This is a genomic window from Pseudomonas sp. CFBP13509 (assembly GCF_005233485.1).
GTDB classification, from domain to species: Bacteria; Pseudomonadota; Gammaproteobacteria; order Pseudomonadales; family Pseudomonadaceae; genus Aquipseudomonas; species Aquipseudomonas marginalis.
Genome location: NZ_QGAA01000008.1, coordinates 1 through 112436 on the forward strand (window position 1 = coordinate 1; position 112436 = coordinate 112436).

99 protein-coding genes, 1 tRNA gene and 2 pseudogenes (1 of these 102 running past the window's edge) are annotated in these 112436 nt (G+C 62.3%); 40 read left to right on the forward strand and 62 right to left on the reverse strand.

Annotated features, from left to right (window positions below; all coding sequences use genetic code 11):
- Positions 1-182: 182 nt before the first annotated feature.
- The 7 genes and pseudogenes from dapA to PspCFBP13509_RS14735 form a co-directional block, all read right to left on the reverse strand.
- A complete protein-coding gene (dapA, locus tag PspCFBP13509_RS14710) occupies positions 183-1046 on the reverse strand; it encodes a 4-hydroxy-tetrahydrodipicolinate synthase (RefSeq protein ID WP_065925189.1) in 864 nt (287 codons plus the stop codon).
- A 321-nt stretch (positions 1047-1367) separates the two neighbouring features.
- Positions 1368-1847 (reverse strand): VOC family protein, encoded by a 480-nt coding sequence (locus PspCFBP13509_RS14715; protein ID WP_065925190.1) that lies wholly within the window; start codon positions 1845-1847, stop codon positions 1368-1370.
- Positions 1848-1880: 33 nt separating this feature from the next.
- Positions 1881-2273, reverse strand: coding sequence for an ester cyclase (locus PspCFBP13509_RS14720; protein ID WP_137212236.1), 393 nt, complete (start codon positions 2271-2273; stop codon positions 1881-1883).
- Positions 2274-2283: 10 nt separating this feature from the next.
- Positions 2284-2904, reverse strand: a complete 621-nt coding sequence (locus PspCFBP13509_RS14725; RefSeq protein WP_137212237.1) for a LysE family translocator — start codon at positions 2902-2904, stop codon at positions 2284-2286.
- Between the two features lie 136 nt (positions 2905-3040).
- Positions 3041-3478: a methyl-accepting chemotaxis protein gene (locus PspCFBP13509_RS32145; protein ID WP_370671255.1), complete on the reverse strand. Its 438-nt coding sequence runs from the start codon at positions 3476-3478 to the stop codon at positions 3041-3043.
- A 102-nt stretch (positions 3479-3580) separates the two neighbouring features.
- A pseudogene (locus PspCFBP13509_RS32150) lies at positions 3581-4354 on the reverse strand (PAS domain-containing protein); the annotation flags it as partial.
- 100 nt (positions 4355-4454) lie between these two features.
- Entirely contained in the window at positions 4455-5249 is a 795-nt protein-coding gene (locus tag PspCFBP13509_RS14735) for an AraC family transcriptional regulator (RefSeq protein WP_027608440.1), read from the reverse strand.
- 116 nt (positions 5250-5365) lie between these two features.
- On the opposite strand from PspCFBP13509_RS14735, the gene PspCFBP13509_RS14740 reads away from it, so the two are divergent.
- Genes PspCFBP13509_RS14740 through PspCFBP13509_RS14755 form a run of 4 tightly spaced genes read left to right on the forward strand, consistent with a single transcriptional unit; the run spans position 5366 to position 8622 of the window.
- Positions 5366-5554, forward strand: a complete 189-nt coding sequence (locus tag PspCFBP13509_RS14740) for a DUF1656 domain-containing protein (protein WP_065925194.1) — start codon at positions 5366-5368, stop codon at positions 5552-5554.
- 10 nt (positions 5555-5564) lie between these two features.
- Positions 5565-6473: an efflux RND transporter periplasmic adaptor subunit gene (locus PspCFBP13509_RS14745; protein ID WP_137212238.1), complete on the forward strand. Its 909-nt coding sequence runs from the start codon at positions 5565-5567 to the stop codon at positions 6471-6473.
- Positions 6473-8428 carry an FUSC family protein gene (locus PspCFBP13509_RS14750; protein WP_137212239.1) on the forward strand — a complete coding sequence of 652 codons (1956 nt, stop codon included), beginning with the start codon at positions 6473-6475 and terminating at the stop codon, positions 8426-8428. The genes PspCFBP13509_RS14745 and PspCFBP13509_RS14750 overlap by 1 nt, the downstream gene beginning before the upstream one ends.
- Positions 8425-8622: a hypothetical protein gene (locus tag PspCFBP13509_RS14755; protein WP_065925197.1), complete on the forward strand. Its 198-nt coding sequence runs from the start codon at positions 8425-8427 to the stop codon at positions 8620-8622. The genes PspCFBP13509_RS14750 and PspCFBP13509_RS14755 overlap by 4 nt, the downstream gene beginning before the upstream one ends.
- 85 nt (positions 8623-8707) lie before the next feature.
- Here the strand turns inward: PspCFBP13509_RS14755 and PspCFBP13509_RS14760 are convergent, their stop codons facing one another.
- Positions 8708-9292 carry a DUF6630 family protein gene (locus tag PspCFBP13509_RS14760; RefSeq protein WP_137212240.1) on the reverse strand — a complete coding sequence of 195 codons (585 nt, stop codon included), beginning with the start codon at positions 9290-9292 and terminating at the stop codon, positions 8708-8710.
- Between the two features lie 74 nt (positions 9293-9366).
- A complete protein-coding gene (locus tag PspCFBP13509_RS14765; protein WP_137212241.1) occupies positions 9367-10005 on the reverse strand; it encodes a hypothetical protein in 639 nt (212 codons plus the stop codon).
- A 198-nt stretch (positions 10006-10203) separates the two neighbouring features.
- Here PspCFBP13509_RS14765 and PspCFBP13509_RS14770 point away from each other — a divergent pair, with 198 nt between their 5' ends.
- Positions 10204-10686, forward strand: a complete 483-nt coding sequence (locus PspCFBP13509_RS14770) for a DUF2867 domain-containing protein (protein WP_065925199.1) — start codon at positions 10204-10206, stop codon at positions 10684-10686.
- Positions 10687-10740: 54 nt separating this feature from the next.
- Here PspCFBP13509_RS14770 and PspCFBP13509_RS14775 read toward each other — a convergent pair whose 3' ends face one another.
- Positions 10741-11670, reverse strand: coding sequence for a LysR substrate-binding domain-containing protein (locus PspCFBP13509_RS14775; RefSeq protein ID WP_065925200.1), 930 nt, complete (start codon positions 11668-11670; stop codon positions 10741-10743).
- Between the two features lie 137 nt (positions 11671-11807).
- On the opposite strand from PspCFBP13509_RS14775, the gene PspCFBP13509_RS14780 reads away from it, so the two are divergent.
- The gene (locus PspCFBP13509_RS14780) at positions 11808-12200 is read left to right on the forward strand and encodes a RidA family protein (RefSeq protein ID WP_065925201.1); all 393 of its coding nucleotides are present in this window, start codon (positions 11808-11810) and stop codon (positions 12198-12200) included.
- A gap of 98 nt (positions 12201-12298) precedes the next feature.
- On the forward strand, positions 12299-13168 hold the full coding sequence (locus PspCFBP13509_RS14785) for an AraC family transcriptional regulator (RefSeq protein ID WP_137212242.1): 870 nt from the start codon (positions 12299-12301) through the stop codon (positions 13166-13168).
- Between the two features lie 58 nt (positions 13169-13226).
- On the opposite strand, the gene PspCFBP13509_RS14790 is transcribed toward PspCFBP13509_RS14785, so the two are convergent.
- The gene (locus tag PspCFBP13509_RS14790) at positions 13227-13583 is read right to left on the reverse strand and encodes a VOC family protein (protein ID WP_065925203.1); all 357 of its coding nucleotides are present in this window, start codon (positions 13581-13583) and stop codon (positions 13227-13229) included.
- Positions 13584-13686: 103 nt separating this feature from the next.
- Between PspCFBP13509_RS14790 and PspCFBP13509_RS14795 the strand changes: the two genes are divergently transcribed.
- Positions 13687-14430, forward strand: coding sequence for a class I SAM-dependent DNA methyltransferase (locus tag PspCFBP13509_RS14795; protein ID WP_074846919.1), 744 nt, complete (start codon positions 13687-13689; stop codon positions 14428-14430).
- Between the two features lie 179 nt (positions 14431-14609).
- Here PspCFBP13509_RS14795 and PspCFBP13509_RS14800 read toward each other — a convergent pair whose 3' ends face one another.
- Positions 14610-15257 (reverse strand): hydrolase, encoded by a 648-nt coding sequence (locus PspCFBP13509_RS14800; RefSeq protein ID WP_065941713.1) that lies wholly within the window; start codon positions 15255-15257, stop codon positions 14610-14612.
- Positions 15258-15432: 175 nt separating this feature from the next.
- Between PspCFBP13509_RS14800 and PspCFBP13509_RS14805 the strand changes: the two genes are divergently transcribed.
- Together PspCFBP13509_RS14805 and alaE are read left to right on the forward strand one after the other, a co-directional pair.
- On the forward strand, positions 15433-16356 hold the full coding sequence (locus PspCFBP13509_RS14805; RefSeq protein ID WP_065948294.1) for a LysR family transcriptional regulator: 924 nt from the start codon (positions 15433-15435) through the stop codon (positions 16354-16356).
- Between the two features lie 113 nt (positions 16357-16469).
- The gene (gene alaE / locus PspCFBP13509_RS14810; RefSeq protein ID WP_065948295.1) at positions 16470-16931 is read left to right on the forward strand and encodes an L-alanine exporter AlaE; all 462 of its coding nucleotides are present in this window, start codon (positions 16470-16472) and stop codon (positions 16929-16931) included.
- A gap of 77 nt (positions 16932-17008) precedes the next feature.
- Here alaE and PspCFBP13509_RS14815 read toward each other — a convergent pair whose 3' ends face one another.
- Positions 17009-18625, reverse strand: a complete 1617-nt coding sequence (locus PspCFBP13509_RS14815) for an ATP-binding response regulator (RefSeq protein WP_370737673.1) — start codon at positions 18623-18625, stop codon at positions 17009-17011.
- A gap of 96 nt (positions 18626-18721) precedes the next feature.
- Between PspCFBP13509_RS14815 and PspCFBP13509_RS14820 the strand changes: the two genes are divergently transcribed.
- Entirely contained in the window at positions 18722-19360 is a 639-nt protein-coding gene (locus tag PspCFBP13509_RS14820) for a response regulator (RefSeq protein ID WP_027608115.1), read from the forward strand.
- A gap of 21 nt (positions 19361-19381) precedes the next feature.
- Here PspCFBP13509_RS14820 and PspCFBP13509_RS14825 read toward each other — a convergent pair whose 3' ends face one another.
- Positions 19382-19789, reverse strand: a complete 408-nt coding sequence (locus PspCFBP13509_RS14825; RefSeq protein ID WP_137212244.1) for a hypothetical protein — start codon at positions 19787-19789, stop codon at positions 19382-19384.
- Positions 19790-20248: 459 nt separating this feature from the next.
- On the opposite strand from PspCFBP13509_RS14825, the gene PspCFBP13509_RS14830 reads away from it, so the two are divergent.
- Together PspCFBP13509_RS14830 and PspCFBP13509_RS14835 are read left to right on the forward strand one after the other, a co-directional pair.
- The gene (locus PspCFBP13509_RS14830; protein WP_137212245.1) at positions 20249-20644 is read left to right on the forward strand and encodes a hypothetical protein; all 396 of its coding nucleotides are present in this window, start codon (positions 20249-20251) and stop codon (positions 20642-20644) included.
- Positions 20645-20747: 103 nt separating this feature from the next.
- A complete protein-coding gene (locus PspCFBP13509_RS14835) occupies positions 20748-22382 on the forward strand; it encodes an ATP-binding response regulator (protein ID WP_083244866.1) in 1635 nt (544 codons plus the stop codon).
- Positions 22383-22395: 13 nt separating this feature from the next.
- Here the strand turns inward: PspCFBP13509_RS14835 and PspCFBP13509_RS14840 are convergent, their stop codons facing one another.
- Together PspCFBP13509_RS14840 and PspCFBP13509_RS14845 are read right to left on the reverse strand one after the other, a co-directional pair.
- Positions 22396-23016: a LuxR C-terminal-related transcriptional regulator gene (locus tag PspCFBP13509_RS14840; protein WP_065948296.1), complete on the reverse strand. Its 621-nt coding sequence runs from the start codon at positions 23014-23016 to the stop codon at positions 22396-22398.
- 230 nt (positions 23017-23246) lie between these two features.
- Positions 23247-23960, reverse strand: coding sequence for a DUF3108 domain-containing protein (locus PspCFBP13509_RS14845; protein ID WP_137212333.1), 714 nt, complete (start codon positions 23958-23960; stop codon positions 23247-23249).
- Between the two features lie 266 nt (positions 23961-24226).
- On the opposite strand from PspCFBP13509_RS14845, the gene PspCFBP13509_RS14850 reads away from it, so the two are divergent.
- Positions 24227-25195: an OmpA family protein gene (locus PspCFBP13509_RS14850; RefSeq protein WP_074846916.1), complete on the forward strand. Its 969-nt coding sequence runs from the start codon at positions 24227-24229 to the stop codon at positions 25193-25195.
- 82 nt (positions 25196-25277) lie between these two features.
- On the opposite strand, the gene PspCFBP13509_RS14855 is transcribed toward PspCFBP13509_RS14850, so the two are convergent.
- The 3 genes from PspCFBP13509_RS14855 to PspCFBP13509_RS14865 form a co-directional block, all read right to left on the reverse strand.
- Complete coding sequence (locus PspCFBP13509_RS14855; protein ID WP_065948298.1) at positions 25278-26771, reverse strand: methyl-accepting chemotaxis protein; 1494 nt, start codon at positions 26769-26771, stop codon at positions 25278-25280.
- A 231-nt stretch (positions 26772-27002) separates the two neighbouring features.
- Complete coding sequence (locus tag PspCFBP13509_RS14860; RefSeq protein ID WP_137212246.1) at positions 27003-29165, reverse strand: TonB-dependent siderophore receptor; 2163 nt, start codon at positions 29163-29165, stop codon at positions 27003-27005.
- A 186-nt stretch (positions 29166-29351) separates the two neighbouring features.
- Positions 29352-29843 carry an Lrp/AsnC family transcriptional regulator gene (locus PspCFBP13509_RS14865; RefSeq protein ID WP_027606753.1) on the reverse strand — a complete coding sequence of 164 codons (492 nt, stop codon included), beginning with the start codon at positions 29841-29843 and terminating at the stop codon, positions 29352-29354.
- Between the two features lie 121 nt (positions 29844-29964).
- Between PspCFBP13509_RS14865 and PspCFBP13509_RS14870 the strand changes: the two genes are divergently transcribed.
- Both PspCFBP13509_RS14870 and PspCFBP13509_RS14875 read left to right on the forward strand, forming a co-directional pair.
- A complete protein-coding gene (locus PspCFBP13509_RS14870) occupies positions 29965-30999 on the forward strand; it encodes a histone deacetylase family protein (RefSeq protein WP_137212247.1) in 1035 nt (344 codons plus the stop codon).
- Positions 31000-31066: 67 nt separating this feature from the next.
- On the forward strand, positions 31067-32473 hold the full coding sequence (locus PspCFBP13509_RS14875) for an amino acid permease (protein WP_074846912.1): 1407 nt from the start codon (positions 31067-31069) through the stop codon (positions 32471-32473).
- A 12-nt stretch (positions 32474-32485) separates the two neighbouring features.
- On the opposite strand, the pseudogene PspCFBP13509_RS14880 reads toward PspCFBP13509_RS14875, so the two are convergent.
- The 20 genes and pseudogenes from PspCFBP13509_RS14880 to PspCFBP13509_RS14975 all read right to left on the reverse strand — a co-directional run bounded on the left by PspCFBP13509_RS14880 (position 32486) and on the right by PspCFBP13509_RS14975 (position 58869).
- A pseudogene (locus PspCFBP13509_RS14880) lies at positions 32486-35030 on the reverse strand (autotransporter family protein).
- A gap of 249 nt (positions 35031-35279) precedes the next feature.
- Positions 35280-36041 (reverse strand): PIG-L deacetylase family protein, encoded by a 762-nt coding sequence (locus tag PspCFBP13509_RS14885; RefSeq protein WP_027606749.1) that lies wholly within the window; start codon positions 36039-36041, stop codon positions 35280-35282.
- Positions 36042-36218: 177 nt separating this feature from the next.
- Positions 36219-36878, reverse strand: a complete 660-nt coding sequence (locus tag PspCFBP13509_RS14890) for a glycosyltransferase (RefSeq protein WP_137212248.1) — start codon at positions 36876-36878, stop codon at positions 36219-36221.
- A complete protein-coding gene (locus PspCFBP13509_RS14895; RefSeq protein ID WP_065925218.1) occupies positions 36875-37474 on the reverse strand; it encodes an SAM-dependent methyltransferase in 600 nt (199 codons plus the stop codon). The genes PspCFBP13509_RS14890 and PspCFBP13509_RS14895 overlap by 4 nt, the downstream gene beginning before the upstream one ends.
- Positions 37471-38229, reverse strand: coding sequence for a PIG-L deacetylase family protein (locus tag PspCFBP13509_RS14900; RefSeq protein WP_074846908.1), 759 nt, complete (start codon positions 38227-38229; stop codon positions 37471-37473). Before PspCFBP13509_RS14900 ends, PspCFBP13509_RS14895 begins: the two co-directional genes overlap by 4 nt.
- A complete protein-coding gene (locus PspCFBP13509_RS14905) occupies positions 38226-39224 on the reverse strand; it encodes an acyl-CoA dehydrogenase family protein (protein WP_137212249.1) in 999 nt (332 codons plus the stop codon). Before PspCFBP13509_RS14905 ends, PspCFBP13509_RS14900 begins: the two co-directional genes overlap by 4 nt.
- Position 39225: 1 nt before the next feature.
- A complete protein-coding gene (gene glgX / locus PspCFBP13509_RS14910) occupies positions 39226-41385 on the reverse strand; it encodes a glycogen debranching protein GlgX (RefSeq protein WP_065948303.1) in 2160 nt (719 codons plus the stop codon).
- 130 nt (positions 41386-41515) lie between these two features.
- Entirely contained in the window at positions 41516-41785 is a 270-nt protein-coding gene (locus PspCFBP13509_RS14915; RefSeq protein ID WP_065925222.1) for a DUF2934 domain-containing protein, read from the reverse strand.
- A 24-nt stretch (positions 41786-41809) separates the two neighbouring features.
- Complete coding sequence (locus PspCFBP13509_RS14920; RefSeq protein WP_137212250.1) at positions 41810-44560, reverse strand: malto-oligosyltrehalose synthase; 2751 nt, start codon at positions 44558-44560, stop codon at positions 41810-41812.
- Positions 44557-46641 carry a 4-alpha-glucanotransferase gene (gene malQ / locus PspCFBP13509_RS14925; RefSeq protein WP_137212251.1) on the reverse strand — a complete coding sequence of 695 codons (2085 nt, stop codon included), beginning with the start codon at positions 46639-46641 and terminating at the stop codon, positions 44557-44559. The genes PspCFBP13509_RS14920 and malQ overlap by 4 nt, the downstream gene beginning before the upstream one ends.
- Complete coding sequence (gene treZ / locus PspCFBP13509_RS14930) at positions 46638-48383, reverse strand: malto-oligosyltrehalose trehalohydrolase (RefSeq protein ID WP_074846905.1); 1746 nt, start codon at positions 48381-48383, stop codon at positions 46638-46640. Before treZ ends, malQ begins: the two co-directional genes overlap by 4 nt.
- A 19-nt stretch (positions 48384-48402) precedes the next feature.
- A complete protein-coding gene (gene glgA, locus PspCFBP13509_RS14935) occupies positions 48403-49959 on the reverse strand; it encodes a glycogen synthase GlgA (protein ID WP_074846904.1) in 1557 nt (518 codons plus the stop codon).
- A 467-nt stretch (positions 49960-50426) separates the two neighbouring features.
- A complete protein-coding gene (locus PspCFBP13509_RS14940) occupies positions 50427-51380 on the reverse strand; it encodes a D-2-hydroxyacid dehydrogenase family protein (protein WP_137212252.1) in 954 nt (317 codons plus the stop codon).
- Between the two features lie 24 nt (positions 51381-51404).
- Entirely contained in the window at positions 51405-52406 is a 1002-nt protein-coding gene (locus tag PspCFBP13509_RS14945) for an alpha/beta fold hydrolase (protein ID WP_137212253.1), read from the reverse strand.
- Between the two features lie 44 nt (positions 52407-52450).
- Complete coding sequence (locus tag PspCFBP13509_RS14950; RefSeq protein ID WP_027606736.1) at positions 52451-52888, reverse strand: YqaA family protein; 438 nt, start codon at positions 52886-52888, stop codon at positions 52451-52453.
- Between the two features lie 9 nt (positions 52889-52897).
- Positions 52898-53344, reverse strand: coding sequence for a DUF411 domain-containing protein (locus PspCFBP13509_RS14955; protein WP_065927328.1), 447 nt, complete (start codon positions 53342-53344; stop codon positions 52898-52900).
- Between the two features lie 81 nt (positions 53345-53425).
- The gene (locus tag PspCFBP13509_RS14960; protein ID WP_065948308.1) at positions 53426-53884 is read right to left on the reverse strand and encodes an SRPBCC family protein; all 459 of its coding nucleotides are present in this window, start codon (positions 53882-53884) and stop codon (positions 53426-53428) included.
- A 78-nt stretch (positions 53885-53962) separates the two neighbouring features.
- On the reverse strand, positions 53963-55957 hold the full coding sequence (locus PspCFBP13509_RS14965; RefSeq protein WP_137212254.1) for a methyl-accepting chemotaxis protein: 1995 nt from the start codon (positions 55955-55957) through the stop codon (positions 53963-53965).
- 189 nt (positions 55958-56146) lie between these two features.
- The gene (locus PspCFBP13509_RS14970) at positions 56147-57709 is read right to left on the reverse strand and encodes a M91 family zinc metallopeptidase (RefSeq protein ID WP_137212255.1); all 1563 of its coding nucleotides are present in this window, start codon (positions 57707-57709) and stop codon (positions 56147-56149) included.
- Positions 57710-57873: 164 nt separating this feature from the next.
- Entirely contained in the window at positions 57874-58869 is a 996-nt protein-coding gene (locus PspCFBP13509_RS14975; RefSeq protein WP_137212256.1) for an aldo/keto reductase, read from the reverse strand.
- A gap of 116 nt (positions 58870-58985) precedes the next feature.
- On the opposite strand from PspCFBP13509_RS14975, the gene PspCFBP13509_RS14980 reads away from it, so the two are divergent.
- The gene (locus PspCFBP13509_RS14980) at positions 58986-59897 is read left to right on the forward strand and encodes a LysR family transcriptional regulator (RefSeq protein ID WP_065927332.1); all 912 of its coding nucleotides are present in this window, start codon (positions 58986-58988) and stop codon (positions 59895-59897) included.
- On the opposite strand, the gene PspCFBP13509_RS14985 is transcribed toward PspCFBP13509_RS14980, so the two are convergent.
- Positions 59894-60799 carry an AraC family transcriptional regulator gene (locus tag PspCFBP13509_RS14985; protein WP_065927333.1) on the reverse strand — a complete coding sequence of 302 codons (906 nt, stop codon included), beginning with the start codon at positions 60797-60799 and terminating at the stop codon, positions 59894-59896. The two genes, PspCFBP13509_RS14980 and PspCFBP13509_RS14985, sit on opposite strands and share 4 nt — an antisense overlap.
- Before the next feature lie 101 nt (positions 60800-60900).
- Between PspCFBP13509_RS14985 and PspCFBP13509_RS14990 the strand changes: the two genes are divergently transcribed.
- The 6 genes from PspCFBP13509_RS14990 (at position 60901) to PspCFBP13509_RS15015 (ending at position 65682) form a co-directional block, all read left to right on the forward strand.
- The gene (locus PspCFBP13509_RS14990) at positions 60901-61461 is read left to right on the forward strand and encodes a carboxymuconolactone decarboxylase family protein (protein ID WP_027606729.1); all 561 of its coding nucleotides are present in this window, start codon (positions 60901-60903) and stop codon (positions 61459-61461) included.
- 40 nt (positions 61462-61501) lie between these two features.
- Positions 61502-62563: an acyl-CoA dehydrogenase family protein gene (locus PspCFBP13509_RS14995; protein WP_074846872.1), complete on the forward strand. Its 1062-nt coding sequence runs from the start codon at positions 61502-61504 to the stop codon at positions 62561-62563.
- Positions 62560-63363 carry an ABC transporter ATP-binding protein gene (locus PspCFBP13509_RS15000; RefSeq protein ID WP_065927336.1) on the forward strand — a complete coding sequence of 268 codons (804 nt, stop codon included), beginning with the start codon at positions 62560-62562 and terminating at the stop codon, positions 63361-63363. The genes PspCFBP13509_RS14995 and PspCFBP13509_RS15000 overlap by 4 nt, the downstream gene beginning before the upstream one ends.
- Complete coding sequence (locus PspCFBP13509_RS15005; RefSeq protein ID WP_065941680.1) at positions 63350-64549, forward strand: ABC transporter substrate-binding protein; 1200 nt, start codon at positions 63350-63352, stop codon at positions 64547-64549. Before PspCFBP13509_RS15000 ends, PspCFBP13509_RS15005 begins: the two co-directional genes overlap by 14 nt.
- A complete protein-coding gene (locus PspCFBP13509_RS15010; protein WP_065927338.1) occupies positions 64546-65313 on the forward strand; it encodes an ABC transporter permease in 768 nt (255 codons plus the stop codon). The genes PspCFBP13509_RS15005 and PspCFBP13509_RS15010 overlap by 4 nt, the downstream gene beginning before the upstream one ends.
- 180 nt (positions 65314-65493) lie before the next feature.
- The gene (locus PspCFBP13509_RS15015) at positions 65494-65682 is read left to right on the forward strand and encodes a hypothetical protein (RefSeq protein WP_027606724.1); all 189 of its coding nucleotides are present in this window, start codon (positions 65494-65496) and stop codon (positions 65680-65682) included.
- An 8-nt stretch (positions 65683-65690) separates the two neighbouring features.
- Here PspCFBP13509_RS15015 and PspCFBP13509_RS15020 read toward each other — a convergent pair whose 3' ends face one another.
- On the reverse strand, positions 65691-66071 hold the full coding sequence (locus PspCFBP13509_RS15020; protein ID WP_065927339.1) for a fe2+ zn2+ uptake regulation protein: 381 nt from the start codon (positions 66069-66071) through the stop codon (positions 65691-65693).
- Positions 66072-66307: 236 nt separating this feature from the next.
- Between PspCFBP13509_RS15020 and pvdQ the strand changes: the two genes are divergently transcribed.
- Together pvdQ and PspCFBP13509_RS15030 are read left to right on the forward strand one after the other, a co-directional pair.
- The gene (pvdQ, locus tag PspCFBP13509_RS15025; protein ID WP_137212257.1) at positions 66308-68596 is read left to right on the forward strand and encodes a bifunctional acylase PvdQ; all 2289 of its coding nucleotides are present in this window, start codon (positions 66308-66310) and stop codon (positions 68594-68596) included.
- Positions 68597-68808: 212 nt separating this feature from the next.
- A tRNA-Cys gene (locus tag PspCFBP13509_RS15030) sits at positions 68809-68882 on the forward strand.
- Positions 68883-69471: 589 nt separating this feature from the next.
- On the opposite strand, the gene PspCFBP13509_RS15035 is transcribed toward PspCFBP13509_RS15030, so the two are convergent.
- Entirely contained in the window at positions 69472-69756 is a 285-nt protein-coding gene (locus PspCFBP13509_RS15035) for a hypothetical protein (protein ID WP_137212258.1), read from the reverse strand.
- Positions 69757-69933: 177 nt separating this feature from the next.
- Here PspCFBP13509_RS15035 and PspCFBP13509_RS31510 point away from each other — a divergent pair, with 177 nt between their 5' ends.
- Positions 69934-70092 (forward strand): hypothetical protein, encoded by a 159-nt coding sequence (locus PspCFBP13509_RS31510; protein ID WP_162844265.1) that lies wholly within the window; start codon positions 69934-69936, stop codon positions 70090-70092.
- A 281-nt stretch (positions 70093-70373) separates the two neighbouring features.
- A complete protein-coding gene (locus tag PspCFBP13509_RS15040; protein WP_065927383.1) occupies positions 70374-70982 on the forward strand; it encodes a LysE family translocator in 609 nt (202 codons plus the stop codon).
- A gap of 3 nt (positions 70983-70985) precedes the next feature.
- On the opposite strand, the gene PspCFBP13509_RS31435 is transcribed toward PspCFBP13509_RS15040, so the two are convergent.
- Complete coding sequence (locus PspCFBP13509_RS31435) at positions 70986-71216, reverse strand: hypothetical protein (protein WP_137212259.1); 231 nt, start codon at positions 71214-71216, stop codon at positions 70986-70988.
- A gap of 80 nt (positions 71217-71296) precedes the next feature.
- On the opposite strand from PspCFBP13509_RS31435, the gene PspCFBP13509_RS15050 reads away from it, so the two are divergent.
- Together PspCFBP13509_RS15050 and PspCFBP13509_RS15055 are read left to right on the forward strand one after the other, a co-directional pair.
- A complete protein-coding gene (locus PspCFBP13509_RS15050) occupies positions 71297-72304 on the forward strand; it encodes a GlxA family transcriptional regulator (protein WP_074846863.1) in 1008 nt (335 codons plus the stop codon).
- Positions 72305-72352: 48 nt separating this feature from the next.
- Positions 72353-73273 carry an ADP-ribosylglycohydrolase family protein gene (locus tag PspCFBP13509_RS15055; RefSeq protein WP_065946921.1) on the forward strand — a complete coding sequence of 307 codons (921 nt, stop codon included), beginning with the start codon at positions 72353-72355 and terminating at the stop codon, positions 73271-73273.
- A 236-nt stretch (positions 73274-73509) separates the two neighbouring features.
- On the opposite strand, the gene PspCFBP13509_RS15060 is transcribed toward PspCFBP13509_RS15055, so the two are convergent.
- From PspCFBP13509_RS15060 to PspCFBP13509_RS15070, 3 genes are read right to left on the reverse strand one after another with little or no spacing between them, the layout of a single operon-like run.
- Positions 73510-74769, reverse strand: coding sequence for an FAD-dependent oxidoreductase (locus tag PspCFBP13509_RS15060; RefSeq protein WP_065927385.1), 1260 nt, complete (start codon positions 74767-74769; stop codon positions 73510-73512).
- Between the two features lie 3 nt (positions 74770-74772).
- Positions 74773-75711, reverse strand: coding sequence for a dihydrodipicolinate synthase family protein (locus tag PspCFBP13509_RS15065; RefSeq protein WP_065927386.1), 939 nt, complete (start codon positions 75709-75711; stop codon positions 74773-74775).
- 40 nt (positions 75712-75751) lie between these two features.
- Entirely contained in the window at positions 75752-76678 is a 927-nt protein-coding gene (locus PspCFBP13509_RS15070; RefSeq protein WP_137212260.1) for a 4-hydroxyproline epimerase, read from the reverse strand.
- Positions 76679-76889: 211 nt separating this feature from the next.
- Between PspCFBP13509_RS15070 and PspCFBP13509_RS15075 the strand changes: the two genes are divergently transcribed.
- Complete coding sequence (locus PspCFBP13509_RS15075; protein WP_027606712.1) at positions 76890-77651, forward strand: AraC family transcriptional regulator; 762 nt, start codon at positions 76890-76892, stop codon at positions 77649-77651.
- A 633-nt stretch (positions 77652-78284) separates the two neighbouring features.
- Positions 78285-80348, forward strand: coding sequence for a maltose alpha-D-glucosyltransferase (gene treS, locus PspCFBP13509_RS15080; RefSeq protein WP_074846860.1), 2064 nt, complete (start codon positions 78285-78287; stop codon positions 80346-80348).
- Positions 80349-80395: 47 nt separating this feature from the next.
- Here treS and PspCFBP13509_RS15085 read toward each other — a convergent pair whose 3' ends face one another.
- Positions 80396-81091 carry a response regulator gene (locus PspCFBP13509_RS15085; protein ID WP_065946925.1) on the reverse strand — a complete coding sequence of 232 codons (696 nt, stop codon included), beginning with the start codon at positions 81089-81091 and terminating at the stop codon, positions 80396-80398.
- Positions 81092-81094: 3 nt separating this feature from the next.
- On the reverse strand, positions 81095-82513 hold the full coding sequence (locus PspCFBP13509_RS15090) for an ATP-binding protein (RefSeq protein WP_065927390.1): 1419 nt from the start codon (positions 82511-82513) through the stop codon (positions 81095-81097).
- A 114-nt stretch (positions 82514-82627) separates the two neighbouring features.
- Between PspCFBP13509_RS15090 and PspCFBP13509_RS15095 the strand changes: the two genes are divergently transcribed.
- Genes PspCFBP13509_RS15095 through PspCFBP13509_RS15105 form a run of 3 tightly spaced genes read left to right on the forward strand, consistent with a single transcriptional unit; the run spans position 82628 to position 88295 of the window.
- Positions 82628-83797 (forward strand): efflux RND transporter periplasmic adaptor subunit, encoded by a 1170-nt coding sequence (locus PspCFBP13509_RS15095; protein ID WP_065927391.1) that lies wholly within the window; start codon positions 82628-82630, stop codon positions 83795-83797.
- 2 nt (positions 83798-83799) lie between these two features.
- Positions 83800-86913 carry an efflux RND transporter permease subunit gene (locus PspCFBP13509_RS15100; protein ID WP_065927392.1) on the forward strand — a complete coding sequence of 1038 codons (3114 nt, stop codon included), beginning with the start codon at positions 83800-83802 and terminating at the stop codon, positions 86911-86913.
- Positions 86910-88295 (forward strand): efflux transporter outer membrane subunit, encoded by a 1386-nt coding sequence (locus PspCFBP13509_RS15105; protein WP_137212262.1) that lies wholly within the window; start codon positions 86910-86912, stop codon positions 88293-88295. The genes PspCFBP13509_RS15100 and PspCFBP13509_RS15105 overlap by 4 nt, the downstream gene beginning before the upstream one ends.
- A gap of 51 nt (positions 88296-88346) precedes the next feature.
- Here the strand turns inward: PspCFBP13509_RS15105 and PspCFBP13509_RS15110 are convergent, their stop codons facing one another.
- The 10 genes from PspCFBP13509_RS15110 to PspCFBP13509_RS15155 all read right to left on the reverse strand — a co-directional run bounded on the left by PspCFBP13509_RS15110 (position 88347) and on the right by PspCFBP13509_RS15155 (position 103228).
- Positions 88347-91658, reverse strand: coding sequence for an SMEK domain-containing protein (locus PspCFBP13509_RS15110; RefSeq protein ID WP_137212263.1), 3312 nt, complete (start codon positions 91656-91658; stop codon positions 88347-88349).
- A 158-nt stretch (positions 91659-91816) separates the two neighbouring features.
- Positions 91817-93019, reverse strand: a complete 1203-nt coding sequence (locus tag PspCFBP13509_RS15115) for a dipeptidase (protein WP_074846855.1) — start codon at positions 93017-93019, stop codon at positions 91817-91819.
- 2 nt (positions 93020-93021) lie between these two features.
- Positions 93022-95310 carry a TonB-dependent receptor gene (locus tag PspCFBP13509_RS15120; protein ID WP_137212264.1) on the reverse strand — a complete coding sequence of 763 codons (2289 nt, stop codon included), beginning with the start codon at positions 95308-95310 and terminating at the stop codon, positions 93022-93024.
- Between the two features lie 26 nt (positions 95311-95336).
- A complete protein-coding gene (locus tag PspCFBP13509_RS15125) occupies positions 95337-96371 on the reverse strand; it encodes an ABC transporter substrate-binding protein (protein ID WP_065927397.1) in 1035 nt (344 codons plus the stop codon).
- The gene (metC, locus tag PspCFBP13509_RS15130) at positions 96368-97570 is read right to left on the reverse strand and encodes a cystathionine beta-lyase (RefSeq protein ID WP_199275498.1); all 1203 of its coding nucleotides are present in this window, start codon (positions 97568-97570) and stop codon (positions 96368-96370) included. The genes PspCFBP13509_RS15125 and metC overlap by 4 nt, the downstream gene beginning before the upstream one ends.
- The gene (locus tag PspCFBP13509_RS15135; protein WP_137212265.1) at positions 97567-98244 is read right to left on the reverse strand and encodes an amino acid ABC transporter permease; all 678 of its coding nucleotides are present in this window, start codon (positions 98242-98244) and stop codon (positions 97567-97569) included. The genes metC and PspCFBP13509_RS15135 overlap by 4 nt, the downstream gene beginning before the upstream one ends.
- Positions 98234-98977, reverse strand: coding sequence for an amino acid ABC transporter permease (locus tag PspCFBP13509_RS15140; protein ID WP_137212266.1), 744 nt, complete (start codon positions 98975-98977; stop codon positions 98234-98236). The genes PspCFBP13509_RS15135 and PspCFBP13509_RS15140 overlap by 11 nt, the downstream gene beginning before the upstream one ends.
- The gene (locus PspCFBP13509_RS15145) at positions 98970-99767 is read right to left on the reverse strand and encodes a transporter substrate-binding domain-containing protein (RefSeq protein ID WP_161985729.1); all 798 of its coding nucleotides are present in this window, start codon (positions 99765-99767) and stop codon (positions 98970-98972) included. Before PspCFBP13509_RS15145 ends, PspCFBP13509_RS15140 begins: the two co-directional genes overlap by 8 nt.
- Before the next feature lie 98 nt (positions 99768-99865).
- Positions 99866-100525: a class II aldolase/adducin family protein gene (locus tag PspCFBP13509_RS15150; RefSeq protein WP_137212268.1), complete on the reverse strand. Its 660-nt coding sequence runs from the start codon at positions 100523-100525 to the stop codon at positions 99866-99868.
- 18 nt (positions 100526-100543) lie between these two features.
- Positions 100544-103228 (reverse strand): TonB-dependent receptor, encoded by a 2685-nt coding sequence (locus PspCFBP13509_RS15155; RefSeq protein WP_137212269.1) that lies wholly within the window; start codon positions 103226-103228, stop codon positions 100544-100546.
- Positions 103229-103628: 400 nt separating this feature from the next.
- Here PspCFBP13509_RS15155 and PspCFBP13509_RS15160 point away from each other — a divergent pair, with 400 nt between their 5' ends.
- The 6 genes from PspCFBP13509_RS15160 to PspCFBP13509_RS15185 all read left to right on the forward strand — a co-directional run bounded on the left by PspCFBP13509_RS15160 (position 103629) and on the right by PspCFBP13509_RS15185 (position 109762).
- Positions 103629-104639 (forward strand): ScbA/BarX family gamma-butyrolactone biosynthesis protein, encoded by a 1011-nt coding sequence (locus tag PspCFBP13509_RS15160; RefSeq protein WP_027606696.1) that lies wholly within the window; start codon positions 103629-103631, stop codon positions 104637-104639.
- A complete protein-coding gene (locus tag PspCFBP13509_RS15165; RefSeq protein ID WP_065946932.1) occupies positions 104636-105313 on the forward strand; it encodes an HAD family hydrolase in 678 nt (225 codons plus the stop codon). Before PspCFBP13509_RS15160 ends, PspCFBP13509_RS15165 begins: the two co-directional genes overlap by 4 nt.
- Positions 105313-106530, forward strand: coding sequence for a cytochrome P450 (locus PspCFBP13509_RS15170; protein ID WP_137212270.1), 1218 nt, complete (start codon positions 105313-105315; stop codon positions 106528-106530). The genes PspCFBP13509_RS15165 and PspCFBP13509_RS15170 overlap by 1 nt, the downstream gene beginning before the upstream one ends.
- Before the next feature lie 14 nt (positions 106531-106544).
- Positions 106545-108092 carry an MFS transporter gene (locus PspCFBP13509_RS15175; RefSeq protein WP_065946933.1) on the forward strand — a complete coding sequence of 516 codons (1548 nt, stop codon included), beginning with the start codon at positions 106545-106547 and terminating at the stop codon, positions 108090-108092.
- Between the two features lie 228 nt (positions 108093-108320).
- Entirely contained in the window at positions 108321-108830 is a 510-nt protein-coding gene (locus PspCFBP13509_RS15180; RefSeq protein ID WP_065927404.1) for a sigma-70 family RNA polymerase sigma factor, read from the forward strand.
- Positions 108827-109762 carry a FecR family protein gene (locus PspCFBP13509_RS15185; protein WP_065927405.1) on the forward strand — a complete coding sequence of 312 codons (936 nt, stop codon included), beginning with the start codon at positions 108827-108829 and terminating at the stop codon, positions 109760-109762. Before PspCFBP13509_RS15180 ends, PspCFBP13509_RS15185 begins: the two co-directional genes overlap by 4 nt.
- Positions 109763-109794: 32 nt before the next feature.
- Here the strand turns inward: PspCFBP13509_RS15185 and PspCFBP13509_RS15190 are convergent, their stop codons facing one another.
- The 4 genes in view from PspCFBP13509_RS15190 to PspCFBP13509_RS15205 are tightly spaced (at most 30 nt apart) and all read right to left on the reverse strand, a layout consistent with a single transcriptional unit that may run on beyond the window.
- The gene (locus PspCFBP13509_RS15190) at positions 109795-110619 is read right to left on the reverse strand and encodes a DUF4198 domain-containing protein (protein ID WP_065927406.1); all 825 of its coding nucleotides are present in this window, start codon (positions 110617-110619) and stop codon (positions 109795-109797) included.
- Between the two features lie 8 nt (positions 110620-110627).
- The gene (locus PspCFBP13509_RS15195) at positions 110628-110951 is read right to left on the reverse strand and encodes a hypothetical protein (protein ID WP_242001070.1); all 324 of its coding nucleotides are present in this window, start codon (positions 110949-110951) and stop codon (positions 110628-110630) included.
- Between the two features lie 30 nt (positions 110952-110981).
- Positions 110982-111956, reverse strand: coding sequence for a metal ABC transporter solute-binding protein, Zn/Mn family (locus PspCFBP13509_RS15200; protein ID WP_242001071.1), 975 nt, complete (start codon positions 111954-111956; stop codon positions 110982-110984).
- Positions 111953-112436: the 3' portion of a metal ABC transporter permease gene (locus tag PspCFBP13509_RS15205; RefSeq protein WP_065927408.1), read on the reverse strand. Its footprint extends 422 nt past the window's final position; only the last 484 of its 906 coding nucleotides appear in the window; its start codon lies beyond the right edge, outside the window; its stop codon occupies positions 111953-111955. The genes PspCFBP13509_RS15200 and PspCFBP13509_RS15205 overlap by 4 nt, the downstream gene beginning before the upstream one ends.

The window sequence follows — 112436 nt, forward strand, 5'->3', positions numbered from 1 at the left end:
CAAGCTTATTGTGGTGAGCGTGCTTGCTGTGGTGAGCGGGCTTGCTGTGGTGAGCGGGCTTGCCCCGCGCTGGGCTGCGAAGCAGCCCCAATCAGGCTCCCTGTGTTCTGTCGGGTAAACCGCAGCGCCTGGTTTTGGGTCTGCTTCGCAGCCCAACGCGGGGCAAGCCCGCTCACCACAGGTTACTGGGCCTGGCGTGAAAGCCTTTGCAGCTTTGCGATGACCGCCTCGGTTGCCCGCTGCATCGGCGCCCGCAACTCACTGTCGATCAAGCCCTCCAGCGCCAGTGCGGCTTTCACCGGCGCCGGGTTGGGCTCCATGAACAGTGTGTTGATCAACGGCACCAAGCCAAGGAACGTCGCCCGCGCCTCAGCCAACTGGTTGTCCCGTACCTGTTGCCACAGCGCCACAAACTGTTCGGTGCACACATGGGCCGACGCGGCAATCGCACCGCTGGCACCCAGGCACAGCGCATTGAAGATCTGCAGGTCCTCGCCACACAACACATCGGCCTCACCGCTGGCCAACACCGCCAGGGTATTGCCCAGGTTGCCGCCGCAGTCCTTGATCGCCACGATCTGCGGGTGCGCGACGATGTTCAGCAAGGTCGCCTGCTCGAAGGTCACGCCGGTACGGTAGGGAATGTCGTAGAGAATGATCGGCACGCTGGACGCATCGGCCACCGTGCGAAAGAACGCTTCAAGGCCGGCCTGGGAAGGGCGGATGTAACTCGGCGCCGGCACCAGCAAACCCGCCAGCGGGCGCTTGAGGATCTCGGCCTGGAATTGCAGCAGCTCAATCTGGTTGTTGCCCGCCAGGCCCATCACCACGCGGTGGGCGGGCACCTGTTGCAATACCGCATCCAGCACGGTCAGTTGTTCCTGGCGGCTGAGCGATGCAGCTTCGCCCGTGGTGGTGCACACCATGATCCCGGCCACGTGCTTGCCCAGCAGGTGGCTGACCAGGCGGTGCAGGCCGACAAAATCGATGGCGCCATCCTGGAACGGCGTGACCACGGGAACCCAGATACCTTGAAACGATGACATGCACTTTCTCCTGATGATTGACCGTTGAGTCACCGTCAGAAGGGCATGGGCAATTGTGCAAGGGGGAGGGAGTCCGCGCTCAATGTCCTGTCAGCTCATCTGACGGGACAGCGCGCCCCGGTCACATGAGCGACTGTTTCTTCGATTTGAGGGCGTGCGCCACGCAACCTTGCGCCTTGGCAATCAAGCCAATGACGGAAAGGTTAACCACTGAGGTTGCGGACATAAGCTGACACACCCATGAAGACTGGGGCTATCTTCATGGAATATTACGAGGTGTGTCAACTTCCTCCGTAGCTTGAATGCGCCGGTGCAGGTGGATCAGCCTTTTATCGCTGCTTCAATCGCCGCAATGTCGATTTTGGTCATGGTCATCATCGCGTCGAAAGCACGTTTGGCTATTGTCGAGTCAGGGTTGGCCACCGCATCGGTCAACACCCGAGGCGTGATCTGCCACGACAATCCCCATTTATCCTTGCACCAACCGCAGGCGCTGGCCTGGCCGCCGTTGTCGATAATGGCGTTCCAGTAGCGATCGGTTTCGGCCTGGTCATCGGTGGCGACCTGGAAGGAAAACGCTTCGCTGTGGGGGAATATCGGGCCGCCATTGAGGCCAATGCACGGGATGCCCATCACGGTGAATTCCACCGTGAGCACATCGCCCTGTTTGCCGGACGGGTAGTCACCGGGGGCCAGGTGCACGGCGTCGAGCGTACTGTCGGGGAAGGTGCTGGCGTAGAAGCGCGCAGCCTCCTCGGCGGTGTCGTTGTACCAGAGGCAGAGGGTGTTCTTGCGTTTCATGATCGGTCTCCACGGACAATGGGTCCATGGAGTTTAGACGGCCAACTGCCGTTCGATCGCCGCCTTGTCGATCACCGACCAGACCTGGGCGATTTTGCCGTCGACGAACGTGTAGAAAACGTTCTCCGAGAACGCCACCTGGCGACCATTGATCGCCAGCCCGAAAAACTCGCCCCGGGGCGTGACATTGAAGTTCAGCCGGCAGGCGACGGTGGGCGGGTCGGCGATCAGCAACTGGATGTGGAACACCAGGTCGGGGATCTCGCGGAAGTCGCGCTCCAGCATGGCGCGGTAGCCCTCCAGGCCGACCACCTTGGCGTTATAGGCCACGTCAGGATGGACGAAGTCGCCCAGGCGGTTCCAATCCTGCCGGTTCAGGCAGTCGATGTAGCCGAGGTAAAGGTCGGCAAGTTGGTTGCGGGTCATGTTTTTTTCCTCAAGCCCTACGTGCGGTCAACAACACCGTCGCCGCCGCTGACAACAACCCCGCACAGCAGCGGTTGAATATCCGCTTGCCACGCGGCTCGGCAAACCAGCGGCGCATGTGCAGGCCCATATAGGCGTAGAGGCTGATGGCGATCCATTCCAACACCAGGAACAGCGCGCCCAGCACGGCGAATTGCGGGGTGATGGGTTGGCCGGGGACCACGAATTGCGGGAGGAACGCGGTGAAGATCAGGATCGCCTTGGGGTTGCCCGCCGCCACCAGGAACTCCTGTCGCGCCAGTACCCACAAACCCACCTTCGCGCCTGCCGATTGCGCCTCAGCCTGCGGATCAGCCCGCCACAGCTGAAATGCCAGATAAAACAGATACGCCGCGCCCACAATCTTGATCGCGTAGAACAACAACTCCGACGTCTGCAGCACCACCGCCAACCCCGCAGAGGCGAGGGCGATCATGCCGGCAAAGGCCAGCAGGCGGCCGATACCGGCGATGCAGGAGGTGCGGTAGCCATAGCGGGTGGAGTTGCTCACGGACAACAAGTTATTGGGGCCGGGCGCCATGTTCAGGGCGAAGCAGGCGGGGAGGAACAGGGCGAGGGTGGCGAGGTCCATGGCGGCTCCGGTTTTGGACGGACGGGGAGCGTCGAGGATAAGGGGAGTGGAGGTGGTTGGACAATGTGCGGCTTGTTTCCCATGTCCGGCGTGCAGTTCGCCGCCTCATGCACAGGCGGCCCTGTGACTGCTCCGGCTAAGCCACCTGATTCGCAAACCTGCCCACCGCGTCGACCACCCGCTTGGCGCCATCCTGAATTTCCACAATGACCTGGCCTGCCTGCGTGGCGAGTTCAAGACCTTGCTCTGCCTGGGATTTGCTGTTGGCCATTTCGGCGACGGTCTCATCCACCAGTTTCTGGTTCTGCAGCACCACCGAGGCGATTTCTTCCGTCGCCGTGCTGGTGCGCCCGGCCAGTTGTCGCACTTCATCAGCCACCACCGCAAAGCCGCGACCTTGCTCGCCTGCACGGGCGGCTTCAATCGCGGCATTCAATGCCAGCAGGTTGGTTTGCTGGGCAATGCTGCTGATGGTCTGAATGATCGAACTGATCAGCAGTGACTGTTTTCCGAGGGCTTCGACTCCACCGGCAGCCGCCTGCATATCAGCGGCGATTTTATGCATGGTATGCATCGTGTCGTTGACCACGACGGCTCCACGCTCGGCACTGACATCGGTCTGCCGGGAAATTTCAAATGCGGTTTGCGCCGCGCCACTGACTTCCTGTTCCCGGGCAACCTGGTCGGAGACCACCGTGGCGAACTTGACCACCTTGCACAGTGCGCCTTCAGTGTCGTACACCGGGTTGTAGGTTGCTTCCAGCCACACGGTCTGGCCGCGGCTGTCAACGCGTTCAAATCGGCCGGCTACAAACTCGCCCCTGTTCAGGGTTGCCCAGAAATCCTTGTAGTGCTGCGACGAGGTTTCCTCCGGCTTGCAGAAAATCCGGTGGTGGCTGCCTTTGGCTTGTTCCAGGCTGTAGCCCATGGCGTGCAGGAACTGTTCATTGGCGGTGATGACATGCCCGGAGAGGTCGAACTCGATCACCGCCGTCGAGCGCAGCAATGCCTGGATGAAAGAAGTGTTTTCCGAGGCTTTTTCTACCCGGGCGGTAATGTTCGTTGCATAGCAGGTGACATGACTCAGCTGGCCGCTCGCATCCGTGATCGGCTGCCAATGTGCATGCAGCCATATCAATGAGCCGTCGGCATGCAGGTAGCGGTAATCGTCGGTAATGGACTTGCCTGCGGCGACCGCCGCTCGGAAATTATGAAAGCAGGGCAGCTTGGAGACGTACTGCGGGACGATCTCGGCCATGGCACGGCCTCGAAGTTGCTCCGGGGTGCAGCCCAACGACTTGGCAAAGTTGTCGTTGCATGCGGTGATCTTGAATGTCGAGTCGATGCTCAACGTCAGCATTTCACGGTTCAGGCCATCGCGCAGTTGGCGCAGTTCCAACAGCTCGGCTGCCTGGGCGTGAAGCTGGTTCTTGGCTTTTGTATTGAACATGGGAAACCGCCTCCTTGGGTTATATCCAGCCTATCGGCACGTCATTCTGCAAATTTAGGCCGTTCGACGGGTAAAGCTTCATCAGCCAGCCGGATCCCCGCTAACGTGTTGCGGTCCGCCGCATGTACCGCGCTGGCGGCGAGCCCAGTGTCTTGCGAAACATGCTGATGAACGAACTGACCGACTCGTACCCGAGGGCTTCGGCGGTGCGTTGCACGGATTCGCCCTCGGCCAGGCTCTGCAAGGCCACGATGATTTGCCATTGCTTGCGCCATTGGCCAAAGGTTAGCCCAGTTTCGCTTTTAACCAAGCGCGCCAGGGAGCGCTCGCTCATGGCGACCTGGCGTGCCCATTGGGCCATGGTGCAGCGATTTGACGGGTCCTGGGCCAACCCCCGTGCGATGAAACGCAGCTGCGTTGTGGCCGGAAGCGGCAGGTACAGCTGTTCCGAGGGGGCCAGTTCCAACTGTTCGAGGAGCACGCTCGCCACGCGTGCATTGGCAGACGCCGGCGGATAGTCCTGGGCTTGGGCGCTCAAGTGCAGGATCAATTCCAGGACCAGCGGTGACAGCACCAGCGTGCAGCATGTGTGCGGTAATGCTGCGGCACCGGGCTCTACGAACAGATAGCCGATCTTGCCGTTGGCGGTCACCCGGTTGCTGTGGGCAATACCGCCCGGAATCCATACGCCGAACCCCGATGGCACCATCCACACGCCATCCTCTACGGTGCACACGATGCCGCCGTGATACGCCACCACCAGTTGGCCTTTGCGGTGCGTATGGACGGGGAATTCGGTGTCGTTTCGCTGGCTTCCCAGCATCAACGCCACTGCGGGTTGGTCGAAACTGTCCAGTTCGAATTGATCCACCCCGTAGAGATGTGTCTCGTCCACGTCGCGCACCTCGATTGTCTGAATTTGATTATATCTTGGCAGCATACTCAATATCGGCACGGCCTTGCAGTCCCTACCATCGTCAGCAAGGCCATTGCCGACTGCGAGATTCAACGATGCTGAGCGAAATCACGATTGCCCACCTCTACTTGCCGCCTTTCTTGCTCTACCTGGGCGTTACCGCCGTGGTTTACGCACTGCTGGAGCGGATCGTGCGGCCCTGGCTGGACTGGGCCTGGCACCCGAGCATGGCGCGTTTCTGCATGTCGTTGATCGTTCTCTCGATCCTCGTGCTGAAGTTTTGAGGCGCGGGCGATGACGATCAAACACCTGCTCAAGACCCTCGTCACCCTGATGCTCGGCTTGACCGCGCTGCTGTTGTGTACGCAGTTGTGGCGCGCCTATGAGCTGGCCCCCTGGACACGGGACGGGCGGGTCAGCGCGCAAGTCATCCGCATTGCCCCCGAAGTGTCCGGCCAGGTTGAACAACTGCTGGTCGAGGACAACCAGTGGGTCGCCAAGGGCGCGTTGTTGTATCAGATCGACCGCAGCGCCTATCTGCTGGCCCGGCAACAGCGAACGGCCGAGCTTGCCGAGGCGCGCAGCGTGTTCGAACAGCGCCGCTCACAGCTCAGCCGTCGCCAGCAACTCGGCGATGCCATTGCGCGGGAGGAGACCGACAATGCGGCCCGGGACCTGGCGGTGGCCAGGGCGCGGGTGGACGCGGCCCAGAGCCAGTTGGCCCACGCGCAGCTGGATCTGCAGCGCACGACGGTTCGTTCACCGGTCGACGGGTATGTGACCCAGCTGCGGCTGCAGCCGGGTGACTACGCGGCGGCGGGCGATACCAATATCTTTGTGGTCGACAGCCATAGCTTCTGGGTCACCGCTTACTTCGAGGAGACCAAGCTGCCCGGTGTTCGCGTGGGGGCCGCAGCGTCCATCAAGCTCATGGGCTTTGCGCCGCTGCTTGAAGGGCATGTGGCGAGTCTCGGCAGAGGTATTGCCGACGGCAACGAGCTGCGCAGTAACAGTGGCTTGCCCCAGGTGGCTCCTACGTTCAGCTGGATACGCCTGGCCCAGCGTGTGCCGGTTCGGATTGAGCTGGACAAGGTGCCACCGGGCGTGGAGCTGGCGGCGGGGATGACTGCGAGTATCGAGGTCGCCGAGGCGGGGGCCGCCCCCCATTGGCGGCTTACCCAGTGGCTGCAGGATTTCATGTGATGGTCCGCGCACTGCGAATGCTCGGGGCATGGTCGCCCGAGACCTCGGGGTATGTGCTGCGCAGTCTTGCGGCGGCCACATTGGCCCTGTGGCTGGGCTTCCAATTGCACCTGGAGGCGCCGTTCTCGGCGGCTTCGACCGTGTTGCTGCTGATCCATCCGCTGCAGGGCGCGGTGGTCGGCAAGGGCTTCAATCGCGTACTGGGAACCCTGGTGGGGTTGCTCGCCGCCCTGGTCCTGACCGGCCTGTTCGCGCAAAAAATGCTGCTGTTCATCCTCGGGATCGGGGTGTGGCTCGGCCTTTGTGTCGGTGCCATGACCGTGCTTCGGCACTACCAGGCCACGGCGGCAGTGGTCGCAGGCTATACGGTTTGCCTTGCCCTGGGCCCGGCCATTGTCGCCCCGCAGCAAGGTTTCGAGCATATCGTGGCGCGGGGCACGGCCGTGGTCCTCGGGGTGTTGAGCCTGAGTCTGGTGGCGACGCTGTTCAGCCGCAAGACCGTCGAGTCCAAACTGAACAAGGCGCTTGAGGACATCGCCGCCCGTACCTTGGGATTGCTGGCCTTGCGAATGGAGGGGGAGCAGGACGCGCAACTGGCTAGTGTGCAGGGCCAGCTGGCCATCGATGTGGGTAAGGTGGACGAGCTTCTCGGGATCGGCCGAGGTGAGTCCCGCCTGATCCGTTCCAGGCTTGCGACCCTGCAGGCAGGGCTTGCGTATGTGCATGGGGTGATCCTGGACGAGTCACCGCTCAACCGCAGTGGCTTGCCTTCCCTCGTTCGGATGGGCGCGCAGCTGCAACAGCTGGCCGAAGCAAAGCCGGGTTTTTCCGCGGCAGCCGAGCATGTCCGGGAGATGCAGCACTGCCTCGCCCAGGCGCATGAAAACTGTCAAAGCCAGCAGTGCTTGAGTGAACAATTGGCAGACCTGTCCAGCGCCTTGCTGAGCTTTGCTTGCCTTGAACGCGCGCCCCGGACGCCGGCCCGCGCCGTGGGGTTCCACCGCCATTACGGCGACGCGCTGCGCAACGGTCTACGCGCCCTGGTGGCCACGCTTGCAACCGCTGCGGTCTGGTACCTGACCGCCTGGGACCAGGGGCCAACCTTGCTGGCGGTGTTGGGCCCGTGCTGCACCTTGCTGGCCACCAGCCCGGCGCCCGCTCAAGGCATCGGCCGCTTCTTCGAGGGGACGCTCTACGGCATCGTAACGGCAGCGGCGTGCAAGTTCCTGGTGTTGCCGCACATCAGCGGGTTCGCGTTGCTCAGCATCGTGCTGATCGCTTTCTGGACCGTCGGCATTCATGCCACCACCCGGCCGCGCCACGCCTTGCAGGGCATTGCCTACCTGATCGCGTTCAACACCCTCGTCGGCACCGGCGGCACGGCCCAGTACGACTTCACGGACTTCGCCAATCAAGCGCTCGCCTGGCTGGCAGCGCTTGCCATCTGCCTGCTGGCCTTCCAGCTACTGCCGGGGAAATCCGCCCGCCATGTACACGTCCTCACCCAGGCGCTGCACAGGGACACCCGGCGCTTACTCCGGCACGGGCGCCGCATGGACCTGCTCAAGTGGCAGGCCCGGCAACAGCACCGATTGGTCGCCTTGCAGGCACTCTTGGGCGCTGGTCACCAACCGGCGGGCGGCGCCGGCTCTGTGTCCCTTCAATTGAGTCGCCGGCTGCTGACTTTACAACGCCAGACACGGGAGCTGGAACCTGACTCGGCGATCGCCACGTGCGCGCAAAGGGGCGAACAGCGTATTTCACGGTATGCCTCCACTCCCGCGATCAGCGCGGCTCAGGCACGTCGGACGTCGAGATCATTGACCCGGCTGGGGGCTCACGCTCTGGCGGCTGGCTACCAGGAGTTAGCCGGGCTGCTCGACACCTATTCAAGCATTACCAACGCGGATATCCGCATCCATTCCAGTTCAAACAACCAAGGTGAGATGAAATGAAGCAACTCCTTATCTGGACGCTTTTCGGCATGATCGCGTCGACGCCATGGGCCGTGCAGGCATCGGACGGGGCTGAGGCGCTGGTGCGCTGGCAGCAGCAATTCAAGCAGGAGCAAAAACAGCGGGCTGAACGCCCGAGGGGGGATCAGGGCTCCAGGTCCAAGGCCGCAATGACCGGGAAAGGGAAAACCTGATCGGATAGCGGCCGGGGCAGGGACATTCCTCGGGCGAGGGCTTGATTGAACAGGTTTTGCAGAAGCCCCTCACCCCGCCGCAGAGTCAGAAGCTCTCAAGACGCACGTGGATTCCCGCTCGTCCAGCCAGCTCGATAACGTCTTCCAGTCGATCCGCGTCAACAATGAAACCGTCGTAATTTTCACCTCCGGAGTCCAGGTGAAGAAACCGTTTACCGAACCGGGCGAGCCACTGATCAAAGTTATCGAGAACCTGTGGCATGGAGGTAGCGTCTTCCCGTACATAGGCGTAGGGCGCCTTCAAGCCACTGGCGCTGACCAGAAAGGGCGCTTGATACTCAAACACGTCATAGCCCTTCCAATCCACGCTGAGGAGTACAAGGTGTTCAAGTTTTTGCCCCTTGGCGTCATTCAGGAAACCTTCGGTGAGGGCATTGCAGGGGTCATCTCCCATCGCGTATCTGCGCATAACGCGGCGGACAAGTCTGGCGCCTTCTTTTTCCGCAGTGGTCGCCACCAGCGCCTGGGCAAAGGCTTCGAGGGCTTTTTTCTGGGTGGGGTCGCTGCGCTCGGGCCGTAGCTCTTTCATGATCGCTGAAGCGCTGAGGTTGGTTTCCTCGGGAGGCGGCATGGTAAAGCGTCCACCAAACAACCGATCCAAAATGCCCATGTCTGTCCCTGTATGAGTGTGAGGAAAACCATTGAGTCAAGCACAACTGCCGTTCAACAACTGTCCCGGGACGATCAAGGCAAGGACGCTGGGGTCACGGTGTACCAGCCCGACGGCGTTTTGGCACACACCTGGGGTTTCAGCGGCGTTTCTACGGTGGTGTCGGCCTGGGTGGAGAGTTGGCGAACGGCAATCACGCAGCCGGCCTTGAACGTGCTGATTTTCATCATTTGAAGTTCCATTTCATAGTCTTTACCGGGCTCGGGGATGAGCGTGACAGGCGCGGGAAAGCAGGAGAGTTGCGATCCCCCCATGGCGAACCCTGCAATAAACGGTTTACCGGCCGGGATGACATGTTCGTCAAACACCTTGGGCGATTGATTGATGGCTTTGCTCGCCTTGCTGGCAGGCATGCCAATCACGCTGTTCTGGCGGTCTGTCGCCCGGAAAGGGTAGAGCCCCGCCGAGTCGACATGGGCTGTTTGCCATCCGGCTTCTTCAGGGGTTTTGGTCAGCAGGGACTCGTTGTAGAACATCTCGCAGGTCTGGCCACTGATAAAGCCTGCGTGGGTGGTGTCACCGGTGATCAGGCGGACACGCGCCGTATTGGCCGGGTCATATCGACTGATGTGTGCTTCGTTGCGAACGTCGGTCTTGGTGGTGGCGCAGCCGATCAGCGTCAAGCTGACGGCCAGGGGAAACAGTAAACGCATGGGTAACCTTCATATCCTGTGAGGGTTGGGGGCCGCAACCATACTATGGCGGGGATATGTTCGCCCACTTGCGATACACGGGGGAAGGGACAGGGAGGGGACGTTCATGGCGGCTGTACATTGACGTAACATAGCCGCATAACACTCAGCCTCGGATGTTATCGGGAATGAAAACTGGCCCACTGGACGGGATGAAAATTGCCTATCACATCACCAGCTCACACGTTGCGTGCACTGTCGGAGCTCGATTACTACCACATTAGGTCGGTTCAGCTCCCCGTTGAAATCACCATGCTTGACGCGTGGAACATCACAACGGCTGAGCCGGGGCTGGCCATGCGGCTGGCTTTCCGAATAAGGGACGCAATTTCTTCGTTATTCGGTGTGAGGCGAATCGGCGGGTTCTCGGGCGTTGCGCGAAAAACGGTACACGCAGGCGAACACCTGGATTTCTTTCTGGTGGAGCACAGCGCCTCCAATATCCTGGTTCTTACCGAGCGTGACAGGCATCTGGATGTCATGATCTGCCTTTCGATAACCGATCGTGTGCTCACCATCACATCATCGGTCGTCACGCATAACCTCTATGGACGCATCTACATGTTACCGGTAGGGCTCGCCCATAAAGTGATCGTCAGTAGTCATCTGCGCCGACTGAAGAGAAGCCTTGAAGGGCAGTAGAGGTTGGTTGTTCCGGCTGCATTTCATCGATCAGCGAACCCGTACACGACTCCATCAGCACCCATCCTGTCGCCCACTGACAGGCGCATGCACGGCCAGCAACTCAGTCACCCATTCGATAAACACACGCAGCTTGAGGCTGATATGCCGGTTCGGCGGAAAGGCCACGTAAAGCGGCATCGGATCAAGGTGCCAGTCCTTGAACAAGGGCACTAATTCGCCCCGGTCCTCGAAGGCTTTCGACATGTAGGTGGGCAGCCACAGCACGCCAAGGCCCGCCAGGCCGGCAGCAAGGTAGGCATTGCCATCATCGACCGCCAGGGCGTAGCGGCCCTTGATCTGGAGACTTTCCTGGTGCTTGCCCATGGCATAGGGCAAGGGCTTGCCGGTGCGGGCCCACAGGAAGCCGACGATACGATGGTTGGCGTCTTCCAGTTCCCGTGGGTGGGCGGGCGTACCTACGCGTGCCAGGTAGCTCGGCGCGGCAAACACGCCGAGCGCCAGGTCGCCTACACGTCGGGCCATCAGGGATTGGTCGGTGAGTTCACCGCCACGCACCACGCAATCGACGTTCTCATCGATCATGTCGACGATACGGTCGCTGACGCCCATGTCGATCTGGATGTCCGGGTAGCGGGCGTAAAACCCAGGCAACGCGGGGACGAGGATCATGCTGGCCAGTGGGCTCGGCACATCCACGCGCAGGCGGCCCCTGGGCAGGGTTGCCGCGCCGGACAGGCTGGTCTCGGCGTCGTCCATATCGGCCAGCAGCTGCAGCACGCGTTCGTAGTACACGGCGCCGTCGGCCGTGACGTTGACTTTGCGCGTGGTGCGGTTAAGCAATTTGACCCGCAGGCGTGCCTCCAACTGCTGCACCAGTTGCGTCACGGTGGTCTTGCTCATGTGCAGGGTCTCGGCGGCCTTGGTGAAGCTGCCGGCTTCCACCACGCGAGCAAATGCCTGCATTGCATCAAAACGGTCCATTAAGGCCTCGGCGATCGATTGTTTGGGTTTCACAAACAGTGCTGGCCAAGGTTGCTGGTTTATCGCCCTGGCACAAGCCCCTAGAGTCTGCCCATCGTTAATTGCGGGTCAATCTCGACCCTTTGATGGAGGCTTCCATGACGCAGCGTAATGTGGTTTTTCCGCCTGGACGCCAAGCGCTGTATGAGCGCAATCGCTATTCACCGGCCATTAAGTCCAATGGCTTTTTATTCGTGTCGGGGCAGGTCGGCAGCCATGCAGACGGCTCGCCCGAGCCCGATCTGGAGGATCAGGTCCGTCTGGCGTTCAACAACCTGAATGCGATTCTGGGGTCTGCCGGCTGCACCTTTGACGATGTGATCGATGTGACGGTGTTTATCGTCGATCCCGAATCCAGGTTCGAGACGATCTGGAAGGTGGTGCCGGAGTTCTGGGGCGAAGCGCCGCACCCTACGCTGACTGGCGTGGGGGTTACCTGGCTGTATGGGTACCAGTTCGAGATCAAGGTGATTGCCAGGCTTCCTGTGTGAATCCGTGCTGGCACATCCACCTCAGCAAGCACGGCTAGGCGCAGGCTGTCGGTATAGTTGATCCTATCGTCCAACGCCTATCCCGGAGCTTGCAACCCGTGTCTGACTTGCCAGGCAACGCCGCCTACACACAGCGTTTCGACGCCGTACTCGCCTATATCGACGCGAATCTTGAAGGTGACTTGTCGGTGAAGACGCTGAGCGGGGTGGCGCATTTTTCGGTGTTTCACTTCCATCGGCAATTCACCGCGTTCGTGGGCATGCCGGTTGCGCGCTATGTGCAAATGATGCGCCTGCGCCGCGCGGCACATGACTTGTCTTCCCGCGCTGATTATTCGGTGCTGGAGGCGGCGCTGGGGGCCGGCTTCGAAAGTCCTGAAGCCTTTGCCAGGGCGTTCAGGCGAGCGTTCGGCATGGCGCCGAGCGCATTCCGGAAACGACCGGATTGGCAGCTCTGGCGCGCGGTATTCAGCGTCCCTTACTTTTCCAGGAGCATCATCATGCAGGTACGAATTGTGGAGTTTCCTGCGGTCAAGGTGGCCGCATTCGAGCACCGCGGCGCCCCAGGGCGCGTGAATGAAAGCGTGCAGACGTTCATTGCGTGGCGCATGCACAGCGGGCAGTCGCCGGTGGCTTCAAGTCGCAGCTTCGGTATTCCCTTCGACAATCCTGATACGACCCCGGCCGATGCGTTCCGGTTTGCCATTTGCGGCGAGATTCACCAGGCGCTGGCCGCGAATGAGTTCGGCGTCACTGAACGCGTCATCCCCGGCGGGCGCTGCGTGGTGGTGCGTCACGTGGGTTCGCCGGATCACATCGCAGAGTCGATCTATCCGATCTACCGCGACTGGCTGCCTGGCAGCGGCGAGGAGCTTCGGGACCAGCCGTTGTTTTTCGAATACCTGAGCATTTTCCCCGAAACACCGCAGGATCAATGGCAGACCGATATTTATGTGCCGTTGCAATAGCGGCGCTCGCCAGCCTGTGGGAGCGCGACTGCGCTTCCACGCCCGGTGTTGCGGCCGGCTACGGCTGAGCGGTCCACACCGCCAGCTCATAACCATCCGGGTCAATGAAGTGAAACCTGCTGCCACCGGGGAACGAAAAGGTCTCGCGGCTGATCACGGCGCCGACGGATTTGAGCCGCTGCTGCGTGGCTTCAAGATCATCCGCGTACAGGATCACCAGCGGGCCACCCGGTCGAACGGGCTCTGCGGTCGTGAACCCGCCGGTCAGCCTGCCATCGCTGAACTCGGTGTAGGTGGGGCCGTAGTCGACGAATGCCCAGCCGAACACTGCGCCGTAGAAGGCTTTGCTGCGGGCGATATCGCCCACGTTGAACTCGATATTGTCGATCTGTCGGTCTGGACCGCGAACGCTCATGGTTGCCTCCTTGGCGGATGGTTGAGGGGCGAGTGTAGCGGTTTACACCCGGGACTGGGTTACCATGCCGGCGCGAAATTTCCGCCGAACCCTCTGGCCACTTATGTCCTCCAACGCGCTGTACACCGACCTGTCCATCTACTACGACCTGATGTGCGCCGACATCGACTACCGCGCGCAGAGCCACAGCGTGCGCCGGCTGCACCAGTTGTTCGGCAATGACGGGCGCCGCCATCTGGACCTTGCCTGCGGCACCGGGCCCCATGTGCGCCACTTCCTCGACTTCGGCTACCGCAGCACCGGCCTGGACATCAGCCAATCGATGCTGGACCTCGCCCAACTGCGTTGCCCCGAGGCAGGGTTCAGCCGCCAGGACATGGCCGGTTTCCAGGTGGACGAACCGCAAGACCTGATCACCTGCTTCCTGTACTCGACTCACTACAACCCTGGGCTGGCCCAACTGCGTGCCTGCCTCGCCAGCGTGCACGGCGCACTCGCCGACAACGGCGTGTTCTGCTTCAACGCGGTGGACAAACTGCATATCGACAATCGCTTGCTGGTACGCCATAGCGTGGAGTTTGAAGGCAGTCATTTCACCTTCGGTTCCGGCTGGCATTACCGCGGAGAAGGGGAGCAGCAGGCACTGCGCCTGAGTATTGAGAAGACCACGGCGGGGGTGACCCAGGCCTGGCAGGATGAGCACACCATGGTGGCGCTGAGTTTCACGGAGTTGCAGGGGCTGTTACAGCCGTATTTTGAGGTGCAGGTGTTCGAGCATGACTATGAGCGGATCACGCCCTGGGCGGGCGTGACCGGCAATGCGTTGTTTGTGTGTGTGAAGCGGTAATGAACTGCCAGGCGGCCCTGATGCTGACGCGCTGGATCGCAATGACGCCAGCGCGGGTTCAGTTGATTTGATTTAACTTGCTGGCGCTTCTTCTGCGGCTGAAACCTGGGCACGCAAGCGTTGACCGATGATCGCCACATCAGGCCAGGGCCATCACGCAATCATCAACTGCCCTTTGATCAGGTTTTCTTGCCCGCTTCCTCCAGAGCCTTTTCAGCGTTGAACCCGTCGAAGTTCTCGAACACGCCCATAAAGCCCGGCACGGTCACTTCTCGCGCCCAGTCGCGCTGCAGCTCGCAATACATCTGCACGCGACTGATGAGCTTCGCGCCCGCCTGCTCCATTCTGCGTAGCGCCGCCTCGTGTGCGGCGAGCGATGTGCCGCCAACCGCGTCGACCGGCACATACACTTCATAGCCTTCCTGGATAGCGTCGAGCACCGGGAATGTCAGGCAGGCCTCGGTCCAGAGCGCCGTCATGATGAGTTTCCTACGCCCAAGCGCCTTGACCGCCTGTTTGAATTCCATGTCCTCCCAACTGTTGATCGAGGTGCGGTCATAGGTCGGCAGGTGGCCGAGTACCTCTTGCAGTTCCTGGATCGGCGGTTTGTTGCGACCGGTCGCTACATTGACGGTCGAATGGATGATCGGAAGGTTGTAGTTGACCGCCGCCCTGGCGACGCTGGTGATGTTGAAGACGAGTTCGTCACGCGGCATCGAGCGGATCGAGGAAACCTGAACAGGCTGATAATCGATGATGATCAACGCTGAGTTTTCCGGGGTCAGTAGTGGGTCGGTATGGGGGTTGCGCAGAGTCTCGCTTGCCATGGGCAAATCCTTTTTATGGGTGCACGTTGGTAAAAAGGCCTGAGCCCGTGCGGGTAATGGATTCCAGGGCACGGGTAGAGGATGCTGTGCCTGGAAAATCCATTGTGCTGTTCCCATGTTCGACACAGTAGTAGCATCCTGCGATGTGCTGTGTCGCATGACGGGGAACGCAAGCATGGATATCGAAGAACTACAGACCTTCGTGGAGGTGGCTGATGCCGGGGGCATTTCGCAGGCAGCAGTGCGTCTTGGCGTATCGAAGTCGATCGTCAGTCGTCGCCTGGCTCGGCTTGAAAGCGAACTCGGCGTGCAACTGCTGGCACGCTCCACTCGCGGCGCGGCACTCACTGAGTCCGGCGCGACATTCAGGGACTACGCCGCCAGAGTCTGCACCGAGATCGACATCGCCAAGGAAACGATCCTGCCTGCCGGCGCTCTTCGCGGCCGCCTGCGCGTGGCCGTCCCGCTGTCGTTTGGCCCGACTCATTTCGCACCGGTGCTGGCGGAAATGGCACGCCGTCACCCTCAGTTGCATATGCAGACTTGCTACAGCGATCGCTTCGTTGACCTCATCACCGAGGGCTACGATTGCGCCATTCGCGTGGGGTATCTGAAGGACTCCAACCTGATCGCAAGGCGCATTGGCCCGGTCTATACCAAGCTTGTCGCGAGCCCGGATTACATCAAGGCGCACGGTACCCCCGCGACGCCGGACGACCTGGTCGACCATCAGGCGCTCCTGCAAGGCACTGAAGCCTGGCAGTTCATGGACGGCGACAAGATCATCACGGTTCGTCCGCAAGGACGCTTCAAGGCCGACAACGGCATCGCCCTTGTTGCCGCTGCGATTGCTGGCCTCGGCGTCGCCTACCTGCCTGACTGCCTCACCCATGAACACGTGGCATCCGGCGCACTGGTACCGATCATGACAAACCATCCACCACCACCGGCCGGGGCCTACATCCTCCGCCCGCCGGGTCCGCATCCCGCCCGTAAAATACGCGTGCTCACCGAACTGCTGATCGAGTTCTTCGGTGAATCTCCGCACCTGGCGGTGCAGCCGCTGTCACATCGGGAAGATGCGCCGCCGAATAGCTGAATCATGGTGGGCCGAGTAACCGGGCTGAAGGTTGGCACTGTTGGCTGAGCTGGCGTCGTGCGTGAATCAAGGTCCAGCGCTTTGTTTGTTCAAGCCAGGACAGGAGATGTGATGTGCTTCAACGCTCGCGACAGTCAATGGGCCGGACTGCGTTTTTTGCAGACACAACGGCGCTGATCGTGTTTTTCACAATCACCGGCATCGTCAATGAACGTTTCATTGCCGGCATGGCGTGGGATCAGGTCCTTCATGCGCGCCTTCTGGGCGCAGTGCTGATGGTGCCGGTCGCGAGACCTTACGGTCTATGGCGGGATTGGGTGATGACGCGCGCCAGTCAGGGGCGGGTTTCCAGGTTGCTATGGGACAGTCTCGCCCTCGTCAGTTTCCAGGTGCCCATCTATGCAGCGATCATTGCCTTCAGTGGTGCATCGGGCAGTGGGCTGGTGCGCGGCACGCTCGGTGCGGCGTTGATGATGCTGGTTCTGGGCCGGCCTTATGGGGCGTTTCTCAATGGGGTGCGCAAGGTGTTTGGATTGCCTCCGGGTGGAGACAAGCCGATGTCGCTGAACAGCTGAGCGACCGCTGCTGGGCGATTCTGTTGCGGTGGTCGGACGGACGTCCTTCGATATATCCGGGCATGGACATCCCCCAGCTAACCCATTTCCCTGGCGAAATGCTTGGTCAGTTCGAGCAGGGTCGTTCGCAATTCAGGCGGACGCACGGGCTTGGACAGGATGGAGATATTCATATGGATCAATGTGCTGCGGATACGCTCGATTTCATGGCCGGTCATGATCATGGCCGGTACTTCCCAACCACGCTGTTCGCGAATTGCAGCGATACACTCGGAACCTGAAATCCTAGGGCCCAGGTCGAAGTCGGCAATGATGATGTCGCATTCCGTGGTCACGTTCAGTCCATCGCTATGACTTTCTACCTCGCATCCCCATTTTTCCAGCAAGGCCGAGGTCGCCATCAGTACGTTGGAATCGTCTTCCACCAGGCATACCCGCAGACCCTGCAGACGGCTTTGCGTGGGCGCTGGCCGTTGCGTCTCGATGCCTGGCGCGACGCTTTCCAGGCGCTGGATAGTGGCGCGGGTGCCTTGGCCGAGTCGGGAGTCCAACTGGATATCCAGATTGAGCAACTGGCTGATGCGCTTGACGATGGACAAGCCCAACCCCAGGCCCTCGACATCCTTGTCGCGTGCGTGGCGCACCCGGTAAAACTCCTTGAATACTTCCGGCAGATGTTCAGCGGCGATGCCGCGTCCCTTGTCGTAGATGACAATGGCCAAGCCCTTGCCTCTGGGACGCACACCGATCAAGACCGGTTGGCCGGACGCGTATTTGAGTGTATTTGACACCAGGTTCTGCACCATGGTGGTCAACAGCCCCGCATTGACATTAACCCAGTGCTCGCAAGGGCGCAGGCGCAGTTGAACCCCGGCCCAGCGCGCGGCCTCGGTGTTCTGTTTGACGACGTCCCGCAGCAGCGCGCCCAGGTTCACCGGTTCCGCTTGCGGCTCCAGCTTTCCGTTGTCGAGGGTGTAGATATCCAAAATCGAACGGAACAGCTGAGAGACGGTGTGCAGCGAGCGGTCGATGTTGTCCACCAGTCGCAGTTCTTCGCCGCCCAGATTCGCGTCACGCAGGCACGCGGTGAACAGGCCGATGGAGTGGATGGGCTGGCGCAGGTCGTGGCTGGCCTGGGCGAGAAAGCGTGATTTCTCCTGATTGGCGGCGATTGCCTCTTCCGATGCGATACGCGTGCGCTTGAGTAGAATGTGCGCATAGGCCGGCACGACGATGGTGGTCACGATCAGCATCAGGAACATGTAGGGCTGTGCGCGCCAGAACGGGGTAAGCATGAAGATCATGACCAGCATGCTCAGTGCGATGAGTGTCGCGGCGGTCAAGTAGCGCGAGCCAAAGCGCATGCCATTGCCCAATGTGACCCAGAGCAACGCGGCATAAACCGGCAACGCGCCTTCTCCACCCACGATCATGGCGAAAGCGATGCCGGTATAGTCATGGGCCATGGCGAACAATCGGCGCCAGAAAAAGTGCCCTGGCCAGCGCTTGATCGCCATGCGCAGGGGGACTGCCACGCTGATGAAAAACGCCATGTACCACATGATCGGTACATAGGTGGCGAAGTCACTTGAAGGAAGGAGGGCCACCACCAAGATGTACAGCGAAGCACAGGTGCTGACCGTCAACCGCAATGTGGCCTGGTCCAGTTCACTGTTCTTTTCCGTCATGTTCATTGCGATTCTCCAGGGCAAGAAGTCGCTTAAAAGTTGAAACCTGGCGTTACAGTTTGCGTTACGATGCGCCGGACCTGAGGTGAGATGGACCTTGACATGACGCACAGAATCATAGTGGCAGATGACCATCCTCTGTTTCGCGAAGGTATGCTGAGAACCATAGAACGGCTTATGCCGACAGCGATGATAGAGCAGGCGGGCAATCTGGATGAAGTACTGGCGCTGGCGCGTGCGGGCGCAGAAGTTGATTCGTTGATTCTGGACCTGCGCTTTCCCGGTATCACGTCTATGCAGGTCATAGGCCAGCTGCGCAATGAGTTCAAGCGCACCTCGATCATTGTGGTGTCGATGGTCGATGACCTGGACATTATTTCCCAGGTCATCGCCCAAGGCGCTGATGGCTTTATCGGCAAAAACGTTGATCCGGCAGGCATTGCCGAAGCCATCCTGGCGATTCGGGAAGGGGAAGTCGTGGTGAAGTACAACCCCGAAAATCCCCTGCTGGACCCAAGCCTTGCCTCACTCACCGCCCGCCAGCGGCAAGTGCTCGGCCTGGTTGCGGCGGGCAAGACCAATAAGGAAATAGCCAAGCAACTGGGTATCTCCCCGTTCACCGTACGCATCCATGTTTCCACTCTGCTTAAATCCCTGGGTGTGCCCACCCGTGCGGCGGCGGCGGCTCAATTCAGTAACTTTCCCGGTGCCAGTGGGTGGCCGGGCAAGCTCGATACGTGAATCAAGACGGTGCAATGACCATTAGAGCGTGGGTTGGGGGACGGGGGCGTTACCGGGGATCAACTTGGCGCCTTTAGGCCTTTTTGGACAGTCGCCAGATGAATACCAGCGGGTCACCACGCCCTTTTCAATCATGAACCGCTGTTCGCAACGGGCGTAATCAGGCACATAACCCCATTCCATCGAATGGCTGCCGTTTGTAAGCCATACGTAGTCGTAGCCGATGATTTTCGAGTTGCCATCACTGAGGCCATGGCTGTTTTTTGGCGCCCCCCATGACGTCACCAACTCATCTTCGGACGCACCTACCCATGAAGCAGTAATGTCCGATGTCGTTTGATAACGCTGGTTCGTGACCAGATTACTCAAGGGAGAACCCGCACACCCGGACAGCATCAGAATGGATAAGACGGTGATCCATGATTTCATATTTCGACTCCATTCATGCGGCTTCAATAATCGGGCATTACATCAACTGGCGAGCAATTTATTACATTAATTCAAGCCATTAATGTCCATCTGGCTATGCTAGACAAGTCCCTGTTGTCCGCCTATAGCACACTTGTACTATGGTGTCAGCTCACGCGCCCTCATAAGCTGTACACGCTCGAAAAAGTCTTAAAGGCTTTGAGCCCGAGCGCACACCGGAATGCACTTTAACTTCAGCGTTGAAGTGTTCCAGCGTGTTTGCCCGCCTGTGAATCCAAAGGCTCGATTAGTTGCACTACGTTGTGTCAACTTCACCGTGCACCCGGTCGAAATGGAATGGTATTAATCACAACTCAAGGTAAGTCTATGTGCTTGAAATATGGAAAACTACTTAGAATCGGATTCACGCTGTGCATACTGACCGCAGGCCTGGGAGGCTGTGCTAACACTGGGGATTTGATGAATTCCTTAAACCCTGGAGCACAAAAGTACGATGTTGCTTACCTGAAGAAAACCATCATCCCGGGAAAAACTACCAAGACTCAGGTGACGCAATTGTTCGGCGCTCCAGCCGAAGAGGAACTTGATTCAACGAGCAGAAGCAACGGGTCCAACTGGACCTATGATAAAAACCAGGAGGGTCTGGAAAAGTACATGACCCTGGCCCACAAATATGTCTCGACCGAGACAAGCCTGAAGATGTACGACGCCTCGTCGCAAGTGTCCAAGGCACAGGGTGTCGCCAATGATGTCGGCAGTGTGACGGGCACGAAAAAAGCTCAAAGCCAGACCCAGGGAACGAAGTTGATAATTTACTTCGTGGATGACGTGGTGGATTACTACAGGCTTTACTGACACGTTCCGCTTCTGATACGACACGCCGTGTCGTTTGATGCCTTAACACGCCAACCTACGCCTTATTGTTCTCAAGGGGGCGGCATCCAGCGATGCATCCCCCATGGTCCATGAGGTTGAACGCGTGGAAAAGAACAGCGAACTCAATCAGGCCACGTTGCGCCTGACCGTCAGCGCCTGTGCGCTGCTGTACATCATCGTACTGAGCGGGCTGCGCCCCAGCGATACCGCAGCCTACACGCCCATCATCGTGTATATCTCGACCTTCATCGTGGTGTCGATATTCCTGCGCATGGCGATCAAGCGCTGGCCAGGACACTTTTTTTGGCGGCGCTTGCTCTCAATGCTCCATGACTACACCGGTATCGCTTTCGCCATGGTGCTGGGAGGCGAAGGTGCATTGCCTATTTATGCCGCGCTGCTCTGGGTGACCCTGGGTAATGGCATGCGTTTCGGCTCACACTATCTGGCCCTGGCAACCGTGATCGCGTTGTCTACCCTTATCGTTATTTTCTTGTTCAACCCCTTCTGGCGCGCGCAGCCCTACATGTTCCTGATGCTGATCGTGACCACCATCGTCGTGCCGACCTATGCACACATTCTGCTCAAACGCACGCGTATCGCATCGGAAGAGGCAATCGCCGCCAATCAGGAGAAATCACGCTTTCTCGCCCAGGCCAGCCACGACCTGCGCCAGCCCATCCACTCCATCGGCCTGTTCACCGCGTGCCTGCGGGACGCGAATCTGGGCGGCGAAGAACTGCGCATGGTGGACAACATCGACCGCTCGCTGCACACCGTCTCTCAGCTGTTCCGTTCGATCCTGGATATCTACACCCTCGACAACGGGAAGCTGGAGCCGCGAGCGGAACCGGTGAACCTGGGCGCGCTGTTGCAGGAGGTCGTCAAACAGAACACCGAGGCTGCGCGTTGGGCCGGGGTTCAACTGCGCCTGCACCCTTGCCCGCATTGGGTGAACGTCAATGGGGGGCTGTTGACCACCATGGTGCAGAACCTGGTGTCCAATGCGATCAAGTACGCATCGGGAGAGCCCGTGCTGATCGGTGTCAGACGCCAGGCAAAGGGCTTGGCCGTGGTGGTTTACGATAAGGGCTGCGGTATCGCCGCCGAACATTTACCGGACGTGTTCAAAGAGTTTTACCGGGTGCGCCACGCACGCGACAAGGATGTCGAGGGCCTGGGGTTGGGCTTGTCCATCGTCAAGCGCATCAGCCAATTGCTCAATGTCGATGTACATATTCGCTCCACGCCCGGGCGCGGCACCCAGGTGGCAATCAGCGGGTTGAAACACGCCGCCCCAAAGGTCATCGCGCCTCGGATGAAAAGCACCCATGAGCGCCTGAACGGACTACGGATATGCCTGATTGAAGACGACGCCAATGTGTTGCTGGCCACCAAGGCCCTGCTGGAGAAATGGGGCTGCGTCGTCGAGACCCACAGTGATGCGGATACCCTGGCCAGCGATTGCGACATCATCATTGCCGACTTCGACCTGGGCACAAAGGTCTCGGGGTCCGAATGTATCGCGGCAATACGCGAGTTCCGGGGTCAAGAGATACCGGCATTGGTCATCACCGGGCACGAAATCGAGCGCATCCGTCAATCACTGCACGCATTCAATATCTCGGTACTGGCCAAACCGGTGCGACCGCCGGAACTGCGCAACGTGTTGCTTGAGCAGGTCAAGTCAATGAAGTGCGGTGCGAGTTACCCGTAGATCCATCAAGGGACTAGCAGGTGTAGCGCCCCGCGAAACGCGCGGCGGCTACTGCTCTATTGGGTACGTTCAAGGCACGTATCAGCGAAGACACGTGAATACGCACGGTATAGGGAGAGATTTCCAGTTCAGCGGCAATTTCCTTGTTGGTTTTACCTTGTGCGATCAAATGCCAGACTTCCCGCTGCCGCGACGTCAGTTTGCCCATCGCATGATCACTTTCAAATGATGGTGATCCGGCCGGTTCGTATTTGACCACTACTTGGCCATTCCGAATATCGTTGATGGCGTTACGTACCTCTTCGGCTGAAATGTTCTTGCCAATAAAACCATTGGCGCCGGCCTCCATCACTCGCGTAATGACCACGCTGTCATCGACTGTCGAAACAACAACGACTGCAGTAGTGCCTCTTTCCCCGCACAGTTTCGCAAGCTCTTTCAAGGAGCAAAGCCCTGGCAAATATACTTCGATAAACAGCATGGCGACAGGTTGCCAGCGTTCCAGGAGAACCCAGACTTCCTCCAGGTTTCCTGCCTGTTTTATCGTTGCTTCAGGTATTAAGCACTCCAGTAGCCCTGTCATGCCCTCTCGATAAAGTGGGTGTTCGTCCGCCACCACAATTCGGCAACTCATATCAGCAAGCACAACCCGTCCAGATCAATGAAAACACGCTTTGATCATGTCCGACTCATACAACTTATGATATAGAACAGCTGAACTAGTACACCTGTGCTAGTTACTAAAGGCCATTAAGCAATTAAGTACATTTTGGTCGATGCAACTGCGGCACAAACAGCGGGCTTGAACCCGTTGCCAGGAAGGGCAGTGCTATCCTCCTTCTCATCGCCTGGGCATAAAGCTACCTAGTTGGCTCGCGTCTCATATCGCATCTTGACCACTTCAACGAGCCGCTCCTGTCCTCCATTGGTTCCGGAGAGGCTGGCCGACCTGATTGATTGTCCACGGTAGGGCCCTTCGGCAGCAAACCAATTCTGCACCACGACCTTCTGGGTCGGTTGCTGACCGGACGTTGATCCAGTGGAAATTTCATTGGTGAAGCGACAGGTCTCGAACGTCCCGAGTGCTGTCTTGATCGTCTCGCGGCCGTGGTAGGTCAGCTTTTCTGATACCTCAAACTCAAGCGTGGTGCCGCCGCTGGCGACCTGGTTCTTGTAACTGACGGCGACTGTTTGCCCGGGTTGTAAATCCAGCGGCGTGGTGGGCGGAGGGGTGTAAAGGGTCGTGGTCAACGAAGGCCCGGCACCGTGTCGATCACCATAGCGAATCAACTGGCCGTCCTTGATTTGCGCAAAGGTGGTCGTTAAATACACCGGCGAATTGCTTATGAACGTGGTGTGTAACGACGCCACCGGGTTGGCCCCGGCGAAGTCTTCATGGCCCAGCGTTTCGGTTTTACTTCGATTGGTTACTGCAGAGGTGTTGTCGCGACTTTCAGACTCCACAACGGTGCCGGCCTGGAAATCCGCTCCATTGGTACACGGTGCCGAGGAGGCCGTTGCACCAACGGCTGCCTCGGTCCAGGTAGCGCTGGTGGTTAACAGCGAGATCAAGGCCATCGCCAGCGCAGCGTTCATTTCAATTTTTCTGGTGGTTATAGGTTTCAAAAAAAGCATCCCTGTTCAATACGATCGGCAGCGTCGAATAGCGTAGAAAAGACCTGTTAGAGCGCGAACAACTGTGATCCAGCGCCAAAGCGCGATGCAATAGGGCAGCTGTGCTATTGAGTTATCTCGATAGCCCCGGTTTTATAAGCAGCCAACGACAGCAGCACCCTTTATCCGCTCGACCATCACCCTGGGTGCTAAGGATTTGCGGGAATAACATGACGTTAGTGAAAAAAACAGCAGCGACTACCCTGGTTTTAATCGTCACCCTGGGGCTGAGCATTCAAGCCTCGTCATTCGAGAGCGGAGCAGACAACAAGGTATTCGATGCCGCGAGTCTTGAGGTGTCGAACGTGCCGTTGGGCGCCTTTCCCTACATCGCCCTTCCCGACGGATATGTCATCGCCACCGCGCCCGATGTCTCCGACTTTGATCAGGTACCCTTCTGGACCGGTGATCGCCTGGCAGTAGTAGAAGGCAAGGTCTGGTCAGCCCATATCGACGCCGCGCAAGGCAAGGCGTTCTCCGACCTGGAATTGCAGCGCAACCTCGAGTCCGTCGTGTCCTCGTTGGGCGGCAGCAAGATCTTCGATGGCAGGATTCCGGAAGACCCCGGCCAGAAGATCAAAGAATGGCCGCGGGACTTCGCGCTCAAATACAACAGTGGCCTGGGGGACATTTGGAATAACGCCGCGCAGGTGTTTGTTATCCATCGCGCCGACCGCGATATCTGGATTCATTTGTGCAGCTACGCGTTCGGCGGCGGCCTGCTGATTGCCGAAACCAAACCGCTGCAAATAACGGCCAGCCTGTTGCCGGCCAGTGAACTGAAAGCGCAGATAGATAAAACCGGCAAGGTGGCATTGCACATCAACTTTGCGACTGACCAGACCCGCATCCTTCCGGGTTCACAGCCACAGATCGAGCAAGTGTTGTTGTTACTCAAGCAAAATACATCGTTGAAACTGGCCATTAACGGCTACACCGATCACACCGGTGACCCCGCGCACAACAAGACACTGTCATACGGCCGCGCCAAGGCCGTCGAGGCCGCCATCACCGCCAAGGGTATCGACGCGGCGAGGTTATCTGCGGCCGGGTTTGGCGAGGCTGACCCGGTGGCCGACAACGCCACCGAGGCAGGCAAAGCTGAAAACCGCAGGGTCGAGCTGGTCAAGCAAGACTAAGCGAACGCTCAGGATCAGGGGCGGCCCGGGCCGTCAAGACGAGACCCGTGATGGCTTCCGGCCGATGGCGAGCCCCAAACTATCACGGGTGAAACCGCCGCCCCAACGCATCCAACCGCACCGCAATCGGCGGCAACTGCTCGCTGCTCCTGGCCAACATCTCCACGTCGTCAGCGGTGTTTTGAGCAATGCTCTGCACCGATTGCAAGCGCCCGACAATCTCCTGATTCGCCGAGGTCTGTTCGCGTGTGGTGGAGACAATCCGCCCATTCAGCGCATCGATCTGGGTAATGTCATTGCCCACCGCTCGCAGCATTTCCACTGCCAGCTGACTGTCCTCCACACACCGTTCCACGCCCTGGCGGCTGTCGTGCATGGCTTCCACGGCCTGGCGGCTGCCTTGCTGCAGGCCTTCGATGATGGTTTTGATTTCCTGGGTGGAGACGGCGGTGCGTTGCGCCAGGCTGCGCACTTCGTCGGCGACGACGGCGAAGCCGCGGCCTTGTTCGCCGGCGCGGGCGGCTTCGATGGCGGCGTTGAGGGCAAGGAGGTTGGTCTGGTTGGCGATGCTGCTGATGACTTCCAGTACCGAGCCGATTTGTTCGGCCTGGACCGCCAGGCCTTGGACGGTGTGGTTGGTGCCTTCCAGGCGTGTGGCCAGTTGGGTGATTTCGTGTTGGGCGCGGCCGACGCTTTCCTGGCCACGCAGGATTTGTTGGCTGGCGACGCCCGCGTGTTCAACCGCTTCTTCGACGTGCACCGTAATGTGGCCCATGGCGTCTTCCATGCGCTGCATGGAGTCGGTCATTTGCGCGATTTCGGCCAGTTGGTGGCGAGCGCCTTTTTCCAGGGTGCCGCTGGCGTGGGCCAGTTCCTGGCCGAGTTGGCCGAGGCCGTGGGAGTCACGGGCGACGCCGTCGATGAGGTGGGTGATTTGTTGCAGGAAATGGTCAAAGCGCTTGGCAAGGGAGACGTGCACCTTGCCTTCACCTTTGGCGCTTTCCACGGTGAACTGGGTGGTGACGGCGAGCATTTTTTCCAGCATCTCCTCGCTTTCCACCGCCTCGGCCTGGCTGTTTACCGCGAGGTAGAGCAGGGCGATGGTTTCCATCACTACGTAGAAGGCGTGGACAAACACCATGGTCCAACCGCCGTGATGCGCCATCACGAACACCGGGAAGCCTTGATGCTGCAACGCATGGAACACCACGTGGTGCACGGCAATCGTCAGGGCGGCCACCAGGATCGGCAGCCAGTCTCGATAGAACGTCAGCACCGCCAGCAGCGCGAAAATCCCGAAGTGCGCTTCGATCACACCCTGGGCCTGGTTGATGTGCAGCGCCGCCATGACCATCAAGCCCGCGCCCAGTGCGCAACGCATCACCCGCGTGCCGCCGATGGCGCGGTAGAGCGCGGTGAGCACCGTGCTGGTGCCTCCTCCCACGACAATCGCCTGGGTCAGGGTGTCGTGCCAGAACGCAAGCCCGACGGAGAACAGCGTCATCAGCCAGATCAATGCCAGCATGATGCGGTCGGCCTTGCGGTAGTGCTCCAGGAAACGTGCGCGTGCGGGCATTCACTCTTACTCCATGTGGTCTGGCAAGGATCAAAGCATGCGGCGTGCCACTACGGCCCGCGTTCAGGCACTTTGCGGGTGCAGGGAAACCAAAAAGTTTATCGGCTTTGCGGGAGGGGACTTTAAGCGCGAATGCGTTCGGAGGGGGCAGAACACATTCGTGGTGACAAGCCGGGGGGCAATGTGGGAGGGAGCAAGCCCCCACATCAGGACCCCCGTTCGCCAGGTGGATCAGAAGCTGTATTTGGCCGTCAGCATCATGTTGCGTGGGGTGCCGTAGGCGTCGCCGCCATAGCTCACGGAGTTGGCGATGGTGGAGTAATAGCGGCGGTCGAAGATGTTGTTGGCGTTGAGCTGCAGGTCGAGGTGGTCGTTGACCTTGTAGCCGGCCATCAGGTCGGTGACGGCGTAGGCGCCCTGTTGGAGGCGGTAGGTGCTGCCGTCAGCCAGCTTGACGTCGTTGTACAGGCGGCTTTGCCAGGAGATGTTGCCGCCCACGCGCAGTTTCTCCAGCGGGCCCTGGAAGTTGTAGCGGGTGGTCAGCTTGAACAGGTGCTCCGGAACGTCCGTGTCGTACTGCTTGTTGACCTTCTGCGGGTTGGCTTCATCCTTGATGGTGTGGGTACGCGCGTAGGTGTAGCCACCGCCGACCTGCCAGTTCTCGGTCAGCGCGCCTTGCAGTTCGAAGTCGATCCCCTGGCTGCGAATCTCTCCGGAGGCCTCATAGCACTCTGTCTGTGGGCAGTTTTGCACGGTCACCTGGGTGGCGCGGTTTTCCTGGTCGACACGGAACAGCGCCACGCTCGCATTCAGCGCGCCACCCAGGTATTCGCCCTTGATGCCGACCTCGTAGTTTTTGCCGACAATCGGCTTGACCGGGGTACCGGAGGTGTCCTTGGCGCTCTGCGGCGTGAAGATGTCGCTGTAGCTGACGTACACGGAGTGGTGATCGTCCAGCTCGTAGATCAGCCCCGCGTAGCGGGTAAGGTTGCGGGTGACGTGATAGTCGCCGTCGTTGCTGCCGTGGGCATCGTAGTCATACCAGTCCAGGCGCCCGCCGAGGATCAGCTTCAACGGGTCCGCCAGGCTCAGGCGCGTGGTCACGTAGACACCGTCCTGGGTGGTGACCTCGCGATCGTCCGTGGTGTGGACGAAGTCCGGTTTGCCCGCGGTGAGGGGCCAGTTGGTGTTGTAGGGGCTGTAGTTGTGGGTGGTCATGTCGTAGATGCGTCGGCTGGCGCCCACCACCAGTTCATGGGTGCGCCCGAATGCCTGGAACGGGCCGCTGGCAAAGGCGTCGACACCGGCCTGGTTTTCATCGTAGGCGGCCTGGTAGACCGTGCGCGCCAGGGTGTTGTTGACCCAGCGCGACTGGTAGGAACCGGAAAACAACGCGTTCTGTTCGGCGTAGTTGGCGTTGACCTGAAGCTTCCAGTCATTGGCCAGGCGCTGGCGCAGTTCGGCGAAGACCGTGTTGATTTCCTGGTCCTTGTTCTCCCAGTCGGTACCGGGATTGTAGGAGCGCGGCAGATCCAGGTGATGGCCGTCCTGGCCGATCATCGACGAGCCCCAGAAGTAGTTGGTCTTGTCCTTCTGGTTCGAGAAACCGAGGGTGAGGGTGGTGTCTTCGCTCAGGTCGGCCTCGGTGACGGCATAGAACAGGCCGTGATAGGACTCGGCGTTGTCGATGAAGCTGTTGGCGTCTCGGTAGGAAGTGACCACCCGGCCGCGCCAGGTGCCGCTGTCATTGAGCGGGCTGGAGGCGTCGAGCTCGCCACGGTAGTCATCCCAGCTGCCGGCGGCACCGGTGAGGGTGACTTTCTGTTCGTCCAGCGGCCGCTTGCGGACCAGGTTGATGGCCGCCGACGGGTTGCCCGCACCGGTCACCAGGCCGGTGGCGCCACGCACGACCTCGACACGGTCGAACATCGCCAGGTTCGGCTGGGCGCCTACGGAAACGCCGTTGTAGCCGCTGGGGATGCCGTCGTACATCAGGTTGTCGATGTCGAAACCGCGTGAGGTGTAGGACTGCCGGCCCGGGCCGCTGGAATAGTTGAGGAATAGCCCAGGCGTGGCATTGACCACGTCGTTGATGCTGGTCATCCCCTGGTCATCCATGCGCTGGCGTGTGATGACGGTGACGGCCTGCGGGGTTTCACGCAGGGTGAGGGGCAGTTTGGTCGCGGTTTTCATCGCGCCGGTGGTGTAGGACTGCGTACCCTCGGTGGTTTCGCCCAGTTGTTGCTCGCCGGAGATCTGGGTCGCACCCAGTTCCAAGGTGGTTGCCGGCGTTTCAGCGTCGGCGGCGAAGGCCGCGTGCGAGGTGGCGAGACACACCGCCAAAGCGATCAGACTGGGTGTAAAACCTTTACCGCCGTGTTGTTGCACAGACATGGAACGGACTCTCCCCTAAGTGCCGTCCGTGGCGAATAATAAATCTGTTGATAATTATTCGCATTAGTTTGGCAGATTAAATCTGTCGGAAAAAGCCTTTGGGGAGAATTAGTTAACGAATTTTTCACATCGGCAGGGCAGGCTTTTTGCCATTACCTGCCGTCGGCGAGTTGTTTTTTTGCGTGTTCAATCGCGTTTCGGAATCGCCATCCGACTCGTCGCTTTCACCTCCCGCAGCGCCAGGCTCGACTGGATCGACGCAATCCCCAACTGCCGCCGCAGCACGCTTTCGACAAATTCGCTGTAGCTGTCCAGATCCTCCGCCAGCACCTGCAACAGGTAATCCGCGTCGCCGGTGATCTTGTGGCACGCCAGCACCTGAGGAAGCTCCTTCACCACCGCTTCGAACGCATCCGGAGCATGGTCGGTGTGGATCGCAAAACGCACATGCACAAACGCCATGATGTCCAGGCCGAGCAACTTGCGATCGAGGTTGGCCTGGTAGTCCTTGATCACGCCTTCTTCCTCCAGGCGTTTGCGTCGCCGCCAGCAGGGGGTGAGGCTCAGGGCCAGGCGTTCGCTCAGTTGGGCGTTGGAAATACTCGCGTCTTCCTGCAGCAGGGCGAGGATGGCGAGATCGGTGTCGTCAAGAACGACCTGCTTGGTTTTATTTTTCATAGTTGGCTATCAATGGGGTAAAAACACCCGATAAAGCTATCAGCGTCAGAAGTAAAAGCAAAGAAAGCCCTGCGCAGCCAGAACAAAATAGACCCTGTCTTTTTCTGGCGGATGTATCCAAATGCTGACTGTTTTTAGTGATGACCACCGTTTGCACCACGGCACCGAACTCAAGGACGGCGTGCTCAAGCCCTCATTCGAACAACCCAGCCGCGCCGACACCGTGCGTGACCGCGTCCGGCACGTCGGGCTGGGCGATATCATCGTGCCGCGCCGCTTCGAGCGCGCCTGCTACGTCAACGCCCACAGCGAGCGCTACGTCAGCTTCCTCGAAACCGCCTGGGCCGAATGGACCGCCATCGGCCGCAGCCATGACGCACTGCCGCTGGTGTGGCCGGTACGGGACCTGGCCAATGAGCAGGTGCCGGACTTCATCGACGGCAAGCTGGGCTTCTTCGCCATGGACGCCGGCTCGCCGATCACCGCCACCACCTGGCAGGCGGTCAAGACCAGCGCGGACATCGCGCTCACCGGCCTGGCGCTGATCGACGAAGGCCATCACAGTGCCTTCGCCCTGTGCCGCCCACCGGGGCACCACGCGGCCCGCGAATACATGGGCGGTTATTGCTACCTCAACAATGCCGCGATTGCCGCCCAACAGGCGATCACCCAAGGCGCCAAGCGCGTCGCGGTACTGGATGTGGATTTCCACCACGGTAACGGTACGCAGAATATTTTCTACGACCGCGCGGAGGTGCTGTTCATCTCCCTGCACGGCGAGCCTGCGGTGTCCTATCCGTATTTCTCCGGTGCCAGCAGCGAGCGCGGTGCAGGTGCCGGGGAGGGCTTCAACCTGAACTACCCCTTGCCGAAAAACACCACGTGGGCCCAGTACAAAACCGCGCTGATCCACGCCTGCCAGCAACTCAGACACTTCGCCCCCGAGGTGCTGGTGATCTCCCTCGGCGTCGACACCTTCAAGGACGACCCCATCAGCCACTTCCTCCTCGACAGCCAGGACTTCCTCAGCATGGGCGAACTCATCGCCAGCGTGGGCGTACCGACGCTGTTCGTGATGGAAGGCGGCTACATGGTCGACGAGATCGGCATCAACGCCGTCAACGTCCTGCACGGCTTCGAAAGCAAGACTGCCTGACCTAATAACAACACTCGCTCGATTCTTTTTTCTGCCAAAACTCAAAAACATAACAAGAGGTTTTGTGATGAAAACAACCACGTCCGGGCTGTGTGAAAAGCCTGCGTTGCAACGCACCCTGAGCAACCGCCACATCCAGCTGATGGCCATGGGCGGTGCGATCGGCACCGGCCTGTTCATGGGCTCCGGCAAGATCATCGCGTTGTCCGGCACCTCGATCATCCTGATCTACATGATCATCGGGCTGTTCGTGTACTTCGTGATGCGCGCCATGGGTGAGCTGCTGCTGTCCAACCTCAACTTCAAGAGCTTCGCCGACTTTGCCGGCGCCTACCTGGGCCCGCGTGCGGCGTTCTTTCTCGGCTGGTCGTACTGGCTGAGCTGGAGCGTGGCGGTGGTGGGGGACGCGGTGGTGGTCGGCGGGTTTTTCCAGTACTGGTTCCCGCATGTGCCAGCGTGGATGCCGGCGGTGGGCATGCTGTTGACGCTGTTCGCGTTGAACGTGCTGACGGTCAGGCTGTTCGGCGAAGTGGAATTCTGGTTCGCGATCATCAAGATCATCGCGGTGCTGACCCTGATCGGTGTCAGCGTGGTGCTGATTGCCAGCTCGTTTGTCTCGCCCACCGGGGTCACGGCCTCCGTGAGCCACTTGCTGGACAAACAGGCGGCGTTTCCCAATGGCCTGTTCGGTTTTTTCGCCGGCTTCCAGATGGCGATCTTTTCCTTTGCCGGCACCGAACTGATCGGCACCGCAGCCGCCGAAACCCGAGCACCGGAAAGGACCTTGCCCAAGGCGATCAACTCGATTCCGCTGCGGATCATCCTGTTTTACGTGCTGGCCCTGGGGTGCATCATCGCGGTCACCTCGTGGCAACAGGTGTCGCCGAGCAAGAGCCCGTTCGTGGAACTGTTCCTGGTGGCGGGCTTTCCAGCTGCGGCGGGGATCGTCAATTTCGTGGTGCTGACCTCGGCGGCATCGTCGGCCAACAGTGGGGTGTTCTCCGCCAGCCGCATGTTGTTCGGCCTGGCTGACCTGGGGGACGCCCCGGGTATCTTTGGACGCTTGTCGAAAAGCAGCGTGCCGTTTATCAGCCTGGCCTTCACCACCTTGCTGATGCTGCTGGGCCTGGTATTGCTGTTTGTGGTGCCGGAGGTGATGACCGCCTTCACGATTGTGTCGACGGTGTCGGCGATCCTGGTGATTTTCACCTGGTCGACCATCCTCGCGTCCTACATTGCCTACCGCAAAAAGCGCCCGGACCTGCACGCCAGATCTCTCTACAAGATGCCTGGCGGTGTGCCGATGGCCTGGTTTTCCCTGGCCTTCATGGCCTTCGTCCTCGGCCTGCTGGCGTTGCGGCCGGATACACGCCTGGCGCTGTACGTGATGCCGGCCTGGTTTATCTGGCTGGGCATTGCCTTTCAGTTTTCACGCTTCAAGGCTGCCGGGGTGGTCAATCCCGGTCATAGGTGATTCACGGGTTCCCTAGAACTCCATTCTCAAGCCCACCGTGCCCTGGCGGCCGTTGAAGGTGTTGCTGTCCAGGTTGCGGTTGTAGCCCAGCTCGCCGTACAGGCTGATGCCCGTGGCCACCTTCAGCATGGCGCCGGCGCTCAGGTCCAGGGTGGTGGACTTCTGCTCGGTGTCGATGGCCGTCACACCGTTGAAGGTGACGGTGTTCTGCCCGGCGCTGGTGTGCCAGACATTCGCCCGTACGTAGGGTTGAAGCGGCATGCTGCGGACCAGATAGTCACCGCGCAGGCGCACCCCGAGGCGGCTGGTGACGTTAGTGTCGGCGTCATAGGCGACGTCGGAGATCCCGTCGTTTTGCTTATCCAGTCTGGTCTTGCCGACGATCAGTTGCGCCTGGGGTTCAACCACCCAGTTACCCACCCACGCAAACGGCCAGCCGACTTCGGCGGACGCCGTGACATTGTGCCCCCGGGTGTCCATCTTCACGCCACGATCCGACTCGTTATTGCCGTCGAAGCGGGTGCCCATCAGTACCAGGTCGAGGTAGGCCTGGTTGGCGCCGATCAGCGTCCAGTAGACCCCCAGGCTGTCCCCGCGCAAGGTGGTCTTGCCGGCGTCCTTGTCCTGCCAGCCGCCGTTGAAGCCCTTGATGTTGCCTTTGAGGGTGCTGTGGCCGACAAAGAACCCGCTCCGTTGGGTCAGGCCATTGTCGTAGGTGCTGGCGTACAGGTCGGTACCCACTTGGAAGCCGGTCACCGAACTGTCGAGCGACGGGCTGACCGTTCCGGTGAAGCTCTGGCGCGTGCTGTTGCCGTAGGTCCGTCCCCAGCCCGACGTGAATGGGCCGGTATGCAACTGCTGGCTTTGGTCACCCATACGCTGGTGGAAGGTGCCGAGCATGCCCTGCACGAGTTGCTGTGCGGCGGGAAACAACGCAGCGTAGATCGGCACTTCCGGACGATAAAATAGGGATCGGTTCGGTCCCGGGATTGGGCGGCAGCGGTGGTTCACCGGGAACGGGGGTGGGTAACGGCACGATAATCACCGGGCCAGGCGGCACCACGGGGATCGTCGAGCGCAGGTAGTAGTTCTCCGCCGTACCGGCCGTGACACCGCCTTTGAACAGGTAGTAGTCGAACGCGCCGGCAGACACCGGGCCCGCCAGTGTAAACGCGCTGCCACTGCCAGACGCGCCGTTGAGGGCCTGCACCACCTGGATGCCGTCCTGCAGGGTGGCCGCACCCGTGCCGCCGAGGTTGGTGACGCTGATGGCGGTGGTACCGGCGAGGATGCCCTGGTTGATGATCAGTTTGTCGCTGGGGGAATCATCCGCGCCCAGGGCGCTTTGCAATGCAAGCCGCCCGTTGTCGCCGGTGTAATTGCCATTGATGGTCAAGGTGTCGCTGGTGCGGGTGTTGCCGGTGGTCATGTTGAGGGTGCCGCTGTTGGTGACGTTCACCCGTTGGCCGGCCGTAAACGGGTCGATCACCCCCGTGCCGATCAACAGTTCACTGGTCCCGTCGATGCTCAGGCTGCCCGTGCCGGTGTCGCTGTCACCCAGTTTCAGCGTTCCGCCCAGGATCAACTGCGACTGGTTGTCCAGCCGAATGCTTTCCCAGTTGGGAAACAGGCCCGGATCGCCTGCCTTGGTATTGTCCAGTGTGAGCGTGTCGACACCCAGGCCAGCGTCGATCAACTGCGCCGCGGCCAGTTGGGTGTTGACCAGGTTCTGCAGCACCGCCGTGTCGTCACCGGCGCCCAGCAGTACGAACGAATGCAGGTTGCCACCGGTCCATTCGAAGTCATCGTTGCCAAAGCTGAGGAGTATCTGGCCGTTGACGTCGCCACCGGACACCGCTACGTGATCGTTTCCCCCGCTGACACTGATGTTGCCGCCGACAAAGGCCGTGCCCGAGATCAGGATGGTGTCGTTGCCGAAGCCGGTCACCAGGTTGCCGATGATCCTGCCACCCGACATGTCGAACAGGTTGTTGTCGAGCTTCATGTCGACCCGGCCGATGGTGCCGCCGCTCATCCTGGCCTGGTCGCCATCCTCGAAGGCTCCGGTGATGGTGCCGCCACTCATGTTGAAGGTGTCCAGGCCATCGCCCTGAGCCAGTGAGGCAATGGTGCCGCCGCTCTGGGCGTAGCTGTCGACGCCTGCGCCCTGGCTGACGGCGCCGGCCTGTCCGCCGGTGATCTGCGCCACATCCGCGCCCGAGCCCTGGCTGACGCTGCCGGTGATGCTGCCCAGGTTGAGCCGGAAAATATTACTGCCATCGCCCTGGTTGAGGTTGCCATCAATCCCGGCACTGGGCCCGTTCACATCCACCAGATCGTTGCCGGCGCCGTAGGTGACATTCCCGGTAATCCGCCCCGTGGCGCTGAGGTTCAGGGTGTTGTTGCCGGCACTGTCGGTAAAGCCCGGTGCCGTGCCGCTGTCGCAGGAAGAGAGGTCGTCCCCGGCGGTGTTGCTGATGGTGCACGCCCCGTAAGAGGCGCTCGGCAGTGCCGCCAGGGCAATCAGGTACAGCAGGGTCAGAGTCCGTAAGCGCATGATCCATCCTCGTGCGAGGGGAAAGTTGCCCCGGCACCGGCAAAGGCCGGTGCAGGCCAGACCATGACAACGTGACACGCGATACGGAGCAGGGAGTGCGGGTTACCTGTTCGAAAACACCGGCCAATGCAAGGAGTTGGCATGGCTTTCTCGACTGCACCTCAACGGGTGCAGCGCTGTTTGCACCCTAGCCATACATCGTGCAGGGCGCTACTGTCAGAGTTGACAGGTATAGACGAGCTGCCGGTCTTACGAAAACACAATCTCGTAAGGCTCGCGCATACGCTCCAGCAGCACCTGGGCCAATATCGGCGCCAGGCCGATCTGCGGGTCGCCCGCCAACTGGCTGGCATACGCATGGACGGCGTGGAGTTTGCGCGCCACGGTCCAGGTGTCCAGGCGTACCTTGCGCGCCCGTTGCCAGGGGATCGTCGCACCCTCGCGGGCGGGGCAGTGCCAGGCCCAGATCGGCAGTTCATAGAGTTGCGCGCCCACCAGCCTGCAGGCGTTGGCGCTGGCACGGCCGACGGCCTCATGGTCGTCATTGCCGTCGTTGCGCCAGGTGGAAAACACCACGTCGCCCGGCTGCAGGTAGCGCGCGATGAATTGGCTCAGTTGCGGCTCGCGAGCGGCGAGGGCGTTGTCGCAGAAACCGCCGCGAATCCACTTCAGGCTGTGCAAGGGCATGCCCAGGCGGCGCAGCGCCTCGGCGCTTTCCTGGGGCCGCACCACACTCAGGCGGCTGGCCGGCCATACGTGGGAACCCGGGTGGCTGGCACTGCCGTCCGTGATGGAGATCATTTGCAGGGGGTGTTCCAGGGTGCTGAGCAATTGCAGTAGACCGCCGCAGGCCACCACCTCGTCGCCGGGATGGGGCGCGATGATCACCACACGCGCGCCAGCGGGCACCAGGGAGGTGGTAGAGATAGGCGGGATTTGCGCCAGCTGCGGTGCGCTGTTCCAGATTTGCGCGGGGCCGCGACGGCCTTCACTGAGGGAGGCAGGCTTCATGGGCGTTACGTCCTTGTCGATTGATGCTGGGTCGTGCCCCGTTGACGGGACGACTCTATTTATTCACCACAGACTCCGCCGTGGTGCACGCGTGGTAATCCAACCCTGAATTACCAGCAAGGCGTCATCAGCATAGACAAGGATTGGTCGCTTTTACATTTTGCAATGTCGTTTTTTTCAAGACGCGCACATCAGGCTCTTCAAATAATCGCCGAACCCGCCCTGGGCACGGGCCTCCAGGCGCGCGCTGGTGATGACTTGCGGGGCGTGGCTCCAGGCGATGGAGGCCCCGCAGCGCTCGAGGTCACGCACCAATTGCACATCTTCGTGACAGGCCAGCGGTTCGAACCCTCCGGCGCGCACATAGGCCCCGGCACTGATGCCCAGGTTGGCGCCGTGGATATGCCGGTGACCGTCACGGGCGTGGTACGCCGCCTGGTAACGGATCTGCGCCGCCGGGTCGAACTCTTCGCTCCAGGTGTCGATGGTCACGGTGCCGCACACCGCGTCGGCGCCCAGTGCCAACTGGGCCACCAGCCAATCGGGGGCCACGCGGCTGTCGGCGTCGGTGCACGAAATCCAGCGTGCACCCTGGTTGAGCAGGTGTCGCGCGCCCACCCCGCGCACATGGCCCACATTGCGCGCCTGTACCTCCAGGCGCTGCACCGGGAACCCCTCGGCAATCTCCGCACTGGCATCGCTGCAACTGTCGAGCAGCACCAGGATCTGCACCGTTTCACCCAGCAGGCCTGGGTGACTGGCGGCCACCAATGCTGCCTCCAGACACTCGCCGAGCAGCGCCTCTTCGTTATGTACCGGGATCAGAATGCCGATCATCGCAGGCCCTCAAGGGTGGCAACCGAAGTGCCGTCGCGGCTCCACAGGTCGAGTAGAAAGTCGGGTTCGTGGTGGGTGGCGACCAGGGGCATCCCCAGCCGCTCATGGAGCAGGGCATGCACCTGTTCGGCGGTCTGCGGGCACCCGTCGATCGTCGGGCGCCAGTGGCAGGCCAACACCTGGCCGTTGGCGGTGAGGCTGCTGAGGGCGCGATCGATCAAGCGGCACAGGTCATCGCGGTCGAGGTAGTAGCACAACTCGCTCAAGACAATCAGGTCGAACTCGCCTATCGGCCATTGCTCGGGCAGGCGGCTCTGCTCCACACGGGCATGGGCAAAGCCCAGCAGGCGGCTGCGTGCCAGGGCGACGGCGGCCGAGGCGGTGTCGCAACACAGCAGGTGATCACAGCGCGGGGCCAGCTCGAAGCTCAATTCGCCATTCGCGCAACCGGGTTCGAACACCGAGGCATAGCGCGGCCGGGTCAACAGTGCCAGGGTCAGCGCCCGTTTGCGACGCTCGTACCAGCGTTGGCGAAAGGCCCAGGGGTCGTCGTTACCGGCAAACAGTTGATCGAAATACGGTGTCGCCACACTCATACGAATACCACTTCAAAAGGTTGTAGCAGACGCTCCACCACATAGGGCGCCAGCACCGGCGGCAGGCCGATCTGCGGGTCACCCTCCAGCTGGCTGGCGAACGCATGAATGGCATGGCGCTTGCGCGCGACGGCTTCACAGCTCAGGGGGATTTTGCGGGCACGGTGCCAGGGCACCAGGCTGTTCTCGGGAGACGCCCAGTGCCAGGTCCACACCGGCAGCTCATAGAGGGCCGCACCCACCGCGTGCGCTGCCTTGGCGCTCGCGCGGCCAACGGCCTCGTGGTCGCAATGGCCGTCTTCGCGCCAGGTGGTAAACACCACATCCGTGGGTTTGAGGTGGCGCTGGATAAAGGCGCTGAGCTGGTCTTCCCGCGCTGCCACCTGGCTGTCGCTGAAGCCGGCCCGCAACCATTTCAGGCTGTGCAACGGCACACCGAGGCGGTGCAGGGCCTGGGCCGACTCCTGGGGGCGCACCACGCTCAAGCGCTCCACCGACCAGTGGGTGGAGCCGGGATGACTGGCGCTGCCATCGGTGACCGAAATCAATTGAATGGGCCGGCCCAGTTCGGCCAAGCCTTGCAACAGGCCGCCACAGCCCAGTACTTCGTCATCCGGGTGTGGGGCGATGATCACCGCGCGGTGGCCCTTGGGTACCAATTGTTCGACGCTGATCTGCGGCAGTTCGGCCATCAGCGGCGAGTCCTGCCAGCGCTGCAGGGGCGTGCCCTGGCCGACGATCGGGTTGGGTTTCATAACTGCCACCTCCCTGTGGATTCCCCTGCGACCAGTTCGCCGAGGCCGGCCAGGTCGCGTTCGGCATGGCTCTGGCGGACATACACCGGCAGGTCCGCCATCAACTGGGCGAAGTGCGGATCCTTGCAGTACGGACCCGCGCCCACGGCTCTGCCCACGTGCCGCATGACCTGCTCGACGGTGTCCTCGATGCTCGCGCGCACCTGCTGGGCCAGGTGCCGGGCATCGGCCCTGGGGTAGCGGTCGATCTGCTCCGCACTGGCCCGCAGCACGCAGGCAGCGCTGTTCAAGGCGCTGTCGACCGCCCCCAGATGGGCGAGGGCGTGAGGCTCCGAGCGCTTGCTGCAGTGATCGCGCAACACCTCGGCCAGGCGTTGTGCCGCACCGTACCAGCAGGCGGCGATACCGATGCCGCCTTGCCAGAATCCGGGACGCCCGAGGTAGTCGCCGGGGCCGCCCACGGCAAGGCCATGGGCGCCGTCAAAGACGACCTCGACGCTGCCGGTGGCGGCCATGCCCACCGCATTCCAACCGTCGTGGGTGACCGTGATGCCCGGTTGGTCCATCTGCACCGCCACCAATTGCTGGCCGCCTTGTTCATCCCACGCCGTCAGCAAACCATGGCTGAGCACCGCGGCCCCGGAACACCAGGCTTTACGCCCGTCCAGACGCAGGCGATGGCCCTCGCAGCGCACCTGCACCTTGGCATTCGGCGGTTCTGCGGCCCACATGCCCCACAGACTGCCCAAAGGCGGCGCCGGGCTACGCAGCTCGGCAATGATGGCCAACGCATCGGTGTGGCCTTCGAACAGCTTGCACAAGCGCAGGTCATGACCCGCCACCTGCGCCAGGCGGCTGAACCGCCCCAGGGTGTCGCCGCTGCCAGGCAGCGGCAACTGATCGAGGCCTTCCTCCTGAAATGCCCTCAGGGCCTTGGCCAGGTCCTGCGTGTCCGCATAGCCCTGGAAGCCTTGAAGGAATCCATGCAGTGCCATGTCACACCTCGTCGTCACGCTGCAGTTCGAACAGCAGCAGCGAGCGGCCGGTCACACCGTACTCGTGGTCGAACTCGAAGCGTTCCTGGCCACGTACCGCCGGCTCGTTGGTGTCGAGCATGCAGGTCCAGAACTCACCCTCCGGCACCGGCGGCAGGCGGAAATTGACCACGTCGTGGTGGGCGTTCACCACCAGCAACAGGGTGGCGTCGGCACCGGCGCGGCGAATCCCGGTTTCCTGGGCGCGGCCATCCATCAGCATGCCCAGGCAACGGCCGTGGCTGTCTTCCCACTGTTCGGTGGTCATCTCGGTGCCATCCGGCGACAACCAGGTGACGTCCTTGACGCCGATGTCTTCGTTGTAGTCGCCTACCAGGAAGCGCCCACGACGCAGGATCGGGTAGGCCAGGCGCAGCTTGATCAGGCGCTTGACGAACTTGAGCAACGCCTTGCCATCCTCGTCCAGGTCCCAGTTGACCCAGCCGATCTCGCTGTCCTGGCAGTAGGCATTGTTGTTGCCGTGCTGGGTCCGCGCGAACTCGTCACCGGCGACCAGCATCGGCGTGCCCTGGGCCAGCAGCAGCGTGGCGAAGAAGTTGCGCATCTGGCGCAGGCGCAGTGCGTTGATTTCCGGGTCGTCGGTGGGGCCCTCGACGCCGTGGTTCCAGGACAGGTTGTTATTGCTGCCGTCCTGGTTGTTTTCGTCGTTGGCTTCGTTGTGCTTGTCGTTGTACGACACCAGGTCATGCAGGGTGAAACCGTCATGGGCGGTGATGAAGTTCACCGAACTGTACGGGCGGCGGCCACGGTGGTTGAACATCTCGCCCGAGGCGGTCATGCGCCCGGCGAAGTCCGCCAGTTGGCCGTCATCGCCTTTCCAGAAAGCCCTTACGGTGTCACGGAAGCGGTCGTTCCATTCAACCCAGCCTGGCGGGAAGTTGCCCACCTGGTAGCCACCGGGGCCGCAGTCCCAGGGCTCGGCAATCAGTTTCAGCTGGCGCAGCACCGGGTCCTGGCGGCAGGCCACGAGGAAGCTGTGGCGTTCATCGAAGCCATCGCGGTAGCGGCCCAGGATGGTCGCCAGGTCGAAGCGGAAGCCGTCGACGTGCATCTCGTTGGCCCAGTAACGCAGGGAGTCGGTGACCATCTGCAGTACGCACGGGTGGCTCAGGTCCAGGGTGTTTCCGGTGCCGGAGTCGTTGATGTAGAAGCGCTTGTCATCGGGCATCAGCCGGTAGTACGAAGCGTTGTCGATGCCGCGCATGGACAGGGTCGGGCCGCGCTCGTTGCCTTCGGCGGTGTGGTTGTAGACCACGTCGAGGATCACTTCCAGCTTCTGCTCGTGCAGGTGCGCGACCATCTCCTTGAACTCGGCGATCTTGCCGCTGGCCAGGTAGCGCGGGTCGGGGGCGAAGAACGCAATGCTGTTGTAGCCCCAGTAGTTGGTCATGCCTTTTTCCAGCAGGTGCTGGTCGTTGACGAAGGCGTGCACCGGCAGCAACTCCACCGACGAGATGCCCAACTGGCGGATGTGCTTGAGCACATCATCTTCCATCAACCCGGCACAGGTGCCGCGCACGTCTTCGCCCACCGAAGGGTGGCGCATGCTGATGCCGCGCAGGTGGGTTTCGTAGATGATCGTACGGTCCCACGGCACCCGCACCGGCTGGTCGTTGCCCCAGGTGTGCGCCGGGTCGATGACCTTGCACTTGGGCACGAAGGGCGCACTGTCACGCTCGTCGAAACTGAGGTCGTCGTCCGGGTGGCCGATGGTGTAGCCGAACAGCGCTTCGGACCATTTGAGTTCGCCCACCAGTTGCTTGGCGTAGGGGTCGATCAGCAATTTGTGGTGGTTGAAGCGATGACCATTGGCCGGGTCATAAGGCCCGTACACACGGTAGCCGTAGATCAGCCCAGGGTGGGCGTCGGGCAAGTAACCGTGGAAAATTTCGTCGGTGTATTCGGGCAGTTCGATGCGCTCAAGTTCCACTTCGCCGGTGTCGTCGAACAGGCACAGTTCGACTTTCTCGGCGTTGGCCGAGAACAGCGCAAAGTTGACACCCAGGCCATCCCAGGTAGCGCCGAGGGGGAAGGGCAAACCTTCACGAATCCGCGACGGCTCGCTGCCCGGCGTCGAAGGGGTCTTATGGGGTTTGCTCATTGAGTTGCTCCTGCAAGGCTATTTTTTCGGGCCGAACGCGGCCGTGCTGACGAGTTTTCAGCTGATGATAAGAAGAGTGAAGTCACCTTTTGCCGGCCGCGCCGGCAAAAGGTTGATGGCGCCGTGCGCGTTAAGCCTTGGGCTTTTTCGGCGCGGGTGGCTTCTTGGCCGCCGGCGGCGCCGGCTTGCTTGCGGCTGGCGCCGGTGGCTTGGCCTTCGCCGCCGGCTTGGGTGCGGTCTTGGGCTTCGCGGCGGGTTTGGGTTTGCTCGGCGTCAGCGCTTCGGCTTCGGCCAGCTTGCGCGCCATCTCCCAGTGGCGCGCGTCTTCCCCGTGGGGTTTGCCTTCAGACTCCCAGATCTGATGCGCCAGTTCGCGTATGCGTTTGTCTTCAGTACTCATCACAATGCTCCTCACAGAAAATTTTCAGCTTTCTTGATCATCAGGATTGATAAAGACATTGACCGGGAAATCCCCCAGGGCAGTGCTGATCAACAGCTCCTTGTCTGGTGTGACTGCGCCTGTATGAAAAAGTCCCTTCCAGTTTTGCGTTGGTGCGGCGAACGGTAATTTCACCCGTGTATCGCCCCAAACCCGCGCATTGATCTGGGGACGCACACCGTTTTCAAGCAGCTCATGGGACCAGCGTGGCACCACCACCAGCACGCGTTTGCCTTGGTGTTCGCGGCAGAATGCGACCACCCGCTCGGCGTGTTGGCCGACCACTTCCAACGCTGTATAGCGGCCGCTGCGGAACACCTGCGGATGGGCCTTGCGCAAGGCCAGTACGTGGGCAATCAAGGTTTGCTTGATACGCCCATCACGCCAGTTGAACAACAGTTCGCCGATGTCCGGCGGGGTATTGAGTGCCTTTTGCCGCGCGGTGAAATCCACCGGGCGACGGTTGTCCGGATCCACCAGGCTGAAGTCCCAGAACTCATCGCCCTGGTACAGGTCCGGCACACCCGGCACGGTAAGGCGAAGCAAGGTTTGCGCCAGTCCATTCAGTGCGCCGGCGGGGGCGATGGCCTGGGCTGCGTTATTGATCGCACTGCGCAGGGGCCGACCTTCCTCCGTGAGCAGCAGGCGGGTGAGAAAAGCCTCGACACCCTGTTCATAGGCCTCATTGGGCGCGCTCCAGCTGCTCTGCAACTTGGCTTCGCGCAGGGCTTTTTGTTGCCACTGCCACAGGCGCTGGTGATAGCCCTCGAAGTCCTCGGCCTGGTCCAGCGGCCAACTGCCCAGCAACACCTGGTACAGGATCAGTTCATCACCGGCCGACGGTGTGGTCGCGTCGTCGCGCAACGGCGCCGCCAGGGTGCGCCAATGCTCCACTTGCTCGACGTACCACGGCGCGCACTCGCTGAGCACGGCCAGGCGCGCCCGGGTGTCTTCGCCGCGCTTGTGGTCATGGGTGGCGGTGGCCAGCAGGTTGTCGGGGAAGGCCTGCAAGCGCTGTTGGTTGATGGCATGAAACTCGGCCAACGGCGCGCTGAACTGCTCGGTACTGAAGCCCACATCGTTGCGCGACAGCAGCACGGCCGAGCGGTAGAACGCGGTGTCTTCCACGGCCTTGGCCGCTGCCGGCGAGGTCAGTTGCTGGAAGCGCACACAGGCATGCTTGAGCATCTTGCGCTCGCGGCCCACCGGACGATTGCGCCAGGGCTGGCCGCCGAGCCAATTTTCCAGATGCTCGAGCACCGGCCAGTCGCCCTCGCCAAGGGTCGTGCGGGCGCCGTCCAGGGCCTGCTGGAACACCTTGTCGTCATCTGCGCTGCGACCACGGGCACTGATATAGGTGCGGTACACCGGGAAGTGCACGATCAGTTCCTGCAATGCGCGACGGATCGCGCCGAGGGTCAGGTCGCGGGTCATCACGTCGTCGCGGGCCACCTGCAACAGGGCCTGGGCCACGCTTTCAAAGTCGCCGCCCAGGGAGCCGTTGAGGATTTGCTGGCGGGCCAGCCGTGCCTCTTCGATAAACGCCGAGGGCCGTTCGCTGTGGCGTGTCCACACCTCGGCCAGCGGCGCAAAGCCCTCGGGATGGTGTTGCAGCAACGACAACTGGTTCATGAATTCGTAGCCGGTGGTGCCGTCCACTTGCCAGTCTTCGCGAAGGGTTTCCCCCTCGCCGAGGATTTTTTCGACGAAGATCGGCAAGTGCCGCTCGGGCGACAGCGAATCCACCCGACGACGCAGCTTGCGGCAGTAACCGCGCGGGTCGGCCAGGCCGTCGATGTGGTCGATGCGCAGGCCATCCACCAGGCCTTGGCTGATCAGTTCGAAGATCTTGCCATGGGTGGCTTCGAACACCGCCGTGCGCTCCACGCGCAGCCCGCCCAGTTCGTTGACGTCGAAGAAGCGCCGCCAGTTGATATCGTCCGCCGCCGTGCGCCAGCTGGCCAGGCGGTAGGCCTGTTGCTCGAGCAAGTGGTGCAGACGCTTGAAGCCCTCCGGCGTGCGTCCGTCGAACTCGGTCAGTCGGCGTTCGATAAGCTCGAGGACTTCGGTGGCACGCTCGGCCAATGCCTGCTTGAGCCAGGCGGCTTCGGCGTAGGCGTCATCCTGATACGCCAGGGCGCTGAAACGGTCGGCCAGGGGTTTAAGCAGCTCGTCGGCGCCGAGGATCGCCGCGTAATCCCGTGGGCAGATCGGGAAGCGATGTTCGTAATGCTCGACATGAAACGCGCCGTGGGCGGCATCGAAATGCAGCGTCAGCGTGCCGCTCTGCAAGGCTTCGCCGTAGTCGCTGCCGAGGAAGGGCATGAGCAATTGGCCCTTGAGCAGCGGGTCGGGGGAGTGCCACTGGATATCGAAGAATTCGCTGTAGGGGCTCAGCCGGCCCCATTCCAACAGGTCCAGCCACCAGGGGTTGTCGGCGCCGCCCACGGCCATATGGTTGGAGACGATATCGAGGATCAGCCCCATATCGTGCTCGCGCAGGGCCGCGACCAGGCGACGCAGGGCCGGTTCGCCGCCCAGCTCGGGGTTAACGCTGGTGGGGTCGACCACATCGTAGCCGTGCATGGAACCGGCACGCGCACTCAGCAAGGGCGAGGCATATAGATGGCTGATGCCCAATTGGGCGAAATACGGTACCAGGAGGACCGCGTCATCCAGGGTAAAACCTTTGTGGAATTGCAGGCGCTGGGTCGCGCGCAGGGGCAGGGCTTTCATCGGTCACGCTCATAGGCTTGGTTACGCGCGACGGCCAGCAGTTCAAGGCGGCGCGCGGCACCGGCGTTGTCGAGCAGGCTGGAGGCCTCGCCCGGCAAACGGCGGCGCCAATTGGGGTGGGTGTCGGTGGTGCCGGGCAGGTTGGCCTGTTCTTCCAGGCCCAGGGCGTCTTCCAGCGGCAACAACACCAGCGGCGCACGGGTGTGGCCGAGGTAGCGCACGCTGGCGTCGATCATGTGGTCGGTTTCATTGCGGATCTCATCGACGAAGTTCTGCGGGTCCTGGCTCAAGGCCTGGCGCAGCGCCTGGCGTTCACGCAGGCGGTGCTCGCTCCATTGCTCCACGGTGGGCGCATCGATCAGGCCCAGCTGGACGTTCCAGTCGATATCGCGGCTGTGCCACCAACCGTTGAGGGTCGGTAAGTCGTGGGTGCTGGTGGTGGCCAGGGCGTTGTCCGGCCAGTCGAGGATCGGCTTGAACTGGCCATCGTGGCCCTGTTCGAACAACAGCACGCGCATGCCGAGGATCGAGCGGGCGATGAGTTTTTCGCGCAGCCCATCGGGCACTGTGCCGAGGTCTTCGCCGAGCACGATGGCCTGGTGGCGGTGGGATTCCAGCGCCAGCAGGCGCAACAGGTCGTCCACCGGGTAATACAAGTAAGCGCCCTCACGCGGCGAGGCGTCCATGGGGATCACCCACAGGCGTTGCAGGCCCATCACATGGTCGATGCGCAAGCCGCCGGCATGGGCGAAGTTGGCCCGCAGCATCTCGATAAACGCGCGGAAACCGTTGCGCTTGAGACCTTCGGGCGAGAACGCGGAAATGCCCCAGCCCTGGCCGGCGCGGTTAAGGATGTCGGGTGGCGCGCCCACGGTCAGGTCGGCCAGCAACTCATCCTGGCGGCTCCAGGCCTGGCTGCCACCGCCGTCGGCACCGACGGCCAGGTCAGCGATCAAGCCGACGCCCATGCCGCTGCCTTTGGCGGCTTGTTGGGCGCGCTCCAGGCAACGGGCGATCAGCCATTGGCCAAAGGCGTAGAAGCCGATCTCGACGTGGTGCTCTTCTGCGAACGCCACCAGCGCCGGGCTTTGCGGCGAGCGCCACTCTTCAGGCCAGTGGCGCCAGTCAAGGTCCTCGCCTGCAGCGGCGCGCACTGCCTGCACGGCTTCGAAGCGACAATGGTTTTCCAGCGCCTCGCCACCAGCCTGGCGAAAGCTCAGGAAGTCGGCGTGCTGCGGGTGATGGCCGTGGCGGAAGTCTTCATACAGAACGCGCAACAGCCGTTGTTTGGCCCGCGCAGCGGCCGGCCAGTCGATCAGGCTGTGCTGTTCCAGCGCGTGCAGCTCTTCTTCCAGGCCAAGGGCTTCAATCGCGTTGCGCACCTCACGTTCACCGAGAATGCAGGCGGGCGAGGCATACAGGCTGTTGAGGAACAGGCGGCTGGACGGCGAGTACGGGCTGTAGCGCTCGGTATCGGCGCTGAACATCGCGTGCATCGGGCTGATCGCCAGGGCATCGGCGCCGCGTTCGGCGGCGGAACGGACCAGGTGTTCCAGGGCCAGGGTGTCGCCGAAACCGCCATCGCCCAAGCGGCGCAGTGAATACAGCTGGGCGCTCAGGCCCCAGGCGCGGGCGGGGCGGTTGTCTACCGCTTCGGCCACGCTGTAGCAATGGGTGGGCGCTACCGCCAGGGTAAAGCTCTGGTTGTCGATCTGCACCTGGTGGTAGCCCAAGGCGATAACCCCGGGCAGCACGGCATTGCCGTCGAGGCGCAGTTCCAGGCTTTCGCCGTCTTCGAGGTTGACCCGGCACAGGGTGTCGGGTTCGAAGTAGCGCGCCAGGTCGAGGCCTTCACCGCTGTCGACGGTCATCAGGGGCGGCAGGTGCTTGTCTTGTTGCACCCGCTCCAATTCAAGCAGGCTGGCGTTGATGTCGGCATCGCTGTCGGCCGGGTGGCCCAGGCCTTTGAGAACCGCGCGCAGGGCGTCGGGTGTCACTCGTTGCGGGCGGCCGTTTGCGTCGATCCAATCGACGGCCAGGCCCGCACGGCTGGCGAGGATTTCCAGGTTCGCTTCGCTCAAGGGTGCTCTCCAACAGGGGATAAGGTGACGCGGGCGCTGAAGGGCGGCAGTTGCGCACCTTGCAGGGCCGGCGTTTCAAACAGGACCGGCGCGGTGGCCGAGTGATCCAAGGGCGTGGCGCTCAGGTTCAGGTCGATCTGCAACAGGCTGCCGTTGCCCAGGCGCCAGCGCGCACTGACGGCGGCGTAGGCCAGCACCTGCGCGCCCAATGCCACGGCGCCAGGCAGGTGCGGCACAATATGGCGATGGCGCAGGCCCAGCAGTTGGCGGTAGAGCTCAGCGTGCGGGTTATCGGCGATCACCGGGGCCGATTGCGCGAATGTCGACAGCGCGTTCGGATCCGGGATGCGTTCACGGCGCTCGGGGTCATGGAACGCGGCGAAGTCGGCAAATTCATTGCGCCGGCCTTCGCGTACCGCTTCAGCCAGTTCACCGTGGTGGTCGGTAAAAAACAGGAACGGCTCGCTCGCGTTCGCCTCATCCCCCATGAACATCAGCGGAATCATAGGCGACAACAGCAGCAGGGCGGTTGCAGCCTTGAGCGCCTGGGGCGAGCAGAGCTGGTGCAGGCGTTCGCCCAGGGCGCGGTTGCCGATCTGGTCATGGTTCTGCAGGAACGCGACGAAGGCCGTGGGCGGTAAGTCAGCGCTCGGTTCGCCGCGCTCGTGGCCATGGCGAGTGGTGTGGCCCTGGTAGATAAACCCTTCGCCCAGGCAACGGGCGAGTTTGGTGGTGGGGTCCTGGGCAAAGTCGCTGTAATAGGCATCGGTTTCGCCGGTCAGCAACACGTGCAGCACGTTATGGAAGTCATCATTCCATTGCGCGTCGAAATCCTCCTTGAGCAGGCTGGCCTGGTTCAGCTCGTTTTCCAGCACCAGCCACACATGCCGACCGGTATCCACCTGCTGGCGTACCCGTTGCGCGAGTTCCTGGAGGAAGCCGGGGTTGTCGATGGCGTGCACTGCGTCCAGGCGCAGGCCGTCGAAGCGGTATTCGAGCAGCCACATCAGCGCGTTATCGAGGAAGAAATCCCGCACTTCACGGCGCTCAAAGTCGATCCCGGCACCCCATGGGGTGTGCACGTCTTCCTGGAAGAAGCCTTTGGCGTACTGGCCCAGGTAATTGCCGTCGGGGCCGAAGTGGTTGTAGACCACGTCAAGGATCACGGCGAGGCCGTGTTCGTGGGCGCTGTCGACCAGGTGCTTGAGTTGCTCGGGCGAGCCGTAGGAGGAGTGCGGTGCGTAGGGCAGTACGCCGTCATACCCCCAATTGCGCTCACCGGGAAATTGCGCCAGCGGCATCAATTCAATCGCGGTGACGCCCAGCTCGGCCAGGCGCGGCAGGTGCTTTTCGACTTCGGCGTAGCCCCCCATCGCGCCGACGTGCAATTCGTAGATCACGGCTTCGTGCCAGGGGCGGCCTTGCCAGTTGGCGTGACGCCAGGTGTAGGCGAGCGGGTCGACCACCAGGCTCCAGCCATGCACGTCCGAGGCCTGGGCCCTGGACGCGGGGTCGGGAACATCCATTTCCCCATCGATGTTATAGCGGTAGCGGGTGCCCGCCGGGCATTTCACTTCAGTCTCGAACCAGCCATCTGCCTGGGGCAGCATGGCGATGGATTTACCGTTTTCCAATTCAACGCTGACATAAAACGCGTCTGGCGCCCACAAGGCAAAACGCGTGTGTTGCGCGTCCAGCATGATTGCGCCGTGGGGCCAGGTTTCCAAAGTCCGTAACGGCATCTATGAAGACCTCCCTTGATTATTTAGTCGATTTCCCCAAGGCCTTGGCCACCAGTTGTTCATACAGCTCGGCGTAGGGTTCCACCGCCTGGCACCAGTTGAAGGGTTGAGTCATGGCGCGGCTGCGCATGGCGTTGAGCAGGCCTTTATTGGCGAAGACCCGGAACGCACGGCTCAGGGCTTCTTCGTAGCTCTCTACGGTGGATTCATTGAACAGGAAGCCGGTGACGCCATTCTCGATGGTGTCCGCCAGCCCGCCGGTGTTGCGAGCCACGGGCAGCGAGCCGAAGCGCTGGGCATACATCTGGCTGAGGCCGCAGGGCTCGTAGCGCGATGGCATCAGCAGGAAGTCACTGCCGGCGAACATGCGCCGCGCGTCGGTCTCGTTGAAGCCGATGCGCACACCGACCTGGCCCGGGAAGCGCAGCGCCAGTTCACGCATGGCCTGTTCCTCTTCCGGCTCGCCTCGCCCGATAATGGCGATCTGGCCGCCGTTCTCGACGATAAAGCTCGCCACCGCTTCGGTGAGGTCGAGGCCTTTCTGGTAGACCAGGCGCGAGACCACCGCGAACAGCGGGCCGGTGGAGTCATGCAGGCCGAACAGTTCGCGCACGTGGTCGGCGTTGATGGCCTTGCCTTCCCAGTCACCGATATTGAAGTTGTGGGTCAGGTGCGTGTCGGTGGAGGTTTCCCAACTTTCGTCGATGCCGTTGGGGATGCCACTGAGCAGGCCCTGCTGGGTCTTGGCGGCGAGGAAACCGTCGAGGCCGCAGCCGAATTCCGGCGTGGTGATTTCCTGGGCGTAGGTGGCACTCACGGTGGTGATGTGGCTGGAATACGCCATGCCCGCCTTGAGGAACGACATCTTGCCGTAGAACTCCATGCCTTCCTGCTGCAAGGCGTGGGGCGGAATGCCTAGCTCCGGCGTCGAGGCCAGGCTGACCACGCCTTGATAGGCGAGGTTATGGATGGTGAACAAGGTCGGTGTGCGTGACCCACGCCAGTGCATATAGGCGGGGGCCAGGCCGGCGGGCCAGTCGTGGGCGTGCACCAGGTCCGGGCACCAGTGGATCTGGGCGAGGTTGGCGGCCATGTCGGCAGCGGCCAGGCCCAGGCGGGCGAAGCGAATATGGTTGTCCGGCCAGTCGCGACCATTGTTGGCGCCGTACGGCGTGCCTTCGCGCTCGTAGAGTTCGGGGCAGATCAGCACATAGATGACCAGGCCGTCCTTGAGGTCCATGCGCCCGATCTTGCACGGCGGCAGTGCGGCGTGGCCACCCAGCTCACCGATGATATGGATCGGGTTGTCGCTTTCCATCACCTGCGGGTAACCGGGGATCAGGACGCGCACATCATGCAAGTGGGCCATGGCGCGGGGCAGGGCCGCGGACACGTCGCCCAGGCCACCGGTTTTCACCAGGTCGGCGAACTCGGAGGTGACGAACAATACCTTCTTTCGATTGGGATTATTACTCACGATCGGCCGCACAGTGTTGGGCAGGTCGGCCAGTGACGTTGGCCCCTCTGCCGCCTTACTAAAACGCTCTCCCTGAGTATCTACAGCGGCACTGATCATAGTTCTCTCCCAATGTTGGTTGGCTAATGGCCCGCTGCCACTAGCTCCGAAGACCGCATCCTGCGGCCAGGCGCACAAGCGCTATACAAACTGGCAAGGCTTATGCCAGTTGCACGGTCGGCTTAAATAGATTGGATGGACGGGCATCGGGTGTGAACCGCGTGCACTCGCCCTACCTTAAAACTGGACCTACGGCAGAGTTCGAAAGTTTAGATTTTTTGCGGGGTTTTTGTTTTGGAAGGGACCCATCGGTCATCAGTCTAGGACAGATTCCAGAGCCTGTAGGGTTTGTGCGGGAATTTTGTAGGACAAAAAACTTGTAACCATATGCAATTGAGGAAGGCGATAGGGTGTGGTGAGTAGGCTTGCGCCGGTTCAGGGCCGCTTCGCGCCCCAGCGCAGGGCAAGCCTGCTCACCACAAAAATTACGCTCACACCCTTAGTGCGGACCGCACCTGATTGGTGCGTCAGCCCAGCACCCGAATGGGCGCGCCCTTGGTCCAGGCCTGGATATCTTCAATCATCTGCTCATAGAACTGCCGGTAGTTCTGCTCACTCACGTAGCCCACATGGGGCGTGGCGAGTACGTTGGGCAAGTGGCGAAACGGGTGATCGACCGGCAGCGGCTCCTCGGCGAATACATCGAGTGCCGCGCCCGCCAGGCGACCAGTGATCAATGCCTGCACCAGCGCCTGCTCATCCACAATCGGCCCGCGCGCGGTATTCACCAACCGGGCCGTCGGCTTCATCCAACTCAATGCTTCGGCATCGACCAGGCCACGGCTGCGGTCGCTGAGTACCAAATGAATCGTGAGAATGTCGGCCTGCTCAAACAGCTCGCGCTTGCTGACCCAGGTCGCCCCGGCCTGCGCGGCGCGCTCCGGCGTGAGGTTTTCACTCCAGGCAATCACCCGCATGCCGAATACCTGGGCAAACTGCGCGACCTTCTGGCCAATACTGCCCAACCCGAGAATTCCCAGGGTCTTGCCATGCAGGTCGCCACCCAGTCCCACCTGCCAGCCACCCGCGCGCAGTGAGTTGGCTTCGGTCAGCAGATTGCGCGTAGACGCCATGATCAGTGCCCAGGTCAGCTCCGGCGCCGCCTGCTTGTAGCTGTCGGTGCCGCACACCTGGATGCCCATGGCCTTGGCGGCGGCAATGTCGAGGGCGGCATTGCGCATGCCGCCGGTCACCAGCAACTTGAGGTTGGGCAAACCCTGTAACAGCGCTTGGTCGAAGGTCGAGCGTTCGCGCATGACGCAAATGACCTCGAACGCCTTCAAACGCTCGATCATCGTGGCGGTATCTGCCGGGTAATCGTGCAGGAAGTGCACCTGCCCAACCGCCTCCAGCACCGACCAATCCACCACGCCATTGGCCACATTTTGCCAATCATCAATGACTGCGATCTGTACCGACATGCACGCGTGCCTCGAAAAGTTGGATTAAAGGGCGCTCAAGCCCTGCAACAGCGCCTGGTGAAACTTCGCCGGTTCTTCCATCTGCGGTGCATGGCCCAGGCCCGCGAACTCCACCAGTGTGGCATGGGGAATCAGTTTGGCCACTTGCTTGCCCAGTACCGCGTAGTTGCCGATCCTGGCCTTGACCGCCGGCGGCGCAACGTCTTTGCCGATGGCGGTGGTGTCGGCGGTGCCGATGAGCAACAGGGTGGGCATCTGCAGATGCTTGAACTCGTAGTACACCGGCTGGGTGAAGATCATGTCGTAAATCAACGCCGAGTTCCATGCGACCAGCGCGTGGCCGGGGCCATTGCTCAGGCCCGCATACATGTCTACCCAGCGCTCGTACTCCGGCTTCCAGCGTCCGACGTAATAGGTATTGAGCTGGTACTTGCGAATCCCCTCGGCGCTGACTTTCTGTTCTCGCGCATACCATTGGTCGACGCTGAGCGTGGGCACGCCCAGGGCTTTCCAGTCTTCCAGGCCGATGGGATTCACCAGCCCGAGCTGCTCGGTCTGCTCGGGGTACATCAACGCGTAACGGGTGGCGAGCATGCCGCCGGTGGAATGGCCTATGAGCGTGGCCTTTTGAATGCCGAGTTTTTCCAGCAATTGATGGGTGTTGAGGGCCAATTGCTGGAAGCTGTACTGGTAGTGGTCGGGCTTGCTCGCACTGCAGAAACCGATCTGGTCCGGTGCAATCACCCGATAACCGGCGTCGCTCAGGGCCTTGATCGTGCCTTCCCAGGTGGCGCCGCAAAAGTTCTTGCCGTGCATCAGCACCACATTGCGCCCGTTCGGCTGGCCCTTGGCCGGCACGTCCATGTAGCCCATTTGCAGGGCTTTGCCTTGGGATTGGAATTGGAAATGTTCGAGGGGATAGGGGTATTGGAAACCTTGCAGCTCAGGGCCATAGCTGGCGGCGAACGCCGGGGCGGCGCCGGCCGTCAGCAGGCCGGCGATGCAAAAAACGCGGGATAGAGGCATGGGCGGGGCTCCGGACAGAATGCTCGGATGCTGTTTGCGCGGGATTAACGGGGGATTAACACCCATTGCAGGGTCACGGCGGCGAGCACCGCGTATCGCAGGCCCTTGGCCAGGGTCACCAGCAGCAGGAACCGCCACAACGGTTCACGCATCACCCCGGCCACCAACGTCAGCGGGTCGCCAATGACCGGCAGCCAACTGAGCAGCAGCGTCCAGTGCCCCCAGCGCTGGTAATGATGGCGGGCCTTTTCCAGCTGCTTGTCGCTGACCGGAAACCAGCGACGCTGCTTGAAGTGCTCCACCCAGCGCCCCAGCCACCAATTGACCAGCGAGCCGAGGACGTTGCCCAGGGTGGCGATACCCAGCAGCAGCCACAGGCTGTAGTGCCCGCTGATCAACAGGCCGACCAGCACCGCTTCCGATTGCAGGGGCAGTAACGTCGCCGCGCCGAATGCGGCAAGAAACAGCCCTAGGTAACCCATCGGCACCGATCAGTGCGCCGGGTAGTCCGCCAACACCACATCCTGGCCATCGCGGGTCAGGCCGATGACTTGATAGGCCTCGGCATGGCCGTCCATTTCCATGCCGGGCGAACCCATGGGCATGCCCGGTGCGGCAATACCCAGCAGGTCGTCGCGCTTGCGCAAGGCCAGTACCTGCTCGGCGGGCACATGGCCTTCGACGAACTTGCCGTCGATCACGGCGGTATGGCACGAGCCCAGGCGCGGGGCCACGCCCAGCCGTTGCTTGACTGCACTCATGTCGGCTTCGACATGGTCTTTGACCTTGAAGCCGTTGCTTTCCAGGTGGCTGATCCACTTTTTGCAGCAGCCACAATTGGCGTCGCGGTGCACATCGATGGGGATCAGGTCGGCGGCCTGGGCCAGGGTGGTGGTGAACAGCACTGAAAGCAGGGCCAATCGCAATGGGATTTTCATGGAGGTCTCGTCCAATACCGGGCAGTAAGCCGGGCATTCTCCCTGCTTTTATCCGTGGGACGTCGGGTTAATGTTTCAAAATTATACGGAGAGCGAGTTTTCCATCCGCTGCTTGAGCCGGTCCAGTGCAATCGCCGACAGCGCGATCATGCGTTCATGGAGGCTGGCCAACTGCAATTCGGTTTCATAGGTCAGCACGCGCTTGAACAGGGTGCCGTCGCGAAAGGGCTGCAAAAAGTAATGAATCGAGCCGTCGACGGCCAGTGAGGTGAACACCGTCTTGAACTCGTCGGGACGCCGGGCGATCTGCACGCGGTAGCTCATGGGCACGCGCACGCCCAGCAAGTCGATCATTTCGGTAAAACGTGCGCCGGCGGGGAGGGGGCCGCTGGTGCCGGTGTCGGCACCGAGGGAGGTGGGGTGCCATTCGTGCCAGCGATCCGGTTGGGTCACATAGTCGTAGACGGCATCGATAGGGGCCTGGATAAAACGTTCCTGACTGATCCGATCCAAGCGGACCGACTGCTCGACAGCGCGCATGGCACACCTCCTGTGTGGCTGTGAACTGTCAGAATAGTCCCACTCCCGCACATTGCACGGGAGTGTTTCAGCCATTTATCAGCGCACCTTGAACCGGCCCATCAACGCAATCACCCGGCCATTGGCGTCCAGCAGGCTTTGTGTATTGGTTTGCGTGGCATGGCCGCTCTGCACCAGCTCTTCGACCATATGTCGGATATGCACCATGCTGCGGTTGATCTCCTCGGTCACCGCGCTTTGCTGTTCGGCAGCGGTGGCGATCTGGGTGCTGAGGTCATTGATATGGCTGACCGAACCGGCCATCTCGTCGAGGCCGGTGTTCACCCGTGCCGTGGCATCCGCCGCCGAATGGCAACTGGCCTGGGTGTTCTCCATGGCCGCCACCGACGAACTGACACCGGTGGTCAGGCGTGCGAGCATTTCATTGATCTGCGAAGTGCTGGCCTGGGTACGCGCCGCCAGGGCGCGGACTTCGTCGGCCACCACCGCAAAACCACGACCCTGCTCGCCGGCCCGCGCGGCTTCAATCGCGGCGTTGAGGGCCAGCAGGTTGGTCTGGCCGGCAATCGCGCCGATCACGCCGAGGGTTTCGGTGATGCGCGCGGCGTCCTGGCGCATGTTCTCGACGGTGTGGGTGGCACTGGCGACCTCGCCGATCAGCGCACTGACGCTGGTGGACGCTTCACCCACCACCACGCGGGAGCGGTCGGCGTGTTCGTTGGCGCGCTGGGTGAACGAAGCGGTTTGCGCGGCGTTTTGCGCCACTGTGTCGGCGGTGGAACTCATCTCGGTGATGGCGGTGACGGTCTGGTCGGTCTCCGAGGCGTGGCGCACCAGGATGCTGTTGGTGTGGGCCGAGGTGTGCTGCAATTGCTCAAGGCCCGATGACATGGCGCCAGTGGCCTGGGTCACTTCGCCGATCATGTCTTGCAGGTAGACGATAAAGCGGTTCACCGAATGGCCGATGGCGCCCAGTTCGTCTTCGGCGCGGATGGTGATGCGCCGCGTCAGGTCGGCATCGCCGGTGGACAGTGCGTCGATGTTGGTCTTCAGGATTTTCATGCGCTGCACCAATTGGCGGATCGCATACACCGCCAGCAGCACCAGCAGCAACACCATGGGGATCTGCAACAGGGCCAGGCTGCCGAGTACGTCATCGCGCTGGGCGGTGATCAGCGAGGTGGGCAGGGCGGTGGCGAGGAACCACGGCGTGCCTTCGATGGGGCGCATGTAGAAGGTGCTGGCCACGCCCTGGTTGTCGAACTCGTTGCGCTGCAAGGCTTGGTCGCGATGGGCCAGGGCCTTGCTGACCTGGGCGGCAAAGGCCGAGGTGCCGGTCAATTCACTGATGTTCTTCAATACCACCGGGCTGCTCAGGCGCGTGCTGTTGCTGATGATCTTGCCATCGCCTTCGACGATCAGCATTTGCCCGCCGATGTCCTTTTCCTTGCTGGCTACCAGTTCGTTGAAGAAGCCCAGGGTCACGTCGATGGTGGCCACGCCGTACGCCGCGCCGTCACGCTGGATCGCCATGGCGCAGTTGGTGCGCGGCTCCTGGCTGGCGTCGTCCTTGTAGGCCGCGGCCCAGGCACATTGGCCGCGTGGCGATGCGAGACCGCCCTTGTACCAGCTCTGGTCGTAATAGTTGGGGGCGGGGTCGCTGTTCCAGAAGGTGTTCACTGCCAGCTTGCCCGAGGCATCGCGGTGCCAGAAGGTGCTGTGCTTGTTGCGACCCGGCGTGCGCTGGTTGGGCAGCGGCCAGATACCGCCGCCGAAGACCTTCAGCTCACCATATTGGTCGACCAGGCCCGGCAGGACCTTGTCGATGGCATCGCTGTCGAGCAGGGGAATGGTCTGGGTGATGGTGCGTTGCTGGGACTGAACCTTGTTGAGTTCGCCCTGGATCTGCTCGGCCACCTCACTGATGCGGTTGAGCACCACCTGTTCCTCGGTATGGCGCAGCGTGGGCGCGACCAGTTGGCCGATGCCGACGACCGTCAACACGAACAACACCAGGACGAACAGCACCAGGAACAGGGTATAGCGGGCTTGGATGGAACGCAGTGGGGGCATGGGGGTCGTCCTTACGAAGCGTTTATTATCGACGCGGCTGTTTTGGAGCTTCGTAGGGCTATCGGCTTGGCGAGGAAGAGCTTTAGGTACGGAGGTGCCAAATCAGGTTTTTAACATGGCGAGGCCAGCAGTTGCCTCGCCATGGGGATTACCGCTTATCGAATCAATGCCTGGCTTGCCGGCGCTGTATCACTCGCCGCGACCTTGAGGGCTGGGTGTCCATAAGTAGGACTGCCTCAAGGGTTTGCCCATTTCTGCATTCAGGGCGTTCTCGGTGAAGTGTTTCGGATTGGTTACACGCGCTGATGTCGAGGGAGGGGTGCCGTCCTCGGAAGGTTCTTCAACGTAGGGTAAACCGATGACTTGACGTTCACCATTCTCGACAAGGCCGTCGTCCCCCGGCGCTTCGCGGGTGTACCCATGCTCGGTTGTACCGGTTGCGTAGGTGTAGGCGTGGTTTATCTCATGGGCGAGACCGGTAACGGGCACGATTGTGTGGGTACGCTCGGCGTTTTCGATAATAGATGGCGGGTCATAGTGAATGATGCCGCGAGTGACGCGGAAACCGGGAACGCCATCCGTGATATGCCCGTAGGTTCCGGCTTCTGCGCTTTCGCGCTCCTCGGGCGTCAATTCATCCAGTTCACTACTGCCAGGAACGTATTGGGTACCGCCGTTACCGATCGGCTTGATGGTAACCTTGCCGCCATTTGCCACCGCGAGCTCATCCATTTGTTTGAGTGCTTGTTGCCCTATGGGTGAACTGCGCAGAAATTCAAAATCGTCGGCGACGCGCTGCTTGAAAGCCTGTGCGTCCTCCTCCGGGGTATCAGGGGGAGTTTCTACACTGAATCCCAGGTTGCCGGCATTGCTTGGCTTCACTTCGGTGAAAGTCGAACCCCTGGTGCGGTCGAAACCATCCCTGGCCTTGGCGTAGATAAGGTCCTTGGGCTGGTTGTTCCAGATAGCGTCGTTTCCTTTGCCGGTGTAGAAGGTCGTGCGCTCGTACCCTGCAAGGACGTCATCGCCATTGCCCCCATGTGCAACGGTATGTCCGCTGCCTGCAAGAAGTACATCGTTGTCGTCGCCACCGTCCAGATAGGTCTGCCTGGTGGAGGGGCCAAAGCCTGCAATGAGCAGGTCCTTGCCTTTATTACCGTACATTACGCCATTGCCGGGACCTCCCATGATTGTGTCATCGCCGTCGTTGCCCTCGGCATAACCCAGGCCGCTGCCCACCTGCAGGATATCGTTGCCAGCCCCTCCGAAAAGCCTGCTGCGACCTCCGCCCGCCTGGAGATAATCGTTGCCGTCGCCGCCTTTCACGCTCACGCGAAGCTTGACGTCATCGTCGATGATGACCGTGTCGTCACCGCCGTGGCTGTCGATGAAAAGCTCGTGCTCGCTTCTTTCCTTTGTATTGATATCGACTAAATGCGGTTTATCGTTGATGAAGATCTGCAGCTTGTCCACCGACCAACTGCGCACGTGGATACGGTCGGCGGCATTACCGGTTTCCACGTGGAGATAACTGGTCAGGATCTTCGGTCCCTTGAGGTCATCTGGGTTCCAGTCAACGACCCTGCTGATTTTGGTGTCACCGTCGACAAGCAGCGTGTGGGTGCGGCGGTTCACGATGCCTGGCGTCAGGTCGGTGGGAGGGGTGAAGTGCGAAGCGTTTGTTTCAGCGAAAGGCTGGGGGAGTTGGGCATAGAGTCCGGATGTCAGGGAATGGGCAAGTGCAGATAGCATCGGCATGTCCTCTTGGGTGTGCGTGTAAGGGCACCCTGATTACGTATCAGGGTTGCTATTACGTGGAACTCCGACTGAGAAGGTTCCCCGCCCCCGGAGGGGCTTTAGTGCTAAACGTGTTGGCGTCGGAGCACCGCAAACCGGGTGCCCCTTGAGCTTGGCCGTCAGATATCCAGCATGGCCATCACCTCTGCGGGATAGCGCAGGCCGGCACTTGCATCGGCCGGAAAGATCCTCTCCAGTGCCGCCAGTTCAGCCGCGCCGAGTCGGATCGACACGGCCGCCACGTTCTCCTGCAGGTACTTGCGCTGCTTGGTGCCAGGAATCGGAATAATGAAGTCGCCTTGTGCCAACACCCACGCCAGCGCCAGTTGCCCGGTAGTGACGCCTTTGTCTGCCGCGAGGGTTTGAACCTGCTTGACCAGTTGCAGGTTCTTCGCGAAGTTCTCGCCCTGGAAGCGTGGGTTGGCGCGGCGGTAGTCATCGGCATCGAAATCCTCCGGGCTTTTCAGTGCGCCCGTCAGGAAGCCTCGGCCCAGCGGGCTGTAAGGCACAAACGCAATCCCCAGGCGTTGGCAGGCCGCGAGGCAGCCGTTGCTTTCCTGGTCGCGGCTCCACAGGGAATATTCGCTTTGCAGGGCGCTGATCGGGTGCACCTTATGGGCGCGCTCCAGCGTGGCGGCGGATGCTTCGCTCAGCCCCAGGTAACGCACCTTGCCTTGCTGCACCAGCTCGGCCATGGCACCGACGGTTTCTTCGATGGCCACCTGCGGGTCGATTCGGTGCTGGTAGTACAGGTCCAGGGTGTCCACGCCCAGGCGCTGCAAGGTACCGTTGATGGCATCGCGAATGTACTCGGGGCGACCGTTCACTCCACGCACCGCCGAATTGGCCGGGTCACGCACAATGCCGAACTTGCTCGCCAGGAACACTTGGTCACGTTTGCCGGCAATGGCTTTGCCGATCAGTTGCTCATTGGTGTGGGGGCCGTACATATCGGCGGTATCCAGAAAATTGACGCCCAACTCCAAGGCGCGATGCAGGGTGGCAGTGGCCTCCGTGGTGTCGGTGCCGGGGGTATAGAAGTCACTCATGCCCATGCAGCCGAGGCCGATGGCACTGACGTGGGGACCGTTCTTACCGAGTTGACGAGTGTGCATGGGTGCAGCTCCTGATGAGGTAGGACGCCATTGTTACCCTCGACAAAACCTGGATAAACCGGCTAAAAGCACTATCACTATTGGTAATTTCTAAATAATCCTCCTGGAGTCGGCCCTTGGATCGTTTTAACGCCATGCGTGTGTTTACCCGGATTGTCGAGTTGGGTGGATTTGCCAAGGCCGCCGACAGCCTGCAACTGCCGCGCGCGTCGGTGACCATCCTGATCAAGCAACTGGAAGCGCACCTGGGCGTGCAGTTGCTGCAGCGCACCACGCGCCAGGTCAGCCCGACCCTGGACGGCGCTGCGTATTACCAGCGTTGCGTACAGCTGCTCACCGATCTGGAGGAAACCGAGGCGGTGTTCTCCACCCGCCGCCAGAACCCACGCGGCACCTTGAGCGTGGATATGCCCTCGGGGATCGGGCGCTTGATTGTGATTCCCGCGTTGCCGGCGTTCACCGCGCGCTATCCGCAGATCGAATTGGACATCGGCCTGAACGACCGCCCGGTGGACCTGATCCGCGAAGGTGTGGATTGCGTGCTGCGCGGCGGTCCGGCCCTGGATGAGTCGCTGGTGGCCAGGCCTTTGGCAATGATGGACCAGTTGACCCTGGCGAGTCCTGTGTACCTGGAGCGCATGGGCATACCGGCGGGCCTCGACGACCTGGCCAATCACCAGATGGTCGAGTATGTCTCCACGGCCAGTGGCAAGCGGTTCGGCCTGGAGTTCCTGGTCGACAACGCCGTGCACTCGATCCAGTTGCCCAAGCGCGTGGCGGTCAACAGCTCCGATGGTTATTTCGCTGCGTGCGAGGCCGGCTATGGCCTGATTCAGGCGCCGCACTATCATGCGATGCGGCAACTGGCCGAGGGCCGCCTGGTGCCCGTGCTGGCGCAGTTGCCGGTGCCGAAAATGGCGCTGACGGCGCTGTATCCGCCCCATCGCCAGTTGTCACAGCGGGTGAGGGTGTTTGTGGATTGGCTGGTTGAGCTGTGTGGTCGGCCGGGCACCGGTTTGCAACGCTAGGCCTGGGCCTTGCGATAAGCGCCGGGTTGCTGCCCGGTCACTTTGTGGAAGGCTCGGGTAAACGCCGCCACGGACTGATAACCCACCGCCACTGCGACATCCGCGACCGTTTGGTCCTGCTTGAACAATTGGCAGGCGTGGCGCATGCGCATCATCAGCAGCACCTGGCCGGGCGACTGTCCGCACAATTCAGTGAAGCGCTTGAAAAACGCCGAGCGCGACAAACCGGTGCAGGCCGCCATGCTTTCCAGGGTCCAGGCGTCTGCCGGGCGAGCAATCAGGTGTTCCAGCAGGTTCGCGAATGCCGGCTGGCGACCCAGCGCGGCCAGGCCACCGAGTTGGTTGTTATCGAGCACTTGCTGGCGCAGTACATACAGGAACAACAGGTGGCACAGGCGCTCGAGCAAGGCCGCGGAAGGCGCCGGGTCGCGCTGGCACTCCTGCAGGATCAGCTCGAACAGGTTGCGGGCGGCCGTCAGCGAGGGGTCGCCGGCCCGCAGGACGATCCACGCGGGCAGGGTATCGACGATCATCGCCGACAAGCCCGACTGGAAGTGAAAGAACCCGCACACCAGCCCCACGCCGTCACTGGCGCTGCTGTCCAGGGGCAGCATCGGGCGTCGCGGACATTCCCGCGCGCCGGCCGCCGTGGCTTCTCCGGACAACCGATACTCAAGGTCACGGAGCAGGAACACCGCGTCGCCGTTGTTCAACTCGACGGGCGTGGGTTCGCCGGCGATATGCAGCCAGCACTCGCCCTGCACGATCAGGTGGAAACTCGCTCGCGCCAGGCCGTGGGTGCTGGCATGCCAATCGCCGCAATAGCGCCCGACATGGAACAGGCTGGTGTTGAGTTCGAGGCTGTCTAATAACCAATCGACAAGGGCGCTGGAAGAATTCATCTAATGGAAAGACTCAAGAGCAAGTAATCGCTACTTTAGCCTATTGAGAGGATTTCTTATAACCAACAGACTGGATACACGACCCCTCAGGAGACCGCTCCATGTCCCGTGTACCGCTGCTCACCCCGCAAACCGCGCCACCCGCCGCCAAGCCGCTGCTGGAAAATGCGCTGAAAGCCTCGGGCTTCATCCCCAATCTGCTGGCCGTGTTGGCCAACGCCCCGGCGGCGCTGGAAACCTACATCACCGTCTCGGGCCTGAACGCCAAGGCCGAGCTGAGCCTGGCCGATCGCGAAGTGGTGCAGTTGATTGCCGCCACTACCCACGGCTGCGATTTCTGCGTCGCCGGCCACACCGCCGTGGCGCGCAACAAGGCCAAGCTGCCGGAAGAGGTGATCGACGCCCTGCGCCAGCGCGGCGAATTGCCCAATGCCCGTTATGAGACACTCGCTGCCTTTACCCGGGAAGTCATTGCCACCCGTGGCGATGTCAGCGATGCCGGTTTTGACGCGTTCCGCGCCGCCGGTTACACCGAAGGCCAGGCCCTGGAAGTTATTTTGGGGGTGAGCCTGGCAACCCTGTGCAACTTCGCTAACGTGTTTGCCCGTACCCCGCTGAACCCGGAGCTGGCGCAATACCGTTGGGAAAAACCGGCCAGCTGAAGGGCAGGTGGCCCTGCTGCTTTGACAAGGAGAAACATGAATGCTTGACCCGATCTTGAGCCGTTGGCTCGATGTTCAAGCGCAGGCCCTGGATGTGGGCAGTTGCGATCCCCAGGAAGTGCTGCCACGGCTGGCAGAGGCCAACATACTGCGTATCGGTGTGCCAAAAGCCTTCGGCGGCCTGGGCGGCGATGTGGCCGGCGCCGTCGAGGCCATCGCCAATGTCGCCAGCCATTCGTTGGCGGCGGCGTTTGTGTGCTGGGGCCAGCGCTCGTTTATCGAGTATTTGCTGCAGAGCCCGAATGAGCGGCTGCGCGAGCAATTGCTGCCGGACCTGCTCAGCGGCAGGTTGGCGGGGGCCACCGGTTTGTCGAATGCAATGAAGTTCCTGTCGGGCATCGAGACGCTGCAAATCAGCGCCGAGCCGAACGACCATGGCTGGACCCTCAACGGTCGCCTGCACTGGGTGACCAACCTGCGCAAGAACGGCTTTGTCGCGGCAGCGGCGGTGGAGCATGCCGGTGGTGGCGCGCCGTTTATCCTGGCGATTCCGGATTCGGTGGCGGGCCTGCAACGTTCCGGCGACCTGGAGCTGCTCGGCCTGCAATCGAGCAACACCGCAGCCCTGGGCCTTGAAGGTGTCGAGCTGAGTCGCGAGTGGTTGCTGCATGAGGATGCACGCAAGTTCCTGCCGGCCGTGCGCCCGGCGTTCCTGGGTTTGCAGTGCGGTATGTCGATCGGCCTGGCCCGGCGCTCGCTGGCGGAAGTCGCCCATCACCTGGGCGCGGCCCGCACGGTGTTGCGCGAAGAACTCGAAGGGTTGCGCGGGACCTTGGATCACCTGGTGACCGAGCTGCAGAATGGCCTGCTCGCCGGGCGCTTCGCCGCTGAGCCGGTGGCGCTGTTCAAGTTGCGCATCGGCCTGGCCGAAACCGCCGCCAGCGCGGTGCAGCTGGAACTGCAGGCCAGCGGCGGCAAGGCCTACCTCACGGCCCATGGCAGTGGGTTTGCGCGGCGCTGGCGGGAGTCGGCGTTTGTGCCGATCGTTACGCCCAGCCTGGTGCAATTGCGCACCGAGTTGCAACGCCAGGCCAACCTGTGAGCCCGGTGGTATTGAGTGCCCGGGGCATTGGCCTGGGGTACGCCGGCGGCCCGGTGCTGCAAGGCTTCGACCTGCAATTGCAGCGCGGTGAAGTGGTGTCGATCCTGGGGCCCAGCGGGGTCGGCAAGTCCAGCCTGTTGCGGGTGCTTGCCGGCTTGCAGGCGCCCCAAGATGGCAAGGTGCAGGTGTTGGGCGAGCCGTTGAGCGGCCCCCATCCACGTGTGGCCGTAGCGTTCCAGGACCCCAGCCTGCTGCCCTGGTTGAGCCTGGAAAAGAACGTCGCGTTCGGCCTGGATTTCGCCCGCCAGCCGCACCTCGGCGCTGATGAGCGCCGCCGGCGCGTCGACCACGCCATCGCGGCGGTTGGCCTGGAGCACGCCCGCCAGCAATTTCCGGCGCAGCTGTCCGGCGGCATGGCCCAGCGCACCGCGTTGGCCCGTTGCCTGGCACGCCAGCCCCAGGTGCTGTTGCTGGATGAGCCCTTCGGTGCGCTGGATGAAGTGACCCGTGCCGATATGCAGCACCTGTTGCTCAAGGTCAACCGTGAGCAGGGTTCGGCGGCGGTGTTGATCACCCATGACATCGACGAAGCGCTGCTGTTGTCCGACCGCATCCTGCTGCTGGGCAATCGCCCGGCGCGGACGCTGGGCGAATGGCGCATCGACCTGCCGCAACCGCGGGAAGAACAGGTGGAAGCCATCGGCGCGCTGCGCATCGAGATTCTTAAAACCCTACGGCAGGCGAGCCGCCCTCAACCCCAACCCCTTGACCTGCTGGAGCCCAGCCATGTGCCTGGATGACCTGACCCACTCGCGCCGTGACTTTCTCAAACTTTCCGCAGTCCTCAGTGCCGCCGGCGCCTTGCCGCTGCTGAGCAGCCTGCAGGCCCGCGCCGCCAGCGAGCCGGATGCGCCGGTGCGCATCGGCTACCTGCCGATCACCGACGCGACGCCCTTGCTGGTGGCGCATAACAACGGCCTGTTCGAAGCCGAAGGCATCAAGGCCGAGCGCCCGGTATTGCTGCGCAGTTGGGCGCAGGTGATCGAGGCGTTTATCTCCGGGCAAGTCAACGTGATTCACTTGCTGTCGCCGATGACCGTGTGGGCACGCTATGGCAGCCAGGTGCCGGCCAAGGTGGTGGCGTGGAACCATGTGGGCGGTTCGGGGCTCACCGTGGCACCAGGCATTACCGAGGTGAAGCAACTGGGCGGCAAGTCGGTGGCGATCCCGTTCTGGTATTCGATCCATAACGTGGTGGTGCAGCAACTGTTCCGCGACAACGGCCTGACCCCGGTGGCGCGTGCCGCCGGCAGTGCGATCGGCGCCAATGAGGTCAACCTGATCGTGCTGCCGCCTTCGGACATGCCGCCGGCCCTGGCCAGCCAGCGCATCGACGGCTATATCGTCGCCGAGCCGTTCAACGCCCTGGCGGAGAACCTCAAGGTCGGGCGTGTGCAGCGGTTTACCGGCGACGTGTGGCGCAATCACGCGTGCTGCGTGGTGTTCATGCACGAACACGACCTGAACAATCGCCCGGAGTGGTCGCAGAAAGTCGTGAATGCGATCGTCAAGGCCCAGGTGTGGACCCGTGATAACCGCGCAGAGGCGGTGAAACTGCTGTCCAAGGACGGCCCGAACCGCTACACGCCACATGCCGAGCCGGTGTTGAGCAAAGTCCTGGCGCCAGCCGCTGCCGACCGCGCGGCCTACCTGGCCGATGGCGCGATCCGGCATGCCGACTGGGACGAGCACCGCATCGACTTCCAGCCCTATCCATTCCCCAGCTACACCGAGGAATTGGTGCGACGTTTGAAGGACACGCTGATCGAGGGGGACAAGAAATTCCTCGCCGATCTGGACCCGGCCTTTGTCGCCAAGGATCTGGTGGATGACCGCTTTGTGCGCAACGCCATCGAAGCGGTGGGCGGCATGGGCACCTTCGGCTTGCCCGAGGGCTTTGAGCGGACCGAGGAGATTGGCGTTTGAACAACCGCAGAGTCCCGGGCTGGTTGCTCGGGTTGAGTGGCCTGGCCGGCCTGTTGTTGCTGTGGTGGCTGGGGGTGAAGGTGTGGGGCGATGGGGGCGGCCTGGCGGCGCGCTTTTCGCTGGCCGCCACCTTCAGCAGCCTGTGGGAATTGCTGGGGCGCGGTGAGCTGTATCTGCATATTGTCGTGAGCCTCAAGCGCATCTTCGTCGGGCTGTTCCTGGCCTTGCTGGTGGGGGTGCCGCTGGGGCTGCTGGTGGGCAGTTCGCGCAACCTGGAAGCGGCGACCACGCCGGCCTTCCAGTTTCTGCGGATGATCTCGCCGCTGTCCTGGATGCCCATCGTGGTGATGCTGATGGGGGTAGGGGACCAACCGATCTACTTCCTGCTGGCGTTTGCTGCGGTGTGGCCGATCATGCTCAACACCGCCGCCGGCGTGCGCCAGCTCGACCCGCGCTGGCTGCAGTTGAGCAGCAGCCTGAGCGCCACGCGCTGGGAAACCTTGCGCCGGGTGATCATCCCCGGCGTGGTGGGGCACGTGCTGACTGGCGTGCGGCTGGCCATCGGGATCCTGTGGATCGTGCTGGTGCCGTGCGAAATGCTCGGGGTCAGCGCGGGGCTTGGCTACTACATCCTGGATACCCGTGATCGCCTGGCCTATTCGGAACTGATGGCGATGGTGTTGCTGATCGGGCTGCTGGGGTTTGCCCTGGATGCGCTTGCACGCGGGTTGCATCAGCGGTGGGTGCATGGGGGGAGCCAGTGAAGGCATGGCCTGAGCCCGGCGGCCCACCGCCGTCGGGGTGAGCGGCACACTGGAGGAGCCAAAGCTTTTCATCACCTGTAACATAAGACCCTGTCGACCCCGTGCATCCCGTCGCCGGGTATGTGCCTGGCGTGTTCGGCGATACACAGTGAATACATTCTTCCGGTTCAGGAACCCGTCATGACCCAAAAACAACGCTTGAAATACTCGATCCTGATCGCCCTGGCGGTACTGGCGACGATGTTTGGCCTGTCCTACCTGCAGAACATCGGGTTTATCAGTGAGAAGACATTCCAGACCATCGCCATCGCCGTCGCGGTCGTCGTGGTGGTGATCAACGGCATCATGCGCCGCAAGGTCAAGCTTTAAGGTCCGCCTCAGCTTCGAGCGTCGAGTACCTTGGCAGCCTCTTCATGGAGGCTGTAGCTTTTATCCGCGTTAAGGGTGATCACGCCTTCGCTGCACAGGCGCTTGAGCACCTCGCGCACACTCAGGAACGACAACGGGATCCCCAGCTCCAGCAAATGGCTGTGCACGCCACGTACCCCCAGGGTGCGCTGGTTGTCGGCGGCGGTGAGCAGGGCGTCGATGACCTTCAGCCGGATCAGGCTGGTGCGCAGGCCGAAACACTTGAGCAGGTGGCGAATACGCTGGTTGCCTTGCTGTTCGGGGGTTTTGCCGAACGCTTGGGCGCCGTTGCCAAATTGGCTGTCGGCTGCGGGTGAATGTCCGTCCGTGGGCACTTGCGGGTTGTACATGCAAAAACTCCTTATCAGAGCCTGATCAGGAAAATGATGGCGCTCTTAGTCAATAAGACGAACGAGCGTGCAAAATCATGAAGGGTGTGATGTAGAAAATTTGTCGGTATCGGCTTTGTCACATCTGCAGCGCCTCGGATAAACCCGCTCCAGGGTTAAATTTCTCCCGGTTTTTTGCGTCTTTACGGTGGGGTGGTTACCCCTGTGAGGGTGTTCAATTTGACTGCGGAGTCTGTGTGATTATTTCCAACGGGTTGGCCAAGGTGTGCGTGACGGGGCTGTTGCTGGGGGCGAGCCTGGCTGCAACAGCACGGGAATCGACAACGCAGGCGTCGGCGGATATCCGCCGCACCAGTTTCGGCGTGCCGCATATTCGCGCCAATGACGAGCGTGGCCTGGGCTTGGGGATCGGTTATGCCTATGCCCAGGACAACCTGTGCCTGCTGGCCAATGAAGTGGTTACCGTAAACGGCGAGCGGGCCCGGTACTTCGGCCCCGAGCAGTCGACCCTGGAAGAGCGCAACAACCTGGCCAGCGATGTGTTTTTCACCTGGCTGAATACACCGGGCGCGGTGGCGGCTTTCTGGAAGACGCAAAGCCCGCAGATCCAACAGCGCATGCAAGGCTACGTGGCCGGCTACAACCGTTACCTGAAAGAGCAGGGCGCACCCGCCCAGTGCCAGGCGGCCTGGGTGCGGCCGCTGGTGGTTGAAGACCTGGTGAAATTGGCCCGCAGATTGTTGGTGGAGGGCGGTGTCGGCCAGTTCGCCGAAGCTCTGGTCGGCGCCGCGCCGCCTCAGGCCTTCGCGAGTGTGCAACCCAGCGCCAAGGCATTCGAATTGGCCGCCGCCAATCAACAGCGCTTCAGCCTGGATCGCGGCAGCAATGCCGTGGCGGTGGGCCGCGACCGCTCGTTCAATGGCCGTGGCATGTTGCTGGCCAACCCGCATTTCCCGTGGGTGGGCGGCATGCGCTTTTATGAAATGCACCTGACCATCCCCGGCCAGCTGGATGTGATGGGCGCCGCGCTGCCCGGCCTGCCGGTGATCAATATCGGCTTCAACCAGCATGTGGCGTGGACCCATACGGTGGACACGTCCAAGCACTTCACCCTGTATCGCCTGACGTTGGATCCCAAGGACTCCAAGCGCTATATGCTGGATGGAAAATCCATCCCCCTGGAAAAAACCTCGGTGACGGTCCAGGCCAGGCAAGCGGACGGCAGCGTGACGCCGGTAACCCACTCGGTCTACAGCTCGCAGTTCGGCCCCGTGGTGCAATGGCCCGGCAAGCTGGATTGGGACACTCACCACGCCTTCAGCCTGCGCGATGCCAACCTGGGCAACGACCGCGTCCTGCAACAGTGGTACGCCATGAACCGTGCCACGAGCCTCAAGGACCTGCAAACCTCGGTGCACACCCTGCAAGGCATCCCGTGGGTCAATACCCTGGCCGCCGATGACCAGGGCCAGAGCCTGTACATGAACCTGTCGGTGGTGCCCAACGTCAGCGCGGCCAAACTGGCGCAATGCAGCGACCCGCGTGCCGGCCTGCAGATGATCATGCTCGACGGTGCCCGCAGTGCCTGTGCCTGGGACGTCGACCCGCGTGCCGCCCAAGCCGGCATCTTCCCCGCCGACCAGTTGCCGCAGCTGGAGCGTAGCGACTACGTGCAGCACTCTAACGATTCGGCGTGGCTGGCCAACCCCAAGGCGCCCTTGACCGGCTTCTCCCCGGTGATCAGCCAGGACCACATCGGCCTCGGCCCGCGCGCACGCTTCGCCCTGCAACGCTTGCAATCCCTGGAGGCGCAACCGATCAGCGTCGCCGACCTGCAAAACATGGTCATGGACAACGAGGTGTACCTGGCCGGCCAGGTCATGCCCGACCTGCTGGAATTCTGCGCCAAACACCTCGGCACCGACGCGACTGCGCTGAAGTCGCTGTGCACCAGCCTCAACGACTGGGACCGACGCGCCAACCTCGACAGCGGCCTGGGCCTGGTGCACTTCATCAATTTGGTTGAAGACCTGCAGCAACTCCCCGATGCCTGGCGCGTCGCGTTCGACCCGGCCCAACCCCTGACCACCCCACGGGGCCTGGCCATCGAGCGCGCCCCCGTGGCCAAGGCCCTGCGCGAAGCCATGCTGGCCTCCAGCGCAGCCGTGGCCCAACTCGGCCTCAACGCCGACAGCAAATGGGGCGATATCCAGGTCAGCGGCCAAACCCCGATCCACGGCGGCCCGCAAGCGCTGGGGATCTACAACGCCATGCAAACCGTGCCCCGGGCCGACGGCAAGCGCGAAGTGGTCAGCGGCAGCAGCTACCTGCAGATCGTCACCTTCGACGACCAGGGGCCTCACGCCCAGGGCGTGCTCGCGTTTTCCCTGTCCAGCAACCCGGCATCCCCCTACGCCAAGGACCAGACCCAAGCCTTCGCGCAGAAAAAACTCCGCCCACTGCCGTTCACCGACGCCCAGATCAAGGCCGACCCGCAGTACCAGCAGCAGCTCATCAAGGAGTAGGGCAGACGCGCAACCCCTTGATGCCAATACGAAATATTTTTGAAATCAAGGGGTTGCAGGCAAAAGCAAATGAGTACATAATGGCGCCCATCGAACGCAACGAAGCATTAAAAACTTCAATGTATTCAATGAGTTAGAGTAGAGGCAGGGCTCTATGGCCCACTCAAGTTTTTATACGGTGAATGCCAGTGGCAAGGGCATTGATCGTTTGAGGCCGAGTAGCAAAATGGTTATGCAGCGGATTGCAAATCCGCCTACGCCGGTTCGATTCCGACCTCGGCCTCCACTCTTGAAAACCCCGTAGATTAACGTCTACGGGGTTTTTTATTGGGCGGAAGAAAAGGCCCGGGTGTCAACCTCTCGAGCAGGCCGATCTACCTTCCTCCGCATCCGCCTGTGCAGGCGCCATTCCCTTCCCGTTGTGTACAGCGTTGTGCCGTGTCCCTCCCACGCTCGAAGGTTTTTTCGACGAGTGACGTGTCTAGATCAAGGGTCAGGAGGCTTTTTAAGGTTGTCATGGCTCGTGTTGGCGACTACCCTGAAAATGTTCGTATTGTTACGAATAATTTCGGTTGTGGCTGTTTTCAAGTCACGCTACTTCAGGATGAGGAACGAAAATGTTTTCACACGAAGGTCCCGCAATAGAGCTGCTGCTATTCATTTTTGGTCTGGCGATGCTACTTTTGGTCGTTTGGTTTTTTCATCATCAATACGAGCGGAAGACGGGGAAGGGTGTTAAAAAACTACATGATCTCGACGAGAAACGCTCAACCTGACGCTGCTGTCGAATGACCTGATCGAGTCGGCTCCCGCTGGCTCGCACTATTCGCTGACGTAAAGATCGAGGGCTGGCTACGATTTCCGAGTCGAGGCCCTCATTCTTGAGCGTACTGAACTCTATCTTCAGCGCCAGTCTCTGACCTGCTGATGCGCTGCGCCTTCACTTCAACCGCGTAGCAGGCGATTTTATCCCGCTGAGTTGCCAGCAACGTGCCGATCTTCATTAGCGCCAACGCCTCACTCGGCGTCCTGCTGCTGTTTGCCAGGGCTGTCAGTTCAACCACGGACCAGCCAATGACTGCAGTTGCATCTTCCAGGTCATAAAACAATTCCTGCTGGGCAGTTCTGGGTCCATCGAGGCCCTGTATCAACTCTTTCATCTACTTCTCCCTTTGGTGCTGATCAGGTAGCGAAGTTGGCCTTACTCGCATCAACGAATGACGTGTATCCACCCCAACACAAACCCTACCAAGACGTTACACGAAACTCATGACGGACTTCATTTACCGAGGTCTTACTTGACGTACACCCAACCTTGTAAAGCAGAGAGCGTTGTCATGAAGTTGAATTACCTAACCAAGGCGGCTGTTGTTGTCGCGCTGTTGTCGACCTTGTCGGGCTGCTGGATATTCATGCCGCCGGGCGGTGGCGGGGGTGGTGATCACGGCGGTGGTGGTCATGGTCAAGGCGGTGGCCCAGGCGGTGGTCCGCGTTAACCGTTAGTCAACCAGAGGTGGGCCATGAATTATGGCTCACCTCTTTTTTTGCCCCGGATAAATCCCAGGCAAAGAAAAGCCCGCGATGGGGAGCACGGGCTAAAAGGGATGTTCATTAGGAGCTGGGTTCACCATAAGGCCGCGTCTGTGAAAGCTTTGTGAAAACGCCGGAGCCATCTGAACCTGAAGTGTATGCCTCGATCCGTGCCTGGCTGTACGGGGCGCCGGGCGGCATAACCCACTACTGTCGCAGGCCTACCACACTGCTCGGATGCCGCACCATGTCCATGTCTACCAGCCTGCTGTCAGCCTTTGTGCTGTTCGCCTTCGTGTCCTCGATCACCCCAGGGCCGAATAACACCATGTTGCTTGCCTCGGGGGTGAACTTCGGGTTTCGTCGCTCGATGCCCCATGCGCTGGGGATCAGTATCGGCTTCATGCTGCTGGTGATTTCGGTCGGCCTGGGCCTGGGCGAAGTGTTCAAGGTATTCCCGTGGGCCTACACGGTGTTGCGCTATGTGGGCGCGGTGTACTTGCTGTACCTGGCCTGGAAGATCGCCACGGCGGGCGGCATGTCCGATAGCAATGATGAACACGGCAAACCCATGACGTTCTTGGGCGCGGCGGCGTTTCAGTGGGTGAACCCCAAGGCGTGGATAATGGCGCTCGGGGCCATCACCACCTATACGCCGGCTGAGGGCTATGTCACCAACGTGCTGGTGATTGCGCTGGTCTTTGCCGTGGTCAACCTACCCAGCGTGTGCGTGTGGGTCGGGTGTGGCAGCGGCTTGCGTAATGTGCTGCGCGAGCCGCGCTGGTTGAGGCTGTTCAATTGGTCAATGGCCGGGTTGCTGGTGCTGTCGCTGTACCCGATGTTGTTTGCCGGCTAGGTGCTAAACCGGCGAGATGGTCGCCAGCAGGCCGATGCCGATGGTCAGCACCAAAAAACCGAACAGGAAAATCGCCATCTTGGTCATAAGGCCTCCGAAGGAAGGGGGTGGGCATGGGGGCCATTGTCCGCCCAGGCGGCGTTTCAATACAGGCGCAGATGGCAAAGAAAAAACCGTATCAGATGCGTCGGCGAGTGTTCTGCCACGGGCTTTTGGCGCCCGTGGTTTTTTCAAGATCAGTGCCTGAGACAGCCAGCGTTTTTCCCCCTAAGATGGCGCCCATTGCATCAACAATAAAAGTGGGCCAATCCTCGATGGAAAGACGCCAGTTCAGCGGTGGCATGAAAGGCAAGAACCTGCGCTACCTCAACGAAACCTCCCAGCCGGCATCGGTCACTCGCGTCGGCTTCCTGCTGCTCGAACATTTTTCCCTGCCGGCATTCACCCAGACCCTCGACACCGTGGTCACCGCCAACCTGCTGCGACCTGATCTGTTCGCCACGCGCACCTTCGGTTGTGACGACGGGGAAGTCATCAGTGACCTGGGCCTGGTGATCCGGCCGGATGCGCGTCTCGATGCGCCCGCGCTGCAAGGCCTGGATCTGCTGGTGATCTGCGGCGGCTTTCGCACCGAACTCAAGGCTGACGACCAACTGATCCAACTGCTGCGTAGTGCCGCCGAGCAGGGCGTGAGCCTCGCGGGGTTGTGGAACGGCGCATGGTTCCTCGGCCGTGCCGGCCTGTTGCAGGGCTACCGCTGCGCCATCCACCCCGAACACCGCCCGGCCCTGGCGGAAGTGTCCAAGGCCACCCACGTTACCAGCGAGCCCTACGTGATCGACCGCGACCGCCTTACCGCGTCGAGCCCCTCCGGCGCCTTCCACATGGCCCTGGACTGGATCAAAAGCTTGCACGACAAAGCCCTGGTCGAAGGTATCGAAGACATCCTGGCCTTCGAGGAATCGCGTTATCGGCGGATCAAACCCACTGAAAACGTCAGCGTCAGCGCGCCCCTGCGCGAAGTGGTCAAGCTGATGGATGCCAACCTCGAAGAACCGCTGGAACTCGACCAACTCGCCGTCTACGCCGGCCGCTCGCGCCGCCAACTGGAGCGCCTGTTCAAGGAACAACTGGGCACCACGCCGCAGCGCTACTACATGGAACTGCGCGTCACCGAAGCACGCCGGCTGTTGCAGCACACCGAACTGTCACAGGTGGAAGTGCTGGTGGCGTGCGGGTTTGTCTCGCCGAGCCATTTCAGCAAATGCTACAGCTCGTATTTCGGATATCGCCCCTCCAAGGAGAAGCGGTTGGTCAAGTAAAGTGACTGCCGCTCCGTGCACTCCGACATGATTTTTCAAGGAGGACCCATGTCTCTTACACGTTTGGATCGTTATCGCGGCAGTTTGCTGGGCTTGGCCTGTGGCGATGCAGTCGGTACCACGGTCGAGTTCATGCCCCGTGGCACATTTACTCCGCTCACCGATATGGTGGGAGGAGGGCCGTTCAACCTCAAGCCCGGCCAGTGGACTGACGATACTTCAATGGCGCTGTGCCTCGCCGAAAGTCTGTTGCGCAAAGAGGGGTTTGACGCGGCGGATCAGATGGGTCGCTATCTGAATTGGTGGAAATGGGGCTATTTGAGCTCCACCGGCGACTGTTTCGATATTGGCCTGACCGTGAGTAAAGCGCTAACGGCCTATCAAGACAGCGCAAACCCCTTTTCAGGTTCTACGGATCCGTATTCCGCCGGAAATGGTTCGATGATGCGCCTTGCACCGGTGGTGTTGTTTTACTTTCCGGACCTTCAACGTATCCGCCATTACGCCGCCGAAAGCTCGCGCACCACCCACGCTGCTCTGGAAGCAATCGAGTGCTGCCTGGTGCTGGCCCAGGCAATCAGCAATGCGCTTGAGGGTGTTTCAAAGGATCAGGTATTGCAGTTGGCGCAGATGGACCTCGCGACCGCCAAAGTCGCCGCACTTGCGCAGGGCAATTACCTGGAGAAGTCGCGTGATGACATCGCCGGCACCGGCTACGCCGTGGCGTCCCTTGAGGCCGCACTCTGGTGCTTCCACCATACCGACAGCTTTGCGGCGGCAGTGCTGATGGCGGCCAATCTGGGCGATGACGCAGACACTACCGCAGCCATCGTTGGTCAGCTGGCCGGTGCGTATTATGGCGCCCAAGCAATTCCTGGCGGCTGGTTGGAAAAGCTGTGGATGCGCGAAGAAATCCAAGGCACGGCGGATGCCCTGTTGGCTGCTTCGACCGGTAATCTCGTGCAGTGAAGCGAGCACCGTCTGCAAAACCATGAAGATCAAATGTGGGAGTTGTCGAGCTCAATTATGGTGAGCGGGCTTGTCCCGCGTTGGGCTGCGCAGCAGCCCCAAAACCAGGCGCAGAGGAGTGCCTGAGACTCGGCATTCGTCTTGATCAGGGGCGCTTCGCCCCCCACGCGGGGCAAGCCCGCTCACCACATGAAATAGCTTGTGCAAGTTGCTGTGCTTGGACGTGGCGGTTCTTCTCAAAACCGCCCCAGTCGATACGGCCCTAGCGCCGGCAACCCCGAAAACGCAGGCGCCCCCGACGCCAATTGCCCCACCATCTCCGCCGTCACCGCCGCCTGGGTCAGCCCCAGATGCTGATGCCCGAACGCAAGCAGCACCTTCCCGTCACACACCCGATCAATAATCGGCAGCGAATCCGGCAGCGACGGTCTGAAGCCCATCCACGGGGTCGCGTCCTCTGCACTCAAATCCTCACGAAACAACCCCTGGCTCAACCGATGCAACTGCCACGCCCGCGCCATGTTCGGCGGGCGGTCGAGGCCGGCGAATTCCACGGTGCCGGCCAGGCGCAGGCCGCCTGTCATGGGTGTCATGATGAACTTGCGCTCCAGGGACGTGACGGCAAACGGCAGGCGCTGATGTTCATGGGGCAGCATCAGGTGATAGCCGCGTTCGGTATCCAGCGGGACTTTTTTGCCGGTCAGGGCGGCGGTGAGTCTGGCCGAGTGGGCGCCACAGGCGATCAGCACCTGGCGGGCGGCAAAGGTGCCTTGATCGGTGCTCACGGTGACGCCATCGCCTTCAACCCGCGCATCCAGCACCTGGTGTTGGAGGAACTGCACGCCACTGGCCTTGGCCGCCTCCACCAATTCGCAGACCAATCGGTAAGGGTCGAGGAAGTGCCCTGTTCGCGGGAAAAACAGGCCGCCCTGGATCTGGGCGCCCAATTGCGGGGCAATCCCTCGAATGGCATCCGCCGACCAGAAATCCACCGGCACGTTTTGCGCCTGCACGCGCCGTTGCAAGCCATCGATGGCCGCGCGGGAGTCTGAACGTTCGAACACCAGCAGCGAGCCATCTTCGCGCAACAGCTCCGGGCGCTGAATACTGGCCAGCAACCGTTGCCAGGCGCCAAGGCTCGCTTCATTGAGCGCGCGCAGACCCGTCACCGTGCCCTGGTAACTCGCCGGGCGCAGGTTCAGCAGCAGGCGGATGAACCAGGGCAGGGCGCGTGGCAGGTATTTCCAGTCCAGGCGCAGCGGGCCCATGGGGTCCATGAGCATGGCGGGCAAGCGCTTGAGGATCGACAGGTCGGCGATCGGGAACACTTGTTCGGTCGCCAGGTGCCCGGCGTTGCCGTAGGAGGCGCCCATGCCGGGCGCCTGCTGGTCGATCACCCGCACTTTCCGCCCCTGGCGCGCCAGCTGCAGGGCGCAGGCAACGCCAATGATGCCGGCTCCGATTACGGCGATATCCGCAGGGTCAGGGTCGTGCATCCGCTACGCCTCTCTCGACCAGTTGGCATACCACTGGCGAAACAGCGCGTACTGGGTTTCGGCGTAACGCCGCTGGGCATCGCTGAGCACATCGGTTTCGTTGAAGTGCAGGGCGTAGCCCGTGTCGCCGTTAAGCACCATCAGGTGCTTGTAATACAGCACCAGGTCACAGCCTTCATCGAAGGAAGACAGCACCGCCAGCGCCGCTTCCAGTTCCCGCGCCAGGCGCCGGGCCTTGGCATCGCCCTTGGCGGCTTGCTTGCTCAGGGCCACCAGGTGCAGCACTTCGCGGGGCAAGGCATTGCCGACGCCGGTGATTGCGCCTGTGGCGTTGCAGTTGACGAAACCGTGCACCACCTGGGTATCGACGCCGACCATCAGGGTCACGCTGTCGTCCTGGGAGGTGATGTGCTCGGCGGCATAGCGCAGGTCGGCAGCGCCACCGAACTCCTTGAAGCCGATCAGGTTCGGGTGTTCGCGACGCAGTTCGAAGAACAACTCCGCGCGGGTGGCAAAGCCGTAGTAAGGGCTGTTGTAGATCACCGCCGGCAGGTTGGGCGCGGCCTCGAGGATTGCCGAGAAATGCGCCTTTTGCGCCGTGGCGGACGCACCTCGGGACAGCACGCGCGGAATCACCATCAAGCCCTGGGCGCCGACCTTGGCCGCGTGGGCGGCGTGGGCCACCGCCTCGCGGCTGTTCACCGCGCCGGTACCGACAATGGTCGGCACGCCGGCCGCCACCAGGCGCGCCACGCCTTCCTGGCGCTCGGCTTCGGTGAGCAACGGCCAGTCGCCCATGGACCCGCAATACACCACGGCGCTCATGCCGATATCGATCAACTCGCGGCCCTTGGCGACCAGCGCGTCGAAGTCCGGCTTGCGCGCGGCGGTGCATGGGGTCATCAGCGCGGGGACGCAACCGGTGAAGATGTTGTCGCTCATTGTCCTGGCTCCTTGCAGCGTTCAATCAAAGGGGTTGGGCTCAGATGCCCCAGGCAAACGGGTCCTGCTCGTCGATCAGCAAGGTGCTGTCGGCGGTCATGTAGGCGCGGCCGGTGATGAAGGGGATGACACGTGTGCCGTCCCATTCATATCGGCCTTCGAAGCGGCTGCCGGTGATGCTGGCTTGTACCCAGGTTTCACCGGGGTTGAGTTTCCCATCGGCGGCCAGGCACGCCAGCTTGGCGCTGGTGCCGGTGCCGCAGGGGGAGCGATCGTAGGCTTTGCCGGGGCACATGACGAAGTTGCGGCTGTCGGCGTGGGCGTCGTCGGCGAACAGTTCGATATGGTCGATCAGGGCGCCGTCTGCGCCGTGGATGCCCTGGGCCTCGAGGGCCTTGAGCATCGCCCAGGTGTAGTCGGTGAGAGCGTCGACGTTGCTCATCTCCAACGCCATGCCATGCTCGCAGACCAGGAAGAACCAGTTGCCGCCCCAGGCAATATCGCCCTGGACTGCGCCATGGCCCGGTACATCCACCATCACCTGCTGGCGATAGCGATAGGCAGGCACGTTGCGCAGGGTCACGGCACCGTCGTCGTGCAAGGTCGCGGCCACCGTCCCCACCGGGGTGTCGAGGGTGTGCACGCCCGGCTGGATAAGCCCCAAGTGCTGCAGGGACGCCACCAGGCCGATGGTGCCGTGGCCGCACATGCCCAGGTAACCGGTGTTGTTGAAAAAGATCACCCCGCAGGTGGCGCCCGGGGTGACGGGCGCACAGTACAGCGCCCCCACCAGTACGTCATTGCCACGGGGTTCCAGCAAGCAGGCGCGGCGCCATGGGTCGTGCTCCGTGCGCAGGTTTTCCAACTGGTCGGCGATGCTCGCGCCCTTGAGCGCGGGGAAGCCGGTCATCACCAGGCGCGTGGGTTCGCCGCCGGTGTGGGAGTCGATCACATGCAGTCGCTTCATAACGCGCTCCATCAATAAGAGCTGTGGGCTGCCTTCTTGTGAGTGTAGGGATAGGCATGCAGTGGCCCTATCGTGAACGCGCAGGCTGGGCGGCGATTGATGTTTTTTGCCGACATCGATGACGAAATCAGCACAGTTCGCCCTGCTCGACAGCACCCCAGGCATGGGGCAATCTGCTTGCCATCAAGGTGACAGCCGGGGAGAGACACTCATGCTTCAACGCGCGTTTGCGAGCCTTTGCCAAGGGGCCAGCCCTCCCCACAGCATCGAGCAGCTACTGGCCGGTGTGGCGCAGCTGCTGCCAATGCTCGACGTGATCCCCAATGCCGCCATCTTCATCAAGGACCTGGAGGCCCGTTACGTCCTCGCCAACCGCACCCTGGTGCAGCGCTGCGGCCTCAAGCAGCTGCAACCATTGCTGGGCAAGACCAGCGCCGACGTCTTTCCCGCACCATTGGGACCGGGCTACACCGAGCAGGACCGGCGCGTGCTGCAGCAAGGTTTTGTGCTGGAAGACCAACTTGAACTGCACCTGTACGGCAGCCGCGAACCCGGCTGGTGCCTCACCCACAAATGGCCGCTGTACAACCACGAAGGCCGCATCATCGGCCTGGCCGGGATCTCGGTCGACCTGCAATCGGCCAGCCAAACCCACCCGGCCTACCAACGCCTGGCCGCTGTGGACGAGCATATCCGCACGCACTTCAACCGCCGTGTCACCCTCGGTGAACTGACGCGCATCGCCGGGATTTCCGTGGCGCAACTGGAGCGCTACTGCAAGCGCGTGTTCCACCTGACACCCCGGCAGATGATCCAGAAAGTACGCTTGGAACACGCCCATCGGTTGCTGCACAGCGACATGCCGATTACCGAGGTCGCGCTGCAGTGCGGCTATACCGACCACAGCGCGTTCACCCGGCAGTTCAAGGCATCGACGGGGTTTACGCCTAGGCAGTATCGGGAAACCTGCTGAGAGCCCGACTCGATTCCCTTGCTGTCGAGCCTTGGCGAGGCTGCGTCAGGCGCGCTGCCGACTCAAGCTCGAGCCGCGGCCGACGCAGCCTCGCCGGGGCTCGACAGCTGCTACGAAAACCAATCCACCTCACGGCCCCACCCCCGTAGCAGCTGCCGAGCGCAAGCGAGGCTGCGTCAGGCGCGCTGCCGATTCAAGTCCGAGCCGCGGCCGACGCAGCCTCGCCGGGGCTCGGCAGTTGCTACGAAAACCAATCCACCTCACGGCCTCACCCCCGTAGCAGTTGCCGAGCGCAAACGAGGCTGCGTCAGGCGCGCTGTCGACTCAAGTCCGAGCCGCGGCCGACGCAGCCTCGCCGGGGCTCGGCAGCTGCTACGAAAACCAATCCACCTCACGGCCCCACCCCCGTAGCAGCTGCCGAGCGCAAGCGAGGCTGCGTCAGGCGCGCTGCCGACTCAAGCTCGAGCCGCGGCCGACGCAGCCTCGCCAAGGCTCGACAGCTACGGATTTGTGCGGTGTTGGACAAGACGGTATCTACACCCGTTCAGGCACGCCACATTGCAATGCAACGAATGGCCCACCGAGCCCTCATATGTTCACGAGTAATGTTTAACCACGACAGGTACCAAGCTTATGACCGCGGCTGAAAACAACCATGTGAACTGGCTGGTGGAACAATCGATGCTGCACGCGGCACGCCAGCGCGCGAAGCTCTATTCGGGCCAGGGCCGGTTGTGGCAACAGCCGTATGCGCAGACCCGGCCCCGTGATGCCTCGGCCTTGTCGTCGGTGTGGTTTACCGCCTACCCGGCGTCGATTGTGACGCGCGAGGGCGGTACGGTGCTGGAGGCGCTGGGGGATGAGACGCTATGGCATGCGCTGTCGAAGATCGGCATCCAGGGCATCCATAACGGCCCGCTGAAGAAATCCGGTGGCCTGACCGGCACCCGGCACACGCCGACCATCGACGGCAATTTCGACCGCATCAGCTTCGAGATCGACCCGCAGTTGGGCACCGAGGCGCAGTTGCAGGCGTTGACGCGCATGGCGGCGGCGCACAATGCGGTGATCATCGACGACGTGATTCCGTCCCACACCGGCAAGGGCGCGGACTTTCGCCTGGCGGAGATGGCCTACGAGGATTACCCCGGCCTTTACCATATGGTGGAGATCCGCGAGGAAGACTGGCCGCTGCTGCCCGACGTGACCGAGGGTCGTGATGCGCAGAACCTCAGCCCGGCCCAGGTGGACGCCCTGCGCGACAAGCACTATATCGTCGGCCAGTTGCAGCGGGTGATCTTCTTCGAGCCCGGCGTCAAGGAAACCGACTGGAGCACCACGCCGGTGGTCATCGGCGTGGATGGCAAGCCGCGTCGCTGGGTGTACCTGCATTACTTCAAGGAAGGCCAGCCGTCGCTGAACTGGCTCGACCCGACCTTCGCCGCGCAGCAGATGATCATCGGCGACGCCTTGCACGCCATCGACGTGATGGGCGCGAAGATCCTGCGCCTGGACGCCAATGGTTTCCTCGGCGTGGAACGCACCCTCGATGGCACGGCCTGGTCCGAGAGCCATCCGCTGTCGATCACCGGCAACCAACTGCTGGGCGGGGCGATTCGCAAGGCCGGTGGTTTCAGCTTCCAGGAGTTGAACCTCACGGTGGATGACATTGCGTCGATGTCCCATGGCGGCGCCGACCTGTCCTATGACTTCATCACCCGCCCGGCGTACCAGCACGCGCTGTTGATGGGCGATGCCGAATTCCTGCGCCTGATGCTGCGCGAAATGCACCGCCAGGGCATCGACCCCGGCTCGCTGATCCACGCGTTGCAGAACCACGATGAGCTGACCCTGGAGCTGGTGCACTTCTGGACCCTGCATGCCCACGACACCTTCCTTTACCAGGGGCAGACATTCCCCGGCAATATCCTGCGCGAGCACATCCGCGAGCAGATGTACGAACGCCTGGCCGGCGAGCATGCGCCGTATAACCTCAAGTTCGTGACCAATGGCGTGTCCTGCACCACCGCCAGCATCATCACGGCCGCGCTGGGCATTCGCGACCTGGAGGCGATCAGTGCTGCCGACATTCAACAGATTCGCCAGATCCATTTACTGCTGGTGATGTACAACGCCATGCAGCCCGGGGTGTTCGCCTTGTCCGGCTGGGACCTGGTAGGCGCGCTGCCGTTGGCCGCCGAGGAAGTCGCGCACTTGATGCAGGATGGCGATACCCGCTGGATTCATCGCGGCGCCTACGACCTGGTGGACCTGAACCCGGACGCAGAATTGTCGGCCGGCCAGATGCCGCGCTCGAAAAGCCTCTACGGCAGCCTCAACAGCCAGTTGCAGGACCCGGACTCGTTCGCCTCGCAACTGCAAAAGATCCTCGCCGTGCGCCGCGCCTACGACATCGCCGCCAGCCGCCAGATACTGGTGCCCGACGTGCAGAACCCCGGCCTGTTGATCATGGTCCACGAATTGCCGGCCGGCAGAGGCACGCAAATCACCGCGCTGAACTTCGGCGCCACGCCGATCACCGAAACCCTGAACCTGCCGGATATCGCGGCGGGGATGGTGGTGGACATCATCAACGAACGGGTGGAGGGCGACCTGACGGCGGAGGGCGAGTTCACCATTACCCTGGATGCGTACGAGGGGTTGGCGCTGCGGGTTATCAGCAGCACGCCGATGTAACCTCAATCTTCCAAGCACCGAAGAACCCAATGTGGGAAGGGGTGTTGTCAGGCCTGTGGCTGCTTTTCAGCCAACTGAAACCGATACCCCACCCCATACAACGACTCAATCGGCGTTTCCCCCGGGCATACCTGTTCCAGCTTGCGCCGCAGGTTGCGGATATGGCTGTCCACCGTGCGGTCGGTGACCACGCGGTGGTCGGAGTAGAGGTGATCCAGCAACTGGTCGCGGGAAAACACGCGGCCGGCGGCGCGGGCGAAGGTGTTGAGCAGGCGCAGTTCCAGGGGCGTGAGGTCCAGCGCGATGCCGTCCAGCGAGGCCTGGTAGCGGGCTTCGTCGATCAGCAGGCGCGGCGCGCCGGTGCCGAGCAGCTGCGGGCTGCGGCGCAGGATGGCCTTGACCCGGGCCACCACTTCACGGGGGCTGAAGGGTTTGCAGATGTAGTCGTCGGCGCCCACTTCCAGGCCGAGCAGGCGGTCCACTTCTTCGACACGGGCGGTGATCATGATGATCGGCACCGCGCTGAAACCACGCAGGTCCTGGCACAGCTGCATGCCGTCACGGCCGGGCAGCATCAGGTCGAGCAGGATCAACCTGGGCTCGTGGGCGCGCACGGCGGGCACCACGTGCAGGCCATTGTCCAGGCACCGGGTGGTATAGCCGGCGGCCTCCAGGTAGTCGCGCATCAGGGCGGCGAGCTTGGGTTCGTCTTCGACGATCAGGATCGGCGGTTCATCGTGCATGGTTCACAGGCTCCGGGGCAGGCGCAGGGTCAGCCACAGGCCGCCGTAGGGCGAGTGGTCGGCAACCAGGCTGCCATCGTGGGCGTTGGCGATGCTGCGGCAGATTGCCAGGCCCAGGCCGGCGCCGCCATGCTCGCGGTTGCGCGATGACTCGCCACGGTAGAACCGCTCGAACAAGCGTGGCAACTGGCTTGCGGACACGCCCGGCCCGGAGTCGAGAAAGTCGATACGCACCGTGTCGCGGTCGCCCCCCACACTGATGCGCAACCTGCCATTGACGTCGGTGTAGCGCAGCGAATTTTCCAGCAGGTTGGAAAACAATTGCTGCAGCCGACTGGCATCCGCCAGCAGCTCCACGGGCTCGCGCGGCAGCTTCAGGTCGAGCTGCAACTGGCGGGCGGTGAAACGCTCCCGGTAGATCGCCAGGCTGTTTTCGAGCACGTCGTTCAGCAGGCATGGGGCCTTGCGGTAGGTCAGGGCGCCCACGTCCGCCAGCGACAGTTCATACAGGTCATCCACCAGCTTGCTGAGCATGCTGACTTCGCCTTGCAGCGACTTCATTGAGCTTTGATCCAGGCTGCGCACACCGTCCTCGATCGCCTCCAGCTCGCCCCGCAGCACCGACAGCGGTGTGCGCAGTTCGTGGGAGACATCAGCCATGAACTCCCGGCGCATTTTTTCGTTGCGCTCCAGGGTATAGGCCAACTGGTTGAAGTCGCGGGCCAGTTGGCCGACTTCGTCGTGGGAGGCCACGGCCACGCGGCTGCTGTAGTCGCCGCTGGCCAGGCGGTGGGTGGCGGCGGCCACGCGCTTGACCGGCTCCAGCAGCGTGCGGGCGATCCACCAGGCAATCAGCATCGCCAGCAGCAACGAGAACACGCCCATCACCAGGCTGGTGCGCAGCTGGTATTGCTGGAAGCGTTCGCCACCGGCCTCGGTCACGCTCTGGAACGGGGTCACGGCCAGCCAGCCCACGGTTTCGCCCGCGACCACAATGGGGCTCACCAGCGCATCCTCACCAATCGCGGTGTAGCCGGTGACGCGCTTGCGGTCCTTGTCGAGCAGGGCGATGCGAAACAGCGCACCCGTCAAGTCCGAGGCCAGCGGTGTACGCAGGTCATGGGTGACCCGTTCTTCGTCGGGGTCTGGGCGCATGATGTCGAACCAGCGATCCGGGCGGTTGCGCATGAACGCCCAATTGCCTTCGCGCGCATAAGCACTGGCCAGGCGCGGCACCACCGTGGCCATGCGCTCCAGCGCCTGTTCATTGATATAGCCAAGAAACCCGCGGCCAAAACTCCAGCCGGTGGCCAGGCCCATGCTGAGGATGACCAGCAGCACACCGGCCGATACCGCGACAAACAGTTTGGTGGAGATACTCAACTTCATGAACAAGGGCCGTAAAAGAGTGGACCCGCCCATTTAGGGCCCCATGGAGGAAAGATTCAACCCAGGCGGGCAATCTTCAATTTTCCTGCACATTTGCCCAGCAGTATGACGGTAAGGCTTGCACCACCCCGTCTTGCAGAGGCAACTATGTCGACCAAACTTTTCGCCAAATACCTGGTAACCGCCGCGGTTCTCCTGTCGTTCGTCATTCTGGTGCTGCTTGGCGGCTGCTCGGCCGGCGACCCTGCGCCGGCAGTCGCCACCCCCGTGGTCTCGGTGATCACTGTGCAGCCCAAGCGCCAGGTCATGACCACTGAGCTGGCCGGGCGCACCCAGGCGTTTATGGTCGCCGAGATTCGCCCGCAGGTCGGCGGTATCGTGCAGCAGCGCCTGTTTGTCGAAGGCGCCGAGGTCAAGGCCGGGCAGGCGCTGTACCAACTGGATGCGGCACCCTACAAGGCGGCATTGGCTGAGGCCCAGGCGAGCCTGGCCAAGGCGCGCGCCACCTTGAAGTCGGCACAGACCACCGCCGCGCGTAACGCCCGGTTGGTGAAGATCGACGCCATCAGCCAGCAAACCAACGAAGATTCCCAGGCCACCCTGCTGACCGCCGCCGCTGACGTCCAGGTGGCCCAGGCCGACCTCGACACTGCCCGCATCAACCTGGCCTACACCCGCATCAGCTCGCCGGTGGCCGGGCGTATCGAGACGTCCACGGTCACCCCCGGCGCACTGGTGGTGGCCAACCAGGACACCGCACTCACTACCGTGCAGCAACTCGACCCGATCTATGTGGATGTGACCCAGTCCACCACTGAATTGCTCGCCCTTAAGCGCGACCTGGCCCGTGGCGTGTTGCAGGCCAACGGCGACGGCGAGGCCCGCATCAGCCTCAAACTGGATGACGGCAGCACTTACAACCACGACGGCCGCCTCAAGTTCAGCGGGGTCAGCGTCAACCAGGGCACCGGCACCGTGACCTTGCGTGCGGTGTTCGACAACCCCGAGCATGTGCTGCTGCCCGGCATGTACGTGCGTGGCGTGTTGGAGCAGGCCCGGGATGACCAGGCGATCCTGATCCCGCAAAAAGCCGTAAGCCGCAGCGCCAGCGGCGTGACCTCGGTGTTGCTGGTGGTTGACGGCAAGGTCGAGCAACGCGTGCTCAGCGTTGACCGCGCCGTGGGTAACCAGTGGTGGGTGACGGCGGGTTTGCAGGCCGGTGACCAGGTGATCGTCGAAGGTGGCCAGAAAGTCCGCATCGGCGCCGTGGTCCAGACCCAGGCCGCCGATGCCGGCGCCCTGGCGCAGGAGGGTTGAACATGGCGCGTTTCTTTATCGATCGACCGATTTTCGCCTGGGTCATCGCCATCGTGATCATGCTCGGCGGTGCGTTATCCATCAGCCAGTTGCCGCTGGAGCAGTACCCGGACATCGCGCCGCCCACCGTGCGTATTTCCGCCACCTACACCGGCGCGTCGGCCAAGACCGTCGAAGACTCGGTGACCCAGGTCATCGAGCAACAGATGAAAGGCCTGGACAACCTGACCTATATGTCGGCCTCCAGCAGTTCGGCGGGCAGCGCCAGTATCAGCCTGACCTTTGGCGCCGGCACCGACCCCGATGTGGCGCAGATGCAGGTGCAGAACAAGCTGCAACAGGCCGAGTCGCGCTTGCCGCAGTCGGTGCAGAGCGAAGGCCTGACCGTGACCAAGGGCGGCTCGGACTTCCTGATGATTGCCGCCCTGGCCTCGGATAATCCCAGCGTCACCGGCACCCAGATCGGTGACTACATCTCCAGCACCTTGCTCGACTCCATCAGCCGTATCGACGGCGTGGGCGACGTGCAGACCCTCGGGTCGGGCTACGCCATGCGTATCTGGCTGGACCCGGCGCTGCTGGAAAAATACGCGCTGATGCCGTCGGATGTGAGCACTGCGCTGGAGGCGCAGAACACCGAGGTCTCAGCCGGCCAACTCGGCGCATTGCCGGCGGTTAAGGGCCAGCAACTCAATGCCACCATCAGCGCGCGCAGCAAACTGCAGACGGCCGAGGAGTTCCGCAATGTGGTGGTCAAGTCCGGCAGCGACGGCGCGGTCGTGCTGCTCGGCGACGTGGCGACCGTGGAGTTGGGCAGCGAGAGCTATGACATCAACTCGGCCCTCAACGGCAAGCCGGCTGCCGCCATGGGGGTGCAACTGGCGGCGGGCGCCAATGCGCTGGAGGTGGGCGAGGCAGTCAAGGCCAAGCTCAAGGAACTGGCGCCGTTTTACCCCACCGAAATGCAATTGAAGAACGTGATCGCCTACGACACCACGCCCTTTGTGAGCCTGTCCATCGAGGAAGTGGTCAAGTCCCTGGGCGAGGCCATCGTGCTGGTGGTGCTGATCATGTTCCTGTTCCTGCAAAACCTGCGGGCCACGCTGATCCCGGCGATCACTGTGCCGGTGGTGTTGCTGGGCACGTTTGGCGTGTTGGCGTTGTTCGGTTACTCGATCAATACCCTGACCATGTTTGCCATGGTTTTGGCCATTGGCTTGCTGGTCGACGATGCGATTGTGGTGGTGGAAAACGTCGAACGGGTGATGGCCGAGCAGGGCTTGTCGGCCCTGGCGGCCACGCGTCAATCGATGAATGAAATCACCAGTGCACTGGTCGGCATCGCCCTGGTGCTGAGCGCGGTGTTTATTCCCATGGCGTTTTTTGGCGGTTCCACCGGGATCATCTATCGGCAGTTTTCGGTGACCATCGTCTCGGCCATGGTGCTGTCGGTGGTGGTGGCGATGACCCTCACGCCGGCACTGTGCGCCACGCTGCTCAAGCCAGGGCACGCGGTTCAACGGGGCTTCTTCGGTTGGTTCAACCGTTCCTTCGAACGCTGTTCCAGCGCCTATGAAGCGTTGGTCGGCGCTGTCCTGCAACGCTCATGGCGCAGCCTGGTGGTGTATGTGCTGATCGCCGCAGCCATGGCGGCGGGTTATGCCAGCTTGCCTACTTCGTTTTTGCCGGATGAGGACCAGGGCATTCTCATGGCGCAAATCCAGCTGCCGGTGGGCGCTACCGACAGCCGCACCCAGGCGGTGTTGCAGCAGTTCGAGGCGTACATGCTCAAGCAGCCGGAAGTCGAGGCGATGATCAGCATCAGCGGCCTGGGCATGGGCGGCAACAGCCAGAACACCGCACGGGCGTTTATTCGCTTGAAGGACTGGAGTGAGCGCTCGGACGATGCCGCCACGATTGCTCAACGTGCCACCTTGGCCCTGGCAAGCATTGGCGATGCCGATGTATTCGTGATGCAACCGCCCGCCGTGCGTGGCCTCGGCCAGAGCTCGGGGTTTGATTTGCAGCTCAAGGACCTCGCCGGTCTTGGCCACGACGCATTGGTGGCGGCGCGCGAGCAGTTCATCGCGCTGGCCAGGCAAGACCCGCGCCTGCTGGGCGTGCGCAGCAATGGCCTGGACGATGCACCGCAACTCAAAATCAGCATCGATGACCGCAAGGCCGGGGCCCTGAGCCTGAGCACCAGCGACATCAACAGCACCTTGTCCACGGCGTTGGGCGGCACCTATGTGAATGACTTCCTCAACCAGGGCCGCGTGAAGAAGGTCTACGTGCAGGGTGAAGCCAGCACGCGGATGCAAGCGGCCGATCTGGACCACTGGTTCGTGCGCAACAGCAACGATGAAATGGTGCCGTTTTCGTCATTTGCCAGCAGTGCCTGGAGCTATGGCTCGCCGTTGCTGGAGCGCTACAACGGCACATCCTCGCTGGAAGTGGTCGGCGACCCGGCGCCCGGTGTGAGCTCCGGCGCGGCGATGGACGCGGTGGAGGCGATTGCCCGGCAACTGCCCGATGGCATCGGCTACGAGTGGACCGGCCAGTCGTACCAGTTGCGTCTTTCCGGGTCCCAGGCGCCGTTGCTGTATGCGGTGTCCATCCTGTTTGTGTTCCTGTGCCTGGCCGCGCTGTACGAGAGCTGGTCGGTGCCGTTCTCGGTGATCCTGGTAGTGCCCCTGGGTATCGTCGGCGCGGTGTGGGCCACACGCTTTACGGGATTGAGCAATGACGTGTACTTCCAGGTCGGCCTGCTGACCACCGTAGGGCTGGCAGCGAAGAACGCGATCCTGATCGTCGAGTTTGCCAAGCACCTGCAGGAGCAAGGCAACAGCCTGCGCGAGGCGACGCTGATCGCCGTGCGCCAGCGTCTGCGGCCGATCCTGATGACGTCCCTGGCCTTCATGTTCGGCGTGCTGCCCCTGGCCGTGAGCAGTGGCGCAGGTTCCGCCGGGCGCCGGGCCATCGGCACCGGTGTGCTGGGCGGCATGTTCAGCGCCACGGTGCTGGGGATCTTCTTTGTACCGCTGTTTTTTGTGTTGATTCGCCGCCGCTTTGGCCGAGCCGGCACGACGCCCATTGTCGAAAAAGGTGACGCATGACCCGCTTTCTCTTCCCGTTAGTGGCCGCAGTGGTCTTGAGTGGCTGCATCAACCTGGCGCCACACTACCAGCAACCCGAGGCACCGGTGCCTGGCGAATGGCAAGCGGATGTGCAGGGTGAGGTGCCGGCCGACATCCAGTGGCAACAGTTCTTTACCGACCGCCGCCTGGCACACCTGCAAACCCTGGCCCTGGCCAATAACCGCGACCTGCGCCTGGCCAGCCTGAATATCGAGAAGGCCCAGGCGCAATACCGCATCCAGCGCGCAGCGGCGTTCCCGACCCTCGACGCCAGCGTCAACGGTACCCACAGCCGCACGCCGGGCTCGCTGTCCAGCGGCGGCACGGCCGTGACCAGCCACGACTACAGCGCGCAATTGGGCCTGAGCAGCTATGAGGTCGACGTGTTCGGCCGCGTGCAGAACCTGCAGGACGAAGCGCTGGAAGACTATCTGGCGCTGACCGAAACCCGGCGCAGCACGCAAATCAGCCTGGTGGCCGAAGTGGCCACCGCCTGGCTGACCCTGGCCGCCGACAACGAACACCTGCAACTGGCCGAAGAGACCCTGGCCAGCCAGCAATCCACCTACGAACTGACCCAGCGCAGCCACACCCTGGGCGGCTCCACGGCGTTGGCCGTGGCCCAGGCGCAAACCACCGTCGAATCGGCGCGGGTCGATGTGGCCGAGTATCAGAGCCAGATCCTCCAGGACCGCAACGCCCTGCGCCTGCTGGTCGGCAGCGACATCCCCGACGCCTTGCTGCCCGACGCCCACCTGCGATCGGCAGCGGCGTTGGTGCAGGTGCCGGCCGAGCTGCCGTCGAGCCTGTTGCAGCGGCGCCCCGATGTACTGGCGGCGGAGCACAGCCTCAAGTCCGCGAACATCGACATTGGCGCGGCCCGCGCGGCGTTTTTCCCCAGCATCAGCCTCACCGCGAACGCGGGCTCCGCCAGTGCGTCATTGTCCAGCCTGTTCAAGGCCGGCAGCGGCGCGTGGACCTTCGCCCCGAGCATCAGCCTGCCGATCTTCGATGCCGGCAGCAACCGCGCGACCCTGGATGCGGCCAAGGTCGAGAAAGAGATCCAGGTGCAGACCTACCAGCAAACCCTGCAAACCGCATTCAAGGAAGTCGCCGACGCCCTGGCCGTGCGCAGCACCCTGGACCAGCGCCTCACTGCCCAGCAAGCGCTGACCGAGGCGAGCCAGAAGAGCTACGACCTGTCCGACGCGCTCTACCGCGCCGGCTCGCAAAGCTACCTCGAAGCCCTGGATTCCCAACGCTCGCTGTACAGCGCCCAACAGGACCTGATCACCCTGCGCCTGGCGGAGCAGAGTAATCGGGTGAGTTTGTATAAGGTGATGGGGGGAGGGTGGCAGTAAATATGGCGAAATCTGTACAGCAGTTCAGCGTCGAACGGTTTTGGAAGCGCGTTATGGATTTGCTAGCGAGATGAACTTCATTGTCTTGTCACTCAGCACTGACAGATCATCAGCCGTGATGCGTATACGAAGGTTGCTGTCGGCACCGCTGGAGATTTCACAACACCCAAACAACGCAATTGATGCGGGTTTGCCCTTGGATATCCAGTAATCAAACAATGCAGCGTACAGACACTCGGACAGCTCGTCGAACTCAAGCCGTTTTTTGACGAATAGGAACAATTGCTCAAGATTTCGGAGATCGTCTTTCTTGTTGTTGAAATCTTTACAGGCGAGGGTCAAGGTGTTCGCAAAAAAGAGGTCCGTGCAACGTCCTGTTTGGCTGCCAAAGGCCGATAAATGCCGGGTAAATTTTGCAAGGCAAATTTGCTCGATAGACAGTACAGCTATACCTTCACGAATTAGCTGCAGGTTTTGGGCAAGCATCCACACCACGCCGTCATCGTCACTGAGTAGCGGACAGAGAGTGAAAATTTTTTCGCAGTTGCCGAGAAAACCCTCGCAGTCGCGTGCTGCCAGCGTGAGGCTGAGGCTTCGTCCCCATAGTGACAAGTGCGCCTGGCCTGCTTCATTCGAATAAGACACGTTGAATACCACTTGGATTTGACTCGCCAGGGCTAAAGCGCTTCGTAGGTCATTTTCAAGCAGTCGCGCAGTCTGCGCGTTGAATACCGCTTTGGCCTCCATGGCGATTGCGACTGCCGGGTCGCTGACCCGTGCGACGTAGCGTTCTATTCCAGGATGCAGTTCGAGTACCTTTGCTGGCGTTTTTAGTTTCGCGTATGCGTACATGATATTGACCAATGCCCAAGTTGAACTGACATGGAAAGGTTGGTCCAGGTTTCCTTGTTCAATGCCCTGTCCCACCTGTGGTGCCAGCAAAGGAAGGCAGCGTTTGGCCAGCGGGATCAGTTGGCTACTTAGCGAGTAAGTATCGCCCAAGGGCTCACTAAGGTACTTGGCGACTTCTTTGTAAAGACGCGCCAGGAGTGTGTTCAGCTCAGAGGAAGCGCCAAAATTCGTTTGGAGGATTTGGGCAGAACCCAGCGCCTCAGCCAGCATCTCTTCATGGTGGTTTTGTATAGCTGCCATGGCAACGTTCACAATAGCGTCCGCCCAGAAGAGCTCAAACTTGTCGTCTGGATGTTCTATGACTTCGGTGACGAACTGCCTGGCTTCCAGATTGACTGCGCGCGCACGCGCTACGTCGACTTGTTTCTTGACTGGGTCAACGATCAGGTGCATAAGCGCTTTGAGCTGCCGGTACGCCACTTCTCGATCGGCGGGGAAGTGTTGTGCCAGCCTGGATAATAGCTCGCAAGTACGATTGATTTGCGCCGCAGACGGTTTTTGCGTGCCGAGTTTGATCATCGCGTTATAAAGCAGCCGTGCGAGCAGGCTCAGCGCAAACTTGCGAGTTGTCGGCACCTTACAGGCGACCGCCGTCAGCATGTCGAGTAGACGCAGATATCCTGGGAGGCAGATCGTGGTTTTTTTCAACGCATCCAGGGTTTCGAGCAGGTTGTAAGGGTGGAGAGTCCATGCCGAACTCAAGATAGCCTCAAGCGAGGCGTCGGTTAGAGTCGGCAGTGCGGTAGTGGGCGCGAACTGCATTTGAGGGCGCCACAATTCATCGATAAAGAACTCGCCGATCAGGTCGGGCTGCAGGATGCCTCTCGGAGGGCAGACCTCTAAGGCTGCTTTGGTAGTCGGCGCTAACTGTGTGGCAGGAATCAGCTGCGCAAGGTCATCCCAGAGTTGTTGCTGTTGTGTGCTCAACAGTTCGAAGATGTGCTCATGCTGTCTCAAGTCTTCGACGGTGGGGATCCGATATGTCTGGGTCTTGGGGTCTTTGACCAGCAGGTAGTCCGACCCGTCATCGCCGGTTCGAACAAGTACCCGGTGATCCTCCTGGAGGATATCCAGGCCGCGAATAAGAGTGGACACTGCGAGCAACTGCACGAGCCTTGGAAACAGACCTGTGTCATTGCATCTGGTTTTCCAGCGCTGCGCCTCACGTTGCAGCACCGGCAGCAGCAACTCGCGCAAGGCGGGCACGTGAGTATCATTTGGCGCTCGGCTGAACGCCCCTGCAATCAGCGCAATCAACAAAGGACGGCCTTCGCTGACGTGCATGACCTGTGTCCAGAACGGTGAGGACGGCGGTGGCAGTTGCTCCACGACCGCTGGTGCTCCGGCTTCTAGCCAGGCCCGTAATATCTCGCCAGCCTGTGCACTCAGCGCGGTCAGTTCGCGCGGCGCCTGGTACTGATTGTTTCTAATCAATGTCGCGGTGGTGCTTTCAGTGAGGACCAGCTCTTTCCACCAGTCTGCGTTTTCATTTGCTTCTCGCTCAAGCAGTAACACACGCAACTTCGAACTCAGGCTATCGCCCAGTGCGCAGCACATTCTTAACAATGCCTTGAGCGCTTCAGAGTCCCGTGCCGCATAATCGAACACCAGCAGAGTGGGGCGCTGCAATTGTTGAAGTTGCTCGATGGTCGGTAGGTTTTTCGCGTCGGTGAAGCCGCAATACCAGTTATCTTTGTACTTGAGCTCAAGTTCATGGGCCAAGCGCGTCTTGCCAATTCCCGCGGGACCACACAGCGTCCACCAACTGAATGGCGACGGGCTTTCCATGAAGTCCGCCAGTACGTCCAAGTCACCGCCACGCCCCAGCAGCGGAATCTTACGTTCGGCGAAAAACAACCAGCGGGGAGTGAACGGCGGGATTTCCTCTTGGGAGACTTCAGTCCTGAGCAACCAAACGGGACGGTGCGCGGGGTCTTCAGCATGGCGATAACTTTTAAGTATCTTCCACACCACCAGAAGCGGTTCTGGCGTTAGCTTGGCAGCCTTTTTCAGCAGGTCGGTGTAGTCGAGAATATCCGTCTTGGCATTGAATGCCAGCCGGCTTCCCACCACTTCATCAATAGCCTTTTGAAAATAGCTTTGCTGTTTATTGGTCAGCACATAGACGATGACCCGTGTGTAGGTTTTGTCCAGGTCGTGGTTCAAGAACTTTGCCAGTGTGTTCTTTACTTTTGTCAGGGTGGTGGTGCCAGATATTTGGATGCCGATCTGTTTGACCTCATCCCCCAGGTCGATGGCTGGGTAGTCCTCTTTCTCTTCGTTCAGGTTACGCAGGTCCGGCCAGCCCATGATGGTTTGGAATAGGGGCAGAACGACTTTTTCTGAGATCCTGTGGACGTCGAACAGACCCATTGCCGTGCTGGCTTCGACATTCTTCACCAACCAGATGAATTCGTCTTTGACTTCAAGCAGCAACTTCTGGTGATCCATAGAACGCCTTCATCCTTGAAAAATAGGGTGTGTTTCGACTCTGTAAGCGAGGCGAATCTACCGTTATCACACGTTGCTCTCAAGTCGTAGGACGAAGGGGGCTGGAAAAAGCCGCCCTAGGCGGCTTTTTCCAAGAGGTTGGATACCCGCGCGTTGAACTATGGTCGCTTCTGATCCTGCGCCGCCTGCAACACCCGCAACAAATTCCCACTCCAGATATTCGCCACCTGGTGCTCGCTATACCCGGCATCCAGCAACCGCTGGGTAATCACCGGCAACTGGCTCACATCGTCCAGCCCGCTTACGCCACCGCCGCCGTCCCAGTCGGCACCGATGCCGACGTGATCCGGGCCGGCCACTTCCAGCAGGTGCAACAGGTGCTTCATGAACACGTCGAGGCTGGCTTTGGGTTGGGCGAAGCGTTGGTTGAGGGTGTCGCGTTCCTGATAGAGCGCCTTGACCTGTTCCGGGCTGAGGGCGGCGAGGTTGTGGAAGCGTGCGCCGAGCGCGGCCATGGCTTTGTTGCGATCCGGGTTGGGCGTGAGGGGGATCAGGTAGTCGCTGTAGGCGTTGACCTGGATCACCCCGCCCTTGGCCGCCAGTTGGCGCACGCGGTTGTCGTCGAGGTTGCGCGGGTGCGGGTTGACCGCGCGGCTGCTGGAGTGGGAGGCGATGAGCGGGGCGCTGGACAACGCCAGCATCTGGTCGAACACCGCGTCGCTGGCGTGGGACACGTCGAGCAGGATGCCCAGGCGGTTGGCCCGTTGCACCAGGTCGCGGCCCTTGGGGCTCAGGCCTTTCCATTCCGGCAGCGCGGTGGCCGAGTCGGCCAGGTCGTTGTTCATGAAATGCACCAGGCCGAGCATGCGCAGGCCTTGGCGGTAGTAGGTGTTGAGCAACTCGGGATCGGAGCTGAGTGGATCGGCGTTTTCCATGCTGATAAACACCACGCGCTTGCCTTGGGCCGCAATACGCCGGGCGTCGGCGGCGGTCAGGGCCAGGGCGAAGCTGTCGGGGTTGCGGTCGATCACATCGCGGATGCGGGTGAGGGTGGCCAGGCCATAGGCGCTGGCGTAGGCGCGGCCTTCCTCGGTGCGTGGGCCCTGGGGGGTGTAGACGGCGAAGAAACCCCCATCCAGGCCGCCTTCGCGCATGCGCGGCAGGTCGACCTGGCTGCCGTCCTGGCGGTAGTCGTGGCGCTCGAGGATGTTCCAGCCGGGGCGGGTCAGGGTCAGCGGCGTGTCCAGGTGGCTGTCCAGTACTAGCAGGCGTTGGTGCAGGGCCAGGGTGGCGGGGCTGACGGCGGTGTCGGCGTGGGCCAACAGTGGCAGCAGGGCGAGCAGCAACAGGCGCGTGTTCATGTTCAGAACTCCATGCTCAAGGTGCTTTGGAAGGTGCGCGGCGAACCCGGTCGGAACACGGCGGGGCCGCTGGTGCTGGTGAGGATGTAGCCGAGGTAGTCCTTATCGAACAGGTTGTCGACATTGAAGCGTAACTTCACATTCTTCAGTGGGCCGTAGTGCAGGCGCTCGCCCCCCAGATCCAGGTAGGCGTTGTACAGGGTGTAGCCGGGCACCGATTCACTGTTGGTGAAGTTGCTGTAGCGCTCGCCGATATAGCGTGCCGAGAAGTTCAGCAGTGCCCATGGCGCCAGCTCATAGGTAACCCCGGCCTGGGCCAGCCAGCGCGGGCTGTCGGGCACCTCGTTGCCTTTGATCGAAAGGCCGCCGGCGTCGTTCCGGAACGTGGAGGTGTTGTAGGTCAGGTTGCCGTTGAGCACCACCTTGTCGGCCAGGACCGGGGGTTTCCATTGCCCGCTCAGCTCGGTGCCGTAGGCCTGCACCTTGCCGACGTTCTGGTAGTACGTTTCCACCTGGCTGCTGCCGGGCACGGCTGAGGCGAAGGCTTGCAGGCGGTTATCGAAGTCGGTGCGGTACAGCGCCCAGGCCGCGTTGAAGGTCGGGCGGTTGATGCGATAGCCCACCTCGTAGTTCTTCGCCCGCTCCGCCTCCGGTGGCGGCGCGCTGGGGCTGGCCGCGCGGAAGATGTCGTCGGCGCCACGGGGCAGGGCCATGTTTTCCGAATAGGAAGCAAATACCTGGGTGTCATCGGTGAGGTTGTAGACCAGCCCGGCCTGGGGCAGGAAGGCGTCGTTCCACTGGGTGGCCAGGCGCGGCTGGCGGTCGTTGATGTAGTCGCCGGCGTTGCGATAGCCCTCGATGCGGTACTTGAGGTGCAGGCTCTTGAAGCCGAACTGCAGGCGCAGGCGGTCGTCGAGCAGGGTCCAGGTGTCCTTGAGGTGGTACTGCAACGAATTGCGCGTAGAGCTGAAATCCCCTTGCAGGTGCACCGGCTCATTGAACAGCGGCTCGCCGGCCGGGCTGCCGTCGGTGAGGTTGTAGCGCGCCTGCTGGCGGTTGAACACATCGGTCTCGGCCCACACCCCGGTGTCGATCTGGTGCTGGCCGATGTCCCATTGCAGCCCGGTGCGCCCGCCGAAGCGGTGGCCGCTGAGGGACGACAAACCGTATTGCACGCCCCGTGGGGCAAACAGGCCATCCACCGTGTTTTCGGCATTGTGCAGCGCCAGGGAGGTGGCGTAGGCCTCCGGGGACACGCCAAAGCCTTTCTTGGCCTCGTAGTAGAGGGTGGTGTAGTTGAGCAGGTCCGGGCGGATCTCGAACTGGCCGCCCAGGCTGTACAAGGTGTCGCGGCGCTGGTTCACCGCCTGTTTGTAGAACTGGTTGTAGTTGGTGTTGCTGTAGCGCACGCCGGGCACGCTCTCGGGTAAGTCGGGCAGGCTGCCGAGGTAGGCGAAGTAACGGCCCGAGCGACCGAACGGGTCATTGGCGCTGCCGTCGTACTGGGCGCTGCTCACGTAGGGCGAGTCGTAGTCGTAGAACGCGTTGTGCACGGCGCGCAGCCACACCTCGTCACGTTCACCGAAGCGATAGCGCACCTTGGCTTCCAGGTGTTCACGGTCGATGGTGCCGGGGCCGCGCCATAGGTCGCCGTCGATTTTCGAGCGGCTGAAATACGCCGACAGGCCCTGGTACTCGCCGCTTTGCAGCTTGACGAAACTGCGCCGCAGGCTGTCGCTGCCGAGGGTGTAGGACAGGCTGGCGCCCGGCTCGAGGGTGGGATTGCTGGTCTGGTAATCCACATACGGGCCCAGGGACGCATAGCCCGATTGCGACACGTCGCCCGCGCCGGTGGAGGCGGTGACCCGCTCGGTGTTTTCATTGTCGACGTAGCGATAGATCGGGCTGCCGCCGAACTGATCGGTACGTCCCAGGGGCACACCATCGATGGAAAAGCCGATCTGCTGCAGGTTGAAGGCGCGCACGAATACCGAGTTGCCGAACTCATACAGGCCCAGCGCATCGTTGACCTGCACGTTGAAACCGGGCAGCGCCTCGAGCATTTTCAGCCCCGAAGTGCCGGCCGGCGCCGACAGCAACGCCTGGTGCGAGATGCTCAGGGTATTGCTGATCTTGTCTTCGCCAATGGCGGCGCTGGCTTCAGTCACGCGGGCACCGACCACCTCGACTTTGCTCAGTCGGGGTTCGGTGGAATCGGCGGCCTGCGCCGCCCAACTTGAATCGGCGACCAACAGGCTGGCCAGCAGGGTCTTGCGGTACTGAGCAATCATTGTCTGTCCTTGGCAAGGGTGTGGCGTTAAAGCCCGGTGTGGGCTTGGGCGAGAAACTCGGGCTGGGCCCACTCGTGCACGCTGAAGTCGTTCTGCAGGAAGCCGCGTTGCACCAGGAAGTCCTTCTTCAGTTCCAGGGCCGCCAGGTTCTGCGGCGCCAGGTTCGGCACAAAATCCAGCTCGGCAATGGCGCGGCGGATAAACCCGGCGTCCGGCAGGAAGGTCACGCGGGTGAACAGCTCGGCGGCGGCATCGCGGTGCTGGTTGATCCAGCGCCCGGCGCGGATCGCGGCGCGCAGGAACGCCACCAACACCTGGGGATGCTCTTCGGCAAAGGCGCGGTTGACGGTGGTGGCGTAGGGGCCGTTGTGGTTTTTCAGGGTCCAGTCCGGGTAGCGTTCCAGGTCTTCGATTACCGTGAATTCACCGCTGGCGAGCAGCGCCGGCACATGCCCGGCGGCGACATGCAGCGCGTCCACACGGCCTTCGGCCAGGGCCTGCACCTCATGCCCGGGTTGGCCATGCAGCCCATGCAGTTGCGACCAGAACGCCGAAGGCCGCACCGCCGGCAGCAAGGTCTGCGGATCACCTTCATCCTCCAGCTCGATCAGGCGCACTTGCGACGGCTCCAGCCCGGCCAGTTGCAGGGCATTGAACAGGCCATGTTCGGCCAGCGCCTTGAGCACATCGACCCGCGCCTTGTTGCGGCTCACCGGTACGCCGATGCGCTTGCCGAACAGGTCGGCGACCTGGCGGATACGCCCCTCGGCACGCACCAGGATCTGCCCGGCGCGTTGGGTGGCGGTGCTGGCCACCAGCAACGTATCGGCCTGGTCGGCGCGCGCCCACAAGGCCGGCACTGCGCCGCCGTCGCGAATCAAGCGCGCTTCGCCATGGGTGAAGTGCGGCAGCCAACCGAGGTTGTCGGGCAGTGAGCGCAGGTAGATCGCGTCGGCGCCGACGCGTTGGTATTCCTCGTCCAGCCAACCGAGTTCAACGGCAATATTGGACGCGACCAGCAGCGGGCAAATGCTGTAATGGGTGGGCAGTGCTTGGCTCATGGCAGACTCCTTGGGGAATGGGGGGTGGTGCTCAGGCGTTCGAGGCCTTGTTGCAGGTCGGCGAGCAGGTCCTCGACGGCTTCAAGGCCTACGTGCAGGCGCAGCAACACGCCTGGTTCAATCAGTGCTGAAGGGTGGCGCTGCTGTTGGCGAATCAGACTCTCGAAACCGCCCCAGCTGGCGCCCATGGCGAACAACTGCAGGCTTTCCAGGAAGGCGTTGGTTTGGGGCTCGAAATGCGGCTTGAGGACCACGCCGAACAGCCCGGTGGAGCCGAGGAAATCGCGCTTGAACAAGTCGTGCCCGATGGCCCCCTGCAGCGCCGGGTGCAGCACCTGGGCCACTTCGGGACGCTGTTGCAGCCACTGCGCGACGGTGAGCGCCGAGCGCTGGTGCTGGCGCAGGCGTACACCCAGGGTGCGCAGGCCACGCAGGCCCAGGTAGGCGTCGTCGCCGCTGGCGATATAGCCCAGTTGGCGGACGGTCTCGCGCACCGTCGAATACAGGGTCTGGGTGGTGACGATCACGCCGAGCATCGCGTCGCTATGACCCACCAGGTACTTGGTGGCGGCATGAATCGAGATGTCCACGCCGTGGGCGAACGCCTTGAAGAACAGCGGCGTGGCCCAGGTGTTGTCGAGCATCAGCAATGCGCCGTGGGCATGGGCGGCACTGGCCAGGGCGGGAATGTCCTGGACCTCGAAGGTGCTGGAACCGGGTGCTTCGGCGTACACCAGGCGCGTATTCGGGCGCAGCAAGCCGGCGATGTCGGCACCGAGCATCGGCGCGAAGTACGTGGCCTCAATGCCATAGCGCGGCAGGATCTGGTCGAACACCTGGCGCGCATGCCAATAGCAATTGTCGGTCACCAGGATATGGTCGCCGGCCCGCGCCACTGCCAGCACCGCGCCGACAATCGCCGCTAGGCCGCTGGGCATGATCAGCCCGCGAAAGCCGCCTTCCAGCTGCGCCACGGCGTCTTCGAACGCGGCGGTGGTGGGGTTGCCGTTACGGCCGTAGATATGCCCGCGATAGTGCGGGTCGGCGGCCTGTTGCAGGTGGTTTTCGAGGGTGCCGGTGTCGGGCCAGATAAAGGTCGAGCTGCGATACACCGGGGTGTTGACGCTGCCTTCGTGGCTGGCGGGGTCGCGTCCCAACCGGGTCAGCAGGGTATCGTCATGCATGGGGTCAGTGCTCATGTGCGCTCCAGCCGTTTGGCCAGGCAGGAGAGGGGGTAGATGTAGACAAAGAAGGCGATGAACACCAAGCCGTAGGCGGGCAGCAGCAGGTCGTTGCGCAGTTGGGTGGACAGGTGCGATTGCACGGTGGTCATCAGCTCTTCCACCCCCAGCAGATTGGCCAGGGAGGTGGACATGGTCACCGCGCAATACAGGTTCATCCACGGCGCCACCAGGCTGGGCAGGGTCTGCGGGATGATCACGTGGCGCAGCGCCTGGCCGTGATGCATGCCCAGGGCCCGGGCGGCTTCCCATTGCCCCATCGGCACCGCGCGTACGGCGCCGCGCACGATCTCCGAGACATAGCCGACAGCGGGCAGGGCCAGGCCCAGCGCGACCTTGAGCCAATCCGGCAATTGCCACCAGCGCCCGGCCCAATGCACTTCATAGGGCAACAGGTAGGCCACGTAGAACATCACCACCAGCCACGGCAGGTTGCGCAGCAGGCGGCTCAGATGCCCGGCACCACGACGCAGGCGCGGCCGGGCGCTGACCTGCAGGCTGCCGAGCACGACACCGGCCAGCGTGGCCACCAGCATCGCGGTGACGCCCATGAGGATATTCAGGCCGAAGCCTTGCAGCAGCGCCGGCGCCCACTGCCACAACAGCACGGGCCAGGAGGGTTCAGGCAGCATCGGGCAACTCCTGGCCAGGCAGGCGCAGGTGATGTTCCAGGCGGCGCAGCAGCCAACTGCTGGCGCCGATCAGCAGCAACCAGACCAGCAACAGCACCTGCATCATCTCGGCGACGTTGAAGTTGTCGGACCAGATCCGATTGCTCGCATAGAGCAATTCCGGCACCGCAATCGCGTAGGCAATCGAGGTCGACTTGATGGTTTGCACCACCGTATTGCCCATGGCCGGCAGGCTGTTGCGCAGCGCCAGCGGCAGCACGATATGGCGCAGTACCGTGGCGCCCTGCATGCCGAGGGCGGCGGCCGCGTCGAGGGTGGCGCGGGGCACGGCATCGATCCCGGCGCGCAGGTTCTGCGCCTGGAACGCACCGTTGTGCAGGGCAATCACGATGATCGCCCATTGCGTGCCGTTGAGCAGCCGCACGCTGCCGTCGTCCACCAGCGGCAGCCAGGCGCCGACGCCGAAGTAGAAAAAGAACAGCTGCACCAACAGCGGCGTGTTGCGAAACAACGCGACGTACCCCGCGCTCAACCGGCGCCACAGCAAGCGACGCGAACCCAGGCCGGCAGCGCCCCACACGCCGATCACCAGGGACAGGGCAATACTCGCCACCGACAGCAACAGTGTCAGGCCCAGGCCGAGCAGGAAGCGCTGGCGGTCCATCGGGTCCCACAGGATGCTCAGCGACAGGCCATGCTGTTCCAGCCACAGGCGCAGGTTGGCCTCACTCATGGCTGGCCCGCGCATGCTGCTGCGCTACCCAGGCATTCGGCGCCAGGCCGTAGCGCTGTTCCAGGCTGATGATCACGCCCTGGGCATGCCAGCCTTCGACAATACTCGACACCGCTGCCAACAACGCCGGCTGGCCCTTGCGCAAAGCAATGCCCCACGGCGCCGGATCCTGGCCCGGCAGCTTGACCTCGTAATCGGCCCATTCCGGCTGGCGCGCCAGGGCGCTGTACAACGCATCGTCACCCATCGCCCCCAGGCAACGGCTGTCGGCCACCGCCTTGCGCACTTCGGCCGTGCCGTTGAACGAGGCGAACTGCACGCCGTAGCGCGTTTCAAACGGGCGCACCCACACACTGGTGGCGGGCGCACACAGGGTCTTGCCGCGCAGGCTTTGCCAGTCCGGCACGGCGGTGCTTTTCGGCGCAAACACCGTGGCGGCCGAGCTGTAGAAACCGGGGCTGGCGAAATCCACTTCGCGCCGCCGTGCGGGGGTGTCGAGCAGGGACGTGACCAGCACTTCACAACGGCCCTGTTCGAGAAACAGCAAGCGGTTGAGCGGATTGACTTGCACAAGTTGCAGCTTGAGCGGCTGGCCGACCTTGGCAGACAACTGGCGTTGCAGGTCGACGATCAGGTCCAGGATCAACCCGCCGGGCTTGCCTTGGGCATCGAAGGTCTTGAAGGGGGGGAATTCGTCGCTGGTGCAGACGTTGAGGGTGCCACGGGATTGGGCCCGTTCCAGCAGGGGGGCGGCGTGGGCGTGGAGCGCGCCGAATGCAAAAATAACCAACAGCGCCCGCTGCCAAAGTGACCTGTCGTAAGGGCCGGAGGCAAGTCGAATCGTCGCACCGCCCCTTCCACTTTTATCAGGGCAACGAGTGAGCGCACTCATGTCGCACTCCAGCCCAGGCGCGACCGCTGCGCCGCGCCGCTGGGAAAGGGCTGCGGCGTACCGAGCTGCTGCGCCAGGAAGGTCAGGTAGGCCGCTTCTTCCAGGTTCACCAACAACCGCGTCGCCGCCAGCACGTCCCGCTCCGACCACGCAAACGGCCCGTGATTGGCCAGCAACGCCGCTGGCGCACGCGGATGTTCGCGTAACGCCGCCACCACCGGCTCCGGCGCATACCGCGGCCCCCACGCCGTCAGCGGCACCTCCTGGTCTTCATCCAGAATCCCCAGCAACTGCGTGGCATGGGGGCGCAACGCTCGGCCGGCAATCGCGAAGGCGGTGAGATACGGCGAGTGCGTGTGAATCACCGCATTCACCGAGGGTCGCTCGCGGTAGATCGCCACGTGCAGCGCCGCCACTTCCCTGAGGTTGTCGGTGAGGCTGCCCTGGCTGTGTTGCAGGTCGAAATCGACAATCGCCGCCACGCCACTGTCGGCGCCGCTGAGCGAGGCGATCACCAGCCGTGCTTCGCCGGGAATACGCAGGCTGATATTGCCCGCCTCATTGCTCGACAACACCTGATGCTTGATCAGCAGCTGCTTGGCCAGGGCAAAGTCGTGTTCGAACACTTGGGTAAAACGCACAGGATCAAAGCTCATGGGAACTCCTTGGTTGAGTCAGAAGCGGTAGTCGGCTTTCACGTAGTAGAAGGCGCCTTCGGCACCGGCCGGGGAGATGCTCTGGTAGGCCACGCGCCCGCCGACAAAGCGGTTGGCCACGTCGATCTTGTCCGGGTAGCTGTCGAAAATATTGTTGCCGCCCAGGGTCAGGGTGAGCGCCTGGTTGATGTCGTAGGACAGGCTGGCGTTGCTCACCCATTGCGCCGAAAAGGTCTGGTCGCGGGCTTCGCCGAGGTTGGAATCGAGGGTGTAGGTGCCGTAGCGAATCGTGTTGACGCTCGCCTGCCAGGCACCCTTGCGCCAGTCGGCACCGAGGATCAGCTTGCTGTTGGGCGAGGCGCTTTCCACATAGCTCAGGGCTTCGCGATTGATCAGGGTGATGCCGGTGCCGGCCAGCGGGCCGGGGTTGTCCTTGATGTCGGTGACCTGGGTCTTGCTGTAGTTGAAGGCGCCGTTGAGGGTCAACTGGCTGGCGTCGGCCAGGTCCAGGCGATAGTGGGCGGCGAGGTCCACGCCGCTGGTCTTGGTGTCGAGTGCATTGGTGAAAAAACTCACCCCGGAGTAGTTGCCATAGCCTTGGTTGGCGAGGATCTGGCTGACCTGGGGGCCGCTGAGGGTTTCCGACAGGGCAATGCGGTCCTTGATGCGGATGTGGTACGCATCGAGGCTGACACTTGCACGCTCGAGCGGCTGCCAGACCACGCCGAGGGACAGGCTGGTGGATTTTTCCGGCTTCAGGTCACTGGCGCCCAAGGCGCGGGCGACCGGGGTGTTCACGCTGACGGTGCCGACCTGGTAGGCGGTGGGGTCGCCGGCCTTGAACTCGGTCTGGGTCGCCGAGGTGCCGATCTGCCCCAGGGTGGGCGCGCGGTAGCCGCTGCTCAGGGTCGAGCGCAGGCCCCACTGCGGGGTGAAGTCGTAGCGCGCGGAGAACTTGCCGGTGCTGGTGGTGCCGAAATCGTCGTAGTGCTCGCTGCGCCCGGCCAGGCCCAGTTGCAGTTTGTCGGTGACTTGCTGCTCCAGGCCCAGGTAGCCGCCGAACACATGGCGGGCGTAGCGGCCTTCGTCGCTGTCCTGGGTGCCGGGGAAGCCCTGGGCGCCGCCGGCACGGGCGGGCAGGGCGCTGCCGTGGGTCCAGGAGGCGAGGTCGCCGGCGATCACTTCATAGGCTTCGTTGCGCCACGCCAGGCCGCTGGAGAACACCAGCGGGCCTGCGCCCCAGCCGACCTTGAGTTCCTTGATGTGGTCCAGGCCGACGTTGGTTTGCTCATTGACCAGCGCCCCGGCATTGAAGCTCGTCGGGCTCGCGGCGCCGAGGCTGGCGTTGAGCGAATCGCTGAGGTGATAGTCGATGCGGTTGCGCCCGTAGTTGGCACTGAGGTCAAAGCTGCCAAGTTGCTCATCGCGAATCTTCACGCCGCCGGTGACCGAGGCATCCCGCGAGCGCACGTCGAGCAGTGGCAGGAAACCGTTGGGGTACACGGCCACCAGGTTGTTGGGGTCGATGGGGCGGCGAAAGGTTGCCTGGGATTCGCCGGTACGGTCCTGGTAGGTGGCGAAGCCGTACAGGTCGACCGTGTCGCTCAGGGACAGGCCGCTGTTCAGCGCCAGGTTCCAGTCTTCAAGGCCCGGCGAGCCGTAGCGCCAATGGCGGTCGGCATCCGCTTCACGGGCGTCGCCGCTGGGGTAGAACTGCCGGCCATCGGTGCCGCCGGTGGAGGTGCGTTCGCTGCGCAGGCCTTCGCCACTGAGGGTGAGGAAGCCATCGCCGGGCAAGGTGAAACCGCTCCAGCCCCCCACCGACCGGCGAAAGCCATCGCCCTTGGTGTACTGGCCGAAGGTGCTTTGCACGGCGCCGCCGTGGTCCTGCTCCTTGAGCACGATATTGACCACCCCGGCAATCGCATCCGAGCCGTATTGGGCCGAGGCGCCATCGCGCAGCACTTCGATATGGTCGACGGCGCTGACGGGAATCGTCGACAAGTCCACCGCCTGTGAGCCACGCCCCAGGGTGGCCTTGGTGTTGACGAACGCCGAGGCATGCCGACGCTTGCCATTGACCAGCACCAGCACCTGGTCGGCGGCCAACCCACGTAACGACACCGGCCGCTGCGACGACACGCCATCGGTGCCGTTGACCTGCGGGTAGTTCACCGACGGCACCAGGGTTTCCAGGGCCTTGGCCAGGTTATCGGTGCCGGCGCGCTGCAGTTGCTCGCTGCTGATCACATCCACGGGGGCCGCGCTTTGCAGTGCGGTGACGTCGCTGCGCCGGGTGCCGATCACCTCCACGGATTTCAGGCGTGGCGCCAGCGGTTGGCTGTTGGCCGCCGCTGCAGGGTCGGCCAGTCGATGGATCAATACCGCACCGCTGGCCGTCTGGCTGAAGCCCAACGGGGAGCCGCCCAAGGCAATGCCCAGCGCCTGTTCCTGGCTCAGTCGGCCCTGGATCGCGCGGCTCCCACGGCCTTCCACCAGCGGCGGGTCGAAGGCGATAGGGTGGCCGCTTTGCTGGGAGATGCTCAGCAGCACCTCATCCAGGGGGCCTGCGGGGATATTGAAGTCAATCACCCGTTGTACCGACGCCGCGTCGTTTTGCGCCAACGCCAGGCTTGGCAGCGTCAGCCCGCCCATGGCCAATGCACACGCCAAAGGCGCCAGGGTGAATCCTGTTTTCAACATGTGAATCTGCTCCGGGTCGTGATGTTCTTTACGACCTTGAGCAACTTCGCGTGTGGATTTTCACTACTAAGTTAGAACGATTAGTTGGGTGTCTAGATGATTTAGTTGCGCTTATAAGCTTCGATCAAATGGGTCTAAGTGCGCAGTGAAAATATAAGGGACTATCTGCACAAGGGTACTGACAGCCAGAACGGGTTGTCCGCGCAAAGCATACAACGTTCACCGCGATGAACGTGTACGGCGGTCTGCACGCTTACGGAGAAGCTCATCAGGAGACAGATACCCATGTCTGAAGTGCAAGTTCTACAGGTTCATGTCCAACGACCTAGCCGTTCGGTCAGTTGTGGAGAAAAAACGTTTCAGCTTAGCCTTCTCGCGGTAATCAAAGGAGGAGATTGCTATGTCTGAAGCCCTGGCTATTCGTTGCGAAAACACCGTGCCGCGCAGCATGGTGCACCGTGCCGCCGTCAGCGAAGTGTTCCTGACCGGCGCGGAACTGGTAAAGGAAGGACACTTTCGCTGCAGCGCCCAACTACCGCGTACCCACAGTTACTTCAGTGAACATACCCACCGCGCCGCACACTACGACATGCTGTTATTGCTGGAAGTATTCCGCCAGGCGTCAATTTATATCTCCCATGCGTTCCTCGACGTCAGCGCCCAGGACAAGTTTATCTACCTGGACAGTGTGACCCGCGTGACCGACCGGAGTTTATTGGTGGTGGGGGATCGTCCGGCATCCGCCGAGATCGATGTCTACGTGGTGGATGAATACCTGCGCCACGGCGAGCGCAGTGGCGTGACCCTGAACATGTCCCTGAGCATCAATGGCGAAGTGGCTGCACGCCACGAACGCATGAGCATTCGCTGGATGAGCGGCGCGGCCTGGAACAAGATGCGTGCCCGTGGCCTGGCGGCGATTCCCGCCAACGCCGACCCATTGGCACAGTTGCCGCCACCCTTGAGTCCATCCGCCGTAGGGCGTCACTGGCTGAACAATGTGGTGCTCGGCCGTGAACTGGAGCAGGGCGCCGCGACGCTGGTGGCGCCGCTGATCGTCGATCTGAACAATCCGGCGATCTTCGACCACCCCCTCGACCATATCCCCGGCATGCTGTTGCTCGAAGGCTTCCGCCAAGTGGCGCTGGTGGCGGCGGACCGGCAGTTGCAGGTGGGCCCCGAGCAGTTGCTGTTATCCCGCTGCCATGTGGTGTTCACCCGCTTCGGTGAGTTTGGTTTGCCAACCCAGGTCCGTGCGGACCTGACCTCCCTGGCCCGCGACGAACACGGTCGCATCACCCTGGCGCTGGAGGTCGAGCAGGGCGGCGCGGTGATTGCCACCGCTGAGCTGGAGTTGCTGCCGCTGGTCGCCAGCCAACCCTTGGCCCTGGTGGCGGGAGGTGTGCGATGAGCGACCTGCAATTTATCTGGTTCGATTTCGGTGGCGTGCTGTCGCCGCCGATTCCGGCGCTGTTCGAGCAATACCAGGTCAAGACCGGCCTGGCTCCACACGTGCTGCAACAGGCCATGGGCGATGTGGCCGATGAGTTGGGCGTGCCCATGCTCGCGCCGGTGGAGAGTGCCTTGCTCACCGAGCGCGAGTGGGGCGAGCGCCTGGCGCAGGCCCTGCGTCGCCGTGACCCGCAGGTCGATTTATCCCGCGCTCACCTGCACACCTTCGGCGCGCAATGGTTCGCCGGGGTGCCGGCCAATGCGCCGCTGGTGGCCGCCGTGCGCGCACTCAAGCGTGCCGGTTTTCGCGTCGGCATCCTCACCAACAACGTGGTGGAGTGGGAGCGGCATTGGCGGGCGATGGTGGGCCTGGATGAGGTGGTGGACCTGATCGTCGATTCCAGCCAGGAGCGCAGCCGCAAGCCGGAGCCGGCGTTCTTCCAGGTGGCGACCGCGCGCTCGGGCGTCGCGCCGCAGCACAGCCTGTTGATCGACGACGTCGCGGAAAACATCGACGCCGCCGCCGCGCTTGGCTGGCAAGTGCTGCACTTCATCGACAACCACCAGGCGCTCGCCCAGCTGCAGCGCCTCACCGCTGTCAGCCTGTTGCAACCTGCCGTGGAGCCTGCCTGATGAATATCGCCGTGATCGCCAGACCCGAGGTCACCGTGGCACGCATCCCGCAGTTGGATGCACCGCCGGCCTATCAACCCGCCAGCCCCGCCAATGGCCTGCCGAGGATTCTGCTGCCCAGCGGCCACCTGGCCTTTCACCTGACCCGTTACGAACACGTGCAGGCGTTGCTGCTGGATAACCGCGCGATACGCGCGCCGTGCAACGAAGAAGACGGCGCGAGCTTTTTGCCGACCATCACGCCGCCTGAACTGCTGCTCAACAATGACATCCCCGACCATGGTCGCCTGCGCAAGGTGGTGGCCCGGGACTTCAGCCCCAGTGGCGTGGCGTTGCTGCGCGACAAGGTGGAACACGCCACCCATGAACGCCTCGATGTATTGCAGCGCCAGGCGCCCGGTGCCGATCTGTTTGCCCAGGTGCTTGACCACATCCCCGCCACCGTGGATTGCCAGTTGCTCGGCATCCCCTTGAGTGACCGTGAGTATTACCGGCCCCTCAGCCATACCGTGCAGGTGGCGTCGGACGCCGATGTGCCGGAACTGCTGAACCAGTTCTGGGGCGTGTACAACTACCTGACGGACCTGGTCACCGGTACGCGGCCCACCGATCCCGATGGGCTGATCCAGCGCTTCGTCGCGACCCGTGCCGACAGCGAGCCGCCGCTCAACGACAAGGAGCTGGTGGGCATCCTCCTGGGGGTATTGATCGGCGGCGACCAGAACATCCTCACGGTGCTGACCAAATCGGTGTACACCCTGTTGGCGGCCCCTGAGCTGTGGCAACAATTGGTCGACGATCCGGCGCTGATCCCGGAGGCGGTCGAAGAACTGCTGCGCCTGATTCCCCTGGGCACCATCTCGACCTTCCCGCGCCTGGCCAGCGTCGACCTGGAAGGGCCGTGGGGGCTGATTCCCGCGGGCAGCATCATTTACGCCGATGCGTTTGCCGCCAACCGTGATCCGGCGGCGTTCCCCGAGCCCCTGGCGATCCGCCTGGACCGCAAGGGTGCGCGGCATTTGCAGTTCGGCTACGGCATGCACAACTGCATGGGTGCCGCCCTGGCGCGCCTGGAAATCACCACGGTGTTGCAGATCCTCGTGCAGCGCTTCCCGAACCTGCGCCTGGCGGTGCCGGCGGACCAGGTGCCCTGGGTCGACGGCATCATCCTGCGCCGTCCTGCCCGCTTGCCGGTGCACGGCTTCACTTCAACCTGACCTTGGAAGGACCCATGAAAACGACCTTTGCCGATACGGCTCTACTGACCATCATCCTGCTGGCGATCTTCGTCGTGCCCAGTTCCATCTCGGGTACGGCGCTCGCGTTGCCGGCCATCGGCGCCGACATCCAGGCGCCGTTGACCAGCCTGCAATGGGTGGTCAATGCGTTCAACCTGGCGTTTGCCTGCTTCACCCTGGCGTGGGGCGCGCTGGCGGATCGGCTCGGGCGCAAACGCTGTTTTGTCGCCGGCGCTTCGCTGTACGTGGTGGCCTCGGTGCTGTCCGCCGTGGCCGAGAGTGCCTGGCTGCTGGATGCGGCGCGGGGGCTGGCGGGCATCGGGGCGGCGGCGATCTTTTCCTGCGGCATCGCGATTTTGTCCACCCACTTCAGCGGCCCGGCGCGGCTGCGCGCGTTTGCCCTGTTCGGCACCGTTGCCGGGCTGGGCGTGAGCCTGGGCCCGACCTTGTCCGGTCTGCTGCTGGACAGCGTCGGCTGGCGCGCGATTTTCTGGGCCCATGGGGTGACCCTGGTGATCGTGCTGCTGGGCAGCCCGTTGATTACCCGCGATGGCGTGCTGGCTGAACACACCGCGCGCTTCGATGTGCCGGGTGCGACGCTGTTTGTGCTGGCATTGTTGGCGCTGATGGTGGCGATTGTGCAGGGCTCGCAATGGGGCTGGAGCAGCCGCGGTGTACTCGGCCTGGTGGCGGTCGCCGTGGTGCTGTTGGCGGTGTTTACCTGGCAGGAGCGTCGCCACCTGCAGCCAATGCTCGACCTGTCGCTGCTGGCGCGCGGGCCCTTTGTCGGCCTGGCGCTGGTCACCGTGGCGGCGTCGTTCGGCTTTGTGACCTTGCTCACGTACCTGCCGAGCTACCTGTTCGGCGTGCTGCAATTGAGCGCGACCCATGCGGGCCTGGCGATGTTGCTGCTGACGGTGCCGATGCTGTTTTGCCCGATCCTGGCGGGCAAGTGGGCGGCACGCGGGGTGTCGGCGATCGGCATTCTCAAGGCCAGCCTAATTGCGTTGTTGGTCGGTGTGGTGGCGTTGGCGCTGGTCAGCCAGGTCGGTGTGGCGCTGTGGCAACTGGCAGTGCCGCTGTTGCTGGTGGGCATCGGCATGGGCCTGTCGGCCGGGCTGGTGGATGGCCTGGCGCTCAAGACCGTGCCGGAGCAAAAGGCCGGGATGGCCGCGGGCCTGCTCAACACCTTCCGCCTGGGCAGTGAAGCGATTGCGGTGGCCTTGTATGGCTCGCTGCTGGCGACCTTGCTCGACAGCCAGTTGCGCGGCACGTTGAGCCGCCTGGCGCCCGACCCGGCGACCCTGCAACGCTGGATCGACGACGTCGCCGCCGGCAATCTCACCGGGTCCCTGCAAACCCTGGGCGCGGAGCAGGCGGGGGCGGTGCACAGCCTGTTTATCGGCGGCTATGACAGTGCCTTCCATGGCGTGCTCTGGGCGCTGGCGGTGATCCTGCTGGTGCTGACCGTAGTGGTCACCTGGCTGGTGCGCCCCTTGCGCGAACAGGAACGCAGCGAGGCGCAACTGGCCGCCCACTGAGCCAGGCGCCGCACCGCCTGCGATGCCCGCAGGCGGTGCTTTGGCGTGCCGGTAAAGGCGCCGAAGGTTATGCAAAAAATGCAGTTCGATGGCTTTTTTTATTCTTTTATCTGGTGATGCCCCCTGGGGCAAACTGGACTCACCTGCCCGGACGCAGGTCTACCTCAAACCGACAGGCCCACCACCACTTGTCCGCTGGCGTGTGCAGTCCATGAAGATTATGGACCTATGGACCCGAATGCTTTGCTCAAGACCCGCCTTATCGGCCAGATTTTCCAGCAGCACTACAGCTGGTTGTGTGCGCGTTTGTCGTACCGCACCGGTTGCAGCCACAGCGCCGAGGACATCGCCGCCGAGACCTTCCTCAAGGTGTGGATGCTGCCCGACCCCACGGCCATTCGCGAACCGCGCGCGCTGCTGACGACCATCGCCCAGCGCCTGATGTACGAGAGCTGGCGCCGACGCGACCTGGAAAAAGCCTACTTGCAGATCCTGGCCGACGTGCCCGAACACGTGCACCCATCACCCCAGGAACAACTGATTCTGATCGAGAGCCTGTTGGCCATCGACCGGCTGCTGGACGGCCTGTCGGGGCAAGCCAAGGCGGTGTTCGTGCACAGCCAGTTGGACGGCATGACCTACACGCAGATCAGTGAACGCCTGGGCCTGTCCCTGGGGCGCATCCACCAATTGATGACCCAGGCCCTGCGCGCCTGTTACCTGGGGTTGAGCGAGTGAGCAAACAGCCTTTGAACGACCCGGTGGCCGAGGAAGCCATCGGCTGGCTGGTGCAGATCCAGTCCGGCGACTTCAGCCCCGCCCAGCAGCAGGCGCTGGATGAATGGCGGGGCACCTCGGCCCATCATCGCCAGGTATATGCGCAACTGCTCGCCGGTCTCGATCAGCTCAAGGCCTCACCCTGGCGCGGGCGCTCCAGCGCGCAGTTGCTGCGCAGCCTGGAGCAACCCAACAGCCGTCGCGCATTTCTGCGTACCAGTCTGTGTGCGCTGGGACTGGCGGCCGGCGCGGGGTGGGGCTGGCGTTTTGAAGACGCGGGGCAGACCTACGCCACCGGCACCGCCGAGCGTCGCACCTGGCAACTGGCCGATGGCAGCACCCTCAAGCTCAATGCCCGCAGCGAGGTGGTCTCGACGTTGGCCGGGGACGCGCACAGCCTTGAACTGCGCACCGGCGAAATGCTGGTGAACCTGCTGCGTCCGCTGCAGGTCAAGACCCGCGCCGCCCATATCAGTGCCACCACGGGCCGCCTGATGCTGAGTGAACAGGACGGCGCGATGCGCCTGGTCACCCTGGATGCCGATGCGGTGCTGCACTTCGACGGCGGTGCGCAGCAACGGGTGGCCATGCACCAGAGCACGCTGTTCGACCACCAGCGCATCCTCACCCAAGTGCCCATGGCCGCCACCGAAACCGCCTGGCTCGACGGCTGGCTGGTGGTGCGCAACCAGACACTGGCCAGCGTGGTGGAAGCGATCCGGCCCTACCGCAAGGGCATCGTGCGCCTGGATGCCGCGGTGGCGCAGCTGCGCGTGAGTGGCCGGTTCCCGCTGGATGATGCGCGCCAGACCCTGGAGGCCTTGGAGCAAAGCTTGCCGATCAGGGTGACGCAGTGGGGTGGGGTGCTGGTGTTGATCGGGGCGCGGGCCTAGGGGCCGGTCAGGCGCATGGATGGCTGCCGGGGTTATTTCATGTCCCTTGCCTGCACCCACAACACGGCGTCCTGGGACAAAGGTTTGCCCTTATAGGTTTTCGTTGCCCCTATGTTCAGTGCCGCAATGCCCCACCAGCCGGCACGGGGCAGGCCGAGGGTGACGACCCCCTGGCCATCCGCATACGTACTCAGGGATTTGAACGAGGCTTGGGGGGCCGTGACATGGTCCTGCTGGCCGAAGGCGTTGTTTTTGATGTCGACGGAGTGGTTGAGGTATTCGATTTCAACCTCGGCGAACGGCACCGGCTTGCCGTCGGCCAGCACCACGGCACGGAACACGCCGCCGGTCCAGTTGGCATAGGGCTTGTTCAGCGGTTGGATCTCAACCGGTAGCCCCTGGGGTTCCGACCAGCTGCCGGGGACGCCGCCGACGTTCACGATCAGTTTGGTGAACTGCTGGATGTACACGCCTTCGGCGGTTTCCAGGTAGGGTTCGGGTTCGAGTACGAACACATGGTCACCCAGGGAACGCACCAGCTCCCGTGGGATCGATGCACGGTAGGCGGTGGCCTGGTTGTCGCGACTCTGCCACTGCACCGGTCGCAGGTATTTGCGCAGGTCGATTTTTTCTGCGCCGTGGGCGCTGGTGTGGTTGAAGGCGAGGGGTTCGCCCATGACCATGGTCGGTCCGGCGGAGAACGGGTGGGTGAACACGATGGCGAATTCCAGGTTGTCCGCGCGGGGCAGCGCCGTGTCCTCCACGTAGAGCATCTGGAAATGCGCCTGCGCGGCGCAGGTCATGCAACCGAAGGCCGTGGCGGCAAAGGCTTGGAGCAGTCGTCGTTTGATGGTCATGGTCGATTTCACTGTGTAATGTCGGAGGATTGGATCGTGGCGCCATGGTTCTCGCCACCGAGGAACTCCACGGAGTAGGCTCCGGCCGGGGCCTGGAATGTGAAGCTGTTGTCCTGGTCCACGGTGCCTTCGAGCAACACCCTGTTGCGGGTGTCCTGGACATGGATTTTGCGACCCACGGCGGAGCTGCCATCGGTGTAACCCGCCTCACACTTCACCCAGTCGTCGTGCTCGATATAGCAGTCGAACACGGGGCCATGGGCTGCGGCGGCCTGGCAGAACAGCAGTGCGCCGGCCAGCAGGATCGGGTGGAGCACATCTCGCGTTTTCATAAGGTTTTCAGTCTCCATGGTCAACGTTGATCACTGGGGCGTCGCGGCTTGAACGGTCGCGAAGGCCGCCAGCAAGGCATCCAGGTTCGTACCCAGCAGCGCCTGGTAGCCGTTGGCCGTGTTGGCGAGCAGGCCGGGGTTGCCGATGTCCAGGATCAGCAGGTGGGCGCCGCCGTCCTCGATGGCCTGGGCAATCCTGGCGTCGGGCGCCCACTTGTGCACCACCACGCGGATCTCGCGCTCGCGCAGGTAGAGGGTCAGGGCGGCAAGGTCGGCGTCAGTCCAGTCGATGTCCTGGCGCACGAACCAACCGTCCACATACACGCCGAACTCGCCGAACAGGTAGACCGGCTCGCTGGCCAGCGACAGCACGCGCAGGTCCGGCACCTGCAGCAGCCGGGCACCGTAGTCGGCCTTCAGTTGGCGCAAGCGGCCGTCGAGTGCGGCGAGGTTGCGCTCGATCCGCGGCGCATCGGCGGGTGACAGGCGCGCCAGGTCGGCCGCGATCAGCGCCGACATGCGCATGGCATTGACCGGGCCGAGCCAGGCGTAGGGTGACGGGCCGCCATCGCCGTTGCGGTTGCCGGCCCAGGGCACATCGTTCGAGGGCGTGCGGGTCACGGCGACGCCCGGTTTGAGGCTGTCCCATGAGCGCGACGCATCGATCTCGACGAGGCGCAGGTTGTGGCGTCGAGCCGTTGCATACAGCGGGTCAGCGCGCCACAGGCTGCTCAGGGTGACCACCGCCACGGCGTTCTGGAACACGGCCGGCTCCAGGCGTGACAGCGCGTTGGCCTGGCTTTCCATGGGCACGGCGGCGTCCAGTGGCACACGTACCACTTCGATCCGGGTGCCTTCGCCGAGTGTCGAAGTCAGCGCATACAGCGCCGGCAGGGCGACCAGTACCTGTTGCTGGCCGACCTGCGCAAAGGCCGACGGCAGGCCGCCCAGCAGCACCGCCAGCAATGCCAGCCAGGGCCGCATGGATCGATTGAACCCGGTCATACGCTGGCCCCCCTGAACTGCGGCGCGGTACTGCGGATAAGGATGGTGAACGCAAACACCAAGGCTGCGACGATCACGATGGCGCCGCCCGTGGGCACGGGAATATGGAACTGCATCGGCGCCAGAATGCCGACCACACAGGAAAAGCTCGCAATCACCACGGCCCACGTGACCAGGCCCGGCAGTGAGTGGCTGATGTTGCGGGCCGCCGCTGCCGGTATCAGCAACAGGGCCTCCACCAGCACGGCGCCGATGATCTTCAGGCAGGCGACCGTGACCAGGGTGACCAGCACCACGAACAGGTACTCGACGCTGCGCACCTTCACGCCACGGGCATGGGCCAGGCTCGGATTGAGGCTGGAGAGCAGCATGCCGTTGTAGAGGGGCAGCCCGATCAGCGCACACATCACCGTCACGCCCAGCAGCACGTTCATGTCGGTATGGTCCACCGCCAGGATCGAGCCGAACAGCACACCTTCC

What these genes read in the sequence shown, in the direction of transcription:
- PspCFBP13509_RS14835 (WP_083244866.1), top strand. Translation starts at nt 20,748, where the DNA reads ATGGTCCATGAGGTTGAACGCGTGGAAAAGAACAGCGAACTCAATCAG.
- PspCFBP13509_RS15140 (WP_137212266.1), bottom strand. Translation starts at nt 98,977, where the DNA reads ATGAGTGAGGCCAACCTGCGCCTGTGGCTGGAACAGCATGGCCTGTCG.
- PspCFBP13509_RS14725 (WP_137212237.1), bottom strand. Translation starts at nt 2,904, where the DNA reads ATGGACCTCGCCACCCTCGCCCTGTTCCTCCCCGCCTGCTTCGCCCTG.
- PspCFBP13509_RS14765 (WP_137212241.1), bottom strand. Translation starts at nt 10,005, where the DNA reads ATGCGTTTACTGTTTCCCCTGGCCGTCAGCTTGACGCTGATCGGCTGC.
- PspCFBP13509_RS14995 (WP_074846872.1), top strand. Translation starts at nt 61,502, where the DNA reads ATGCTTGACCCGATCTTGAGCCGTTGGCTCGATGTTCAAGCGCAGGCC.
- PspCFBP13509_RS14905 (WP_137212249.1), bottom strand. Translation starts at nt 39,224, where the DNA reads ATGGCACTGCATGGATTCCTTCAAGGCTTCCAGGGCTATGCGGACACG.
- PspCFBP13509_RS14760 (WP_137212240.1), bottom strand. Translation starts at nt 9,292, where the DNA reads ATGGGCATTTTGGATCGGTTGTTTGGTGGACGCTTTACCATGCCGCCT.
- PspCFBP13509_RS14825 (WP_137212244.1), bottom strand. Translation starts at nt 19,789, where the DNA reads ATGAAATCATGGATCACCGTCTTATCCATTCTGATGCTGTCCGGGTGT.
- PspCFBP13509_RS15070 (WP_137212260.1), bottom strand. Translation starts at nt 76,678, where the DNA reads ATGAAGCGACTGCATGTGATCGACTCCCACACCGGCGGCGAACCCACG.
- PspCFBP13509_RS14915 (WP_065925222.1), bottom strand. Translation starts at nt 41,785, where the DNA reads ATGAGTACTGAAGACAAACGCATACGCGAACTGGCGCATCAGATCTGG.
- PspCFBP13509_RS15155 (WP_137212269.1), bottom strand. Translation starts at nt 103,228, where the DNA reads ATGTTGAAAACAGGATTCACCCTGGCGCCTTTGGCGTGTGCATTGGCC.
- PspCFBP13509_RS15065 (WP_065927386.1), bottom strand. Translation starts at nt 75,711, where the DNA reads ATGAGCGACAACATCTTCACCGGTTGCGTCCCCGCGCTGATGACCCCA.
- PspCFBP13509_RS14955 (WP_065927328.1), bottom strand. Translation starts at nt 53,344, where the DNA reads ATGAAAATCCCATTGCGATTGGCCCTGCTTTCAGTGCTGTTCACCACC.
- PspCFBP13509_RS15190 (WP_065927406.1), bottom strand. Translation starts at nt 110,619, where the DNA reads ATGACCATCAAACGACGACTGCTCCAAGCCTTTGCCGCCACGGCCTTC.
- PspCFBP13509_RS15095 (WP_065927391.1), top strand. Translation starts at nt 82,628, where the DNA reads ATGTCGACCAAACTTTTCGCCAAATACCTGGTAACCGCCGCGGTTCTC.
- PspCFBP13509_RS14900 (WP_074846908.1), bottom strand. Translation starts at nt 38,229, where the DNA reads ATGAAACCCAACCCGATCGTCGGCCAGGGCACGCCCCTGCAGCGCTGG.
- PspCFBP13509_RS14960 (WP_065948308.1), bottom strand. Translation starts at nt 53,884, where the DNA reads ATGCGCGCTGTCGAGCAGTCGGTCCGCTTGGATCGGATCAGTCAGGAA.
- PspCFBP13509_RS15050 (WP_074846863.1), top strand. Translation starts at nt 71,297, where the DNA reads ATGGAAAGACGCCAGTTCAGCGGTGGCATGAAAGGCAAGAACCTGCGC.
- PspCFBP13509_RS14920 (WP_137212250.1), bottom strand. Translation starts at nt 44,560, where the DNA reads ATGAAAGCCCTGCCCCTGCGCGCGACCCAGCGCCTGCAATTCCACAAA.
- PspCFBP13509_RS14845 (WP_137212333.1), bottom strand. Translation starts at nt 23,960, where the DNA reads ATGGCCTTGATCTCGCTGTTAACCACCAGCGCTACCTGGACCGAGGCA.
- PspCFBP13509_RS15120 (WP_137212264.1), bottom strand. Translation starts at nt 95,310, where the DNA reads ATGATTGCTCAGTACCGCAAGACCCTGCTGGCCAGCCTGTTGGTCGCC.
- PspCFBP13509_RS14840 (WP_065948296.1), bottom strand. Translation starts at nt 23,016, where the DNA reads ATGAGTTGCCGAATTGTGGTGGCGGACGAACACCCACTTTATCGAGAG.
- PspCFBP13509_RS14745 (WP_137212238.1), top strand. Translation starts at nt 5,565, where the DNA reads ATGACGATCAAACACCTGCTCAAGACCCTCGTCACCCTGATGCTCGGC.
- PspCFBP13509_RS14800 (WP_065941713.1), bottom strand. Translation starts at nt 15,257, where the DNA reads ATGGCAAGCGAGACTCTGCGCAACCCCCATACCGACCCACTACTGACC.
- PspCFBP13509_RS14865 (WP_027606753.1), bottom strand. Translation starts at nt 29,843, where the DNA reads ATGAAAAATAAAACCAAGCAGGTCGTTCTTGACGACACCGATCTCGCC.
- treZ (WP_074846905.1), bottom strand. Translation starts at nt 48,383, where the DNA reads ATGCCGTTACGGACTTTGGAAACCTGGCCCCACGGCGCAATCATGCTG.
- PspCFBP13509_RS15160 (WP_027606696.1), top strand. Translation starts at nt 103,629, where the DNA reads ATGTCTGAAGCCCTGGCTATTCGTTGCGAAAACACCGTGCCGCGCAGC.
- PspCFBP13509_RS15180 (WP_065927404.1), top strand. Translation starts at nt 108,321, where the DNA reads ATGGACCCGAATGCTTTGCTCAAGACCCGCCTTATCGGCCAGATTTTC.
- PspCFBP13509_RS15200 (WP_242001071.1), bottom strand. Translation starts at nt 111,956, where the DNA reads ATGACCGGGTTCAATCGATCCATGCGGCCCTGGCTGGCATTGCTGGCG.
- PspCFBP13509_RS14820 (WP_027608115.1), top strand. Translation starts at nt 18,722, where the DNA reads ATGACGCACAGAATCATAGTGGCAGATGACCATCCTCTGTTTCGCGAA.
- PspCFBP13509_RS14860 (WP_137212246.1), bottom strand. Translation starts at nt 29,165, where the DNA reads ATGTCTGTGCAACAACACGGCGGTAAAGGTTTTACACCCAGTCTGATC.
- PspCFBP13509_RS14830 (WP_137212245.1), top strand. Translation starts at nt 20,249, where the DNA reads ATGAATTCCTTAAACCCTGGAGCACAAAAGTACGATGTTGCTTACCTG.
- PspCFBP13509_RS14715 (WP_065925190.1), bottom strand. Translation starts at nt 1,847, where the DNA reads ATGAAACGCAAGAACACCCTCTGCCTCTGGTACAACGACACCGCCGAG.
- PspCFBP13509_RS32145 (WP_370671255.1), bottom strand. Translation starts at nt 3,478, where the DNA reads ATGCATACCATGCATAAAATCGCCGCTGATATGCAGGCGGCTGCCGGT.
- PspCFBP13509_RS15055 (WP_065946921.1), top strand. Translation starts at nt 72,353, where the DNA reads ATGTCTCTTACACGTTTGGATCGTTATCGCGGCAGTTTGCTGGGCTTG.
- PspCFBP13509_RS14795 (WP_074846919.1), top strand. Translation starts at nt 13,687, where the DNA reads ATGTCCTCCAACGCGCTGTACACCGACCTGTCCATCTACTACGACCTG.
- glgA (WP_074846904.1), bottom strand. Translation starts at nt 49,959, where the DNA reads ATGATCAGTGCCGCTGTAGATACTCAGGGAGAGCGTTTTAGTAAGGCG.
- PspCFBP13509_RS15110 (WP_137212263.1), bottom strand. Translation starts at nt 91,658, where the DNA reads ATGGATCACCAGAAGTTGCTGCTTGAAGTCAAAGACGAATTCATCTGG.
- PspCFBP13509_RS14815 (WP_370737673.1), bottom strand. Translation starts at nt 18,625, where the DNA reads ATGAACATGACGGAAAAGAACAGTGAACTGGACCAGGCCACATTGCGG.
- PspCFBP13509_RS15135 (WP_137212265.1), bottom strand. Translation starts at nt 98,244, where the DNA reads ATGCTGCCTGAACCCTCCTGGCCCGTGCTGTTGTGGCAGTGGGCGCCG.
- treS (WP_074846860.1), top strand. Translation starts at nt 78,285, where the DNA reads ATGACCGCGGCTGAAAACAACCATGTGAACTGGCTGGTGGAACAATCG.
- PspCFBP13509_RS14945 (WP_137212253.1), bottom strand. Translation starts at nt 52,406, where the DNA reads ATGCCTCTATCCCGCGTTTTTTGCATCGCCGGCCTGCTGACGGCCGGC.
- metC (WP_199275498.1), bottom strand. Translation starts at nt 97,570, where the DNA reads ATGAGCACTGACCCCATGCATGACGATACCCTGCTGACCCGGTTGGGA.
- PspCFBP13509_RS15115 (WP_074846855.1), bottom strand. Translation starts at nt 93,019, where the DNA reads ATGAACACGCGCCTGTTGCTGCTCGCCCTGCTGCCACTGTTGGCCCAC.
- PspCFBP13509_RS14720 (WP_137212236.1), bottom strand. Translation starts at nt 2,273, where the DNA reads ATGACCCGCAACCAACTTGCCGACCTTTACCTCGGCTACATCGACTGC.
- PspCFBP13509_RS14895 (WP_065925218.1), bottom strand. Translation starts at nt 37,474, where the DNA reads ATGAGTGTGGCGACACCGTATTTCGATCAACTGTTTGCCGGTAACGAC.
- PspCFBP13509_RS15015 (WP_027606724.1), top strand. Translation starts at nt 65,494, where the DNA reads ATGACCCAAAAACAACGCTTGAAATACTCGATCCTGATCGCCCTGGCG.
- PspCFBP13509_RS15040 (WP_065927383.1), top strand. Translation starts at nt 70,374, where the DNA reads ATGTCCATGTCTACCAGCCTGCTGTCAGCCTTTGTGCTGTTCGCCTTC.
- PspCFBP13509_RS14850 (WP_074846916.1), top strand. Translation starts at nt 24,227, where the DNA reads ATGACGTTAGTGAAAAAAACAGCAGCGACTACCCTGGTTTTAATCGTC.
- PspCFBP13509_RS14950 (WP_027606736.1), bottom strand. Translation starts at nt 52,888, where the DNA reads ATGGGTTACCTAGGGCTGTTTCTTGCCGCATTCGGCGCGGCGACGTTA.
- PspCFBP13509_RS14970 (WP_137212255.1), bottom strand. Translation starts at nt 57,709, where the DNA reads ATGCTATCTGCACTTGCCCATTCCCTGACATCCGGACTCTATGCCCAA.
- PspCFBP13509_RS15150 (WP_137212268.1), bottom strand. Translation starts at nt 100,525, where the DNA reads ATGAGCTTTGATCCTGTGCGTTTTACCCAAGTGTTCGAACACGACTTT.
- PspCFBP13509_RS15075 (WP_027606712.1), top strand. Translation starts at nt 76,890, where the DNA reads ATGCTTCAACGCGCGTTTGCGAGCCTTTGCCAAGGGGCCAGCCCTCCC.
- PspCFBP13509_RS15195 (WP_242001070.1), bottom strand. Translation starts at nt 110,951, where the DNA reads ATGAAAACGCGAGATGTGCTCCACCCGATCCTGCTGGCCGGCGCACTG.
- PspCFBP13509_RS15020 (WP_065927339.1), bottom strand. Translation starts at nt 66,071, where the DNA reads ATGTACAACCCGCAAGTGCCCACGGACGGACATTCACCCGCAGCCGAC.
- PspCFBP13509_RS14940 (WP_137212252.1), bottom strand. Translation starts at nt 51,380, where the DNA reads ATGTCGGTACAGATCGCAGTCATTGATGATTGGCAAAATGTGGCCAAT.
- PspCFBP13509_RS15125 (WP_065927397.1), bottom strand. Translation starts at nt 96,371, where the DNA reads ATGAGCCAAGCACTGCCCACCCATTACAGCATTTGCCCGCTGCTGGTC.
- PspCFBP13509_RS14805 (WP_065948294.1), top strand. Translation starts at nt 15,433, where the DNA reads ATGGATATCGAAGAACTACAGACCTTCGTGGAGGTGGCTGATGCCGGG.
- PspCFBP13509_RS15165 (WP_065946932.1), top strand. Translation starts at nt 104,636, where the DNA reads ATGAGCGACCTGCAATTTATCTGGTTCGATTTCGGTGGCGTGCTGTCG.
- PspCFBP13509_RS14750 (WP_137212239.1), top strand. Translation starts at nt 6,473, where the DNA reads ATGGTCCGCGCACTGCGAATGCTCGGGGCATGGTCGCCCGAGACCTCG.
- PspCFBP13509_RS14885 (WP_027606749.1), bottom strand. Translation starts at nt 36,041, where the DNA reads ATGAAGCCTGCCTCCCTCAGTGAAGGCCGTCGCGGCCCCGCGCAAATC.
- glgX (WP_065948303.1), bottom strand. Translation starts at nt 41,385, where the DNA reads ATGAGCAAACCCCATAAGACCCCTTCGACGCCGGGCAGCGAGCCGTCG.
- PspCFBP13509_RS15085 (WP_065946925.1), bottom strand. Translation starts at nt 81,091, where the DNA reads ATGCACGATGAACCGCCGATCCTGATCGTCGAAGACGAACCCAAGCTC.
- PspCFBP13509_RS14985 (WP_065927333.1), bottom strand. Translation starts at nt 60,799, where the DNA reads ATGAATTCTTCCAGCGCCCTTGTCGATTGGTTATTAGACAGCCTCGAA.
- dapA (WP_065925189.1), bottom strand. Translation starts at nt 1,046, where the DNA reads ATGTCATCGTTTCAAGGTATCTGGGTTCCCGTGGTCACGCCGTTCCAG.
- PspCFBP13509_RS14975 (WP_137212256.1), bottom strand. Translation starts at nt 58,869, where the DNA reads ATGCACACTCGTCAACTCGGTAAGAACGGTCCCCACGTCAGTGCCATC.
- PspCFBP13509_RS31510 (WP_162844265.1), top strand. Translation starts at nt 69,934, where the DNA reads ATGAAGTTGAATTACCTAACCAAGGCGGCTGTTGTTGTCGCGCTGTTG.
- PspCFBP13509_RS14875 (WP_074846912.1), top strand. Translation starts at nt 31,067, where the DNA reads ATGAAAACAACCACGTCCGGGCTGTGTGAAAAGCCTGCGTTGCAACGC.
- PspCFBP13509_RS14775 (WP_065925200.1), bottom strand. Translation starts at nt 11,670, where the DNA reads ATGGACCGTTTTGATGCAATGCAGGCATTTGCTCGCGTGGTGGAAGCC.
- PspCFBP13509_RS15060 (WP_065927385.1), bottom strand. Translation starts at nt 74,769, where the DNA reads ATGCACGACCCTGACCCTGCGGATATCGCCGTAATCGGAGCCGGCATC.
- PspCFBP13509_RS14740 (WP_065925194.1), top strand. Translation starts at nt 5,366, where the DNA reads ATGCTGAGCGAAATCACGATTGCCCACCTCTACTTGCCGCCTTTCTTG.
- PspCFBP13509_RS15035 (WP_137212258.1), bottom strand. Translation starts at nt 69,756, where the DNA reads ATGAAAGAGTTGATACAGGGCCTCGATGGACCCAGAACTGCCCAGCAG.
- PspCFBP13509_RS14780 (WP_065925201.1), top strand. Translation starts at nt 11,808, where the DNA reads ATGACGCAGCGTAATGTGGTTTTTCCGCCTGGACGCCAAGCGCTGTAT.
- PspCFBP13509_RS15170 (WP_137212270.1), top strand. Translation starts at nt 105,313, where the DNA reads ATGAATATCGCCGTGATCGCCAGACCCGAGGTCACCGTGGCACGCATC.
- PspCFBP13509_RS14990 (WP_027606729.1), top strand. Translation starts at nt 60,901, where the DNA reads ATGTCCCGTGTACCGCTGCTCACCCCGCAAACCGCGCCACCCGCCGCC.
- PspCFBP13509_RS15005 (WP_065941680.1), top strand. Translation starts at nt 63,350, where the DNA reads ATGTGCCTGGATGACCTGACCCACTCGCGCCGTGACTTTCTCAAACTT.
- PspCFBP13509_RS14890 (WP_137212248.1), bottom strand. Translation starts at nt 36,878, where the DNA reads ATGATCGGCATTCTGATCCCGGTACATAACGAAGAGGCGCTGCTCGGC.
- PspCFBP13509_RS14790 (WP_065925203.1), bottom strand. Translation starts at nt 13,583, where the DNA reads ATGAGCGTTCGCGGTCCAGACCGACAGATCGACAATATCGAGTTCAAC.
- PspCFBP13509_RS15090 (WP_065927390.1), bottom strand. Translation starts at nt 82,513, where the DNA reads ATGGGCGGGTCCACTCTTTTACGGCCCTTGTTCATGAAGTTGAGTATC.
- PspCFBP13509_RS14965 (WP_137212254.1), bottom strand. Translation starts at nt 55,957, where the DNA reads ATGCCCCCACTGCGTTCCATCCAAGCCCGCTATACCCTGTTCCTGGTG.
- PspCFBP13509_RS14870 (WP_137212247.1), top strand. Translation starts at nt 29,965, where the DNA reads ATGCTGACTGTTTTTAGTGATGACCACCGTTTGCACCACGGCACCGAA.
- PspCFBP13509_RS14855 (WP_065948298.1), bottom strand. Translation starts at nt 26,771, where the DNA reads ATGCCCGCACGCGCACGTTTCCTGGAGCACTACCGCAAGGCCGACCGC.
- PspCFBP13509_RS15105 (WP_137212262.1), top strand. Translation starts at nt 86,910, where the DNA reads ATGACCCGCTTTCTCTTCCCGTTAGTGGCCGCAGTGGTCTTGAGTGGC.
- PspCFBP13509_RS14755 (WP_065925197.1), top strand. Translation starts at nt 8,425, where the DNA reads ATGAAGCAACTCCTTATCTGGACGCTTTTCGGCATGATCGCGTCGACG.
- PspCFBP13509_RS15100 (WP_065927392.1), top strand. Translation starts at nt 83,800, where the DNA reads ATGGCGCGTTTCTTTATCGATCGACCGATTTTCGCCTGGGTCATCGCC.
- PspCFBP13509_RS15175 (WP_065946933.1), top strand. Translation starts at nt 106,545, where the DNA reads ATGAAAACGACCTTTGCCGATACGGCTCTACTGACCATCATCCTGCTG.